At 62.9% G+C, this 115,343-nt stretch carries 95 protein-coding genes (1 of these 95 only partly in view); 64 read left to right on the top strand and 31 right to left on the bottom strand.

Going from position 1 to position 115,343, the window contains the following annotated elements:
- Positions 1 to 72: 72 nt before the first annotated feature.
- The 4 genes from nth to map are packed head-to-tail and all read right to left on the bottom strand — an operon-like array spanning position 73 to position 5,396.
- Positions 73 to 726: an endonuclease III gene (nth, locus tag FVW59_RS16990; RefSeq protein WP_148065660.1), complete on the bottom strand. Its 654-nt coding sequence runs from the start codon at positions 724 to 726 to the stop codon at positions 73 to 75.
- Positions 727 to 733: 7 nt separating this feature from the next.
- Positions 734 to 1,924, bottom strand: coding sequence for a succinyldiaminopimelate transaminase (gene dapC / locus FVW59_RS16985; RefSeq protein ID WP_148065561.1), 1,191 nt, complete (start codon positions 1,922 to 1,924; stop codon positions 734 to 736).
- Positions 1,925 to 1,939: 15 nt separating this feature from the next.
- Positions 1,940 to 4,606 carry a [protein-PII] uridylyltransferase gene (gene glnD, locus FVW59_RS16980; protein WP_246139780.1) on the bottom strand — a complete coding sequence of 889 codons (2,667 nt, stop codon included), beginning with the start codon at positions 4,604 to 4,606 and terminating at the stop codon, positions 1,940 to 1,942.
- Positions 4,607 to 4,622: 16 nt separating this feature from the next.
- The gene (gene map, locus FVW59_RS16975; RefSeq protein ID WP_148065560.1) at positions 4,623 to 5,396 is read right to left on the bottom strand and encodes a type I methionyl aminopeptidase; all 774 of its coding nucleotides are present in this window, start codon (positions 5,394 to 5,396) and stop codon (positions 4,623 to 4,625) included.
- A gap of 333 nt (positions 5,397 to 5,729) precedes the next feature.
- Here map and rpsB point away from each other — a divergent pair, with 333 nt between their 5' ends.
- The 16 genes from rpsB to dnaE all read left to right on the top strand — a co-directional run bounded on the left by rpsB (position 5,730) and on the right by dnaE (position 24,512).
- On the top strand, positions 5,730 to 6,476 hold the full coding sequence (gene rpsB, locus FVW59_RS16970; protein WP_148065559.1) for a 30S ribosomal protein S2: 747 nt from the start codon (positions 5,730 to 5,732) through the stop codon (positions 6,474 to 6,476).
- Positions 6,477 to 6,601: 125 nt separating this feature from the next.
- Complete coding sequence (gene tsf / locus FVW59_RS16965; RefSeq protein WP_148065558.1) at positions 6,602 to 7,459, top strand: translation elongation factor Ts; 858 nt, start codon at positions 6,602 to 6,604, stop codon at positions 7,457 to 7,459.
- A 134-nt stretch (positions 7,460 to 7,593) separates the two neighbouring features.
- The gene (gene pyrH / locus FVW59_RS16960; protein WP_148065557.1) at positions 7,594 to 8,319 is read left to right on the top strand and encodes a UMP kinase; all 726 of its coding nucleotides are present in this window, start codon (positions 7,594 to 7,596) and stop codon (positions 8,317 to 8,319) included.
- Between the two features lie 33 nt (positions 8,320 to 8,352).
- Positions 8,353 to 8,910 (top strand): ribosome recycling factor, encoded by a 558-nt coding sequence (frr, locus tag FVW59_RS16955; protein WP_148065556.1) that lies wholly within the window; start codon positions 8,353 to 8,355, stop codon positions 8,908 to 8,910.
- A 12-nt stretch (positions 8,911 to 8,922) separates the two neighbouring features.
- Positions 8,923 to 9,702: a polyprenyl diphosphate synthase gene (gene uppS / locus FVW59_RS16950; protein ID WP_148065555.1), complete on the top strand. Its 780-nt coding sequence runs from the start codon at positions 8,923 to 8,925 to the stop codon at positions 9,700 to 9,702.
- Complete coding sequence (locus FVW59_RS16945; protein WP_148065554.1) at positions 9,695 to 10,531, top strand: phosphatidate cytidylyltransferase; 837 nt, start codon at positions 9,695 to 9,697, stop codon at positions 10,529 to 10,531. The genes uppS and FVW59_RS16945 overlap by 8 nt, the downstream gene beginning before the upstream one ends.
- A 7-nt stretch (positions 10,532 to 10,538) precedes the next feature.
- A complete protein-coding gene (ispC, locus tag FVW59_RS16940; protein ID WP_148065553.1) occupies positions 10,539 to 11,732 on the top strand; it encodes a 1-deoxy-D-xylulose-5-phosphate reductoisomerase in 1,194 nt (397 codons plus the stop codon).
- A complete protein-coding gene (rseP, locus tag FVW59_RS16935) occupies positions 11,732 to 13,087 on the top strand; it encodes an RIP metalloprotease RseP (RefSeq protein WP_148065552.1) in 1,356 nt (451 codons plus the stop codon). Before ispC ends, rseP begins: the two co-directional genes overlap by 1 nt.
- 121 nt (positions 13,088 to 13,208) lie before the next feature.
- The gene (gene bamA, locus FVW59_RS16930; protein ID WP_425468411.1) at positions 13,209 to 15,791 is read left to right on the top strand and encodes an outer membrane protein assembly factor BamA; all 2,583 of its coding nucleotides are present in this window, start codon (positions 13,209 to 13,211) and stop codon (positions 15,789 to 15,791) included.
- Positions 15,792 to 15,822: 31 nt separating this feature from the next.
- Positions 15,823 to 16,341, top strand: coding sequence for an OmpH/Skp family outer membrane protein (locus tag FVW59_RS16925; RefSeq protein ID WP_246139778.1), 519 nt, complete (start codon positions 15,823 to 15,825; stop codon positions 16,339 to 16,341).
- Between the two features lie 34 nt (positions 16,342 to 16,375).
- Positions 16,376 to 17,404, top strand: a complete 1,029-nt coding sequence (lpxD, locus tag FVW59_RS16920; RefSeq protein WP_246139777.1) for a UDP-3-O-(3-hydroxymyristoyl)glucosamine N-acyltransferase — start codon at positions 16,376 to 16,378, stop codon at positions 17,402 to 17,404.
- Between the two features lie 23 nt (positions 17,405 to 17,427).
- Entirely contained in the window at positions 17,428 to 17,865 is a 438-nt protein-coding gene (gene fabZ / locus FVW59_RS16915) for a 3-hydroxyacyl-ACP dehydratase FabZ (RefSeq protein WP_222711561.1), read from the top strand.
- An 8-nt stretch (positions 17,866 to 17,873) separates the two neighbouring features.
- Positions 17,874 to 18,644: an acyl-ACP--UDP-N-acetylglucosamine O-acyltransferase gene (gene lpxA / locus FVW59_RS16910; RefSeq protein ID WP_148065549.1), complete on the top strand. Its 771-nt coding sequence runs from the start codon at positions 17,874 to 17,876 to the stop codon at positions 18,642 to 18,644.
- Between the two features lie 7 nt (positions 18,645 to 18,651).
- Positions 18,652 to 19,830 carry a lipid-A-disaccharide synthase gene (lpxB, locus tag FVW59_RS16905; protein WP_148065548.1) on the top strand — a complete coding sequence of 393 codons (1,179 nt, stop codon included), beginning with the start codon at positions 18,652 to 18,654 and terminating at the stop codon, positions 19,828 to 19,830.
- The gene (gene rnhB / locus FVW59_RS16900; RefSeq protein WP_148065547.1) at positions 19,823 to 20,422 is read left to right on the top strand and encodes a ribonuclease HII; all 600 of its coding nucleotides are present in this window, start codon (positions 19,823 to 19,825) and stop codon (positions 20,420 to 20,422) included. Before lpxB ends, rnhB begins: the two co-directional genes overlap by 8 nt.
- A gap of 595 nt (positions 20,423 to 21,017) precedes the next feature.
- Positions 21,018 to 24,512 carry a DNA polymerase III subunit alpha gene (gene dnaE / locus FVW59_RS16895; protein WP_148065546.1) on the top strand — a complete coding sequence of 1,165 codons (3,495 nt, stop codon included), beginning with the start codon at positions 21,018 to 21,020 and terminating at the stop codon, positions 24,510 to 24,512.
- A 16-nt stretch (positions 24,513 to 24,528) separates the two neighbouring features.
- Here the strand turns inward: dnaE and FVW59_RS16890 are convergent, their stop codons facing one another.
- Positions 24,529 to 25,011, bottom strand: a complete 483-nt coding sequence (locus tag FVW59_RS16890) for a pyridoxamine 5'-phosphate oxidase family protein (RefSeq protein WP_187275951.1) — start codon at positions 25,009 to 25,011, stop codon at positions 24,529 to 24,531.
- A gap of 192 nt (positions 25,012 to 25,203) precedes the next feature.
- Here FVW59_RS16890 and FVW59_RS16885 point away from each other — a divergent pair, with 192 nt between their 5' ends.
- From FVW59_RS16885 to FVW59_RS16875, 3 genes are all read left to right on the top strand, one after another.
- On the top strand, positions 25,204 to 25,995 hold the full coding sequence (locus FVW59_RS16885) for an SDR family oxidoreductase (RefSeq protein WP_148065544.1): 792 nt from the start codon (positions 25,204 to 25,206) through the stop codon (positions 25,993 to 25,995).
- Positions 25,996 to 26,079: 84 nt separating this feature from the next.
- On the top strand, positions 26,080 to 27,213 hold the full coding sequence (locus tag FVW59_RS16880; RefSeq protein WP_148065543.1) for a helix-turn-helix transcriptional regulator: 1,134 nt from the start codon (positions 26,080 to 26,082) through the stop codon (positions 27,211 to 27,213).
- 93 nt (positions 27,214 to 27,306) lie between these two features.
- Complete coding sequence (locus FVW59_RS16875) at positions 27,307 to 27,546, top strand: DUF1244 domain-containing protein (protein ID WP_148065542.1); 240 nt, start codon at positions 27,307 to 27,309, stop codon at positions 27,544 to 27,546.
- 73 nt (positions 27,547 to 27,619) lie between these two features.
- Here the strand turns inward: FVW59_RS16875 and FVW59_RS16870 are convergent, their stop codons facing one another.
- Positions 27,620 to 30,754, bottom strand: coding sequence for an efflux RND transporter permease subunit (locus tag FVW59_RS16870; RefSeq protein ID WP_148065541.1), 3,135 nt, complete (start codon positions 30,752 to 30,754; stop codon positions 27,620 to 27,622).
- A gap of 13 nt (positions 30,755 to 30,767) precedes the next feature.
- Positions 30,768 to 31,949: an efflux RND transporter periplasmic adaptor subunit gene (locus tag FVW59_RS16865; RefSeq protein ID WP_148065540.1), complete on the bottom strand. Its 1,182-nt coding sequence runs from the start codon at positions 31,947 to 31,949 to the stop codon at positions 30,768 to 30,770.
- A gap of 561 nt (positions 31,950 to 32,510) precedes the next feature.
- On the opposite strand from FVW59_RS16865, the gene FVW59_RS16860 reads away from it, so the two are divergent.
- Entirely contained in the window at positions 32,511 to 33,569 is a 1,059-nt protein-coding gene (locus FVW59_RS16860) for an EAL domain-containing protein (RefSeq protein ID WP_187275950.1), read from the top strand.
- A 15-nt stretch (positions 33,570 to 33,584) separates the two neighbouring features.
- On the opposite strand, the gene FVW59_RS16855 is transcribed toward FVW59_RS16860, so the two are convergent.
- On the bottom strand, positions 33,585 to 33,980 hold the full coding sequence (locus tag FVW59_RS16855) for a PilZ domain-containing protein (RefSeq protein ID WP_148065538.1): 396 nt from the start codon (positions 33,978 to 33,980) through the stop codon (positions 33,585 to 33,587).
- The gene (locus FVW59_RS16850; protein WP_187275949.1) at positions 33,961 to 35,787 is read right to left on the bottom strand and encodes a DUF1631 family protein; all 1,827 of its coding nucleotides are present in this window, start codon (positions 35,785 to 35,787) and stop codon (positions 33,961 to 33,963) included. Before FVW59_RS16850 ends, FVW59_RS16855 begins: the two co-directional genes overlap by 20 nt.
- 261 nt (positions 35,788 to 36,048) lie before the next feature.
- Between FVW59_RS16850 and FVW59_RS16845 the strand changes: the two genes are divergently transcribed.
- Positions 36,049 to 37,806, top strand: a complete 1,758-nt coding sequence (locus FVW59_RS16845; RefSeq protein WP_148065536.1) for an amidohydrolase — start codon at positions 36,049 to 36,051, stop codon at positions 37,804 to 37,806.
- 102 nt (positions 37,807 to 37,908) lie between these two features.
- Here the strand turns inward: FVW59_RS16845 and FVW59_RS16840 are convergent, their stop codons facing one another.
- Positions 37,909 to 38,367 (bottom strand): Hsp20 family protein, encoded by a 459-nt coding sequence (locus FVW59_RS16840; RefSeq protein WP_148065535.1) that lies wholly within the window; start codon positions 38,365 to 38,367, stop codon positions 37,909 to 37,911.
- A gap of 191 nt (positions 38,368 to 38,558) precedes the next feature.
- Here FVW59_RS16840 and FVW59_RS16835 point away from each other — a divergent pair, with 191 nt between their 5' ends.
- The gene (locus FVW59_RS16835) at positions 38,559 to 40,961 is read left to right on the top strand and encodes an acyl-CoA dehydrogenase (RefSeq protein ID WP_148065534.1); all 2,403 of its coding nucleotides are present in this window, start codon (positions 38,559 to 38,561) and stop codon (positions 40,959 to 40,961) included.
- 16 nt (positions 40,962 to 40,977) lie between these two features.
- Here FVW59_RS16835 and FVW59_RS16830 read toward each other — a convergent pair whose 3' ends face one another.
- The 8 genes from FVW59_RS16830 to FVW59_RS16795 form a co-directional block, all read right to left on the bottom strand.
- A complete protein-coding gene (locus tag FVW59_RS16830; protein ID WP_148065533.1) occupies positions 40,978 to 42,204 on the bottom strand; it encodes an MFS transporter in 1,227 nt (408 codons plus the stop codon).
- Positions 42,205 to 42,341: 137 nt separating this feature from the next.
- Positions 42,342 to 43,424, bottom strand: coding sequence for a hypothetical protein (locus FVW59_RS16825; protein ID WP_222711556.1), 1,083 nt, complete (start codon positions 43,422 to 43,424; stop codon positions 42,342 to 42,344).
- A gap of 114 nt (positions 43,425 to 43,538) precedes the next feature.
- Complete coding sequence (locus FVW59_RS16820) at positions 43,539 to 44,075, bottom strand: hypothetical protein (RefSeq protein ID WP_148065532.1); 537 nt, start codon at positions 44,073 to 44,075, stop codon at positions 43,539 to 43,541.
- Position 44,076: 1 nt separating this feature from the next.
- Positions 44,077 to 44,799 carry a C39 family peptidase gene (locus tag FVW59_RS16815; protein ID WP_222711555.1) on the bottom strand — a complete coding sequence of 241 codons (723 nt, stop codon included), beginning with the start codon at positions 44,797 to 44,799 and terminating at the stop codon, positions 44,077 to 44,079.
- Complete coding sequence (locus FVW59_RS16810; RefSeq protein WP_148065531.1) at positions 44,796 to 45,167, bottom strand: hypothetical protein; 372 nt, start codon at positions 45,165 to 45,167, stop codon at positions 44,796 to 44,798. Before FVW59_RS16810 ends, FVW59_RS16815 begins: the two co-directional genes overlap by 4 nt.
- A gap of 99 nt (positions 45,168 to 45,266) precedes the next feature.
- Entirely contained in the window at positions 45,267 to 46,169 is a 903-nt protein-coding gene (locus tag FVW59_RS16805) for a hypothetical protein (protein WP_148065530.1), read from the bottom strand.
- Positions 46,170 to 46,193: 24 nt separating this feature from the next.
- Positions 46,194 to 47,069, bottom strand: coding sequence for a serine-rich family protein (locus FVW59_RS16800; protein ID WP_148065529.1), 876 nt, complete (start codon positions 47,067 to 47,069; stop codon positions 46,194 to 46,196).
- Positions 47,070 to 47,807: 738 nt separating this feature from the next.
- Positions 47,808 to 48,431, bottom strand: coding sequence for a PEP-CTERM sorting domain-containing protein (locus tag FVW59_RS16795; protein ID WP_148065528.1), 624 nt, complete (start codon positions 48,429 to 48,431; stop codon positions 47,808 to 47,810).
- A 461-nt stretch (positions 48,432 to 48,892) separates the two neighbouring features.
- Here FVW59_RS16795 and FVW59_RS16790 point away from each other — a divergent pair, with 461 nt between their 5' ends.
- The 4 genes from FVW59_RS16790 to FVW59_RS16775 all read left to right on the top strand — a co-directional run bounded on the left by FVW59_RS16790 (position 48,893) and on the right by FVW59_RS16775 (position 54,183).
- Positions 48,893 to 49,810: a THxN family PEP-CTERM protein gene (locus FVW59_RS16790; protein WP_148065527.1), complete on the top strand. Its 918-nt coding sequence runs from the start codon at positions 48,893 to 48,895 to the stop codon at positions 49,808 to 49,810.
- A 278-nt stretch (positions 49,811 to 50,088) separates the two neighbouring features.
- Positions 50,089 to 52,869, top strand: coding sequence for an XrtA/PEP-CTERM system TPR-repeat protein PrsT (prsT, locus tag FVW59_RS16785; protein ID WP_148065526.1), 2,781 nt, complete (start codon positions 50,089 to 50,091; stop codon positions 52,867 to 52,869).
- Positions 52,853 to 53,677, top strand: a complete 825-nt coding sequence (locus FVW59_RS16780) for a S1 family peptidase (RefSeq protein WP_148065525.1) — start codon at positions 52,853 to 52,855, stop codon at positions 53,675 to 53,677. The genes prsT and FVW59_RS16780 overlap by 17 nt, the downstream gene beginning before the upstream one ends.
- Positions 53,674 to 54,183 (top strand): low molecular weight protein-tyrosine-phosphatase, encoded by a 510-nt coding sequence (locus tag FVW59_RS16775; RefSeq protein WP_148065524.1) that lies wholly within the window; start codon positions 53,674 to 53,676, stop codon positions 54,181 to 54,183. The genes FVW59_RS16780 and FVW59_RS16775 overlap by 4 nt, the downstream gene beginning before the upstream one ends.
- Before the next feature lie 6 nt (positions 54,184 to 54,189).
- On the opposite strand, the gene prsR is transcribed toward FVW59_RS16775, so the two are convergent.
- Both prsR and prsK read right to left on the bottom strand, forming a co-directional pair.
- Complete coding sequence (prsR, locus tag FVW59_RS16770; RefSeq protein ID WP_222711554.1) at positions 54,190 to 55,539, bottom strand: PEP-CTERM-box response regulator transcription factor; 1,350 nt, start codon at positions 55,537 to 55,539, stop codon at positions 54,190 to 54,192.
- 28 nt (positions 55,540 to 55,567) lie between these two features.
- Positions 55,568 to 57,640 (bottom strand): XrtA/PEP-CTERM system histidine kinase PrsK, encoded by a 2,073-nt coding sequence (gene prsK, locus FVW59_RS16765; protein ID WP_148065523.1) that lies wholly within the window; start codon positions 57,638 to 57,640, stop codon positions 55,568 to 55,570.
- A 189-nt stretch (positions 57,641 to 57,829) separates the two neighbouring features.
- Between prsK and FVW59_RS16760 the strand changes: the two genes are divergently transcribed.
- The 27 genes from FVW59_RS16760 (at position 57,830) to FVW59_RS16630 (ending at position 88,344) form a co-directional block, all read left to right on the top strand.
- Positions 57,830 to 58,879, top strand: a complete 1,050-nt coding sequence (locus FVW59_RS16760; RefSeq protein WP_148065522.1) for an SDR family oxidoreductase — start codon at positions 57,830 to 57,832, stop codon at positions 58,877 to 58,879.
- Positions 58,876 to 60,171, top strand: coding sequence for a nucleotide sugar dehydrogenase (locus tag FVW59_RS16755; protein WP_148065521.1), 1,296 nt, complete (start codon positions 58,876 to 58,878; stop codon positions 60,169 to 60,171). The genes FVW59_RS16760 and FVW59_RS16755 overlap by 4 nt, the downstream gene beginning before the upstream one ends.
- Before the next feature lie 218 nt (positions 60,172 to 60,389).
- Entirely contained in the window at positions 60,390 to 60,884 is a 495-nt protein-coding gene (locus tag FVW59_RS16750) for a hypothetical protein (protein WP_148065520.1), read from the top strand.
- Positions 60,885 to 60,979: 95 nt separating this feature from the next.
- Positions 60,980 to 61,225 (top strand): hypothetical protein, encoded by a 246-nt coding sequence (locus FVW59_RS16745; protein ID WP_148065519.1) that lies wholly within the window; start codon positions 60,980 to 60,982, stop codon positions 61,223 to 61,225.
- Complete coding sequence (locus FVW59_RS16740) at positions 61,222 to 62,142, top strand: HprK-related kinase A (RefSeq protein ID WP_187275948.1); 921 nt, start codon at positions 61,222 to 61,224, stop codon at positions 62,140 to 62,142. The genes FVW59_RS16745 and FVW59_RS16740 overlap by 4 nt, the downstream gene beginning before the upstream one ends.
- The gene (locus tag FVW59_RS16735) at positions 62,117 to 63,256 is read left to right on the top strand and encodes a nucleotidyltransferase domain-containing protein (protein ID WP_148065517.1); all 1,140 of its coding nucleotides are present in this window, start codon (positions 62,117 to 62,119) and stop codon (positions 63,254 to 63,256) included. Before FVW59_RS16740 ends, FVW59_RS16735 begins: the two co-directional genes overlap by 26 nt.
- Before the next feature lie 129 nt (positions 63,257 to 63,385).
- Positions 63,386 to 64,429: an ExeA family protein gene (locus FVW59_RS16730; protein WP_148065516.1), complete on the top strand. Its 1,044-nt coding sequence runs from the start codon at positions 63,386 to 63,388 to the stop codon at positions 64,427 to 64,429.
- Positions 64,430 to 64,674: 245 nt separating this feature from the next.
- Positions 64,675 to 65,382 carry an OmpA family protein gene (locus FVW59_RS16725; protein WP_187275947.1) on the top strand — a complete coding sequence of 236 codons (708 nt, stop codon included), beginning with the start codon at positions 64,675 to 64,677 and terminating at the stop codon, positions 65,380 to 65,382.
- Between the two features lie 102 nt (positions 65,383 to 65,484).
- Positions 65,485 to 66,135, top strand: a complete 651-nt coding sequence (locus tag FVW59_RS16720) for an XrtA/PEP-CTERM system exopolysaccharide export protein (protein ID WP_148065514.1) — start codon at positions 65,485 to 65,487, stop codon at positions 66,133 to 66,135.
- A 25-nt stretch (positions 66,136 to 66,160) separates the two neighbouring features.
- Positions 66,161 to 67,702 carry an XrtA system polysaccharide chain length determinant gene (locus FVW59_RS16715; protein WP_148065513.1) on the top strand — a complete coding sequence of 514 codons (1,542 nt, stop codon included), beginning with the start codon at positions 66,161 to 66,163 and terminating at the stop codon, positions 67,700 to 67,702.
- Positions 67,703 to 67,731: 29 nt separating this feature from the next.
- A complete protein-coding gene (locus FVW59_RS16710; RefSeq protein WP_148065512.1) occupies positions 67,732 to 68,724 on the top strand; it encodes an XrtA-associated tyrosine autokinase in 993 nt (330 codons plus the stop codon).
- Positions 68,725 to 68,750: 26 nt separating this feature from the next.
- Positions 68,751 to 70,226 carry a TIGR03016 family PEP-CTERM system-associated outer membrane protein gene (locus FVW59_RS16705; RefSeq protein ID WP_187275946.1) on the top strand — a complete coding sequence of 492 codons (1,476 nt, stop codon included), beginning with the start codon at positions 68,751 to 68,753 and terminating at the stop codon, positions 70,224 to 70,226.
- Positions 70,227 to 70,236: 10 nt separating this feature from the next.
- Entirely contained in the window at positions 70,237 to 71,370 is a 1,134-nt protein-coding gene (gene wecB / locus FVW59_RS16700) for a non-hydrolyzing UDP-N-acetylglucosamine 2-epimerase (RefSeq protein WP_148065510.1), read from the top strand.
- Complete coding sequence (locus FVW59_RS16695) at positions 71,370 to 72,245, top strand: XrtA system polysaccharide deacetylase (RefSeq protein ID WP_246139776.1); 876 nt, start codon at positions 71,370 to 71,372, stop codon at positions 72,243 to 72,245. The genes wecB and FVW59_RS16695 overlap by 1 nt, the downstream gene beginning before the upstream one ends.
- A complete protein-coding gene (locus tag FVW59_RS16690; RefSeq protein WP_148065509.1) occupies positions 72,242 to 73,273 on the top strand; it encodes a FemAB family XrtA/PEP-CTERM system-associated protein in 1,032 nt (343 codons plus the stop codon). Before FVW59_RS16695 ends, FVW59_RS16690 begins: the two co-directional genes overlap by 4 nt.
- Before the next feature lie 10 nt (positions 73,274 to 73,283).
- Positions 73,284 to 74,537: a TIGR03087 family PEP-CTERM/XrtA system glycosyltransferase gene (locus FVW59_RS16685; protein WP_148065508.1), complete on the top strand. Its 1,254-nt coding sequence runs from the start codon at positions 73,284 to 73,286 to the stop codon at positions 74,535 to 74,537.
- Positions 74,530 to 76,017, top strand: coding sequence for an exosortase A (gene xrtA, locus FVW59_RS16680; RefSeq protein WP_187275945.1), 1,488 nt, complete (start codon positions 74,530 to 74,532; stop codon positions 76,015 to 76,017). The genes FVW59_RS16685 and xrtA overlap by 8 nt, the downstream gene beginning before the upstream one ends.
- A 1-nt stretch (position 76,018) precedes the next feature.
- On the top strand, positions 76,019 to 77,224 hold the full coding sequence (locus tag FVW59_RS16675; protein WP_148065506.1) for a TIGR03088 family PEP-CTERM/XrtA system glycosyltransferase: 1,206 nt from the start codon (positions 76,019 to 76,021) through the stop codon (positions 77,222 to 77,224).
- A gap of 7 nt (positions 77,225 to 77,231) precedes the next feature.
- The gene (locus tag FVW59_RS16670; RefSeq protein ID WP_148065505.1) at positions 77,232 to 79,136 is read left to right on the top strand and encodes an XrtA/PEP-CTERM system amidotransferase; all 1,905 of its coding nucleotides are present in this window, start codon (positions 77,232 to 77,234) and stop codon (positions 79,134 to 79,136) included.
- Complete coding sequence (locus FVW59_RS16665; protein ID WP_222711552.1) at positions 79,136 to 80,344, top strand: TIGR04063 family PEP-CTERM/XrtA system glycosyltransferase; 1,209 nt, start codon at positions 79,136 to 79,138, stop codon at positions 80,342 to 80,344. Before FVW59_RS16670 ends, FVW59_RS16665 begins: the two co-directional genes overlap by 1 nt.
- Positions 80,341 to 81,414, top strand: coding sequence for a glycosyltransferase family 4 protein (locus tag FVW59_RS16660; RefSeq protein ID WP_222711551.1), 1,074 nt, complete (start codon positions 80,341 to 80,343; stop codon positions 81,412 to 81,414). The genes FVW59_RS16665 and FVW59_RS16660 overlap by 4 nt, the downstream gene beginning before the upstream one ends.
- On the top strand, positions 81,411 to 82,760 hold the full coding sequence (locus FVW59_RS16655; RefSeq protein WP_148065504.1) for a phenylacetate--CoA ligase family protein: 1,350 nt from the start codon (positions 81,411 to 81,413) through the stop codon (positions 82,758 to 82,760). The genes FVW59_RS16660 and FVW59_RS16655 overlap by 4 nt, the downstream gene beginning before the upstream one ends.
- Before the next feature lie 18 nt (positions 82,761 to 82,778).
- Positions 82,779 to 84,098, top strand: a complete 1,320-nt coding sequence (locus FVW59_RS16650) for a putative O-glycosylation ligase, exosortase A system-associated (RefSeq protein WP_148065503.1) — start codon at positions 82,779 to 82,781, stop codon at positions 84,096 to 84,098.
- Complete coding sequence (locus FVW59_RS16645; protein WP_148065502.1) at positions 84,095 to 85,114, top strand: polysaccharide deacetylase family protein; 1,020 nt, start codon at positions 84,095 to 84,097, stop codon at positions 85,112 to 85,114. Before FVW59_RS16650 ends, FVW59_RS16645 begins: the two co-directional genes overlap by 4 nt.
- The gene (locus FVW59_RS16640; RefSeq protein ID WP_148065501.1) at positions 85,111 to 86,325 is read left to right on the top strand and encodes a sugar-transfer associated ATP-grasp domain-containing protein; all 1,215 of its coding nucleotides are present in this window, start codon (positions 85,111 to 85,113) and stop codon (positions 86,323 to 86,325) included. The genes FVW59_RS16645 and FVW59_RS16640 overlap by 4 nt, the downstream gene beginning before the upstream one ends.
- Complete coding sequence (locus FVW59_RS16635; protein ID WP_148065500.1) at positions 86,322 to 87,098, top strand: GNAT family N-acetyltransferase; 777 nt, start codon at positions 86,322 to 86,324, stop codon at positions 87,096 to 87,098. Before FVW59_RS16640 ends, FVW59_RS16635 begins: the two co-directional genes overlap by 4 nt.
- Positions 87,076 to 88,344 (top strand): ATP-grasp domain-containing protein, encoded by a 1,269-nt coding sequence (locus FVW59_RS16630; protein WP_148065499.1) that lies wholly within the window; start codon positions 87,076 to 87,078, stop codon positions 88,342 to 88,344. The genes FVW59_RS16635 and FVW59_RS16630 overlap by 23 nt, the downstream gene beginning before the upstream one ends.
- On the opposite strand, the gene FVW59_RS16625 is transcribed toward FVW59_RS16630, so the two are convergent.
- Complete coding sequence (locus tag FVW59_RS16625) at positions 88,341 to 89,303, bottom strand: polysaccharide deacetylase family protein (protein WP_222711550.1); 963 nt, start codon at positions 89,301 to 89,303, stop codon at positions 88,341 to 88,343. The genes FVW59_RS16630 and FVW59_RS16625 overlap by 4 nt on opposite strands.
- The gene (locus tag FVW59_RS16620; protein ID WP_148065498.1) at positions 89,304 to 91,157 is read right to left on the bottom strand and encodes an asparagine synthetase B family protein; all 1,854 of its coding nucleotides are present in this window, start codon (positions 91,155 to 91,157) and stop codon (positions 89,304 to 89,306) included.
- 197 nt (positions 91,158 to 91,354) lie between these two features.
- Here FVW59_RS16620 and FVW59_RS16615 point away from each other — a divergent pair, with 197 nt between their 5' ends.
- Entirely contained in the window at positions 91,355 to 92,446 is a 1,092-nt protein-coding gene (locus FVW59_RS16615) for a right-handed parallel beta-helix repeat-containing protein (protein ID WP_148065497.1), read from the top strand.
- Here FVW59_RS16615 and FVW59_RS16610 read toward each other — a convergent pair.
- Positions 92,390 to 94,936 carry an HzsA-related protein gene (locus FVW59_RS16610; RefSeq protein WP_187275944.1) on the bottom strand — a complete coding sequence of 849 codons (2,547 nt, stop codon included), beginning with the start codon at positions 94,934 to 94,936 and terminating at the stop codon, positions 92,390 to 92,392. The two genes, FVW59_RS16615 and FVW59_RS16610, sit on opposite strands and share 57 nt — an antisense overlap.
- A 277-nt stretch (positions 94,937 to 95,213) precedes the next feature.
- On the opposite strand from FVW59_RS16610, the gene FVW59_RS16605 reads away from it, so the two are divergent.
- The 4 genes from FVW59_RS16605 to FVW59_RS16590 are packed head-to-tail and all read left to right on the top strand — an operon-like array spanning position 95,214 to position 98,293.
- Positions 95,214 to 96,224 (top strand): glycosyltransferase family 2 protein, encoded by a 1,011-nt coding sequence (locus FVW59_RS16605; RefSeq protein WP_148065495.1) that lies wholly within the window; start codon positions 95,214 to 95,216, stop codon positions 96,222 to 96,224.
- 32 nt (positions 96,225 to 96,256) lie between these two features.
- Positions 96,257 to 96,526 (top strand): acyl carrier protein, encoded by a 270-nt coding sequence (locus FVW59_RS16600; RefSeq protein WP_148065494.1) that lies wholly within the window; start codon positions 96,257 to 96,259, stop codon positions 96,524 to 96,526.
- A 58-nt stretch (positions 96,527 to 96,584) separates the two neighbouring features.
- Complete coding sequence (locus FVW59_RS16595; RefSeq protein ID WP_187275943.1) at positions 96,585 to 97,403, top strand: serine aminopeptidase domain-containing protein; 819 nt, start codon at positions 96,585 to 96,587, stop codon at positions 97,401 to 97,403.
- 23 nt (positions 97,404 to 97,426) lie between these two features.
- Positions 97,427 to 98,293, top strand: coding sequence for a hydrolase 1, exosortase A system-associated (locus tag FVW59_RS16590; RefSeq protein ID WP_187275942.1), 867 nt, complete (start codon positions 97,427 to 97,429; stop codon positions 98,291 to 98,293).
- Positions 98,294 to 98,307: 14 nt separating this feature from the next.
- Here the strand turns inward: FVW59_RS16590 and FVW59_RS16585 are convergent, their stop codons facing one another.
- The 7 genes from FVW59_RS16585 to FVW59_RS16555 all read right to left on the bottom strand — a co-directional run bounded on the left by FVW59_RS16585 (position 98,308) and on the right by FVW59_RS16555 (position 106,888).
- Positions 98,308 to 99,090: a sulfotransferase family protein gene (locus FVW59_RS16585; protein ID WP_148065491.1), complete on the bottom strand. Its 783-nt coding sequence runs from the start codon at positions 99,088 to 99,090 to the stop codon at positions 98,308 to 98,310.
- 19 nt (positions 99,091 to 99,109) lie between these two features.
- Positions 99,110 to 99,979: an alpha/beta hydrolase gene (locus FVW59_RS16580; RefSeq protein ID WP_148065490.1), complete on the bottom strand. Its 870-nt coding sequence runs from the start codon at positions 99,977 to 99,979 to the stop codon at positions 99,110 to 99,112.
- A complete protein-coding gene (locus FVW59_RS16575) occupies positions 99,972 to 101,741 on the bottom strand; it encodes an arsenate reductase/protein-tyrosine-phosphatase family protein (RefSeq protein ID WP_148065489.1) in 1,770 nt (589 codons plus the stop codon). The genes FVW59_RS16580 and FVW59_RS16575 overlap by 8 nt, the downstream gene beginning before the upstream one ends.
- Positions 101,725 to 102,603 carry a sulfotransferase domain-containing protein gene (locus tag FVW59_RS16570; protein WP_148065488.1) on the bottom strand — a complete coding sequence of 293 codons (879 nt, stop codon included), beginning with the start codon at positions 102,601 to 102,603 and terminating at the stop codon, positions 101,725 to 101,727. Before FVW59_RS16570 ends, FVW59_RS16575 begins: the two co-directional genes overlap by 17 nt.
- Positions 102,600 to 104,066: a lipopolysaccharide biosynthesis protein gene (locus FVW59_RS16565; protein WP_148065487.1), complete on the bottom strand. Its 1,467-nt coding sequence runs from the start codon at positions 104,064 to 104,066 to the stop codon at positions 102,600 to 102,602. The genes FVW59_RS16570 and FVW59_RS16565 overlap by 4 nt, the downstream gene beginning before the upstream one ends.
- A gap of 65 nt (positions 104,067 to 104,131) precedes the next feature.
- Positions 104,132 to 104,821 (bottom strand): tetratricopeptide repeat protein, encoded by a 690-nt coding sequence (locus tag FVW59_RS16560; RefSeq protein ID WP_148065486.1) that lies wholly within the window; start codon positions 104,819 to 104,821, stop codon positions 104,132 to 104,134.
- Positions 104,822 to 104,965: 144 nt separating this feature from the next.
- Positions 104,966 to 106,888, bottom strand: a complete 1,923-nt coding sequence (locus tag FVW59_RS16555) for a hypothetical protein (RefSeq protein WP_148065485.1) — start codon at positions 106,886 to 106,888, stop codon at positions 104,966 to 104,968.
- Positions 106,889 to 107,028: 140 nt separating this feature from the next.
- Between FVW59_RS16555 and FVW59_RS16550 the strand changes: the two genes are divergently transcribed.
- The 4 genes from FVW59_RS16550 (at position 107,029) to FVW59_RS16535 (ending at position 112,146) form a co-directional block, all read left to right on the top strand.
- The gene (locus FVW59_RS16550) at positions 107,029 to 108,588 is read left to right on the top strand and encodes an acyl-CoA ligase (AMP-forming), exosortase A system-associated (protein WP_222711549.1); all 1,560 of its coding nucleotides are present in this window, start codon (positions 107,029 to 107,031) and stop codon (positions 108,586 to 108,588) included.
- 2 nt (positions 108,589 to 108,590) lie between these two features.
- The gene (locus FVW59_RS16545; RefSeq protein WP_148065483.1) at positions 108,591 to 109,829 is read left to right on the top strand and encodes a pyridoxal-dependent decarboxylase, exosortase A system-associated; all 1,239 of its coding nucleotides are present in this window, start codon (positions 108,591 to 108,593) and stop codon (positions 109,827 to 109,829) included.
- A 40-nt stretch (positions 109,830 to 109,869) separates the two neighbouring features.
- A complete protein-coding gene (locus FVW59_RS16540; RefSeq protein ID WP_148065482.1) occupies positions 109,870 to 111,276 on the top strand; it encodes a TIGR03013 family XrtA/PEP-CTERM system glycosyltransferase in 1,407 nt (468 codons plus the stop codon).
- Positions 111,277 to 111,900: 624 nt separating this feature from the next.
- Complete coding sequence (locus tag FVW59_RS16535) at positions 111,901 to 112,146, top strand: hypothetical protein (RefSeq protein ID WP_148065481.1); 246 nt, start codon at positions 111,901 to 111,903, stop codon at positions 112,144 to 112,146.
- Between the two features lie 32 nt (positions 112,147 to 112,178).
- Here FVW59_RS16535 and FVW59_RS16530 read toward each other — a convergent pair whose 3' ends face one another.
- Entirely contained in the window at positions 112,179 to 114,323 is a 2,145-nt protein-coding gene (locus FVW59_RS16530) for a cation:dicarboxylate symporter family transporter (RefSeq protein WP_187275941.1), read from the bottom strand.
- Positions 114,324 to 114,468: 145 nt separating this feature from the next.
- Between FVW59_RS16530 and FVW59_RS16525 the strand changes: the two genes are divergently transcribed.
- Positions 114,469 to 114,702, top strand: coding sequence for a hypothetical protein (locus FVW59_RS16525; RefSeq protein ID WP_148065479.1), 234 nt, complete (start codon positions 114,469 to 114,471; stop codon positions 114,700 to 114,702).
- A 72-nt stretch (positions 114,703 to 114,774) separates the two neighbouring features.
- Positions 114,775 to 115,343, top strand: partial view of a lipase family protein gene (locus tag FVW59_RS16520; RefSeq protein ID WP_148065478.1) — the 5' portion only. It continues 202 nt past the right edge of the window; only the first 569 of its 771 coding nucleotides appear in the window; its start codon is at positions 114,775 to 114,777; the stop codon falls past the right edge of the window.

The raw sequence follows: 115,343 nt of genomic DNA, 5'->3' as shown, positions 1-115,343 counted from the left end.
TGCATATATCAGGTTCGTTCTTGCCGTAACTGCCCTGCAAAAATTCGAAACCAGCCGCTCACGTTAGAACGTTCAGGCCTTCAACGTCCTCTTCGGATGCTTCCGCTCCGGATAACAGGTGCGGCAGATCTCACACACCCGGCCATCACAGCCGCGGGCCGTACAAAACTCCCGCCCGTAGAAAATAATCTGCAGATGCAGCCGGTTCCAGTAGGCCTCCGGGAACAGCCGTTTCAGGTCGCGCTCCGTCTGCACCACATTCTTGCCGCTGGTCAGCCCCCAGCGCTGGGCCAGGCGGTGGATATGCGTGTCCACCGGGAAAGCCGGCACCCCAAAGGCCTGCGACATCACCACACTGGCCGTCTTGTGGCCGACTCCGGGCAGGCGCTCCAGCGCTTCCATATTCGCCGGCACCTCGCCGCCGTGCTCCTCCAGCAGGATCTCCGACAGGCGCTTGATCGCCTTTGACTTTTGCGGTGACAGGCCACAGGGGCGGATTATCGCGCGAATCTGCTCCACATCCAGCGCCGCCATGTCCACCGGGTTATCGGCCAGCGCGAAGAGGGCGGGGGTGACCTGGTTGACCCGTTCGTCGGTGCACTGGGCCGACAGCAATACCGCTACCAGCAGCGTAAAGGCGTCAGTGTGATCCAGCGGCACCGGGGTTTCGGGGTAGAGTTGCTGCAGGCGCTGCAGGATGTAGTCAACCCGCTCGGCTTTTTTCAGCACGGCCTTACAGCCCTTTTATGACATCGACAATGCGTTCGGCCGCGTCCACACAGGCCGCCGGTTCGGCTACCAGTGCCATGCGCACCCGTCCTTCACCCGGATTGCCCCTGCCGGCATCGCGGGCCAGGTAGCGGCCGGGCAGGACGGTGACGTTGGCGTCGCGCAGCAGGGCGCGGGCGAAGTCGGTGTCGGCGATCGGTGTGGCGGGCCACAGGTAGAAACCGGCATCGGGACGGCAGGCATCGAGATGGCCGCCCAGGATGCCCAGCACGGCGTCAAATTTTTGCCGGTACAGGCGGCGGTTTTCCACCACGTGCGCCTCGTCGCCCCAGGCCGCGATGCTGGCGTACTGGTGATGCAGTGGCATGGCGCAGCCGTGGTAGGTGCGGTAGCGCAGGAATTTCCCGATCAGGTCGGCATCGCCGGCAACAAAGCCGGAGCGCAGGCCGGGCAGGTTGGAGCGCTTGGACAGGCTGTGGAATACCAGGCAGTTGCGGTAGTCGGTATCGCCCATCGCCGCGCAGGCCTGCAGCAGACCCGGGGGTGGATTGCCCTCGTCCGGGTAGATCTCGGAGTAGCACTCGTCGCTGGCGATAACAAAGTCGTATTGCCGCGCCAGGGCGATCAGTTGCTGCAGGGTTTCCAGTGGCAGTACCGCGCCGCTGGGGTTGCCGGGGCTGCACAGGTACAGCAGCTGGCAGCGTTGCCACTGTGCTTCATCGATGCTGTCGAAGTCGGGTATGAACCCGTTGTCGGCCAAACAGTCGATAAACACCGGCTCTGCTCCCGCCAGCAGGGCCGCCCCTTCATAGATCTGGTAGAAGGGGTTGGGGCAGATCACGCTGGCGCCACTGCCCGGCGCAATCACCGCCTGGGCGATGGCGAACAGGGCTTCCCGGGTGCCGTTGACCGGCAGCACCTGGCGTTCGGGGTCGACACCCGGCAACTGGAAACGGCCGGTCAGCCAGCTGGCGATGGCTTCCCGCAGCGCCGCAATGCCGGCCGTGGCGGGGTAGTTGGCCAGCTTGTCCAGATGCCCGGCCAGGGTTTCCAGCACGAAGGGCGGTGAGGCGTGGCGCGGTTCGCCGATGGACAGGGCGACCGGGCTGTGCGCGGCGCTGGGGGTAATGTCGGCGAACAGTTCGCGCAATTTCTCAAAGGGGTAGGGGTGCAGCAGCTCGAGCTGTGGATTCATCGTGGCGGAGCCTGTTTAAAGCTGTTTGTCGAGACGGTCGCGGATGGCCTGCTGGATGGCCTCGCAGCGCGCCGGGTCGGTAATGGGCTGGTCGTCCTCGTCGGTGATGAAGAACACGTCTTCCACCCGCTCGCCGAGGGTCTGGATCTTGGCGGCCTGTAGCACCACGTCCTGCTCCACGAACACCTGGCCGATGCGCGCCAGCAGGCCGGGGCGATCGGGCGAGGCCACCTCCAGCACGCTGACGTGCTTGATGCTGTCCACGCTCATGCGGGTCTCGGTGGGAATGGCGAAGGACTTCATCTGCCGCGGAGTCAGCCGTTGCACCACGCTGGGCTTGCCACCGTCCTGGCCCAGGCTGCGGGACAGGTGCTCCTTGATATGGCGCAGGCGGGCGCCATCCTCGGCGATGGAGGCGCCGTCGGTATCCAGCACGAAAAAGGTATCCAGGGTCATGTTGTCATTGGCGTTGTAGATGCGCGCGTCGTGCACCGACAGGTCGAGCTGTTCCAGCTCGGCGCACACCCGGGAGAACAACTGGGGCGTGTAGACCGCGTGGATAAATATCTGGGTGGCGTTGGCCACGCTGGAATCATTGGAGCTGCGGATCAGCACCAGCGGCTGGCTCTTGTCGTGATGACCGGCGATGGCCTCGGTGTGCCAGGCGATATCCTCTGCGCGTTCCCGTAAAAAGTAGTCCTCGCCACGCTCCTGCCAGAGTTCGTCCAGCTCTTCGAGGGTGAAGCCCCGGTACTCGAGGATATCGATGGCGGCGTTGCGGGCCTCGTCGATCCACACCTGCTTGTCCACCGGGTTTTCCAGGCCCCGGCGCAGGGCGCGCTTGGTCTCGGTGTAGAGCTGGCGCAGCAGGCTGCCGCGCCAGGCATTCCACAGGTTCGGGTTGGTGCCGTTGATGTCCGCCACGGTCAGCGCAAACAGATAGTCCAGGCGGTGCTGGTCTCCCACATGCTGGGCAAACTGCTGGATCACTTCCGGATCGGAGATGTCTTTGCGCTGGGCCACGGCGGACATCAGCAGGTGATTCTTTACCAGCCACACCACCAGGTTGGTATCCCGCTGCAGCAGGCCGTGCTGCTGGCAGAAGCGCTCGGCATCCACCGCACCCAGCTCCGAGTGGTCGCCGCCGCGGCCCTTGCCGATGTCGTGGTAGAGGCCGGCGATGTACAGCAACTCGATTTTCGGCAGGCGCCGTGCCACCCGGCTTGAAACCGGAAAGCGCTCTTCAAAATCCGCCTTCTGGAAGCGGCGCATGTTCTGGATCACTTCCAGGGTGTGGGCGTCCACGGTGTAGGCGTGGAACAGGTCGTGCTGCATCTGGCCGACGATGCGCCCGAACTCTGGCAGGTAGGTGCCGAGGATGCCGTAGCGCGTCATGCGCCGCAGCTGGCGCGTTACTTTGTAGGGCGAACGCAGGATATCGAGGAACAGCTGGTGGTTGCGCGGGTCGGCGCGGAAATGGTCGTCAATCAGGTGGCGATTGTCGCGGATCAGGCGAATGGTGGGTGCGCCAATGCCGAGGATGCTCTTGTCTTGTGCCCCCAGCAGGAACACTTCCAGCAGGGCCGGCGGGTATTGCCGGAACAGGTTGGGGTCGATGACCTCCAGGTAGCCGTTGCGGGTACGGAAGCGCTCGTTGATCTCGCGCAGTTCGTCGTCGCCGCTGGCGGCGAGAATGGACTGGTCGAAATTCTGCACCAGCACTTCGTTGAGCTGGCCCAGGGCCAGGGCCCAGCGATAGTAGAGCTGCATGAACTGCTCCACCGCCAGCTTGTCGCCGTCCTCAAAGCCCCACAGTTCGGCCAGGGCACGCTGGTGATCGAACAGCAGGCGGTCCTCCTCGCGGCCGGTGACCATGTGCAGGGCGTAGCGCACCCGCCACATGAATTCGCGACCGCGCTGCAGGATGCGCCGTTCGTCAGGGGTGAGGAATTCGCCGGAGGGGATGTCGTCGATGCCCGCCACACCCAGGTGGCGCTCCGCGATCCAGCCGATCACCTGCAGGTCGCGCAGGCCTCCGGGGGAGCCCTTCACATTGGGCTCGAGATTGTATTCGGTGTCGGCGTACTTGTTGTGCCGCGCCTGCTGCTCGTCCATCTTGGCGCGGAAGAACTCGCCGATCGGCCACATATTGTCCGGGGCGATAGCTTGCGACACAGCGGCCATCAGGGCCTCGCTACCGCGAATTACCCGGGCTTCCATCAGGTTGGTGAGGATGGTGATGTCACTGGCGGCGGCATCGCGGCACTCGGCCACACTGCGCACACTGTGGCCGACGTCCAGGCCGATATCCCAGAGCAGGGTCAGGAAGGACTCGATGGGTTCGCGACAGCTCTCGCTGTCGTCGCCGACCAGCAGCAGGATGTCGACGTCCGAGCGCGGGTGCAGTTCACCGCGGCCGTAACCGCCCACAGCCACCAGGGCGAACTGCTCCGGCCACTGCTGGCAATCGCAGAGGGTGCCAAGCAGAGCGTCCATGAAGCGGGCGCGCAGGCGGATCAGGTCGCCCGCTTCGACGCCGGCGTGGAATTGCCCGTCGAGGTAGGCGCCGGCGTTTTTCAGCGCCGCCTTGCAGCGGGGGATGGGTTGGGTGCCCTCGAGGTCGGCGGTAAAGGCCGTCACATCGAACATTGCCTCGGGCAGTGCGGGGGTGGCGGCAGTCATGCGGGCTGGCTCTCCCTCAGAAGCTTTCGTTGCTGCGGCGGGTGAAGATCTCGCAGCCGTCCTCGGTCACCCCGAGGGTGTGCTCCCACTGGGCGGACAGGCGCCCGTCTTTGGTGGTCACGGTCCAGCCGTCCTTCTGGTTGAGTTTGGTGTGGCGGCGACCGGCATTGATCATCGGTTCGATGGTAAAGGTCATGCCCGGCTCCAGCACCAGGCCGGCTCCGGGTTTACCGTAGTGCAGCACCTGTGGGTCTTCGTGGAAGACTTCACCGATACCGTGGCCGCAGTACTCGCGCACCACCGAGTAATAGTTTTTCTCGGCGTGCTGCTGTATGACGTGGCCGATATCGCCGAGAGTGGTGCCGGGGCGCACGATGTCCAGTGCCTTGTACAGGCATTCCTGGGTGACCCGCACCAGGCGCTGGGCGTGTTCCGGCACCTCGCCCACCATGACCATGATGCTGGTATCGCCGTGGAAGCCCTCCTTGATCACGGTGACATCGATATTGACGATATCGCCGCTCTTCAGCTTTTTGCTGTCTGAGGGGATGCCGTGGCACACCACCTCGTTGATCGAAGTACAGATGGAGCGGGGGAAACCGTGGTAGCCGAGGCAGGCGGGAATGGCGTTCTGCACACGGGTGATGTGCTCGTGGCAGATGCGGTCCAGTTCGCCGGTGGTGATACCGGGTTCCACTATGGGTTCGATCATTTCCAGTACTTCCGCGGCGAGCCGGCCGGCGACCCGCATATGTTCGAAGTCCTGCGCTGATTTGATGGATGCCGCCATTTCTAACCTATTGAAAATACAGACTTTGGTGCCGAAATCCGGGCGTATCTTTGCCGCGCCAGGATGGCTGAGGGGCGCTATTCTACCGCAAGCTGTCGGCAAAAGTGCAGGACCGGTGCCAGAATCGGCAATTTGGCGCCAGTTTCGCCTTTAACCTGGCCTGTCACTGTGGTATAAAGCGCGCCTCGCCGCGGGGCCTCTCTATCCGGGAGCGTCGACGTTGGCGGGAAAACACTAACGCCGCACACATATCGCAACCTCTCCCAGGGTGCCGGTTCGCCGGTTTGGGGCGGGGGATATGTGGAGGACTAACCCAAATACAAGGTATTTATTATGTCGCAAGTAAGCATGCGCGACCTGCTGCAGGCGGGCGCACACTTTGGTCACCAGACCCGTTACTGGAACCCCAAGATGGGCAAGTTCATCTTTGGTGCCCGTAACAAGATCCACATCATCAACCTCGAGCACACCGTGCCGGCCTTCAACGAAGCGCTGACGCTGGTGAAGAAGATGGCTGGCAACAAGAACAAGATCATGTTCGTAGGCACCAAGCGTGCCGCCGGCAAGATCATCAAGGAGCAGGCGGAGCGCGCCGGCATGCCCTATGTCAGCCACCGCTGGCTCGGCGGCATGCTGACCAACTACAAGACCATCCGCGCCTCCATCAAGCGTCTGCGCGAGCTGGAAGCCCAGCAGGCCGACGGCACCTTCGCCAAGCTGACCAAGAAAGAAGCGCTGATGCGCTCCCGCGACATGGAGAAGCTCGAGCGCTCCATCGGCGGTATCAAGGACATGGGCGGCCTGCCTGACGCGCTGTTCGTGGTTGATGTTGACCACGAGCGCATCGCCATCTCCGAGGCCAACAAGCTGGGTATTCCCGTGATCGGCGTGGTGGACACCAACTCCAACCCCGATGGCGTGGACTACGTCATCCCCGGCAACGACGACGCGATTCGCGCCATCAAGCTGTACGTTACCGCCGTGGCCGACGCCTGTATCGCCGGTCGCTCTGAATCCGGTGAGGCCGTGGTGACCAAGGACGAGTTCGTCGAAGAAGCTGCCGAAGCGGCCGCCGAGTAAGCCCCGCCCGCCCCGGTCACGATACTGTCACCGGGGCCCCTCATTATCCCCGGTGGCGGCAACGTCAGGCGGGGATGTTTCGCATGAAAAGATTTTCCCCCCAGGGGGACTAGCAGGAGGACACTATGTCTGCAGCACTGGTTAAAGAACTCCGCGAGCGCACTGGACTGGGCTTGCTTGAATGTAAAAAAGCCCTGGCCGAAGCGGGTGGCGATGTTGAGAAAGCCATCGAAGAACTGCGCAAGTCCAGCGGCATGAAGGCCGCCAAGAAGGCTGGCCGCACCGCCGCTGACGGCGTGGTTGCCACCCGTGTGGCTGAAGACGGCTCCTACGGTATCGTGCTGGAAGTGAACAGCGAAACCGACTTCGTCGCCCGCGATGCCGGCTTCCTGGCCTTTGTCGACAAGGTTGCCGAAGCGGCTTTCGCCGGCAAGCAGACCGACGTTGCCGCCCTGATGGCCGGTGAACTGGAATCCGACCGCGAAGGTCTGGTGCAGAAAATTGGCGAAAACATCGGCGTTCGCCGTGTTGAGCTGATCACTGCCGACGCCGGCGTGGTTGGCCAGTATGTGCACGGCAACAACCGCATCGCGGTACTGGTTGAGCTGAAAGGCGGCGACCAGGACCTGGCGAAAGACGTTGCCATGCACGTTGCCGCGGTTAATCCGCGCGTGGTTTCCCCGGCCGACATGCCGGAAGAAACCATTGCCAAGGAGAAGGAAATCTACACCGCCCAGGCCGCCGAGTCCGGCAAGCCGGCTGAAATCATCGAGAAGATGATCGGCGGACGTGTGAAGAAGTTCCTGGCCGAAAACTCCCTGGTGGAGCAGGCCTTCGTCAAGGACCCCGACACCACGGTTGGCAAGCTGGTCGCCAGCGCCGGTGCCGAAGTGGTTTCCTTCGTCCGCTTTGAAGTGGGTGAAGGTATCGAAGTCGAGAAAGTCGACTTCGCCGACGAGGTGGCAGCGCAGCTGAAAGGCTGAGCCACAGCGCACGATTCGAACGGGGCCGGAAGGCCCCGTTTTTCGTTGCGTGAGCAGCGTGCCGCAGCCAAATAGCACTGGGGTGTAACACTAATGTCCTGTAATATACGCCCCCAGCTCAGGAGACCAGATTCATGCCCCAAGGCTCAGGCGACAAAAAGTACAAGCGTATCCTGCTGAAACTCAGCGGTGAGGCCCTCACCGGGTCCGAAAGGTTCGGGATCGACCCCAAAGTGCTCGACCACATGGCGCTGGAAATTGGCCAGTTGGTCGGTATCGGGGTGCAGGTGGGGCTGGTGGTCGGCGGTGGCAACCTGTTCCGCGGCGCGGCACTGCAGGCAGCGGGTCTCGACCGGGTGACCGGCGACCACATGGGCATGCTCGCCACTGTGATGAACGCCCTCGCCCTGCGCGATGCGCTGGAGCGCTCCAATATCGCCACCCAGGTCATGTCTTCCATTCCCATGAGCGGCGTGGTGGACCACTACGACCGGCGCAAGGCGATTCGCGCCCTGGGCAACGGCGATGTGGTGATCTTCAGCGCCGGTACCGGTAACCCCTTCTTCACTACGGATTCTTCCGCCTGCCTGCGCGGCATCGAAGTGGAAGCCGAACTGGTGCTGAAGGCGACCAAGGTGGACGGGGTTTACTCTGCCGATCCCTTCAAGGACCCGGATGCGGTGAAATACGACCGCCTCAGTTACGATGAGGTGCTGGACAAGAAACTGGAAGTGATGGACCTGACGGCAATCTGTCTGTGTCGGGACCACAATATGCCGGTGCGGGTATTCGAGATGGAGAAGCCCGGCGCGCTGCTGAACATCGTTCGCGGTGGCCAGGACGGCACTCTGATCGAGTAGCACCCGGCAGCAAGGCATAAAAAGGAGAGAAACATGATTGAAGATATCAAGTCCGAAGCCGCTGAGCGCATGGACAAAAGCCTGGAAGCGCTGACCCACAACTTCAACAAAATCCGCACCGGGCGCGCCCACCCCAGTCTGCTGGACGGCCTGAAAGTGACCTACTACGGCGCCGAGACACCTCTCAACCAGGTCGCCAATGTCAACGTGGAAGACGCCCGTACCCTGGTGCTGACTGCCTGGGACAGAAGCATGATTCCCGACATCGAGAAGGCCATCTACAAGTCGGATCTGGGCCTCAACCCGGCGACCGCCGGCGAGGTGATCCGCATTCCCATGCCCATGCTGACCGAGGAAACCCGCAAGGGTTACATCCGTCAGGCGCGGTCCGAAGCGGAAGCGGCGCGGGTATCGGTGCGCAACGCCCGCCGCGATGCCATGGCCATGCTGAAGGAAATGGTGAAGGAAAAGGAAATCAGCGAGGACGACGAGCGCCGCGGCCAGGATGTGGTGCAGAAGCTGACCGACCAATACATCGCCAAGGTGGAGTCCATGCTCTCCACCAAAGAAGAAGACCTGATGGAAATCTAAGCCATCGCGTCCATGTCTACAGTTGAGGGGTCTGGGAAGGGGAGTTCCGCAGCAGACCAGGTTGTTCCCCGCCACGTTGCCATCATCATGGACGGCAACAACCGCTGGGCTCGTCGCAACGGCGTCCCCGGGCCCGCCGGCCACCGCGCCGGGGTTGAAGCGGTGCGGGGCGTGCTGCGCGCCTGCCGCGACACCGGTGTGCAGGTGCTGACCCTGTTCGCGTTTTCCAGCGAGAACTGGGGGCGCCCCCAGCCCGAGGTGCGTGCGTTGCTGGCCCTGCTGTCGCGCTACCTGCGCAACGAGGTGCGCGAACTTGACCGGGACAATGTCTGTCTGCGCTTTATCGGCCGTCGCGACCGATTCAGCGAGCGCCTGCAGCGCCTGATGCGCCAGTCCGAACAACTTACCTGTAACAACAGCGCCGCGACCATGGTGATCGCCGTCGATTACGGCGGCCAGTGGGATATCGCTCAGGCGGCCGGCAAAGTGGCTGAGCAGGTACAGCGCGGCGAGCTTGCCGCAGACGCCGTGACGCCCGAGCACCTGGCAGCGCACATGGCGGTGGCTGACCTGCCGGCGCCGGATCTGTGTATCCGCACCGGGGGCGATGCCCGTATCAGCAATTTCATGCTGTGGCAGTTTGCCTACAGCGAACTCTATTTCACCAATACCCTGTGGCCGGACTTCGGCGAGCTGGAGTTTGCCCGCGCCCTGGCGGACTACAGCCGGCGCGAGCGTCGCTTTGGTCTGCGTTCTCCCGGGGACCTGGTCGCCGGAGGCGGTGATGCTTAGGCAGCGGGTTTTTACCGCGCTGGTCATGGCGGCCCTGTTCCTGGCGGCGATGGCCTTTCTGCCGCTGCCCGGGCTGGCGCTGTTCTTTGCCCTGGTGGTGTCACTGGGTGCCTGGGAGTGGGCGCCGCTGGCGGGCTGGCGTCCGGCACCGGCGCGCGGCCTCTACGTCCTGCTCAACCTGGGCGTGCTGGCCGGACTCTATGTCTATTGTGGTCTGGGACAGCAGCCGGAGCCAGGCGATGTCCAGCCGATACTGGGCCTGGGTTGCCTGTGGTGGTCATTTCTGCTGTTGTGGGTCAAGGGCTATCCAGCCAGCGCCGTACTCTGGGGCAGCGTCCCCGCCCGCAGCATTATGGGCCTGCTGGTGATGTCCTTCGCCTGGGTGGCAGCAGTCTACCTGCTGACCTTTCCCCGTGGCGGCATCCTGATGGTGTGCATGGTGTTGGTGGTGGCGGCGGCGGATATCGGCGCCTACTTTGCCGGCAAGACCTTCGGTCGCCACAAACTGGCAGCCGCGGTCAGTCCCGCCAAGACCTGGGAAGGCTTCTGGGGCGGCATGGCCTCGGCCTTGCTGCTGGCCGTCGTGTTCTGGTACCTGCTGCCGCCGCAGATGGCACATGTCACTCTGATGGCGGTCATTTTTGTGACCCTGTGCACCGCCCTCGCTTCGGTGGTGGGCGATCTTGCCGTCAGTATGGTCAAGCGCGAATGCGGCGTGAAAGACAGCGGTTCCATCCTGCCCGGACACGGCGGTGTACTGGATCGCCTGGACAGTATCTGCGGTGCCGCTCCGGTATTTGCCCTTGGCCTGCTGCTGGCAGGCTGGTAAGCATTCTATGAGTCAGTTTGCGCAACAGGCCGTGTCGGTGCTGGGTTCTACCGGTTCCATTGGGGTCAGCACCCTCGACGTCATCGCTCGCCACCCTGATCGCTATCGGGCCTGGGCGCTGGCCGCCAATACCTCGGTGGATGCCCTGCGCGAACAGTGCCTCGCCCATCGCCCGGAATACGCGGTGATGATGTGTCCCGATAGCGCCGAGCAGTTGCGCAGTAGCCTGCCCGCCGAGTTGGGCACCACGGTATTGCAGGGTGAGGAAGGATTGCTGCGCATCGCCACTGACGCGTCGGTGGATGCGGTCATGGCCGCGGTGGTTGGCGCAGCCGGTCTGCCCTCGGCGCTGGCGGCGGCCCGGGCGGGCAAGCGGGTGCTGCTGGCCAACAAGGAGTCGCTGGTGATGGCGGGGCACCTGTTCATGGATGCTGTGCACCAGTCCGGCGCTCTGCTGCTGCCGATCGACAGTGAACACAACGCTATTTTTCAGTGCCTGCCGGTGGATCGCGGCGGTCGCCCGGGTCGCGCCGGTGTCAGTAAAGTGCTGCTGACCGCCTCTGGCGGCCCCTTCCGCACCTGGAGTGCCGCGCAGATTGCGGCCGCCACACCGGAGCAGGCCTGCGCCCACCCCAACTGGGATATGGGGCGCAAGATATCGGTGGACTCAGCCACCCTGATGAACAAGGGGCTGGAGCTGATTGAGGCCTGCTGGCTGTTTGATTTGCCGGCGGAGCAGGTCGAGGTGGTGGTGCACCCCCAGAGTATTGTGCACTCCATGGTGCAGTACGATGATGGCTCGGTGCTCGCTCAGCTCGGCAACCCCGACATGCGTACACCCATTGCCTACGGTCTGGCCTGGCCCGAGCGTATCGACGCCGGCGTGGCGCCGCTGGACCTGATCGCCCAGGGTCGTCTCGACTTTGAGGCCCCCGATACCGGGCGCTTTCCCTGTCTGCGGTTGGCGCGCGAGGCGGTCAGTGCCGGCGGTACCGCCATGGCGGTCTGCAATGCCGCCAACGAAGTGGCCGTGGCCGCCTTTCTCGACGGGCGCATCGGCTTCGACACCATCCCGGCGATTATCGAGCAGACCCTGGCCGACATCCCGGTAGTTGAACCCGACTCGCTGGCTGTGGTCGAATCTGCTGACGCGCAGGCGCGAGCCTGTGCGCACACCCTTGTGGGGAAACGGAAACACTGATGGATCTGCTGTACACAATCGCCATTACCCTGGCCACCCTCGCCGTGCTGGTGGCCGTGCACGAGTACGGGCACTTCTGGGTGGCCCGCCGCTGCGGGGTCAAGGTACTGCGCTTTTCCATCGGCTTCGGCAAATCCCTGTGGACCTGGCGCGACCGCCAGGGCACCGAGTACAGCGTGGCGGCGATACCGCTCGGCGGCTATGTAAAAATGCTGGACGAGCGGGAGGGCGACGTCGATCCGGCGGAGCAGCACCAGGCCTTCAACCGCAAGCCGGTACTGCAGCGTATCGCCGTGGTGGCGGCCGGCCCACTGGCCAACTTTGCCCTGGCCATTGTCGCCTTCTGGTGCCTGTTCATGGCGGGGGAGAGTGGCTTTGCGCCGGTCATTGGCGAGGTCAAGCCCGGCTCCGTCGCCGACGTGGCCGGCCTTGAGGTGGGCCAGGAAATCGTCGCGGTGGACGGCCGCGAAACCCCCACCTGGCAGGCGGTGAACTTCCAGTTACTGGATCGCATCGGCGATAGCGGCGCCATCGCCTTCGCGGTGAAATACCCCGACTCCGACGTCATCTACGAGTCCGAGGCCATCGTCAGCGAGTGGCTGGCAGACCAGGAGCAGCCCGATCTCTTCGGCGGCCTCGGCCTCACCATGTACACCCCGGACATCCTCCCCGTAGTGGGCGAAATTACCCCCGACAGCCCCGCTGAGCGCGCCGGCCTGCAAAGCGGTGATCGGGTGCTCAGCGCCGACGGTATCGCCATGCCCCTGTGGCAGGACTGGGTCGAGTACGTGCGGGCGCGCCCGGGTCAGTCCATCGAGCTGCAGGTGCAGCGAGGCGACAGCCGCCAAACCACCAGCATTACCCCTGAGCGCATTCTCGACGAGGACGGCGAGGCCTTTGGTCGGGTGGGTGTGGCAGTGGTGGTCCCGGACATGCCCCCGGAACTGGTGCGCACTTTTTCCCGCGGTCCGCTGGAAGCACTGGGGGCCGGCGTGCAGCGCACCGCCGATCTGACGGTATTTACCCTTAATTCCATCAAGAAAATGCTGCAGGGGCTGATCTCGCCAAAAAACTTGAGTGGCCCCATCACCATTGCTAAAGTGGCCACCGCGTCCGCCAAGTCGGGCCTGGAGTCCTATATCAGCTTCCTGGCTTTGCTCAGCGTCAGTCTGGGTGTTCTCAATCTGTTGCCGATCCCGGTGCTGGATGGTGGGCATCTCCTGTACTACACCGTGGAGCTGCTGGCCGGGCGCCCCGTACCAGAGAAAATACAAGTTTTGGGGTATCAACTGGGTCTGTTCCTGGTCCTCTCGATCATGGCGCTGGCCCTGTATAACGATTTCGCACGCCTTTAATCAGACCGAGTGTGGCGGGATAAAAGCAACATCAATCAACTTGACTTCGGGCAGGCCCATACCGGTGTTTGACAAGACTACGAGCAAGCGACTTCCCCTCTGGCTGGCGCTCCAGCTGGCCATTGCAGGTCCTACGGCGACGGTGGCTCCCCTGGCGGCCGCCCAGACTTCGTCCTCCTTTATTGTCAGTGATATCCGTGTCGAGGGCCTGCAGCGGATTTCCGCCGGCAGTGTGTTTGCCGCCATGCCGCTGGCGGTGGGTGATCTCGTCAACGAGGAAGCCCTGCGCGCCGCATCCCGCAGCCTGTTTGCCACCGGTAATTTCGATGACATCCGTATCGGCCGCGACGGCAACGTGCTGGTGATTGTGGTGGCCGAACGCCCCAGCATCAGTGAGATCAATATCGAGGGCAACAAGGCCATCGAGACCGAGGCCCTGATGGACGGCCTGAAAAGCGCCGGCCTCGCCGTGGGCCAGGTGTTCCAGCGCTCCACCCTCGAGGGGATGCAGCTGGAGCTGCAGCGCCAGTACGTGCAGCAGGGGCGCTATGACGCCAATATTGAAACCGAGGTACTGCCGGAGCCGCGCAACCGGGTGTCTGTCAACATCGATGTGGACGAAGGCACCGTGGCCGCCATCAAGCATATCAATGTGGTGGGCAACGAGGTCTTTGACGACGAAGAGCTCACCGACCTGTTTGCACTGAAAACCACCGGCTGGTTTTCCTTCTTTACCAACGACGACAAATACTCGCGGGAGAAGCTTACCGGCGACCTGGAAACCCTGACTTCCTATTACATGGACCGGGGCTACCTGCAGTTCACCATTGACTCCACCCAGGTGTCGGTCTCACCCAACAAGGAAGCCGTCTACATCACCGCCAACGTGACCGAGGGCGAGAAGTTCACCGTGGGTGAAGTCGACCTGTCCGGTGACCTTGTGCTGCCGGAGTCGGATCTGCGGCGCTTTGTACTGGTGAGTGAAGGCCAGACCTTCTCCCAGCAGCTGGTGACGTCCACCGAGGAATACCTGACCCGCCGTCTCGGCAACGAGGGCTACAGTTTTGCCAAGGTGACCGGCATCCCCGAGGTGAACGAGGACGACAATACCGTGGCGATGAAATTTTTCATCGATCCGGGCAAGCGCACCTACGTGCGACGTGTGAATTTCAAGGGCAACATGAAAACCGCGGACGACGTCCTGCGCCGGGAAATGCGCCAGATGGAAGGCGCGCCGGCCTCCGCCGCCTCCATCGAGCAGTCCCGCGTGCGTCTGGAGCGTCTCGGTTACTTCAGCAAAGCCGAAGTGGAAACGCCGGAAGTGCCCGGCCACGACGACCTGATCGATGTCGACTTCGCGGTGGAAGAGCAGTCCTCCGGCAGCATCGGCGCCAGCTTCGGTTACGCCCAGGATGCGGGCCTGATCCTCGGCCTCAACCTGCAACAGGACAACTTCCTGGGTACCGGCCGTCGGGTGGGCATCTCCCTGAACAGCTCCCGCTACCAGGACCTCTACAATTTCAGTTACACCAACCCCTATTACACCGAGGACGGTGTCAGCCGCGGTTTCAACGTGTTCTACCGCTCCACCGACCTGTCAGAAGTGAACGTGGCCAGTTACACCACCGACACGCTCGGCGCGGCCCTGAACTTCGGTTACCCGATTGGTGAAACCCAGCGTCTGGGCTTCAGCTTCGGCGTTTCCAACACCGAGATCACCGCCGGCCGTTTCGCGGTGCAGGAAATCAAGGCCAGCCCGCGCCTGATCGACGGGGTCGACTTCTACTACGACAGCAACCTGCTGGAGGATGGCACTTATTCGGCGCCGGAAGTGCTGCTGCCAATAGATTCGCTGCCGCCCGATTCCCTGACCATTCCCACCGAGCCGGGCTTCCTCGACGTGCACGGCGACGAGTACCTGAACTGGACCGTAACCGGCAGCTGGACCCAGTCCACCCTGAACCGCGGCCGTCTGGCCACCCGCGGCGCCAGCCAGTCGGTGGCGCTGGAAGTAGCGGTGCCCGGCTCCGACCTGGAGTTCTACAAGCTGACCTATCGCGGCGAAATCTACTTCCCCATTGTCAACGAGTGGACCCTGCGCTTCCGCACCGAACTCGGCTACGGTGATGGCTACGGCGATTCCGAGAGCCTGCCTTTCTACGAACATTTCTTTGCCGGCGGTTTTGGCTCGGTGCGCGGTTACGAGAACAACACCCTGGGCCCGCGCAGTACGCCGCCTGAAATTTACGACGTGAACCAGCCGGCGACGGAAATTGACGAGGACGGTACCGCCACTGAGCGCGGTGGCCCCGACGGCCGGCAGTTTGGCTATGTCCGCGATCCGGCCACCGGCAAGCTGGTGTACAACACCTATCGCCCCGGTCGTGATTCCGATCCCTTTGGCGGCAACGTGCTGATTGAGGGTAGCGCCGAACTGCTGTTCCCGCTGCCCTTTATCAAGGATCGCAGCAAATTGCGCTCGGCCTTCTTCGTGGATGCGGGTAACGTATTCAATACCCAGTGCTCCTCGAACCAGATCAACTGTTTCGATATCGATGGCGACGAGTTCCGCTACTCGGTGGGTGTGGGCGTGAGCTGGATTACCGGCTTCGGCCCCATGACTTTCAGCCTTGCCAAGCCGCTGAATGCGGGCCCCGAGGATGAGGAAGAGGTCTTCCAGTTCACCCTTGGCCGCGGCTTCTAACCTTTTTTATTACTGATAATTGGAGTTTATTGTGTCCAGACTATTGAAAATTGCCCTCGCCACCCTGGCCCTGAGCCTGCCCACCCTGGGCTGGGCGCAAGGCAAGATCGCGGTGGTCAATCTCGAACAGGCCATCCTGCAGACCGACTACGCCCAGAAGCAGCTGGCGGCGGTGCGCAACCAGGACGACTACAAAGCCGACAAGGCGGAGTACGACAAACTCAAGGAAGAGTTCGACAAGCTGCTGAAAGACTTCCAGAAAGACGCCGCGGTGATGAGCGCCGATCAGCAGGTGGCTGCGCGCCAGAAACTGCAGAGCAAACAGTCCGACCTAGAGCACGTTACTGGCAAGCTGCAGAAGGCCGAACAGGCCGCCGGCCAGGTGCTGCTGCAGGAAATGTCCCCGCGGGTACAGGAAGTGCTGCGCGAATTGATCACTACCGAAGGCATCGGCCTGCTGCTGCAGCGTCAGTCGGTGATTCACGCCGACGCTGGCTACAGCATCACTGCCAAAGTGACCGACAAGCTGAACCAGTTGCCTGCCGAATAGGGGCTGGTCACACTGGCTGAATAGGCCCTGGCGCGTGATTACACTCGGGGAGCTTGCAGAGAAGCTGGGTCTGGCCTACTCGGGTGACGCCCAGCGTCAACTGACCGGTCTGGCGACGCTCACCGCCGCCGGGCCCGAACAGCTGGCCTTTCTGGCCCAGCGCAAATACCAGCATCTACTGGCCACGACCAGGGCGGGCGCGGTGATTGTGCCGCCGGATCTTGCCGATACCTGCCCGGTCGACTATCTGGTGGCGGACGATCCCTACCTCTGTTTTGCCCGGGTCAGCGGCCTGTTCGATCGCGCTCCTGTGCCCCCGCCGGGTATTCACCCTGCGGCGACGGTGGCAGCGGACGCCGCGGTGGATGCCTCCGCTGCAGTCGGCCCCAACGCCGTCATTGAATCCGGTGCCGTGATCGGTGCCGGCGCCGTGATTGGCGCCAGCGTCTATATCGGCCAGCGCAGTCGGGTGGGGGCGGGGAGCCGCATTCACCCTAACGCGGTGCTCTACCACGATGTGCGGGTGGGCGATCACTGCACCATTCACTCCCAGGCGGTGCTGGGGGGCGATGGCTTCGGCTTTGCGCCGGGCCCCGATGGCTGGGAAAAAATCCATCAACTGGGTGGTGTGTGGCTCGGCGATCGCGTGGAAGTGGGGGCCTGTACCACCATTGATCGCGGTGCGATTGAAGATACCGTGATCGAAGATGGGGCCATCATCGACAATCTGGTACAGATCGCGCACAACTGTCGCATCGGAAAAAATACCGCGATAGCCGGTTGCACCGGCCTCGCCGGTAGCACGATTATAGGTGCCAACTGCACCCTCGCAGGTGGCGTGGGTGTGGTGGGGCATGTGGAGATTTGCGACAACGTTCACGTGACGGGCATGACCATGGTCACCAAATCGATCACCGAAGCGGGCTCGTATTCCTCCGGCACCCCGATGTCCACGACCAGGGACTGGAAGCGCAGCGCGGTTCGCTTCGCCCAGTTGGACGCCATACAGCGGCGCCTGGCCAGCGTCGAGTCGCGGCTCGATGACGGGTCAGAACACAGTTAATACAGAGGACATCCCGCTTCATGTTGTTGGACATTGCAGACATTCGTAAATACCTGCCCCACCGCTATCCCTTCCTGCTGGTCGATCGCGTGGTGGAGCTGAACCTGGGCGAGTCTATCGTCGCCTACAAGAACCTCAGCATCAACGAACCCTTTTTCGACGGCCACTTCCCCGACAAGCCGGTATTCCCCGGCGTACTGCTGGTGGAGGCCATGGCCCAGGCCGCCGGCATCCTGGGTTTCAAATCCCAGGAAAAAACCCCGGCGGATGGCTCCATCTACTACTTCGTCGGCGCCGACAACCTGCGTTTCAAGCGGCCCTGTGTGCCCGGTGACCGGGTGATGCTGCGGGCGAAGATCCTCGGTGACCGCCGCGGGATCTGGAAGTTTGAAGTGAGTTCCGACGTGGATGGCGAACTGGCCGCTTCCGCCACCATTCTCTGCGCAGACCGCAAGGCCTGAGCGCGACCATGATTCACGAGCAGGCCATCGTTGATCCCGGTGCGAAACTGGCGGCAGACGTACGCGTCGGCCCCTGGACCTATATTGGCCCCGGCGTGGAAATTGGCCCCGGCACTATTGTCGAAAGCCATGTCGTGATCAAGGGGCCGACGGTGATCGGCGCCAACAACCACATCTACCAGTTTTCCACGGTGGGTGAGGCGACGCCGGATCTCAAGTACCGCGACGAACCCACCCGGCTGGTCATCGGCGATCACAACGTGATCCGCGAGAACGTGACCATTCACCGCGGCACCGTTCAGGACCGCGCCGAGACCACCATCGGCAACCACAACCTGATCATGGCCTATGTGCACATCGGCCACGACTGCGTGCTGGGCGACCACATCATCATGGTCAACAACGCCGCCCTGGCCGGGCATGTGCATGTGGGTGACTGGGCCATCCTCTCCGGTTATACCCTGGTGCACCAGTTCTGCAAGATCGGCGCCCACAGCTTCAGCGGCATGGCCACCGGTATCGGCAAGGACGTACCCGCCTTCGTCACCGTCAGCGGCCAGCCCGCCGAGGCCAAGACCATCAACGTCGAGGGCCTGCGCCGGCGCGGTTTTTCCAATGAAACCCTGAGCCAGCTGCGCCGGGCCTTCAAGATCATCTACCGCCAGGGACTCACCCTGGAACTGGCCCTGCAGCGCCTGGAAACCATGCTGCGGGACACGCCCGAAGTGCAGATGCTGATCGATTCCATACGCGCCTCGGAGCGCGGCATCGTTCGCTAGCGCAGTAATGCGCATCGGCATACTGGCTGGCGAAGCCTCTGGCGATATCCTCGGCTCCCGCGTCATCGCCGCCCTGCGCCAGCGCCACCCGGACCTGGTGGTGGAGGGTATCGGTGGCCCGCTGATGGCGGAGCAGGGGCTGGACAGCCTGTTCCCCATGGAGCGCCTGTCAGTGATGGGCTTTGTCGAGCCCCTCAAGCGCCTGCCCGAGCTGTTGCGCATTCGCGGCGCTGTTTTCCGGCACTTTCGCGACAATCCGCCGGACATCTTCCTCGGCATCGATTCCCCCGATTTCAACCTGCACCTGGAACGCAAACTGCGCAGGGCCGGTGTCACCACCGCTCACCTGGTCAGCCCCACTGTCTGGGCCTGGCGCGCCGGTCGCATGAAGGGCATTGCACGGGCAGTGGATCGCATGCTCTGCCTGTTCCCCTTCGAATTGCCGATCTATGCCGAACACCGTGTGGCGGCGAGCTTTGTGGGCCACCCGCTGGCGGATGAGATACCGCTGGTGGTGGACAGCGCCGCCGCCCGCGCGGCGTTGCAGCTGCCCCGGGAGGGACGGGTGCTGGCCCTCCTGCCCGGCTCCCGCGGTGGTGAGGTGGGGCTGCTGGCGCCCCTGTTTTTGCAGGCTGCGGCGCGCCTGTCCCTGCTGCACCCGGATCTGCACTTCGTGCTTCCCGCCGCCAATGCCGAGCGCGAGGCACAAGTGAGCGCCCTGCTGGCGGCCTATCCCGGGCTGCCCTTGACCCTGGTCAGCGGTCGCTCCCGGGAGGTCATGGCTGCGGCCGACGCGGTGCTGCTGGCCTCCGGTACCGCCACCCTCGAAGCGATGCTGCTCAAGCGCCCGATGGTGGTCGCCTATCGCATGGCGCCCCTGTCCTGGGCACTGGTGAAAAGACTGGTCAAAACGCCCTTCGCCGCGTTGCCCAACATCCTCGCCGGGGGCGCCCTGGTGCCGGAACTGATTCAGGACGATGCCACGCCGGAGGCCATGGTGGCCGCACTGGAGCCGCTACTGGCGGGTCAGGGTGCGGCAGTTGAACAGCGCGAAGCCTTCGACGCCATTCACCGGGAGCTGGCACTGGGCTTTGCCGGACGCGCCGCAGAGGCCCTGCTGGATACCATCCACGGCCGCCCCGGCACTGCCGCTGGGGTGAGTATCGGGAGCGAGCGCGATGGATGATTTGTTCCACGTCAGTTTCGACGGTCCCGACCTTGCCGGTGTCGACGAAGTGGGGCGTGGTCCCCTGGCTGGCGATGTGGTCGCCGCCGCGGTCATTCTCGATCCACAGCGACCGATTGCCGGACTGCGGGATTCCAAGAAGCTCAGCGAAGCCCGCCGGGAAGTCCTCGCCGGGACTATCCGCCAGCAGGCCCTGGCCTGGTGTGTGGCGCGGGCCAGCGTGGCGGAGATCGACGAGCTCAATATCCTCCACGCCTCGCTGCTGGCGATGAAACGCGCCGTCGATGGCCTGTCGATGCAACCGGGCTATGTGTTGGTGGACGGCAACCGCCTGCCGCGCTGGGACTACCCTTCGGAGCCGGTGGTGAAGGGCGACGACCGGGTCCCCGCCATCGCGGCGGCCTCGATCCTGGCGAAGGTGCAGCGGGATAGTGAACTGGTGGCGCTGGAGGCGCAGTACCCGGGCTACGGCTTTGCCAAACACAAGGGCTATCCGACGGCGGCGCACCTGGCGGCGCTGCGGGAACTGGGGGTGACACCGGTGCACCGCCGCAGCTTTGCGCCGGTGCGGGCCTTGCTGGCGGGGGCTTAGACCCGGGTCGATACACTGCCCCGTCGTTCCTGCCCTCCCCCTGTCATTCCTGCGTAGGCAGGAATCCATTGTCCTGGCCGTCACAGTTTGGGTAATCCAGTTTTGATTGGCTCCTTGGCTGGGTTACTAACCTCGCATCGGCACCGCCGCGGCAGCGGCGGTAGGCCCCTCCGGGACACGCCGTGAACCCATCCCTGGGGGCTCGGCAGCGGCCGTCCAGGCCGCTGACGGTCCCTTCGGGGCCTACCCCCGCTACCGCGGCTAATTCGTTTGACGAAGATATTGGGGATCGCACTCAAATTGCAGTCGTAGAATTCACCGTACTTGGGGGCAAAGTGAGTAGCGCCCGGTGCCGGGGCGGCCCTGAAGGGACTCTCTGAGACATGGATGTCGAAGAGAAGCGTACATGGACGTATTCACAGCGTGTCCCGGAAGGGCCGCGCCGGCGTCGGGTGCGGAGCCTATCGAAACCTCCTACGGCTGTCGATGTGGGCCTATCGAAGCCGCCGATACGAAACCTGCAATATGAAACAGCAATCACAATAATCCAGCCCGTCAGTAGTCACACCAAACCCCCGGCGTTAAACTCCCTCCCATGACCGAATTCGTCCATCTCCGCGTCCACACCGAATACTCCCTCGTCGACGGCCTCGTCCGCGTCAAGCCACTCATCAACCGCTGCGTCGAACTCGGCATGCCCGCCGTTGGCATCACCGACGTGGCCAACTTCTACGCGCTGATCAAAGTCCACAAGGCCGCTTTTGGCGCTGGCGTGAAGCCCGTATTCGGCGTCGACCTGCACATTCGCGACGGCGAAGGCGACGAGGACGAGCGCAGTTCTGCCATCAGCCTGTTCGCCATGAACGACACCGGCTACCGCAACCTGACCGAGCTCATTTCACTCGCCTACCTCGAGGGCCAGTACCTGGGCATGCCCTACGTCCGGCGCGACTGGCTGCGGGAGAAAGCCGAAGGCGTACTGGCCCTGTCCTGCGGCACCGCCGGGGATGTGGGGCAGGCGATTGTCGGTGAGAAGCTGGAACTGGCGGAGCAGCGGGCGCGTTTCTGGATGGAGATCTATCCGGGGCGCTTCTACCTGGAATTGCATCGCACCGGCCGCGCCGGCGATGAAATCGCGCTACACGGCGCGGTGGCGCTGGCGGACAGGTTGGACCTGCCGGTAGTGGCCACCAACGACGTGCGCTTTCTCGATAGCGATGAATTCGAGGCCCACGAAGCGCGGGTCTGTATCCGCGAGGGGCGCACCCTGGACGATCCACGCCGGCCTCGCAATTACACGGAACAGCAGTACCTGCGCTCGCCTGAGGAAATGGCGGAGCTGTTTGCCGACATTCCGGAAGCGCTGGCCAACTCGGTGGCCATCGCCCGCCGTTGCAGCGTAGCGCTGGAACTGGGCAAGCCCTACCTGCCGGACTACCCGGTGCCGGAGGGGCTCACCATGGACGAGTACTTCCGTCAGCTCTCCCACGAGGGTCTGGACGCGCGGCTGGCGGTGCTGTTCGATAACGCTGCCCCCGACTTTCCAGAGACGCAGAAAACCTATCGCGAGCGCCTGGACTTCGAGCTGGAAACCATTATCCAGATGGGCTTTCCCGGCTACTTCCTGATCGTGATGGACTTTATCCGCTGGGCCAAGCAGCACGACATCCCGGTGGGGCCGGGGCGGGGTTCCGGCGCCGGCTCGCTGGTGGCCTACGCGCTGGAGATTACCGACCTCGACCCGCTGGCGTACGATCTGCTGTTCGAGCGCTTCCTCAATCCGGAGCGGGTGTCGATGCCCGACTTCGACGTCGACTTCTGCATGGAGAAGCGCGACAAGGTGATCGAATACGTGGCCGATACGTATGGGCGGGACGCCGTATCGCAGATCATCACCTTCGGCACCATGGCCGCCAAGGCGGTGGTGCGCGATGTGGCCCGCGCCCAGGGCAAGTCCTACGGCCTCGGTGACAAGCTGTCGAAGATGATTCCCTTTGAAGTCGGCATGACCCTGTCCAAGGCCATCGAGCAGGAGGAAGTGCTGCGTGACTTCCTGCGGGAGGACAGCCAGGCCCAGGAAATCTGGGATATGGCAGTCCAGCTGGAAGGTATAACCCGGAACGTCGGCAAGCACGCCGGGGGTGTGGTTATCGCGCCGTCGAAGCTGACGGATTTCTCCCCCCTGTACTGTGACGAGACCGGCTCCGGCCTGGTGACGCAGTACGACAAGGGCGATGTGGAAGACGCCGGCCTGGTGAAGTTCGACTTCCTGGGTCTGCGTACCCTGACCATCATTCACTGGGCGGTGAAGATGATCGACGAGGTGCGCGCTATCGCCGGCGAAGACCCGCTGGACATCATGCAGATTCCGCTGGACGACAAGCCCAGCTTCGACCTGCTGCAGTCGGCGGAAACCACGGCGGTGTTCCAGCTGGAATCCCGCGGCATGAAAGACCTGATCAAGCGCCTGCAGCCGGACTGTTTCGAAGATATCGTGGCCCTGGTGGCGCTGTTCCGCCCGGGCCCGCTGCAGTCGGGCATGGTGGACAACTTCATCAACCGCAAGCACGGCCGCGAGGCCATTTCCTACCCCGATTCCCAGTACCAGCACGAGTGGCTGGAACCCATCCTGCAGCCCACCTATGGCATCATCCTCTACCAGGAGCAGGTGATGCAGATTGCCCAGGAGCTGGCGGGCTACACCCTCGGCGGCGCCGACATGCTGCGCCGGGCGATGGGTAAGAAGAAGCCCGAGGAGATGGCCAAGCAGCGCAGCATCTTCGAGGAAGGAGCCAGGGCCAAGGGCGTCGACGGCGACCTGGCGATGAAGATCTTCGACCTGGTGGAAAAGTTCGCCGGCTACGGTTTCAACAAGTCCCACTCGGCAGCCTATGCCCTGGTGTCCTACCAGACCGCCTGGCTCAAGGCCCACTATCCGGCGCCCTTTATGGCGGCGGTGATGAGTTCGGAACTCGACAACACCGACAAGATTGTTCTCTTCTACGAAGAGTGCAATCGCATGGGCCTGACGGTGAAACTGCCCGATGTGAACGTCGGCCAGTACATGTTCACCGTGAATACCGAACAGGAAGTGATCTATGGCCTCGGCGCCATCAAGGGCCTGGGGGAGGGGCCGGTGCGCAACCTGCTGGCGGCGCGGGAAGAGGGCGGCCCCTTCACCGACCTGTTCGATTTCTGCGCCCGCACCGACCCGCGCAAGGTCAACCGCAAGGCCATCGAGGCGCTGATCAACGCCGGCGCCTTCGACGCCCTGGGGGTGGAGCGCTGGGTACTCATCGACAGTGTAGAAGACGCCCTCAAAGCTGCAGAGCAGAGCGCCAGCAACCGTGACAGCGGCATGACCGACCTGTTCGGCGAAGTGGTGCCCGCCGCGGGATCGGGCGATGAAGACGTGTACGCCGGCTTTCGCAGCGCCCGGCCCTGGAACGGCAAGGAGCGCCTGGGTCGTGAGAAAGAGGCCCTGGGCCTGTTCTTCAGCGGCCATCCCATTGACGACTACGAAACGGAAGTGCGCAAGTTAGCCCCCACCCGCATCGCCGATGTGCGCGGCGACAAACAGGGCAGCCAGGTACTGGCGGGGCTGATCGTCGCCACCCGCACCATGAAAACCAAACGCGGCGACACCATGGCGGTGCTGCAACTGGACGACCGCTCCGCGCGCATCGAAGTCACCGTCTACGCCGATACCTACAACGAGTACCGCGAACTGCTGGTCAAGGACAGTATCGTCATCGCCGAGGGCAGCGTCGCCCACGACGATTACTCCGGCGGCCTCGCCATGCGCGCCAAGACCGTGCGCAGCCTGGAACAGGCGCGGGAAAACTACGCGTCATCCCTGATCATCGAGCTCAACCGTGAGCTGGTGGATGAGACCTTCACCGACTGGCTGGCGCAGACACTGAATCAGGCGGGGCCCGGCAACTGCCCGGTGGCGCTGCAATACCGCCAGCCCGACAACAGTGCCAGGGTGCGCCTGGGCGAGGCCTGGCAGGTGATGCCATCGGACGAACTTCTGCAGGCCCTGCGTGACCGCGTGGGTGCAGAGAAAGTCGCCCTCGAATATGGCTGAAGCCCGCTCAGTCCGATTACTTTAGCGTGGGATAGAAAAACCCGGAGGCATCACTTCCCGGTGGGAAAAGCGCATCCCCGAGCGCGGCCATGTCCCAGGAAATCCATCGTTCGGGAACCAGTTTCACCACCAGGTTGGACATCCCGCTGAACGCTGTCCCCACCACCGGGTGGTTCAATGCGGCGGGCGTCAGGTACTTGCCGTTGATCTGCCCGGCCAGGGCTGAGGCCTTCTCGCCGGTCAGTAGCTCGGCCCGGCCCGATGCGCTCAGTCCCGCCTCGCGACCGGCTTCCCGGCACTCCATGCACAAGGCCATGCGAGGGTCCCGGGACAGGTTGCGCCCCTTGCCGCTCTGGTCATTGGTGGTCAGGTAAAGCGCCCCGTTTTGCCACAGGAACCAGACGGCGGTGACATGGGGCATGCCCTGCACATCGAAGGTCGTCAAAGTGGCGATGCGGCGCTCTTCCAGCAGGTAAGACAGGGATTCATCAAAAGCCATCAGCTGCTCCGGGATTCCCAAGGCGTAATCCATGCAGTTTGGCACGGATTGGCGGATTTGCCCGCTGATTCAATCCTCTAAACCACCCCCTCTTTCTCACCCCGTCTCGCCCGTTAGGGTGGTGCCGCCGCTGCCGGCTGCTGGCAGTCTTGAACTCCACTGGTTACAACATAACAACCGAGGAGCAAACCAATGCTGTTGAAAGACAAAGTCGTGATCGTGTCCGGGATCGGGCCGGGGCTGGGGCAGGAACTGTCCACCCTGGCGGCGAAGGAGGGTGCAACCGCCGTGGTACTGGCGGCGCGCACCGGGGCCAAGCTGGATATCGCCGAGCAGGAGATCAATGAACTGGGCCTCGGTACCAAGGTGCTGAAGGTGCCCACCGATATCAGCAACGTCGATCACTGCCGCAATCTCGCGGCGAAAACGGAAGAGGCTTTCGGGCGCATCGATGTGCTGTTCAACAGTGCCTACGACCCCGGCAGCTTTGAGCCCATCGATGTCGCCGACCTCAACGGCTGGCGCCGCAGTATGGAGGTCAACTTCTTCGGCACCATGCAGCTTACCCAGGCCTGCATACCCGCCATGCGCAAGGCCGGTGGCGGCGCCATTGTGATGATCGCCACCATGGTCGAGCACAAGCCCCTGGCCACCCAGGGCGGCTACGGCAGCACCAAGTCCGCCCTGCGCAACGCCACCAAGCACCTGGCGCTGGAACTGGGCAAGGACAATATCCGCGTCAACAGCGCCCACATGGGCTGGATGTGGGGCCCGTCAGTGGAGGGCTACTTCGACTGGCAGGTGGCGGAAACCGGCCGCGACAAGAACGAGATGATCGCCGAGGTCTGCCGCAACATCCCGCTGGGCAGCATTCCCGACGACGCCGACTGCGCCAAGGCTGCCATCTTCCTGGCCTCGGACTACGCCGCGGCGGTGACCGGCGCCGGGCTGGATGTCAACGGCGGGGAATACATGCCGGTCTGACCTGCAATCGGGGCGGCCGTGCCGCCCCGCGTTGACCCCGTAGCATCCTCACCGGACAATGCCTGATTTACACGAGTTGTTCCGGTGCCCCGCGACTACCAGATTTCCGCTGCCATGAATGAACTGCTACTGGCCCTGTCCCGGGGGCCGGTGGCGGACCCGCCGTGGCAGGAATTTCTGCGCCTGCTGGGGCAGGCCCTGGGCGCTGACTTTGTCACCCTGATCCTGCGCGCGCCAAAGGCGGGCGACGCCGGCGTGGTGATCAACTCGGTAGTGCTGTCCTCGGCCATCTTTGACTCTTATAACGAGAGCTATTTCGCCATGGACCCCTTCGTCAATCTGCCGGCGGGAGAGGTCTACACCATGGACGAGTTCATGGCGCCGGAGGAGTACTACGCGTCGGATTACTACCAGCAGTACGTCAAGGGCACCGGGGTGCGCCACCTGATGGGAGCGGACCTGGGGGACGACCTCGGCAACAGCGCGCGCCTGCGCTTCGCCAGGGTGGAGGAGAAGGACAACTTCTCCGCCGCGGAGCGCGCTCTGTGCAAGCAGCTGCTGCCGCATATCCAGCAGACCATTCGCCTGCAGGCGCGTATCGCCCGGGTGGAGAGCGAACGCTCCCTGTTTGCCAACGCGGTGGACCGCATGGCGGTGGCGGCCATTATTCTCGACCAGAGCGCCCGCATCCGGCACAGCAACCGCGCCGCCGAGCGGCTCATGGGGGAGGGGCGCTGGATGCAGTCGGAAAACGGCAAGCTGCGCCTGGCGGACCGCGCCGACAACCAGGCCTTTCGCGCCTGCCTGGATGAGGTAATGCAGGCCCACCTGCGGGGCGAGCCGGCCTTTATCCGCGCCCTGCGCCTGTCCGGGCCGGAAGCGCCAGGGGCGGGCGTTCTGATACGCCCGCTGCCACTGGTGGCGGCGCCCGACGGCAGCCGCAATCCCTCCGTGGCCATATTTATCTCCGATCCCAGCCAGCCGCGGGATGCGCCACAGGCGGTGCTGATGACCCTGTTCGGTTTTACCCGGGCCGAGGCCAACCTGGCCCTCTTGCTGGCCAATGGCGCCACCCTGGATGAGGCCTGTGAGCAGCTCAACATTTCCCGCAATACCGGCAAGTCCCACCTCAGCGCGGTGTTCTCCAAAACCGGGGTGACACGCCAGACCCGTCTGGTACAGTTGATCCTCAGGAGCGTGGCCCACATGGGCGAATAGCCCCGGGCCCGTCGTGCCGGGCAAGGCGACTGGATAACGATGTCCCGATAACAAACGCGCTCCACCCGCAAGTCATCAATAAGGAGAAATGCCGTGTCGAATCTCAACAACATTGAGGCCGGCGCCTTTCGCCGCCTGCTGGAACACCTCGACAGCCGCAAGGACGTGCAGAACATCGAGCTGATGGAGCTGGCCGGCTTCTGTCGCAACTGCCTTGCCAAGTGGTACATGGCCGCCGCCGAGGAGGAGGGACTGGAGATGGACTACGACAGTGCCCGCGAGCGCATTTACGGCATGCCTTACGACGCGTGGAAGGCGAAGCACCAGAAGTAGTCGCTTCGCGCCAGCCAGCTCCGTCGCCGCAGACCATCATCGCCGCTGTCTGGCGATGTCCTGCACCGCCGGCCTACTGACTGTCGCGGGCGCTGTGTTCCCCGACGACTCCGCGCTCACCGCGAAACCAGGCTTTTCCCCTTGCAAAGAGGCGCGAGCAGTCCTCGCCGATCAGGTACAGGGCCGGCACCATCAGCAGGGTGACGAACAGGGCGAACAGTACACCGAAGGCCAGTGAAAGTACGGCTGGCTTTAGAAACTGCGCCTCGGTGGAACGCTCTGCCATGATCGGGATCAGGCCGATGAAAGTGGTCAGGGTGGTGAGCAGGATGGGACGGAAGCGGTGTACGCCGGCCTCGATGACCGCCGTCAGCGCGTCTTTGCCCTGGGCCCGCAGCCGGCCGATATAGTCCACCAGCACCAGATTGTCGTTCACCACCACGCCGGCGGCGGCGCCGATGCCGAAGTAGGAAAACAGGGCCAGTGGAATCCCGAACAGGAGATGGCCGAACACCGCGCCCATAAAACCAAAGGGAATCGCCGTCATGATCAGCAGGGGCAAGGCGTAGGAGCGGAAGGCAATGGCGATCAGCGTATACATGGCGAAGGCCGCCACCAGGTACAGCGAGGTGATCTGCTGCATGAAGTCCTGCTCGGTTTCCTGCTGGCCGCCCTTGAGAATTGTCAGGCCGGGGTAGCGCTCGCCCAGCTGCGGCAGGAAGTTGTCCTGTACATCGCGATTGATGTCGCTGACCAGTTCCGGCACGGCGTCGGCCGATACCTGCAGGGTGCGTTCGCCGTCGCGGCGCTCTATGCGCTGTACGCCGCTGGAGACTTCGACATCCACCACCGACAGCAGTGGCAGTTCACGCCCGTCAGCGGTCCGCACCCGGAAGTGGTCGAGGGAGGAAAGACTCTCGCGCAGCTCCCGGGGATACTTCAGCATTACCCGCACATCACCGTTTTCCCGCGGCAGGCGCTGCACTTCCTCGCCGTAGTAGGCCTGGCGCACCTGGCTGGAAACCTGGGCCAGGGTGATGCCGAGCTTCTCCGCTCCCGGGCGCAACTGCAGGTGAATCTCGTCGGATTCGCCACGCAGGCTGTCGCGGATGTAATAGGCGCCACTGTAGGTGTGAAGCTGCGCCTGCAGTTCCGTACTGGCGGCGCGCAGGACCGCCAGGTCGCGGTGTTGCAGCAGGTAGGTGAGGGCGGGGCCCTGGTCGTTCAGGGTGTAGTTGATGGTGATGGCGTCGGCGTCGGGAATGTCGCCCACCAGTTCCTGGAAGCGCAGCGCCGCTTCGCGGGCCGAGAGGTCGCGCTCGGTGGGCGGCGCCAGTTGCACGATGGCGATGACGCTGTCGCGGCGTGAGCGGGTGTACCAGCCCCGTACCAGCTCGCCGCTGCCGCCGCTGTCGCTGGCTGTCTGCTCCACTTCCGCGATAAGCTTCTTCTCCGCTTCCTGCAGGACGCGCAGCACCTCCAGCGAGCGGGAGTAGGGGGAACCTGCGGGCATCTCCACGTTGATGTAGATCTGGTCGCTCTCTACTTCGGGGAAAAAGGTGAACTTGACCCAGCCGGCGGTGAACAGGCCAAGGCTGATGATAAAGGTGGCGATGAACAGGGCGGCGGTCAGGTAGCGGCGCCGGACGGCCCAGCCGATCAGGGCGCGATAGCGGGTGTTGGCAAAGTGCACAATGCCCTCTTCCAGCGCCTTCTGTTTTGCGCGCCAGCCGCCGAGCTTTTCCCGGTGCTCGAGGTGCCGCAGGTGGGCCGGCAGGATGAGGAAGGCCTCGATCAGGGAGATGGTCAGTGCGGCGGTGATGACGATGGAGAACTGTTTGGTCATGTGACCGCCCTCCACGTCCAGGAAGAACCAGGGGGCAAAGGCGATCATGGTGGTGAGCACGGCGAAGATGACCGGTTTGGCCACCGCCAAGGTCCCGGTCACCGCGGATTCCGGCCCGCCGCCGGTGACGTGGGCCTCCTGGTGGATGCTCTCGCCCACCACGATGGCGTCGTCCACCACGATCCCAAGCACCAGCAGGAAGGCGAAGGTGGACATCACGTTCAGGGAAACATCATTGCCCGGCAACATGGCGAAGGTGCCGAGAAAGGCCACGGCGATACCCACGGTGACCCACAGGGCCACCTTGGGGCGCAGGGACAGGATCAGCACCGCAAACACCAGCGCCAGCCCCATATAGGCGGACTTGCCGATGGTGGACATGCGGCTGTTGTAGATGTCGGCGGTGTCGAACCACAGGGTGAGGTCCATGCCGCGGGGCAGGGTGGGGCGGACCTCGTCCATCCAGGCTTTGACGGCTTCGGAAGCCTGTACCACCTGCATGTTGTCGGTGGACAGGGCCTGCAGCAGTACCGCCGGCTGGCCGTTCATGGTGGCGAGGATTTCATTCTCTTCGAAGCCGTCGATGACGCGCGCCACATCGCCCACGGCCACGATGGCCCCGGCGTCGGTCTGGCGCACCACAATGCGCTCGAAGTCGTCGGCGCTATCGGCCAGATTGCGGGCGCGCAGGCGGATGTCGCCGGTGGCGGTGCGCACCATGCCCGAGGACAGGTTGACCGAACTGCCGCGGATGGCGGCGGCCACGTCGTCAAAGCCCAGTCCGTAGCGGCGCATGGCGCTTTCCGACAGCTCCACCGTGACCTCTTCGCGGCGGGTACCGAACAGCTCCACCACCGAAATCCAGGGCAGTTTGGCCATGTCGTCCCGCAGGTCTTCCGCCAGCCGGGTGAGTTCGCGTTCGCTGACATCGCCGTGCACCGCCACCCGGATCATTTCCTCGCGGAACTGGGTGCGCTTGACCCTGGGGGGCTCGATGTCCCGGGGCAGCCCAATGACCGCGTCGACCCGGTTTTTGACTTCATTGAGGAAGTCGTTGATATCGACGTAGGTGTAGGTGGCCACGTCCAGGCGCCCATGGCCTTCCGTGGCGGTGGCGTTGACCCGCTTGACGTTGTCCAGGTCCTTCAGCGATTCCTCGATGCGCTGGATAACCTGTTCCTCCACCTCCTGCGGCGCTGCCCCTGGCCAGGTGACCTCTACCTGGACCTGGTTGACCACAAACTGCGGGAAGGCCTCCCGCTCCATGGCGAGAAAGCCGAGGTAGCCGGACAGCAGGATACCCACCATCAGCAGATTGGCCGCGACCGGGTTAAAGGCCCACCAGCGGATCAGGCGTTCCATATCAGCCTCCGGCTCAGGGGTGGTTGGCCACGGCGTTGGCGTCGCCGTCGATGCCCTGGATCGCCATGCCCTGGATGGGATTGCGCACGGCCGAGATCACCACCTGTTCACCGCCCTCCAGGCCGGCGCTGATCACCGCCTGCTCCGCGTTGCGCTGCAGGACCTCGACTTCGCGGATGTCCAGGGTGCCCTCGGCGGACACGATGTACACGGTATTGCCGGCGCGCAGGGCGGCGGCGGGGATGACCTGCGCCCCGGGCAATTGCCGGCCACTGATGACGGCTTCCACGAACAGGCCCACCGCCAGTGGCATACCGCCGTCGGACACATTGTCGCGGTAGGGCGAGGCGACCTCCGCCAGTCCGTAGAGGGTTCTGCTGCCGGGGTCGATGGCGGCGTCCAGCCGGGTCAGCCGACCCCGCCACTGCTGTTGCTGCCCGGCGACCCGGGCGCTCAGCGTCACCGGCAGCCCTTCGCCAGCGGCAGCAGAGAAGCCGATGGGCAGGCCGAGCGAAGCCAGTTGGGCATCCGCCAGCGGCAGGCGGACTTCCACCACATCGGTGGCAAAGGCGTGACCGACCACCGTGCCAGCGCTGATGAACTGGCCGCGGTCGGCCTGGGTGGTGGTAAAGCGGCCGTCAAAGGGCAGGCTGATACGCGTGCGTTCAAGGTCCAGCCGGGCCTGTTCCAGCGCCGCTTCCGCGGCTGCGAGGCGGGCCTGGGCCTCGGCCACCTGTGGCTTCTTCAGGGCCAGGGGGGAGACATCCGGTTGGTTGCGCAACTGCTTGCGGGCCACATCGGCATCCGCCAGGGACTGCTCCAGGCCAACCTGTGCCTCGGCCACCCGGGCCTGGGCTTCGTGCAGGGCCAGGCGGTAGTCCAGGTCTTCGATGCGCAGCAGGGTTTCGCCGGCGCGAATGGCGCCCCCCTCGGTGAATTCCGGGGACACTTCGACAATTCGGCCGCTGACCTGGCTGACAATGTCCAGCTCGGTGCGCGGTCGCACCTCGCCCTGGGTGTGTACCTGCAGGGTGATATCCCGCTGGGTCACCGCTGCGGTATAGACACTGACCGGCCTGGCGCTCTCCCCGGATTGCTCCGGTACCGGCCGGGTGGCGTGCAGCAGCATGAACACCCCGACGCCGCCGGCAACCACGGCAAAGGGAGCGAGTACCCGCACGAGTTTTCTACCCATTATCTGTCCCGTCTGCTGACGCCCCCTCCATGTCGGTCCACCCGCGTAGTGGGCGCGCGGGACCGGGGCCTGATTATTCTCCTAATGAGACGAACGGCGCCATCTTTTCCTCATCCGAACACCGGGTATGGCCGCTTGGCCCGGTGCCGATCGGTACCAGAGCACCAACTATGTGTCTAATGAAAACATTAACTTTGCGATCAATGTCAAATAATTCACAGAAAGATGAACTGATCCGCGTATTATGCGGGCCCTGCGGCCTCGGCCGTGAATGGCAGCACAGACTGCCGCACCGGGGTAACTTTACGAGACGTTGCCCCACGTTAGGGACTTCCAAAACGCGGTTTGCCAGACACTGTCCTGTGACAGCGTCCGGCCACCGTCATTGCAGCAGCGGTACCCACTGCACTTGAAGAAAGGCCCCCAGCGGGGCCACTCCCGTTCGATTTTCAAGGATTCACAGCGTTCCCGCTGCTTACCAGGCAGTAGGGGGCGGCTGTTTGCATTCGTATTTGCGCGCCTCTACCAGTCGGTGCGCACTGGATCAGCATGGGTAAAGGCATGAGTCTGGAGGCAGGATACGGCCGCGAATTGCTTGGCAATTTGCTGGGTCGCGCAGTGGTTGAGTGTGAAGAGAAATTCGGGGTAAAGGCGTATTTTGCGCCGGCCCCCGGGGTGTCTATCGACCCGCTGGGCAAGGTGCCGGCGGGCGGCCCCTGGGAGTGCGTGGCCATCGACGGAGTGGCCGCTGTCCCGCTCGGGGAGTTCGGCTGCAGCGCACCGGGGGCGGAGGTCAGCCGCGACGCCCTGCTGGCCTATCTGGCGGAGAAGGCCTTTGCTACGGTCATCACGCTGCGTTCGCTGCTGTCTGCGCAATCGACGCCGCTGGTAGAGGGCCAGACCATTGATGCCCTGCTGGGGGATAGTCGCTATCAAGCTACATTCCAGCCCCTGATGGACGCCAGCACCGGCAGGCCAATCGGCCACGAGGCGCTGTCTTCTTTCGCGGGCTACGGGATCAAGCCCCTCGACATGCTCGCCCTGGCGGACACCCGGGGGCTGCGCGGTGAACTGGAGATTGCGCTGGCCCATTCGGCTATCAAGGCATTTGCCTGTAGCGCCCCCTGCCAGGGGTTCCTCTCCCTGAACCTGTCAGAGGAGGGGATCTGCAGCGGCTACCTGGAGGGTCTGCTCAATGGCGCTGTTGCACCACAGCAACTGGTCATCGAGATTACTGAAACGCGCCCGATCGGGAACTATGAACAGGTGCTGATGCACCTGGAGCGGGCTCGCGCCAGGGGCGTGCGCGTTGCGGTAGACGACGTCGGGGCGGGGTATGCGTCGCTGCACCACGTACTGGAGCTGTCACCTGACATCATCAAGGTGGATCGCTCCCTGGTTGCCAAGGTGGGCGAGAAGCCCCAGTACGCACAGATGCTGCGCATGCTGGGCCTCTATGCCGCGCGAATCGGGGCGCTGTGTATTGCTGAAGGGGTAGAAACCGCCCAGCAGGCGACCATACTGCAACTGGAGGGCATCCGCTATCAGCAGGGCTATTACTACCAGGGGCCCTCCGCAGTGCTGGCCTGTGCCGGCGCCGGCACCTGCCAGGCCGCCTGACAACACCCCGCGCGCCTAATCGGCGCCGCGGTTTTCCTCTTCTATCAGCAGGTCGTTCCAGCGTTGGTACTCGGTGCCAGCGACATCGAGGAAGCGCATACCCGCGGCAAAGGTAGCTGGCACGGCCTCGTCTGGCTGACACCACACCACCTGCCCGACCAGGAACAGCGGGGCCTCCGTATCCTGGTGATCCAGGCGGACGGCCACCTGTACCAGCTGGTCTACCTGCAGGGCGCGGCTCAGGGTCACTTGCAGTCCGCCCCGGGACACGTCCCGGGCTGTGCACACCTCGACCGCGGGCTCGGCATCCGTTGACGTTGCAGCGTCAATTTCGATAAATACCGTTGCCGCCACCGGCAGCCTCAGGTGGCGTCGCTCCGTCGCCGGGGTGCTAATGTCCAGATCCGACATCAAAGAACACCATGGTCACAGCGGCAAACTGCCCGCTCGCTATCAGTTCGGTCAGCTCTGATATTACCAGCTTGCGGATCAGATGCCCCTGCCGGTTGGTGAACAGGAATTGCCCGGATACCTTTTCAAAGCCGGCGAGTTTCGCCAGCAGGGGGATTCTGCCATCGTGGAAGGCATACCAGGTGCCGATGGTGCCCTTGATCGATTCGGCGGCCTGTTCCGCCGCGCCGGAGGCGGTGGCGGCAACGTCTGCCTCCAGGCTGGCCGCGGCCTGCACGGCGGTGAGCTCCTGCTCGAAGAAGCGCTTGCGATGCTCCCGGTATTGGGCAACTTCCGCGTCCTCCGGAATCGCTGGCTCTGAGGCCTGCGCGGCGGGGGCGTCGGTCTCGGCCGGATGCTGCCCAGACTCCTCTGCCTCGCGACGCCGGCGCTGCTCGGCGATAGCGGCCCTCGCCCTGGCCTCGAAGCGCTTTCTGTATTCGAGGACAGCCTCTTCCTGCCGCGCCGCTTCTGCCTGCATCTCGGTCTCCGCCTGCAATCGCCGGGCGGCTTCCCTGGAGGCCAGTTCTGCCTTTTTCTGTCGACTCGAGAGCAGGACATCCCGGCGCTGACGCTCGTTCTCCTGTGCCTGTTGCTTTTGCACCCGCGGTGGCGGGACGCCAAACTCACGGCGGAAATCGTCCGTGGTGGCGATGCCCGCGGCGGCCGCCAGCGCCAGGCTGAAGGCGGCATGCCTGGTGGCAAGCGGCACCAGTTCACCGCGGTGAGCCAGGGCCTCCGCCTCCAGGGAGGACAGTTCAAGCTGCAATTCGCCGTCGAAGCGGTAGAACTGCAGGCGGTCGTTGCCGATATCCACTGCCCCCAGCCGGATACGGATGTGGCCACTGCCCGGTGCATGGCGGTACCAGTCATTGAGGGCTGAAAAGTATTCGCTGGCACCTGCCGCCAGCACTTCGCGGCCCTGCAGGAGGGGGATGTCGCCGGTCTTTGGTTCGGTACCCCTGGCAATCTGCAGCAGTACCTGTTCCACCCCGAACAGGGACTGGATAAAGGCGCCGTACTCGACTGTGTTGTCGCCACAGAGCCGCTCAAGAATTCTGGGCAGGGCGCTGGTGAACTCGAGGGCCTGCCGCCGCCGGGCCTGGGTCATCTCGCCGGGACTGACAACCTGGATGAGCCGTTCAGTGGCGGAAGAGAATACCTTCCAGCCCTCGCTCGAGCGCCCCCGGGTCTCCAGCGTCAGGCTGCCGCAGGTGCGCCAGGGCCCCGACAGGAATTCGCCAACGGCTTCGGGCAGCGGCGTATCGAGATACTGGTTCAGGGTCTCCGCCACCTGCAGCGAGGCGATCAGCTGTCGCGAAGCCCTGTTGACGGGCTGGCAGGATTCATCTGCCTGCCGCTGGTGCTCGGTGACAAGTCGCTGCAGGCGGTCCTGGGACACCCGCAGGGCGCTGGAGAGTTTCTGCCGGGCCGCGTCATCCGCTTGCAGCATGCGGCACAGGGCCTGCAGTATCGCCAGTGCATTTTGGCCTGCACTGCTGGTATCGTCGACCCCGGCAAAAGCGACTCCCGCCCAGTCGAGCAGTCGGTGCAGGGGGTGTTGGCCGGGTGACAGAAAATCCTGATCCGTCCGGGCGATGGAGAGCACGGTGCTCTCCAGCAGTGCAAGATGAGCTTTGACGCTGTCCGCCACATCGACGTCGCTCAGCCAGTTGCTAAATGCTTTGCGCGCCAGGTTGGCGACTTCCGCGTACGCAACCGACAGGTCGGCGGGGAGTGGCAGGTCGTTGGCGCTGAGGGAGTTCATCGGGCGACAGCGTGGGGCACAGGCACAGGCAAGTAGGCGCAGGCGAATGGAGGGCGCAATGATACAGGATGCGGAGGGATAGCGGCCACCCGTGGCTTGATGCAGTATCTGTTTCAACAGCGCCTGTTCAGGAATTAGGCAGGCGCCCTGAATCATGACTGTAGCTGCCCTGAGCAAACTTGCCCATGATTAACCCACAGGATTGTCCACAGATTATGGGGATAAGCCTTCTTCAACGAATTGTGAACAGCGAGAAAGCCTATGAATGACACCCAATCCAGGCGGGGCAATGACGCGCCGCGCCGGCCACTTCGGTCCGCTTCTTGGCCGGCCCTGCTCGCCGCTGCCCTTCTTGCCCTGCCGCTGTACAGCAGCGCGGCGGATAAATTGCTGTACAACGGCCGCATCTATACCCAGGACGAGGCCCAGCCCTGGGCCGAGGCCATGGTGCTCGACGGCGATACCCTGACCTTCGTCGGCAGTGACAGCGATGCCCTGGCGCAGGTGGATGCCGGTACCGAGACCGTCGACCTGGAGGGCAAGCTGGTGCTGCCGGGTTTTATCGATACGCATATCCACGTCGGCGATACCTTTCCCTGGGTATTCTCGGTGACCCTGAGTCCGGACATGGGCCCCGACGAGGTACTGGCAGCGGTGGCGGAATACGCCAAAGCCAACCCGCAGCAGAATCCCCTGGTGGGCTACGGCTTCCTCGGCGCTGTGTTCGGCGAGCAGGGTCCCACGGCGAAAATGCTCGACGCAGTGGTGCCCGACCGGCCGGTCATGCTGTTTGACGAGGGCTTTCACACCGCCTGGATCAATACCAAGGCCATGGAAGCGGTGGGCCTGAACGCCGATAGCGAAGACCCTGTACCCGGTCGCCACTATTACAAGCGCTACGAGGATGGCCAGCCCACGGGCTGGTTGATCGAGGGCGGTGCCTTCAACTGGATCAGCGAAAAACTGGGCGTGGTCAACGCCGCCAACCTCGCCCGGGGCGCGAATGCCTTCCTCGGCACGATGTCGTCGATGGGCATCACCGCCGCCTTTGACGCGGGGATGGTGGACGGCGGCGAGGCCACCTTCGCCCTGATGGAAGAACTGGTGGCGGAGGATCGCCTGCCGGTGCGCATTGTCGGCTCCCTCTACACCAACACCGACGCCAAGCTCGACAGCGCCCTTGCCACCCTGGACGGATTGAACGAGCGATTCCACTCGGAATTTTTTGACCTGCGGATGCTGAAGGTCTCGCTGGACGGCACGGTGGAAGCCAAAAGCGCCTACCTGCTGGAACCCTACCTCAATCCCCCCGGGCATCGCGGGGATTCCCTGGTGTCCGCCGACAAGGCGGAGTCAGTCATCATGGCGGCGGCGGAGGCGGGGGTCGACCTGCACCTGCATACCCTGGGCGACGCCGCGGTGCGCATGGGCCTGGATATCGCCGAACAGGTGCGCACGGAACTGCCGGATGCCGATGTGCGCATCACCCTCTGTCACCTGCAGATTGTCGACCCGGCCGACGTGCAGCGCTTCGGGAAACTGGATGTGATCGCCCAGTCCACGCCGAGCTGGTACGTTTACGACGATATTGCCGAAGAGTTCCTCGGCAAGGAACGTCTGCAGAAGTTCTATCCCCTGCGCTCCATTGTTGCCGGCGGTGGCCGCATTACCCTCGGCACAGACTACCCGGCCAGCTGGATCGGCCTGGACGGCCTCAACCCGCTGGTCAATATCGAGATGGCGATGACCCGGCAGCCCGCGGGAGACCCGGATTTCAAGGTGCAGCCGCCGGTGTCGGAGCGCATCACCCTGGAGCAGGCGATTCGCGCCTATACCCTGGACGCCGCCTACCAGCTGCGGCTGGAGGAGCAGATCGGGTCGCTGGAGGCCGGTAAGCAGGCGGATTTCGTGGTGTTGAGCGACAACCTGTTCGACATGGATACCTACGCCATTCACCAGGCGAAGGTGTTGATGACGGTGGTGGACGGCAAGGTGGTCTACGAGCAGTCCGCCGAATAAGGAAGGCAACGTACAGGAGCACCGGGCAGGGCGTGCCCCGCCCGGTGCTCCGGGATGGTGTTGCAGGGGCCCGGTTGACAGGCCCCTGGTCAGGTGCGGCGGTCAGGCAGCGTAGCTGGTGTCGCGCTGGTGCTCCAGGGCGCCCTTGCCGATGCTGATCCGGCGCGGCTTCATCGCCTCGGGAATTTCCTTCACCAGGTCGATGGTCAGCAGGCCGTTCTCAAGGCGGGCGCCGGTCACTTCCACATGCTCCGCCAGATTGAACTTGCGCTCGAAGGCGCGGTTGGCGATGCCGCGGTGCAGGTACCTGCGCTCGCCTTCTTCCTGCTTGCGCCCGCTCACGGTCAGCACACCACCCTCGACATTGATTTCCAGATCGCCTTCGGCGAAGCCGGCCACCGCCAGGGTAATGGCGTAGCGCGCGTCTTCCAGCGACTCGATGTTGTAGGGGGGGTAACCGTTGCCGGCCGCATCGCTGCGGAAGGCGGCGTCCAGCAGGCTGGCCATGCGGTCGAAGCCGATGCTGTTGCGGTACAGGGGGGTCAAATCGATAGTATTCATCACATATTCTCCATTAGAAGCAACACGTCGTCATTGATGTCTGCCCGAGACGCTCTGGGTAAGACACGCCGGGGGCAGGAACAGAAATAGGGCCCGCGCAGCCGTTTTCAAGTGTGATTCCCGGCAAGGCGGGCAAAAATGTGCCAAAGTGAAGGGGAATTCCCCGAACTGGTCTCTGCCTGGAGGTTTCGATGTTGTTGGCCCTGATCCTGTTCATCGCCGTGCTGACGGCCCTGCTGTACTACCGGGTGAGTCTGCTGGCGGGTTCGGTTCTGCTCCTGTTAACCCTGTTTGTGCTGGCCCTGTTCGCCGGCGGCATGTGGTGGCTGTTCTGGCCGGTACTGGCCGGGGCGGTGGTACTGAACTACACCCCCCTGCGCCAGCAGTGGCTCACCCGCCCGGTCTACGGCCTGTTGCAGAAGGCCATGCCGCCGATGAGCGATACCGAAAGGGAGGCGCTGGAGGCCGGCACCACCTGGTGGGAGAAGGATCTTTTTTCCGGCCGTCCGGACTGGAATCGCTTCCAGGCGATTGACCCCCCGCAGTTGAGCGAGGCGGAGCAGTCGTTTCTCGACAATGAAGTCGAGACCCTGTGCGGGATGATCGATGAGTGGGAGGTCTACCAGCAGCAGGACCTCAACGAGGGCACCTGGCAGTACCTCAAGGAACAGGGCTTCTTCGGCCTCATCATCCCCGAAGAGTACGGCGGTCGCGCCTTCAGTCCCTACGCCCAGAGCCGGGTGATGAGCAAAATCGCCAGCCGCTCCATTACCGGCGCCGTCACCGCCATGGTGCCCAACTCCCTCGGCCCCGGCGAACTGTTGATGAAATACGGCACGGACGAGCAGAAACAGCGCTGGCTGCCGGGGCTGGCAAAGGGCGAGGAGATCCCCTGTTTCGGCCTGACCGGCCCGGAGGTGGGCTCCGACGCCGGTGCCATCCCGGATACCGGGGTGGTGTGCCGGGACACCTTCGAGGGTGAGGAAATCCTCGGCCTGCGGCTGAATTTCCGCAAGCGCTGGATCACCCTGGCGCCGATTGCCACGGTGGTGGGGCTGGCCTTCAAGCTGCGCGACCCGGAGGGCCTGCTGGGCGACCCGGACAAGCAGGACTACGGCATCACCTGCGCACTGCTGCCGGCGACGACAGAGGGCGTGCAGATCGGCACCCGTCACAACCCCGGAACGCCCTTCATGAACGGGCCCATCATCGGCCGCGATGTGTTCATTCCCCTGGACTGGATCATCGGCGGGCCGGAGATGGCCGGCCGCGGCTGGCGCATGCTGATCGAGTGCCTGGGGGTGGGGCGCGGTATCTCATTGCCCGCGCTGGCCACGGCCAGTGGTGAAATGAACTACCTGACGGTGGGGGCCTACGCCCGTATCCGCCGCCAGTTCAATATGGAAGTGGGCAAGTTCGAGGGGGTGCAGGAGGCCACCGCGGATATCGCCGTCACCGCGGTCACCCTGGAGGCCATGCGCCAGCTGGTGACCCGCAGCCTGCAGGACGGGGCGCCGTCGGTGGTGACTGCCATGGCCAAATACCACGCTACCGAACTCATGCGCAGCAGCGTCAATCACGGCATGGATGTGGTCTCCGGCCGGGCTATCCAGTTGGGGCCGCGCAATTTCATGGCCTTTGCCTATCGCGGAATACCGGTGGCGATCACTGTGGAGGGGGCCAATATCCTGACCCGCTCGCTGATGATCTTCGGCCAGGGTGCCCTGCGCTGCCACCCCTATCTGTTCGACGAAATGCAGACCCTGGAGGAGGGCGATCGCGATCGCGGGCTGCAGGCCTTCGACGGCCTGCTACTGCAGCACCTGGGTCACGTCTTCAGCAACATCACCCGCCTCAAGCTGTTCGGCTTCAGCGGTTCGTATTTCAGCCCGGTGCCCGCTGGCTGCGACGACTTCAGCCGGCGCTGGTACCAGCACCTCAACCATATGAGCGCCGCGCTGGCGGTGTGCGCGGATGTCGCTCTCGGCGTGCTTGGGGGGGAACTGAAACGGCGCGAGATGCTCTCGGCGCGGCTCGGCGATGTGCACAGCCAGTTGTTTATTGCCTGCAGCCTGCTCAAATTCCGCGAGCACGAAGCACCGAGTGAGGCGTTGGACCTGCATGTTGAGGTGGCGCTGGCCCAGGCGCTGTACAAGGCCCAGAACGCCCTGCTGGGGTTCCTCGAGAATTTCCCGGTGCGAGTGCTGGGTTGCGCGTTCCGCCTGGCCTGCTTCCCGCTGGGCCGGATTCACAAAGGGCCCAGCGATGAGCAACTGCGCCGCCTGGGTGACATGATCATGGAACCCAACCCGGTGCGCAGCCTGCTGGCGAAGCACATCTACCTGCCGCAGGATGGGGAGGATGCCGTGGGTCGGGTGGAGCGCACCTACCAGACCCTGCTGCAGGTGGACGGCACCTTCCAGCGTTTCCAGCGCGCCTGGCGCAAGGGCAAGGTGTCAGGTCAGGACCTGGACAGCGCCCTGGCGGACGCTGTAGCCAAAGAGGTGATCAGCGAGGAGGCCGCTGCGGGTATCCGCCACTACGACGCCCTGCGCTTCGACTGCCTGCTGACGGACGACTTCGAGTCGCTGTAGGCAGCGCACCCGCTGATCAGGTGGCGGTGGCGGGGATGCCTTCCGGTGAGGGCATCTTCAGCCGCCCCAGAATCACGGCGGCGACCACCAGCACGCCGCAGTACAGCCAGAATGCCCCGTGGTAGTGACCGCTCTGGTCGTAGAGGTGGCCGGTAATCACAAAACCCGGCATCACCAGCAGGGTGATCAGCGGGTTCATCAGTCCCATCACCCGGCCGTAGCTGGCCACACCAAAGATCACTGCCAGCAGGGCGCCCCACACCGGCAACATGCCGCCGGCGGCGAGTCCGATGCTGATACAGGCGAGCACGCTGAGGGGATAGCCAGGCTCGGTCTGCAGGATCAGCAACCCCGTCAGCACCAGGCCGATGGCGATCCACAGGCCCAGGCGCAGACTGATGCGATCGGCGGCCATGCCGAACAGGATTTTGCCCACCAGGCCGGAGCCGGCGATGACCGTCATCAGGGCGCCGGCAGCCTCCAGGCTAATACCGGTGCCCTGGGCGTAGGGCACCAGGTTGGCCATCAAGGCGGAATAGACACTGAACAGCAGCCCGATGGTAAGGCCGATGCTCCAGTAGGCCGGGTGGCGGATGATGTCTTTCAGACCGATGGCGGGCGGCGCCTGGGGGGCGCTGCCATCGGGCGTTTGGCCGTCCGGATAGAGGCCGAGGTCCGAGGGGTGGCTGCGCATGACCAGCAACAGCAGCGGCAACAGCATCGCCAGGGCGATCAGGGCCAGGTTTTCCAGGGCGCTGCGCCAGCCGTCTTCGGCGATCCACTGGCCCAGTACCACCGGCAGCACCAGGCCGCCCACCGAGGTGCCGACCGCGGCGATACCCAGCGCCTTGCCCCGGGCGCGGTTGAACCAGCGCGAGATCACCGTGGAGCCCACCAGCGGCCCCAGCAGCAGGGCGGAAAAACTCATCGACACCCCGAACAGGGTCACAAACTGCCAGATGCTCTGGCTCAGGGACATGCCGTACAGGCCGCCACAGAAAATGAGGGTGCCGGCGGCCATCAGCAAGCGGACCGGAAAGCGGTCGGTCATGGCGCCCAGGATGGGGGAGATGATGAGGCCGGTGAGGGTGGCAATGGTCATGCCGAGGTTGACCTGGGCACGGGTGGCGCCAAAGGTTTCCTGCAGGGGCACCATGAAGGAGCCGAAGGAATAGGTCATAAACCCGGTGACAAAAAGCTGGGCGAGGAATACGCCCCCGACAATGCGCCAGCCGTAGAACATGGCAGTCTCCGCTTGGGGTTGGAGGCCGCACTATAGCCCAGCGGGGCGGAGGACTAACCTACAGGAAGCGGTAACCTGTGACTCGCGGGTTCAACATGTTGGTCGGTATTGGGCTAAGACAGCACCTGTCCAGTGGCCTAGAGGTTGGTGGGGACGCGCAGGGTGAGCTGCACATCGGCGGCCGCGTCGGTGGCCCCGACCGCCAGTGACAGGTTCCAGCTGCGCTTGCTGGAAGTCGCCATCGACACACCGAGCAAGAAGGAACCCACCTGGATGCGCTCAAACAAGGCATCCAGGCCGTTGTCGTTCTCGACCCGGGTCTTGAACACCGTGTTGTGCTCATAGCCCAGGCTGAATGAGGTGCGCTGGTTGATCGCGAAGCCGATGCCCATGCTCAGCCCCACGGCGTCGCCGGGGTCCACTTTCCCGGTTTCCCCACCCACGTCCCGCTCGATATTCCAGAAGTAGCTCAGGCTGCCGTAGAGCACCGCCGGTGCGGTGGTGTAGATGGCGGTGACACTGGGCTGTACACCCCAGAAGCCGGAGCCGGTGGGTTGCTCCTGGAAGACATCGGTCAGCCGCACACCGTCGTCGCTGAAAATGGTGCCGCGTTCGACATCGAAGGGGCCTTCGCCGGTATCGCTCTTGGCGCGCAGGTTGGCGATGAACACCGGGCCGCCGCCGGCGCCACTATTGATCTGGTAGCGCAGGGACGCCTCGACATCGCCAATACCGTGGCCCTCGGTGTCGGAAATGAAGTCGGCGGAGGAGCCGTCAAGAATATCCCGCTGCCGGGTGGCCTCGTCCCGGTACACGTAGGGCAGGTAGATTTCGGCTTCCCAGCGCCCGCCAATGCCGTGGCGTGCCGATACCGCGGCGATGTAGGAATCCCGCTGCACCTGGGCGACGTTGATCAGCCCCACTACCAGCGCCGGAAGAATGGTAAAGCCCTCGATGGCCACGGCGGTGGAGGAGGAGTGGGTATAGGCGAACGAGGGCTCGATGACGGTGGTGCCGGCGGGGGTCAGCAGGCCGCGCACACCGCGGTCACTGAACACCACCTGGGGCGCCTGGGGGCTTTCTTCGGGCGCTTCGCCGACCGGCTGCTCCGGCGGGGCGTCCTGCGCGCCCGCCGGCGCCGTGGCGGTAATCAGGGTGGTGGCCAGGGCGAGGCCAATAGCAGCGTGAAACGTGCGGTATTGCAGTCGCTTGTCTGTCATAAGCCGGTTTCCGCTTGTTATTGTCAGGGCTTACAGTTCAGGCAGCCGTCCGGGCGACAGATGGTGTGCCGGGATCAAACCGCCGGTACAGGTACGCATGGAAGAGGGGGGGCGCTAGGGCCTGAGTGACTGGATGGACGTGGTTTCAACCAGCTGGTGAATCATGCCGCCCCGCAGCGTATCCGTGCCGAAAATATCCAGATTGATTAGAGTCAAGTTCTCGATGTGCTGGTTGTCAAGGGCGTTCTGGATGAGCATGGGCAGGCCGAGTCCCGCCGCAGGCGAGGCGCCCGGCAGTCCGCTCAAGCTGAAGCTGCCGGCGGCACTGGCCTGGGAGAGTGCATCGGCACCGCGCACCATGGTGGCGGTATTTCCCGCCAGGCCGAAAACGGGCATGACGACACTGACCTGTGACAGCGCCTCGCCGTTGAGGTGGGTGACCTGCTCCATGCTGAAGGCGAACTGCAGGCCATCGCTGGTGGTGAACCCGCCCCGCAGTTCGCCCAGTTGCCCGCTATCGAGGGCGCTGCCAAAGCGGGCCTCCTGGGCCGCGTAGTGCACGTAGTCCGGCAGGGCGGGGCCGTCTTCGCCCGACGCCGCCACGCCCCCTGTGGCGACCAGGCAGCAACAGAACAGAATCAGCCTGCGCACATCAGTAATCATGACTGCGGGTCGGAAGACTGAGCGTGAATTCGGCCAGCGTGCGCCGCGACAGCGCCTTGTGCGTTGGCGGCAACAGCAGGTAGGCCCAGTCCTCCTCCTGGTTGAAGTTGCGCCTGGCCACATCCGCGCGGTTGTGAATGAGAAAGGCGATGCCGTTCCACATACCTTCAAACTCCGTCCTGGGCATGGCGCGCATGCCGAGTGCCGAGTCGCCAATCACGACGTATTCGCTGTCGATGGCTTTCAGCACCACGAAATGGGAATAGCCACTGGTGTCGATCAGCGCGATGGCCGGCACGCCGACCTCCTGTAATTTGTCCAGCGACACGCGGAAGCCGTCCGCACGGTAGCCCTGGCGCTCCAGATAGCGTTTCATGTCCAGCAGCGAAAAGCCCTTGGCCCGGATCAGTTCCTTATCACCGCTTTCGTACATGTCGACGAAAATGGCGTGTTCGGTGACCGGCTGCTCGAAGTGGAAGGTCAGCAGTGTGGCCACGGCGGCAGAGCCGCAACTGAAATCAAAGGCCTGGGGTACGACCCGGGCAAACTTTTGCTCCTGAAAGCTGGTAACGGGCACATTCAGCACCATGCCGCCAGCGCCCGGCAGGTTGACGCTGCCGGCCGCGGCCAGCGCAGGCCAGGTCACAGAGAACAGTGTCGCCAGCAGGCGCCAGGGCCAGGTTGCAGCCCGCTGGCCGGCGTTTGTTCTCACGGTTGCATGTTGACGTTGATCAGCGTGGTGTTCTGGATCACCACATGGTTGCCGGAATTCTGCACCGAGAAAACCAGTCCGGAGGCATTTCCGAAGGCACCGGCTTCCACCAGATTGGCGCCGGTCTGCTGCGACGTGAGTACATTGTCGCTGATATGGGCGTCGGCCCGTACCTCACCCAGCAGCACTACCATGTCATCGACATTCAGGCCCTCTCGGCCCCGCTGCAGGTCGAGCTCGGCGCTGTCCACGGGTTGCAGCCCTGGCGCCAGGCTGGCGGAAAGCGGCGGTTCGGCACTCACTGCGGTTGCGGCGTACAGTGTCGCTGCGGCGCACGCCATGCGCGCCGCCAAAGTCCTTGCTGGCATCGCGATCTCCTTGCCTCGTGGGCACCCCTCTGGCGGCCGGCGAAGCCGGACGCCGAGAGTGGATCAGCAAGTAATAACAGTGTTTACACAACAGTGGCGCTAGAGCGAGCCGCCACCACCGCCGAGATTGAGCTCGGACTGCACACTGACGTTCTGCTGGATCTGGCTGTTGGCCACGCCGTTCTGGGCGATGCCGGTGATACCGGACAGGCCAATGCCGGAGGCTGCGATACCATTGGCGGAGTCAATCATTGACCCGCCTTCCGGTGCACCCATCATGACACTGTTGTCGCTGACCGTGGCTTCAAGATCCGCCAGGTTCAGGGCGACCGCTGCATCGATGTTCAGGTTGCCGGAGTTGGTGGTGTCGACGTTGCCGGAATTGGTCACCTCGGTATCCGAGTTGAAGGCATTGGTCACGGTGACGTCGGTATTGCCACTGTTGTTAATGCTTTCATCGACCATTTCCGAGGCATTCAGACTGACGTTCACATTGCCGCTGTTGTTCACCGACTCGTCCGTATTGAGCATATTGGAGGCGGTGATATCGGCATTGCCGGAGTCGTTGTAGCTGTTGTCCTCGTTTTCCAGGGTGGTGGCTGTAACATCGGCGTTGAAGGAATTGTTGTTGCTGTTATTCCAGTTGCCGACACCGGACAGATCCGCGTCGACATTGCCGGAATTCATCTGCGCATTGTTGGTGTTCAACACGTTGCTGAAAGTGGCGTCGACGTTTTCGGAATTATTGCTGCTCTCGTTGAGGTTGAAGGAACCGGACTGGGAATTGTCCGAGTTGTCACTGAGATTGTTGTCGTTGAGCGTATCGGTAATGGTGGCCGCGAAGGAATCCTCGTTCGCGGAGGCGCCACTGTTCATGGCGTCCGAGGTGGCGGCGGCATCCTGCGAAACAGCCGACGTCGTGGCTGTATTGGTGGGGTTGCCCCAGGCCACGCCAGCCGTTGTTGCCAGAACCAGTGCGCAAAATAGCGGTGTGCGTTTCATGACAGTTCTCCTTGGGTGCTCACCCTAGTTCAGGTTCAACGTGGACTGCACCGATACGTTCTGCTGTATCAGGCTGTTCGCGCCGCCGTTCTGGCCAACCAGGGTAATGCCGGCCACATCGCTCAGGGAACCCTCCGAAATGGTGTTGCTGGAGGTGTAGCTTGATCCCGGGCTCATTGGCAGGCTGTTGTTGCTCACCGTGCCGGACAGGGTCGCCACACTGACGATGGCATCGATATTGATCATCGTGTTGCCGGAGTCGGTGGTGGTGGTGTTGCCGGAATCAGTGACGCCCACCGTGGTATTGCCGACATTGTCCAGCCCGTAGGTGCTGTTCAGGCTGTCGTTGGTGCTGGCGTTGTACTCGCTGCTGAGATCGGTGGTGGAGGTGGCGTTGAAGCTGTCGTTGGTGCTGGCATTGGTGTTGCCAATGTTATCCAGGCCCACCGTCAGGTTTTCGCTGCCGTTAGTGCTGTTGTTGGTATTCCATTCGCCGTCGAAGTTGGACACCAGGTTGCCGGAGTCGTTGTTGCTGGAATCGACGTTGAAGGAATCGGTAACACCGAGGCCAAAGTTATTGGAATCGGTGGCGCTGTTGTCGGTATTGCCCGCGTTGTCAACGGCCAGCCCCAGGTTGCCCGAGTCGTTGTAGCTGGCATCGGTATTCTGGGAGTCGGTGACGGCGTTGTTGGCGTTGTTGCTCAGGTCGTTGCCATTGCCGGCGCCAGTGACGGTGAGGGCCGTGGATAGCTCGTTCGCCGAAGCGCCCGCGCTGTCCGCGGTGGAAGAAGCCGTGGCCGTCTGGGTGTCGGCGGTATCGGCCGTGTTGGTGGGGTTGGCGCTGGCGATCAGCGGCAGGCTAAGCCCCGCTGCCAGCGTTGTTAACAGTAGGTATCTCATGGGTTTGTTCTCCATTTGGGATTGTTCTATCCGGAGAAAGCAATGTCCGGCGATTCACACCTGTGTTTTTTTGTCGCCTCTATCTATGTAACGCGAGAGGCGTGGATACCACTCGTATTCTGTCAACGTTATATGCCCTCCCTCCTCAGACAGCCCAGATTGAAACCATGCCCGACGCGGTCGGGTTGTACGCCCGGCCGGGCTTGCCGTCCTGGTGAGCCCGGTCAGGATTGGCGCGAAACACTGCAATAGTAGAGTCAGAAGAGTTCGGGTACGCAGTGGGGCGCGCTACCGTGGGGAAGCATAGGCAAGCCCCTGCTATTGTGCCGATGTATTTAGAGACTGATTGGGCGCAAAGGCACGGGCCTTCATGTTGGCCGGGAATAACAGCTTGGTAGTGGTTATTAGCCGCCCCGTGGATGGAATAGGGGAGTGTATATAAAGGCGTTTATTAGCGTGCGTTTGTTAGTTTTTGAGGAAGGTGGCGATGGAGTGCAGTCTGATGGCCTGGCTTTGGGTAGTGTGTCTGTGTTGATAGAAAAATGTGGTGTGACGTGCAGATAGCCCGGGCTGACCGACCTGGCAGAGCAAAATGCCCCGAGGTTGTTTTTGACGGCGCTATAAAGTGAAAACCCCGGGGCGCGATGCTCCGGGGTTTGGTGGGCAAATACAGCGGGCGCTCTATTTGCCGTTCGCTTCGCCGGGCGGGCGAGGTGCCCGCTGGCGAATTATCGAGTTTCAGGCGGTCGCTTGCTTGCGCTTGCGAACGGCGCCCAGGCCGAGGAGGCCGAGGCCGAAGAGGGCCAGTGTGGTGGGTACTGGAACCGGGTTGGATTCAACTTGGAGGGTAAGCGTTGAAAGCCCCACATAAAAATCAGTTGCCCCCAAACCAACCAATGGCGAGATATTCACAGCTACGGATCCGGCTTCGGCATCAGTCAACGCTTGTGTGCCGAGTCCCGCATTAAATCCTCCACCAGTTCCAAAATTGATATTTCCTGTCTCAAAATCAAAACCCGCAACGACAATCAGGGCTACTTCCAAAGCCAGGTCGTCACCGTTGTAGCAACCAACGAAGGGTAGGCAATAGCTCACCTGATCGTCATAGAGCGCAATGGAGATCATACCGCTGATAACATCTTCGAAGGGAAATTCGGGGTTATCTGTCAGATCGTGAGTGAAGTTTACGGTGTTGTAACCCCTGCCAGATGCTAGCCCAGAAACAAGATTGTTTTGGAGGCCATTGCTATCAAACATGTTCGCAGGTCCTACGACATCTACGACTTCAATAATTGCAGCATTGGCCGACGCACCAAAGATTACGCCAGCGGCAAGGGTCAGTTGTTGGAGCAGCTTTTTCATTGTGAGTCCCCCATGGGAAATTCTGTTTCTGGATAAGAGCCCCGAATTTACGAAGCCGGCTTGTTCACCCCTGATTTAGCAGGCTTCGTGCCAGAACTAGCAAGCCATTGAAATTATTGAAGAATAAAAATTAGCTAGTGATGATTCGTTGCTCTTCGACCAGTGTTGTAAAGCCAGTCGACAGTGATCTGCGTCACACTTTTTCGTCATGGTGGTCACCCCGGCTCCCGCCGGTACCAGGCGGCTGGCGAATGCCCGCCCGGGCTGTCAGCTGCCTTTACAGCCGGCCTGAAACAATCAATTGATCAATTTTTAAGCTGTTGAGAATCCGCCATTTTTGGCTTTTGGCATCGTGTTTGCACCCATGCAGGGGCAAGCAGCGATCACCCAATGATGGTTGTTGACTGATCACGGAATGAACGGTTTGGACAGCACCTGATTACCAGGTGGAGGATAAAGAGATGAAATTGTTATCGCGCAAAAACGACCGGCAGGATGGCAGCTCTAAGGGGCTTGGCACTGCTGTTAAGGGCCTCGGGCTCGGGCTGGCAATGCTGTTCAGTGGAACGGCCGCCGCCATGCCCATCACCAGCTGGGACTGGGCGCTGTTTGCCGCCTGGACCGGCGGCACTGTTCAGGGAGGCGGGCCGGCCGAGACGGCCAACCCAATTACTGCCGGCCCGTTGGCTGGCGACGCGACCCTGCTGTGGCCGCCCGGGGATGACGACCAGAGCTTTATCAACATCGTTAACCCTTATATAGGCACCAGCGCCTTTGCCGGCATCGGGGCTGATGGCACCGCCTCATTGCTGAACCTGACCGAGACCGCCCCGGGTTCGGGGGTCTGGGAAGGCTCTGCCATGGCGACCCTGTACCAGCACCAGAACAATGTGGTGAATGGCAACACCCTGGTGATGGCGAGCCTGGATACCTGGTACACCATGCAGCCGGCCATTGGTGCGGGGCCTGCAGGGGTCTTCCCCACCAGCGGTACCCAGACCATCAATTTCCTGGAAACCGATAATGCCGCGAATCCCTGTGCTGCCGGTGGCAGCAATCCCTGCCCGGATGCCTTTATCGTGCAGGGTGCAGGCCCGCTGAACACCAGCTTCTTCTTCAACGGCTTCTTCTATGACTTCTTTGTGTCACAAGCCGATGGATCGCCGCTGGATGTGCTGGCTCCAGAGGCCTGCGAAGCGGTGCTGGGCGCCGGCAATACCGAATGTGTCGGCCTGCTGACTCCGGAAGGTGGTCTCAACGAGTTCCAGTTCCTGGTCAACCTGACCGCACGTGTGCCGGAACCCTCAGTGCTGGCCCTGTTTGGCCTCGGTCTGAGTGGCCTTGCCCTGGTGGGCTGGCGTCGGCGCAACGCCCGCTGAGTGTACATGTGCCGGCCTTCGAGCCGGCACCTCGCCCTCACTCCCTTCCACTTAAAACTCCCCTGTGCAGTTACTGCCGGGGGAGTTTGTTTTATTGAGCCTCGCTCGCGTGGCGTAGCCGCGGTCTATACTGCAGCGGGGTAGCGCCGACATTCCTTTCCATCTGTGAACCAGCGCACGCTGTGCTGCGGCGCGGCGGTTTGCCCCCCGGGCCCGATACTTTAGAGTGGGCTGAGCCGAATAATCACTGTCGTAGGGATACAAGGAGTGCAAGGGCAATGAAGGATTTCTCACACGGGTTCTGGCTGGCCTGCCTGTTCCTGGTGGCAGTGTTGCAGGGTTGCTCGGAGTCGGCCTCGGACGCCGACTACCTGGCCCGGGCAGAGAGCGCGGTGGCCGAAGGTGACAACCCGGAGGCGATCATTCACCTGAAAAATGCCCTGCAGCAGAACGGCAGCAACTGGGATGCGCGCTACCTGCTCGGCAAGTTGTACTTTGAAACCGGTGACCTCTTGTCCGCCGAGAAGGAGCTGGAGCGTGTCCAGTCCTCCAGCCCCGAGGGGCGCGACGAACTGCTTTCCATGCTGGCGAGATCCTGGGAGCAACTGGGCCGTAGCGACGAGTTGCTCGACCTGGAGGTGCAGGGCCTGTCCGATAGCGAACGGGCGACAGTCATCACCGCCAAGGCGCTGGTTTATACCAATCAGGGAGAAGTGGAGCGCGCCGCGGTACTGCTTGGGCAGGCTGCGCAACTTACTCCGGATTCCCCCTATCTGCTCTACGCAAAGGCGCGCAACCAGGCCGCCAGTGGCGATCTGGACGCGGCCAGCGAGACCCTGGGCCCCCTGCTTGACAGTGAGGCCGCCGATGCCCGCGCCTGGAGCCTTGGCGCCGCACTCGCCAATAGTGCCGGCCAGCAGGAGCGCGCCCTGGAGAGCTACAGCAAGGCGGTTGAGCTGGCGCCGCGCAATCTCGAATACCGGCTACAACGCGCCCTGACCTATATCCAGATAAGAGATTTCGACGCCGCCGAAGATGATATCGACTGGCTGCTGAAGCATGTGCCCCAGAGTACGGCGGTTAATTATGCCCTGGGCCTGCTGCGCGTGAACCAGGGGCAGTACGAGGCGGCGAACTCGGCCCTGCTGATTGCGGAGGCGGACAAGTTCCGCCTGCCCAACACACTGCTGCTGCTGGCGATGGCCAACCTGCAGCTGGGTGACCAGGACAAGGCCTACCGCTATGCCCAGGAGTTCTACGCACTGGTGCCGGAGAACCCCTCCGGCCAGCGCCTGATCGCCTCCCTGTGGGTGCGCCACGGCAAGGCGGCGGAGGCAGAAGCGCTGGCCCGCGAGCTCCTCGAGAGCAATCCCAACGATGTCGAAGTGATGAATACGCTGGCCAATTCGCTGGTTGCCCAGCAGCGGGCGGACGAGGCTATTGGCATCCTGTCCCGGGTGGCCGAAATGCGCCCCGACTCGGCTTCGGCGCGCGTGCGGCTGGGGGCGGGCTTTGCCAGCACCGGCCGCGATGCGGAGGCCGAGCAGCTGGTGAATGAGGCCATCGCTCTGGATCCCGAATCCTCCAGCGGCGACACCCTGCTGGTGGCTACGCGCCTGAAGGAAGGGGATGTGGATGGCGCCCTTGTCGCAGCGCGGGAATACCAGGCCCGGAATCCCAAGGAGGCCTATGGCAACGTACTGATTGGGCAGGTGCTGCTGGCGGACGACAAGCGTGATCAGGCGCGCGACGAGTTCCAGCGCGCCATCGAACTGGACCCCGGATACCCCGCTGCCCGGCACCAGCTGGCAGCGCTGGCCTTTGCCGACGGTGACATCGACACCGCACGGAATCACTACCTCGAAGTGCTCAAAGTGCACGAAAACGCCCTTGGCACCCTGCTGGCGCTGGCTGCACTCGAAGGGGTTTCCAATAACCAGGAGCAGATGCTTGTCTATCTGGAGCGCGCCATTGCCGCCCATCCCGACAGGCCGCAACCGCGCATTATCCTGGCCCGTACCTACCTGGCCACTGGCCAGCCGGAAAAGGTCGCCGTTGCGTTCACCGGCCTGTCGGCGGAAGCGGCGGGTTCGCCGGTGGTGCGACGCCTGAATGCGCGGGCGCTGCTGGAACTGAAGCAGTACAGCGAAGCGGTGGCCCAGATGCAGCCCTGGCTGCAGTCCGGCAATGGCAGCGCGGCAGACCACCGCCTCATGGCACGCGCCTATGAGGGCATGGGCGACCTGCCGCAGATGCAGGTGCAGCTGGAGCGAGTTGTCGAACTGGAGCCCGACGAGCCAGGAGCCAGGATCAGCCTGGGGCGCTACGCGCTGGAAACCGAACAGCTGGCGCTGCTCGAACAGCAGATTGAAGCGCTGCAGCGGATTGCTCCCGACGACGCCAGAACCCAGCTGATGCTCGCCGGCAAGGCGAAACTGGAAGGTGACCAGCAGGCGGCGCTGGATATTCTGCAGGCACTGTTTGAAAAGCAGCCGGGCACCTACAGCGTGCTGAATCTGCAGCGCCAGTATGAAGCGCTGGGGCAGACCGCAAGTGCCATCGATCTGCTGGAAAGCTGGGTGCAGGAGCGTGAGGACGACATCCCCGCGCGCCTGACCCTGGCGGCGAAGTACCTTGCGAACGGCCGCGAAAGCGAGGCGGTGAAGGAGTACACCAGGATCATCGAGCAGGACCCCGATAACGTCATTGCCCTCAACAACCTGGCGTGGATGCTCAAGGACAGCGAAACCGCCCGGGCACTGGCCTATATCGAGCACGCCAGCAAAGCCAGCAATGCCGCGCCGGCAGTGCAGGACACCCTGGCCATGGTCCTGTCGGCCAGCGGCGATCACGATCAGGCGCGGCGCATTATTCGCGAGCTGGTGCGCAGCCATCCGGACAACCCGGAGTTTCTCTATCACGGCGCAGTAATAGCAAACGCCGCCCAGGCGCAGGGAGAGGCCGCGGAGAACCTGCGCCAGCTCCTTGAAAGTTATCCTGATTTTGCCGAGCGCGACGCCGCCGAGGCACTGCTCAGGGACATTGACGCAGCACCGTGAGTTGATGGCCCGGGCTCTGCTGAGTGGCGCCGGGCCCCTACCCGGTATTCTGGCCTTTTTCCTGGCTCTGTTGCTGTGCCAGGCCGGGCCGGTGTCTGGCGCCGACCGCAGTGAGGTGGTTGGGGCGACCGCTCCCGCGTCGGTCGGTGTAGGTACGCTTGCCAGCAAACCGGCGGAGCACGGAGGCCAGCCGGCCGGGCGCTTTCTCGGCTCTGGCTTTGCGATCGCGCCGGGTTCCCGCGTTGTCACCAGTGCCCATGTTGTCGACCAGATTGACAGCGCCCGCGAGCGACTGGTGATCTTCACCGGCAGCGGGGAGCAGGTGCAGGCGCGCCCCGCCGTGGTGGAGCGACGCGATGTTGAACATGACCTGGCGGTGCTGGTGGTGGGGGGTGCGGCGCTGCCCACCCTGCCCCTGGCGGGGCGCAGTCATCGCGCCGCGGGGACGCCGGTGGTGTTCTCCGGTTACCCGGCCGGCATCACTACCGGCGCGTATCCGGTCACGCACTTCGGCTATATCTCGGCGGTAGCACCCGCGGCGGAGCCGGTCCGGGGCGGCGAGAAACTTTCCGCAGCCCAGATTCGGGCCCTGCGCGACGGCTTCCTGATTTACCAGATGGATGCCACGGTGCTGCCCGGACACAGCGGTAGCGCGGTCGTTGATGCGGGAACGGGAGAGGTGATCGGCGTAGTGATCGGCGCCCTGACCCGTCGCGCGGCCTTCAGCAAAAAGATGGAACTGGTGGGCATGTCCTTTGCCATTCCGGTTACCTACCTGCACGATTTACTGTCCGATCCGGCGACATGAAACTGACTGAACTGTTTGGCTTCCGGCGGCCTCCCGATTACAGCGTGCTGCTGGTGTGCCGCGCCAATCTGTGTCGTTCACCGATGGCGCAACTCATGCTGGCAGAGGTGCTGCGCCGCAAGGGCATGCAGAACGCCTGTCGGGTCGCTTCTGCCGGCACCGAGGTGACGGTCGCTGGCCGGCTCATGGATCCACGAGCGAGCAGGGTGCTGGCGGCAAAGGGTATTCCGCTGTCGCGAGTGAAGTCTCGCGGTATCTGTGCGGAGGATTTTCGCCGCCACCGCATGATACTGGGGCTGGACCGGCGGGTGACGGCCAGGCTGCGGGACCGTGCCCCGGATGATCTCGAGGGCCGGGTGGCAGACCTGTCGCAGTTTGGCTGCACGGCGCCGGAAATCCCCGACCCCTACTACGGCACGGAAGCGGGGTTTGTCCGTGTCTATGACCTGCTGCTGCCGGTGATGGAGTCGCTGGCGGATCAGCTGCGACGGGAAATTCAGGTCTGAAACGCCTCAGGGCTTCAGCTGGTATTTCTCCATCAGGTTGTACAGGGTCGGCCGGGTAATGCCGAGCAGCGTTGCCGTATCGGAGATGTTGTCCTTGCAGTGACTGAGCGCGCGGCGGATGGCCTTGCGCTCGACCTCTTCCCTGACCTGTTTGAGGTTGAAGGGGGCGTCCTCGAAGTCCACTTCTTCGAGTTCCAGGTCCTCGGCACTGACGTTGATGCTGTCGGAGAGAATGACAGCGCGCTTGACCCGGCTCTCCAGTTCCCGCACGTTCCCGGGCCAGTGATGGGTTTCGATGGCGCGCCGCGCCTGCTCGTCAAATCCCTTGATATTGCGTCCCATCTCCTTCGCAAAGCGATCCAGGAACACCGTCGCCAGCACCAGCGCGTCGCCATCGCGGTCACGCAGGGGGGGGATATTGATCACCAGCTCGCTGATGCGGTAGTAGAGGTCTTCGCGAAAGCGGCCGTCGCTGATGTGCGTACTGAGATCCTGGTGGGTTGCGCAGACAATGCGGACGTCGACCGGTATTTCCTTGCGCCCACCCACTCGTTCGACCACCCGTTCCTGCAGGAAGCGCAGCAGCTTGGCCTGCAACTCCAGGGGAAGATCGCCGATTTCGTCGAGGAACAGGGTGCCCCCGTCGGCATACTCAATCTTGCCGGGGGTGGTCTGGGTGGCGCCGGTAAAAGCCCCTTTCTCGTAGCCGAACAGCTCGGATTCCAGCAGATTGGCCGGAATGGCGGCGCAGTTGATGGCAATCATCTTCCCCTTGGCGCGTTGGCTGAGGTCGTGCAGGGCGCGGGCAAAGCGCTCTTTGCCGGTGCCACTGGCCCCGAGCAGCAGGGTGGTTGCGTTGGTGGGAGCGACTTTCTCCACGGTGCGGCACACCTTCAGCATCTGCGGGCTGGTTGCGATGATGCCGTTCAACGGCATCTTGTCTTCAATCCGGGAAAAGCGGCGGTTGTCCCTTTCGAGCTCGTGTACCCGATAGGCGCGATCGATTATCAGGCCGAGTAGCTGCGGATCGACCGGCTTCTGGTAAAAATCATAGGCGCCAAGGCCAATAGCCCTGACTGCGTTGGCGCGATCATTGTCGCCGGTCACCACTACGATCTTGGTATCCGGGGAGAGGGACAGGATTTCCGTCAGCGTTGCCATACCCTCGGTGACGCCGCCGGGGTCCGGCGGCAGGCCCAGGTCAAGCAGGACCACGCCGGGTTCGAAGCGGCGCAGGTGTGCGATGGCCTCTTCCCGGTCGCCGGCAATGGCGACCTCGAAGTCCTCAAAGGCCCAGCGCAACTGACTCTGCAGTCCCTTGTCGTCTTCCACGACTAACAGGTGTTTCTTGTCCACCGCTACATCAACTCCTTCTGCTGCGGCTTCAGGCCGCTACGTAGTCACTGTCCTGTTGAACCGGGATGCGGACATAAAATGCCGAGCCTGTACCGGGCTCGCTTTCCACCGTAATGTCGCCACCCAGGCTGCGGATATAGTCCCGGCTTTCGAAGGCACCGATGCCCATCCCGGTTAGCCCCTTGGTGCTGTCGAAGGGCGTAAACAGGCGGTTGGCAACGAAGTCACTGTCCATGCCCTTGCCGGTATCCCGGATGCACACCATGTACGACGCTTGCGCATGGCCCAGGGAGATGGAAACCGCACCGTGCTTGTCGCAGGCTTCCTGGGCGTTTTGTATCAGGTGGTTGAACACGGTGGCAAGCCGTTCCCGATCCGATTGTAATGTAAAACTGCCCGGACCGATTTCCAGGGCCGGGCGGGGCGGCTGCCCGGCGCGGCTCTCCACCACATGGCGCAGCAGTTCGGCGAGATCCAGCGACTCGGGCTGGCTGTCGCGGAGGCCACTGCGCATCTGCTCCATCAGGCGCGTCATGCGGGCGACTGAATTATTGATGGTGGCGATCATGTCGTCGACAAAAGCCGGGTTGTGTTTGTGCTTCTCTGCGTTGGCGACCATCAGCGACTGCTGCGCGAGGATGTTCTTGAGGTCGTGGATAACATAGGCAGAGAGCCGGTTAAAGGCGTCGAACTGTCGCGCCTGGACCAGAGCCTTGCGCGCCATGAACTGGGCCAGATGGCTGGCGGCCTGGCGGCCTGCGGTCTTGAGCAGATCGCGCTCCTCCCAGTTGATCGCGCTCTGCAGGTCTGAGCGGCGGATCACCAGAATGCCGGCCAGGCGGGCGCCGAACAGCAGGGGTACGATCAGCCAGGGCTTGTCCACCCGCTGCACCCAGGCCGGCAGTTGCAGATGCCCGTACAGGTCGGGGGAAGTTGACCATTCGTCGATGTCGATAACCCACTGCGTCTCTTCCAGCCAGCGCGGGAGGTCGCCCATCTCCTGTTCGCCCTCGGGGGCGGGCATCTGGTAGTTGGACAGCAGTGCATAGTGGCCACCATCGGCGGCGTAAAGGAGACCGGCCTGGGCACCGACCAGCGGTACCATGGCGCTGACGATGCCTTCCGGTACATTCTCTTCGGCATCGGCCAGGGCGTGGGTAAAGCGCAGCCACTGCTCCCGGTAATCGTAGCGGTAGCTGAAAAAGTGCTTGCTGAGAAACACCCGGGTGCGGGCGCGCAGTTTACCGGACAGCAGCAGCACCACCAGCATGGCGATAGCCGCCACCAGGAAGGATGTTTGCAGCACGCCCCCCCAGGTGCCGCCGAAGAGGCGGATGGAGTAGCCCACCACCGACATGGCAACCAGGTACAGACCCGCCGCAACCAGGGTTACCGAGTGAAACACTACCTGGCGGGATACATGCAGGCTGGACTGCCAATCGGCATTGCGGGCGATGGCCACCGCCAGCAGCGGTGTGGCGATGGTGATTGCCAGCCCTCTTGCCTGCCAGATGTTGGGGTCCAGTTGCTGGAATAGTAGTCCCTCTGCGTACATGAAAAAGTCGTAGCCGAAGAGGATGGCCAGGCCCATGCACAGGTACTTCATGGACCAGCGCTCGCTTTCCGAGGCATTGCGGAACAGGTGCTCCACAAACACCAGGCCGATAATGGCGATGCTGAGCCAGGTCACCAGATTGATACTGCGCGCTGTGCCGGCAAATTCCGGAACGTCCCCGGCCAGGCGGTCGGGCAGTAGGAGCAGGCAGAGGGCGAGGCCGGTGGCAAGGGCAAAGAGCAGGTTCCAGCGCCGCGTGCGCTGCGCCTCGCCGGCACTGTCAAGCTGGTTGGCGCTGAGGCGCACCAGAAGGAACAGCCAGACCGCATTGCGGGAAAGCTCTGCGAGCTGTATCCAGGTGACCGGTGGATACTCTGCCAGTGTTCCCAGGGCGACGATACCGGCCCACAGGCTGGTGAGGAAGCTGGCGGCAATCAATAGCCCGGCGTAAGGACGCTGGCGTCCGGAGGCCAGCAGCAACACCGTCAGCGTGGCAAAGGCGGCGCAGGCCGAGAGATAGCTGTAGAGGCCGATATTCGCTGGCATGGAGGGCCCTGGCTGTGGCTCGGGGCCGCAAATTGCATCGCGGAACTGCGGGCCGAATCACGCTTTGCATTGGTTCGAATTTGTCGTAGACACTATACTCTGGCCTCAATCCTGTAAATGACGACCTCACTGTATTGGGACACAGAACACAGTAGGGTCTGCAGTTGACCTCCCGGAGAACCTCCTGGCATGAGCATGGAAGACGCCCTGGTGGCGCGGCTTCAACACCAGCGTACCTGGCTGGTTACCGGTGCGGCCGGTTTTATCGGATCTCACCTGGTTGAGGCCTTGCTGCGACACGGCCAGGCGGTGGTGGGTCTCGATAATTTCAGCACCGGTTATCGCGCCAACCTGGAGGAAGTGCACCGCGCCGTCGGCGAGACTGCCTGGCGCTCCTTTCGCTTTGTCGAGGGTGATATCCGGCACATGGATGATTGTCGTCGCGCGGTGGAGGGTTGTGATTTCGTCCTGCACCAGGCGGCACTCGGCAGTGTTCCCCGCTCGCTGCAGGATCCACTCTGCACCCACCAGTCGAATGTCGACGGCTTTCTGCAGATGCTCATCGCGTCGCGCGATGCCGGTGTCCGGCGCTTTGTGTATGCCGCTTCCTCCTCGACCTACGGTGACCATCCGGCCCTGCCCAAGGTGGAAGACAATATCGGCAAACCGCTATCCCCCTATGCCGTCACCAAATACGTCAACGAGCTATACGCCGAGGTCTTCGCGCGCAGCTACGGCCAGGACAGTATCGGGCTGCGTTACTTCAATGTATTCGGGCCCCGTCAGGATCCCCGGGGGGCCTATGCCGCGGTGATACCGCGCTGGATCGAACAATTGCTGCAGGGCGAGGCCTGTCACATCAATGGCGACGGCGAGACCTCGCGCGATTTCTGCTATGTGGATAACGCGGTGCAGGCCAACCTGCTGGCGGCGCTGGCGCAGGACAGTGCGGCGTCCAACCAGGTCTACAATGTGGCGGTCGGCGACCGCACCACACTCAACGAGCTGTTTGCCCTCATTTGCGGCAACCTGGAAGCGCTCGGTATCGACGTCGCAGAGTCGGCCCCACGCTACGGCGAGTTTCGCGACGGCGACGTGCGTCATTCACAGGCCGATATCGACAAGGCGCGCCGCTTGCTGGGTTATGCCCCGGCCTATAGCGCCGCCCAGGGGCTGGAGGCGACCGTGCGCTGGTTCTGGCAACAACGCAGACAGGACAACAAGGTGGTCAATCAGTGAGTGAGACAATTGCCATAGTCGGGCTTGGCTACGTCGGCCTGCCGCTGGCGGTGGCCTTCGGCGGCCAGCGCAGGACCATCGGTTTCGATGTCAACGAGGCCAAGCTGGCCCACTACCGCGGCCACTTCGATCCCAGTGGCGAAGTGAAATCCGGGGAGTTTGCCGCGGCGGGATTGCTGGAGCTGACCTCTGACCCGGCGCAGCTGGCGGAAGCCTCGGTAGTCATCGTGGTGGTGCCAACGCCGATTGACGAGGCTCGCAGGCCCGACCTGAGGCCCCTGCAATCCGCCTGCCTGACGGTGGGGCGGCACCTGCGCAAGGGTACAACCGTGGTGTTCGAGTCCACCGTGTACCCCGGCTGTACCGAGGAAGTCTGCGTCCCGATCCTTGAGCGGGAGTCGGGACTGAAATGGCTGCCCGGGTCGGATGCGGGTTTCAGTATTGGCTATTCGCCCGAGCGGATTAATCCCGGCGATAACGAGCACAAGCTGCAGACCATCACCAAGGTGGTGTCCGGGGACTGTCCGCAAACCCTGGAGCAGTTGGCCGGCCTGTATGGCAGTGTGGTGCATGCCGGTGTACACCGCGCCGCCAGTATCAAGGTGGCGGAGGCCGCCAAGGTCATCGAGAACACCCAGCGGGATCTCAATATCGCCCTGATGAACGAACTGGCGATGATCTTCAACCGGCTCGGTATCGATACCCTCGATGTGCTCGAGGCCGCCGGCACCAAATGGAACTTCCTGCCTTTCCGGCCGGGCCTGGTTGGAGGCCACTGTATCGGCGTCGATCCCTACTACCTGACTTACAAAGCCCAGAGCGTTGGCTTTCACCCCCAGGTGGTACTGGGCGGGCGGCAGACCAACGACGGCATGGGCAAGTACATCGCGGAGCAAACCGTCAAGCAGCTGGTGCGCTCCGGTCACCCGGTCAGCGGCGCCAGGGTCGCGGTGCTGGGGCTGACCTTCAAGGAGAACTGCCCGGATCTGCGTAATTCGCGCGTTGTGGACATTGTGCGGGAGCTGCAGGACTTCTGCTGTGACGTGCGTGTGCACGACCCGCTGGCCAGCGCCGCCGAAGCGGTGGAGGAGTACGGGTTGACGCTGTCCGACTGGGCCGACCTCGCCAATGCCGAGGCAGTGGTTCTGGCCGTGCCCCACCGCGCCTACCTGGCGCGGGGGCTCGACGGCATCGCCGAGTTGCTGGCGGCTGACGGCGTGGTCATCGATGTCAAGTCGGCGCTGGAGCGGCGCGCAGCCGAAGCGGGCGGGATTGCGGTATGGCGACTATGATGTGCGGGTCGTCGTCCAATTCGGTGATGGGTGTCAGTATTTTTTACAACGATGGATGTCGGGCATCCAGGCGTTGGAAGTACGGTGATAAAAGCCCTGTGGAATCATGGGCTTGTGTGAATGGCATGGTATGTGCTTCATGATTGTGCCCGCATGGCGGCGGCAGGCGTTTCGCCTCTTCGCCAGCTGTTGCGGGCCTCAAGGACAGGTAAATGGGCATGGATAAGGAACTCGACAAACGACAGGACGCGGACGCAGACCCTCCCGCCGGCGAAATTCACGGGCAGTCGCGCCGGCGGTTTACGCGTTCTGCGGCCATCGGTGGAGCCGTTGTGCTCACCCTGGGCAGTCGCGTGGCCTGGGGCGGTGGCGATCACCATGGCGACGGCGGCAAAAAGGTCTGCGTGTCGCAGCATGTCTGGGATTCCTACGTCAATGGCGGGGGTAGTGGTTCCTCCGCGCCGACAGACGACCAGCTCGAAGAGGTAAGAAAATTCAAGAAATACCTCAAGAAGTCCGGTGGCTCCTACGAGTTGAATGATCACAAAGGCAAGTACTGTGTAAGCAATTACGAGCGCGATGATCACGACTGGGGCGACAAGGACGGGCACGAAAGCGACAAATATGGCTGGAAATCCGACCGGGACTACAAGAAAGAGTTCATGGACTGGGGCTATGAAAAGGGCAAAGACGGCCATGGCAAGCCCTGGTAGCCGCGCCTTGTCGACCGGACTGTGAACAACTTCCATCCCCTTTGACCTGCACTCTGCAATAATGCCATTGTCTGGCCTGGGCAAGGAGCAATGGCATGTCTGTGTGGGAGCTGACCGGCCCCCTTCATTTCTATAATCGCAACGAAGGCGTTGTGGTGTGCTATCACGCGCCGAGCGGCGATACCCACCTGATCAGTGCGGCTGCCCACAGTTTGCTGAATCGCCTCGCCGAAGACGAGCCGGCTGACGAGCATGAGCTGGATTCGCCGGCATGGGCCGATCCCGGGTCGACAACCCTGTTGGCGGAGCTGGCAGCGGCAGGCCTGGTGCGCCGCCTGTGAGTCCCCCGACGCTGTCTACCCTCGGTACGGATGGCCTCCAGAGTGCGCTGGCAGGGGAGGGCGTGCGATTGCGTGTTGGCCCCTACCGTTATGCCATTCGCAGCCCCGAGCCCATTGTTGCCCGGGGACTGGCACTTCTCTACGCAGATTTCCCCCTGGCGCCGCGGGACGGCTTCGCCGATTTTCACGTCAGTTTTGCGCCGGCCGGGCTGCGCCAGCGTTTGCGCGGCCAACTCGACTTCATGCTGGATGAACACCGTCCTTTTGGCAGTGTGCCCCGTGCCCAGGCCTATGCCTTTCTCGAGTGGGGCCTGAACTGGTGCCTGTCGGTCACCATGAACGAATACCTCAAGCTGCATGCGGCGGTTGTGGCAAAGGACGGTGTGGCATTGATCCTGCCCGGGCTGCCCGGCGCCGGGAAAAGTACGCTGTGTGCCGCGCTGGCGCTGCGGGGCTGGCGTGTGCTGTCTGACGAGCACGCGCTGATTCCGCCCGGCCGGCGCGAGGTGGTGCCGGTGTACCGGCCTGTCAGTCTCAAGAACGATTCCATCGACATTATTCGCGAGCGGGGCGCCAGCGCGCTATTGGGGCCCCTGTCCCGGGACACGCACAAGGGGAGCGTGGCCCACCTCAAGGCGGACGGCCATCCAGACAGCCATCGCCCGGAGCCGATAGCCGCCCGCTTCATGGTGTTTCCCGAGTACCGTGCGGGAGCGCCGCTAGCGCTGCGACCCAAGGGGCGGGCGGAGAGCTTTCTGTTCGCCGCGCATCACTCGTTCAACTACAGCCTGATGGGTGAGGTGGGTTTCGAGGCCATGTGTCATTTCGTGGACGGACTGGACTGTTTCGATCTCAGCTACAGTGCCCTCGACGCAGCGCTGGAACGCCTCGATGAGCTGGTGCGGGAGGTTGCCTGAGGTGGTACTGCTGGTCGACCTGCTGAGAGCACCTGAGCGCGCCGCCCGCTTGTCCCCGGCCGAGTGGGATGTGGTCATACCCCAGGCGCGCCAGTCCCATCTGCTGGCGTCGCTGGCAGCGCGACTTTGGGCGGCAGGGGTGAGTGGCCAAGTCCCCGCCGAGGTGGCCCGTCATCTGGGGTCTGCTGTGGTATTGCAGCGCAAACAGTGTCAGGGGCTTGCGCACGAGCTGGACCACCTCAGGCCGGCCCTGGCCGAAGCGGGTGAGCCCGTGCTGCTGCTCAAGGGGGCGGCTTACATTACTGCCGGCCTGCCACCCGCGGCGGGCCGCTTGATGTCCGATATCGACATACTGGTACACACCAGCGCCCTGCCCGCCGTGGAAAGAGTATTGGCCGGTCACGGCTGGTCGGCGGGCAAGATCGACCCCTACAACGAGCGCTACTATCGCCAGTGGATGCATGAAATTCCCCCCCTCGGGCACCGCCAGCGGCGCAGCACACTGGATGTGCACCACACTATCCTGCCGCCCACGTCCACCGGGCAGATCGATGCAGCCGCGCTGTGGCGGCAGGCGGTGGAGGCGAGCCCGGGTGTGATGGTGCTGGGCCCGGAAGACATGGTGCTGCACAGCGCGGCGCACCTGTTCCACGAGGGGGAATTCGGGCACGGCCTGCGCGACCTGCTGGACCTCGATGGCTTGTTGCGACATTTTGCCGGACTCGAAGGCCCTCAGTTCTACGCCCGTTTGCTGGCCCGGGCGCACAGCATGGGGCTCGAGCGGCCCCTTTACTACGCCTGCCTGCACGCGGCGCGGGTGCTGGAAACACCGCTTCCGGCGGAGCTGATCGCCGCTTTGCGCCCCACTGGCCTGGCGGCCCTCAAGGGGCCTTTCATGGATTTTCTGTTCAGGCGCGCCTTTACGCCCGGTCACAGCAGCTGCCGGCTGCCGCTCACGGGCTTTGCGCTCTTCTGCCTCTATGTGCGATCGCACTACCTGCGCATGCCGTTGCGCCTTCTGCTGCCGCATCTGCTGCGCAAGGCCTGTATGGACCTGCGAGCGGGGGCCGGGACCGGCGCCACCGACCGCAAAGTGGCGAAGGAGGCGGGATGAGCGGGCCGCTGTCAGTTGCGGCTCTTTTGCGACCGGCTTTGCAAGCCCTGTGGCCCGGGCTTGCAAAGCCGGCCCCGCTCTGCAAAGCTCGTGCGACCTGCGCCCAGCTCCGGTAGATACTGCGTCAATATGTACGAACGCCATTTCAATTTCACCGCCGAGCCTTTCCGGCTGAGCCCGGATCATCACTTCCGCTATGAGCATGCGGCCTATGCCAAGGCCCGGGCCTACATGACCTATGCCTATATGCGCGCCGAGGGCTTTGCCATGATTACCGGGCGCCCCGGTACCGGCAAAACTACCCTGATTGGCGATCTGATCGATGGCCTCGCAGACGAATCCGTTACCACGGCCAACCTTGTCTGCACCCAGCTGGAAGCCAATGACCTGCTGAAGATGGTGGCCTACAGTTTTGGTATCAGCACCAGCGTGGTGGAGAAGGGCGAGCTTTTACAGGGCCTCACCGAGCTGCTGCACCGATGGAACCGGGAGCAGCGGCGCGCCCTGCTGATCGTCGATGAGGCCCAGGACCTGTCGCTGACCGCGATGGAGGAACTGCGCCTGCTGACCAACATCCAGAGCAAGGGTCAGCCCCTGCTGCAGGTGTTTCTGCTGGGGCAGCCGGAACTGCGGGAGCTGGTGCTGCGACCGGAAATGGAGCAGGTGCACCAGCGTATCGTGGCCGCCAGTCACCTGACCGCCCTGCAGGCGGACGAGACAGAAGCCTATATCCGCCATCGCCTGGAACAGGTGGGCTGGCAGAATGACCCCGCCATCAGTCGCTCGGTTTATCCGCTGATTCACAAGTTCAGCGAGGGGGTACCGCGCCGTATCAACCTGATCTGCAGCCGGCTGCTGCTGCACTGTCTGGTTGAACAGAAGCACGCCCTGGGCAGTGCCGAAGTGAAGGAAGTCATCCGCGAATTGCAGTCTGAACATCTCGCCGCTGGCCGGCAGTTCAATGACAGTGACTTTGCAGTGGAAGATGAATTTGATGAGCCGGTACCGATCCCCGATTCCTCGCCAGTGACTGCACCGGCCTCCGCCCAACATGAGTCCGGCATGGCCAGCGAGCTGGAGGGCGCGCAGCCAGCGCTGACGTCGCCTCCCTCTGAAGAGGCGGCTGTAGCCCCGGAGCTACTGGTGGTGCCGTTAAAAAAAAAGCCGGTGTAGAGCGGGGGGCGCCTTCGCCGCGCCCGGCCCCGGAGGCTGTCCCGGATAAATCCACTGCGCCAGCGATGGCAGCAGCAGAGCTTCCTGAAGCGGCAGCTCCGGAGGTAGAAAGACAGCGCGAAACGCCAACTGCGCCGGCGATGTCCGATGCGGCCGCCGCCGCGGTCAAGCGCAAACCGGGACAAACTACCCCGGCTCGAAGCGGGAATCGACAGCGGCGTACTTCCAGGGCGCCAGGGCGGCTGTTGAAGGCCGCGCTGTTTTTCCTGCTGCTGGCGGTGACGTGGCTGCTGGCTGCGCGATTCTGGCCGGGATATGAAGGTTTTATCGACCGCCTGGCTCAATCGGTATCAGCCAAAGCGCCTGCCGTAGCTGACAGGGAGAGGCCGCCGGCTACAGCCGGGGTGGAGGCCGCTCAGGTGCTTCCCCCCCCAGAGCGCGCCCTGTTGCAGCCGGTCGTCGTAAGTGCGGCTAAAATCCCTGTAAAAGACCTTGTGGACCAGCGTGAAGCAACGGCTACGCCAGACTCCCTGGCCGAAGACGCAACTGCAGCGGTGGACCGGCCCCTCGCCCTCATCCGCTTTGCCTTTGACAGTGCTGAACTCAATGCCGCTGGCCGCGAGCAGGTGGCGGCAGCGGCACTTTTCCTGCGCGAGGTCGACAGCCTGTCGCCTGTCATTATTACCGGGTTCGCAGATACCGTAGGATCGGCCGACTATAATCTTGAACTCTCGCAGCGGCGTGCGGGCGCAGTGGCAATGGCGCTGTCGGCCCTGGGGGTGGATGGCGAGCGCCTCAGGGTTGAAGGGCGCGGCAGTGACGCCGCGTTGCCCGGCCTCCCCGAAGGGGAGGCCGCTGTCGAGAGGGGTGAGCGCATGGTGTGGGTCGAACTCGGCGCAGAGCTGGCAGCACCAACTTCCGCCCGCGCGGAGACGCTGCCTGACCTGTTGTGATGTCTTTCACATAAAGGCCGGGTAGTTGCAGCGAACTTTCGGCTGCGTGCTATGCTCATGGGGATAACATTCAGGGTGCAGGTTGCCCACAAGGAGGTAGAAATGTCCGAGCAGAAAGGAAAGGTGCGGGCCGGCTTGATGGGGGGAATGATTCGCGTCGGTTTTGCAGGTTTGCTGTCGATGTTGCTTGCAGCCTGCGCCGGAAACAGCAGCCTCCCGTTGTCGGAGGCGCAGCGTGCCGCGGCGGATTTTGATTACGTCATTGGTCCGGGCGATACGCTGGAAGTGTTCGTCTGGGGTAATGAAGAGCTGTCTTCAGTCGGTGTGGTCCGGCCAGACGGCAAGTTCACCACCCGGCTGGTTGAAGATCTGGAAGCGAGCGGGAAAACCTCAACCCAGCTGGCACGGGATATCGAGCAGTCCTATGGCGAGTATGTGCGCCAGCCGGTAGTCAGTGTCATCGTCAATGGTTTTGTCGGAGTGCCCTCCCAGCAGGTGCGGGTGGTTGGCGAGGCGGCTCAGCCCGCCAGTGTGCCCTTCCGCAAGCATATGACGCTGCTTGACCTGATGATCGCTGTCGGCGGCATGACTGAATTTGCCGACGGCAATGGTTCGGTACTGGTGCGCACCGGGGACGAGGGGCAGAAGTCCTACAAACTGCGACTGGATGATTTGCTGAAGGACGGCGATATCTCGGCCAATCTGGCATTGATGCCGGGTGATATCGTCATCATCTCGGAGTCCTGGTTCTAGTCGACGTTTTCGCGGGAACAGGTAAATGCAGGACGCATTGGCACAAATTTGGTCCTACGCCCTGGGCGTATGGCGGCATCGCTGGCTGGTACTGGTGGTGGCCTGGCTTATCGCCATTGCCGCCTGGGTCTGGATCTGGCGGCTGCCGGAGGCCTATGTCGCCAGCGCCAGGATTTATGTCGATACCAACAGTGTCCTGCGCCCCTTGCTGCGGGGGCTGGCAATCCAGCCCGACATCGATCAGCGTATAGCGATGATGAGCCGCACCCTGCTGAGCCGGCCGAATCTCGAGAAGCTCATGCGCATGACAGACCTGGATCTCAATGTCAGCACCGAGCTTGAACGCGAAGACATGGTCGCCGATCTGCGCAAGGCCATCTCCCTGAGCGGCGACCGCGGCAACTCATCGCTTTACTCCATTTCTGTGCGCGACTCGGATCGCGAGATGGCCAAGCGCATCGCCCAGTCGCTGATCACGGTGTTTATCGAGAGCTCGCGCACCGACAAGCGAGACGACAGCTCGGGCGCCCAGAGTTTCATCGACGAGCAGATTGCCGAATACGAGAAGCGCCTGGTTGAGGCGGAAAACCGCCTGGCACGGTTCAAACAGGAAAACGTGGATGTGCTGCCTGGTGGAGGCGGCGGTTATTACAGCCGGCTGGAAACCACCAAGGGTGAGTTGGCGGCGGCGCGGCTGTCCCTGAACGAGGCGGAAAACCGGCGCAGGGAGTTGCAGAGCCAACTCGCGGGCGAAGTGCCGGTTTTTCTTGCCAGTGGCGCCAGCGGCTCCCCTCTCGATGCCCGGATCCAGGCCCTCCAGGTGCAACTGGACACCCTGAAATCGCGCTATACCGACAAACATCCCGAGGTGAGGCAGGTGCAGGGCCTGCTGGATGAATTGCAGCGGGAAAAGGCGGCAGAAATGGAGCTGGCGATGGCGACGGGCGGTGCGGGCTATACCGAGCTCTCCGGCAGCCCGGTGTATCAGGGTATGCGCAGTATGCTGGCCGAAACCGAGGCGCGGGTTGCCGAGTTGCAAGTGCGCGTTGCCGAATACCAGCGCCGGGTCGGGGTGCTGGAAGACAAGGTCAACAGTATTCCCGAGGTAGAGACGCAGCTGAAACAGCTCGATCGCGACTACAACGTGCTCGCCTCACAGCACCAGGAGCTGCTGCAGCGTCGCGAATCGGCGCGCCTGTCGGAGGACGTCGAGCAGCAGGCATCCAGTGTCACCTTCAGGGTCATCGACCCGCCCTTCGTGCCCACCAAGCCGAGCGACCCCAACAAGCCACTGCTCAATGCGGGCGCATTGCTGCTGGGCGTGGGTGGAGGCATTGGCACCGGCTTGCTGCTGTCCATCCTTTCGCCGGTGGTGTCCGACCCGCGCACACTGGTGAACGTCACCGGCCTGCCTCTGCTGGGAACGGTTACCCTGGTGCAGACCGCGCAGGAGCAGCGCAAGGATCTTTTTGCCTCCCTCACCTATGCATCCCTGGTCATTGCCCTGGTTGCTACCTATCTCGGCCTCAGTCTCGGCCAGAGTTCCTTGTTCGGACTGAGCGTCTAGGTGGAATCGATGATTAGGGGCCCGGATTTATGAGCATAATTGAGAAAGCGGTCAGCGAACTCGGCAAGGTGCGTGCGTCCGCGCGGGAAGCGGCGCGATCCGGCGATACCGTGCACAAGGCGGGTTCCCAGCTGGTCGATAGCACGGCGGCAGAAGCGGTCGTCCCTTCACCTCCAGAGAAAGCCCCCGCACACCGCCCCGCGACGTCCAGGATGATCAACATCCCCTTCGATGACCTGCACAAACGCGGCATGCTGACACCGGCCACACCGCGCAGCATGATTGCCGAGGAATACCGGACCATCAAGCGCCCCATCCTGCGCAATATCGAAGGCGATATGGCGGCGGATATCCGCTTCGCCAATCTGGTAATGGTGACCAGCGCACTCGAGGGCGACGGCAAGACCTTCTCGTCCATCAACCTCGCCCTGAGCATCGCCATGGAAATGGACAAAACGGTACTGTTTGTCGATGCCGATGTCGCCAAGGCTACCGCCGGCCGCCTGCTGGGCGTGCCGCGCAACAGCCTTGGTCTTATCGACCTGCTGGAGGACAGGGACCTCGAAGTGGCCGATGTGCTGTTCCGCACCAACATGGAGAAGCTCAGCATACTGCCGGCCGGGCGAGTTCATGCCAAGTCCAATGAATTGCTGGCCAGTGAGGGCATGAAGCGCCTCATGATGGAGATGTCCCAGCGCTACAGTGATCGCGTCATCGTCTTTGATTCGCCGCCCCTGTTGCTGACTACGGAGGCGGGCGTTCTCGCCAGTTTTGTCGGTCAGGTGGTGTTTGTTGTCGGCGCCGGGCGCACCCCGCAGCAGGCGGTGGTGGAAGCGATTGAGCATATAGGCCAGGACAAGGCGGTGGGCGTAGTGCTCAACGGCAACCGTCGCCGCCGCATGGGCTTCGGCTATGGCTATGGTTACGGCTATGGCTACGGCTACGGCTACGGCCACGAGGAATTCGAACGACGGAGCGCTGCCCAGGCGGCGGATTCCGAAGGGCCGGCGGTGACCCCGTGAGCCGCTGCTTCCCACAGGTTCGCCGCGTGGCCCAGCCGAATCTTGTCGCTGCCCTTGGCCTGTGCCTGCTGGTCGAGCCGGCGGTTTCCGCCGAGTGGACGCGCGGCGCGGGATTCACGGCCGGGGCGATTTATACCGACAATGTCTGCCTGCGCAATACCGACAAACTGGACGATACTATCGGAGTTTTCACGCCCAATGTGCGGCTGAAAGGGGAGGGCGCCAGGGCCAGGATGGATCTCTACGCCGCCGCCCAGTTCAACACGATGGAAGACAGCGACGTGGAGTGCGGCGTGTCCGGGGCCGACAACATATCGCCGGCGCCGCGTATTCGCTTCAACGGTTCCTCGGAGTTACTGAGCAACTGGTTTTTCCTCGATGCCACTGCTTTTGCCGACCAGAACCGGATCAACCCCTTCGCCGCCGGCGGCGAAGATGCGCTGGATGGCCGCGGCAACCTGAATACCAGCTACCAGTACGCGATATCACCCTATATCGCCCGGCGCCTGACTGATACCGCCAGCCTGTCGCTGCGCTATCGCTACAGTGAAGAGCACAACACCGAGGACGTGCTGGATGACAACCAGCGGCAGCAGGTCCAGTTTGACCTGGGCACATCCCCGGAACTGTCGCGATTCAGCGTCGGTGTCGGAGGCAATTACAGTGATATCGAATACGAAGAGCGCTTTGGCGGCGATGAGCTTTTCAATAGCCAGCTGTCATCGGCACAGGTAAGGGCGGCGTTTCAGTGGAGCCGCAGTATCCAGTTCAACGCCTACGTCGGTGAGGAATGGAATGACTATGTCAGTGTGTTCCAGGATTCCGACGGCGGCTACTGGGACGTCGGGGTGACCTGGACACCGAACTCGCGGGTGACGGTGGAACTGGGAACCGGCGAGCGCTTTTTTGGCGAATCGCCCAGGGCATCCATCTCCTACCGCCACAAACGCAGTACGCTGCGGGCGAGTTACCTGCGAGACCTGACCTACGACAGATCCCTGCGCGGCACCGACCCCTTCGCCGACAACGTCGACGACCTGGTCGACGGTGGCTTGCCGAACGACCAGGGCATCATCGGGGACGGTGGCGAGGAGACGACCATTACCAACAGTCCGATACTGGACGAGCGCTTTTTACTGGTTTACCGCTTTACCGGGCGCAGGACCACGTTCTCGGCCAATGCGTCTCACTCCGAGCAAACCCGCGCCGAGGACGGGTTTGAAGACACCTTTGTTTATGCGGGAGTGGGTGTCGAGCGCGCGCTCAGCGCGAGGCTGAGCACCTACCTGCGCCTGTCCTGGACGCGCCGGGAGGCGGACCAGCGCCGGGGCCTGCTGGCGCCTGACTCGGACAACGCCCGCGCCACCATCGGCCTGGAACGCAAGTTCGGGCGGCGGACCAGCGTCGGCCTGTCCTACCAGTACAACGAGCGCAGCTCAGACAACATCCTGGACGAGTACGAGGAGAACCGCGTTCTTCTGCAGTTCCGTTACCAGATTTAGGTAATCAGCAATGACTCAGAAAAGTACGAGGGGGCACGTACTTTGCGTAGTGGGCGCCCGGCCGAATTTCATGAAAATCGCCCCCATTATGCGCGCGTTCAGCGCCGCGGCGGTGCCGATTCCCTGTCGCCTGGTGCACACTGGCCAGCACTACGATGCGGCGATGAAAGCCTCTTTTTTCACCCAGTTGCGGATACCCGAACCGGACCTGGATCTGGGAGTCGGTTCAGGCAGTCACGCGGTACAGACCGCGGAAATCATGAAGCGCTTCGAGCCGGAACTGGACGCCAACCCGCCGCGGGCGGTGCTGGTGGTGGGCGATGTCAACTCGACCATCGCCTGCTCCCTGGTGGCGGTCAAGAAAGCCATTCCGGTGATTCATGTGGAAGCCGGCCTGCGCAGCGGGGATCGCGCCATGCCGGAAGAAATCAACCGCATCCTGACTGACCAGTTGTCCGATCTGCTGTTCACCACGGAGCTGGACGCGGCGGCCAATCTGCAGCGCGAGGGAATCGACCCCGCCCGGGTTCTCTTTGTCGGCAATGTCATGATCGATTCCCTGATGCAGAGCCTGGAACTGGCGATCCCCGCGGAGCGCACCTTTGAGCGCTTCGCAGAGCCGCTTGTGGCTGGCGAGCCCTTCGGCCTGGTCACCCTGCACCGGCCCTCGAACGTCGATGACCCGGAGGTGCTGGAGACCCTGCTGGATGTGCTCTGCGAAATCAGTGCGGACATGCCGCTATTGTTCCCGATGCATCCGCGAACCCGGGCCAAGGTCGAGGCCTTCGGCCTTGAGGGGCGGCTCGCCTCGTCAGGCATACGGGTCACCGGGCCGTTAAGCTACCTGGAAATGCTGGGCGTAATGCAGCGCAGTGCCCTGGTGCTGACGGATTCCGGAGGACTGCAGGAGGAGACCACCGCCCTCGGAATTCCCTGCCTGACCCTGCGCCATAGCACCGAACGACCGATTACCGTGACAGAGGGCACCAACACTATTGTCGGCACCGCGGCGGATCGCATATTTGCCGCCTATCGTGAATTTCGTCAAACCGGCGGCAAGGCCGGCCGTGTCCCTCCCCTGTGGGATGGCCGCGCGGCTGAGCGCATCGCCGGCAAGATTGGCGACTGGCTAGTGGCGGGTTGATGAATACCTCCCGCGGGAACGGTGCCCAGCCCAGGTGCAATGCCATGACGGTGGATGTGGAGGACTACTTCCAGGTGTCGGCATTCGAATCGGCTGTATCCCGTTCCGACTGGGACGACATGCCCGGCAGGGTCGAGGCCAATGTCGATCGCATTCTCTCCCTGTTTGACGGAGCGGGCGTGAAGGCAACCTTTTTCACCCTGGGCTGCGTTGCCTCCAGGCACCCGGACATGGTGCGGCGCATTGTGGCTCAGGGCCACGAACTGGCCAGTCACGGATGGTCCCATGTACGCGTTACTCAGCAGGACAGAAGCGAGTTTGGCGAGGACATCCGGCGCACCAGGGCGACCCTCGAGGATATTGGCGGCTGCGCTGTCCAGGGGTACCGGGCCGCGAGCTATTCGATTGGTGCCGCCAACCTCTGGGCGCTGGATGAACTGGCAGATGCCGGCTATCGTTACAGTTCCAGTATCGTACCCATTCACCACGACCTCTACGGCATGCCAGAAGCGCCGCGCTTTCCCTTTGCCGCCGCCGGGGGGCGCCTGCTGGAGATTCCGGTCAGTACGGTGACGATCGCAAGGCGCAACTTCAATTGCGGCGGTGGCGGCTGGTTCCGTCTTTACCCCTATCTCCTGTCGCGCTGGTGCCTGCGCCGTATCAACGATGTGGAGGGTGAGTCCGGCAACTTCTATTTTCATCCCTGGGAGATCGACCCGGGGCAGCCGCGCATTGAAGGCGCCAGCGCCAGGGCGCGCTTTCGCCACTATCTGAACCTGCAGCGCATGGAGTCGCGCCTGCAGCGCCTGTTGCGCGATTTTTCCTGGGATCGGGTTGACCGTGTCTACCCGATTGAGAATGGTCCCGGTGTATGACGCTCAGTGTGCGCGAGGCCGGGGCCGCCGACGGCCCCCAGTGGAACGACTTTGTTCTGGCACAGGATACCGCGACCTTCTGTCATCGCTTCGAGTGGGCGGCGGTACTGAAACAGGCCTTTGGCCACCGCCCGCACAGCCTGCTCGCCGAGCGGGACGGCAGGATAGTGGGCGTATTGCCCCTGGCTGAAGTAAAAAGCCGGCTTTTTGGTCACTCCCTCTCCAGCCTGCCGTTCTGTGTGTACGGGGGTGTCGTCGCAGAAACGGAGGCGGCCGACCAGGCGTTGCGCGAAGCGGCCTGTGCCCTGGCAGAGCGGCTACAGGTCGGGGCCCTGGAATTGCGCTCGACGCGACCGGGCAACAGCGGCTGGCCGAGCAAGGATCTGTACTATACCTTTCGCCGGCAGCTGTCGGCCGATCACGACAGCAACCTTAACTCGATACCCAATCGTCAGCGCGCGATGATACGCAAGGGCATGGCTGCGGGGCTCTCAAGCGAAGAGACTGTATCCACCGAGCGACTGTACCGGGTCTATTCGGAAAGTGTGCGCAACCTGGGCACTCCGGTCTTTTCACGCCGCTACCTCGACATTCTAAGGCAGGCCTTTGGCGAGGACTGCCGCATCCTGATGATTCGCGAAGGGGACGAGGACGTGGCCGGCGTGCTTAGCTTCTATCACCGGGGGGAAGTGCTGCCCTACTATGGCGGCAGCGTGGCCCGGGCCCGCGACATCAAGGGCTGTAACCACTTTATGTACTGGGAGCTGATGCGCCGCTCGGTGGAAGAGGGCGTGCTGGGTTTTGATTTCGGTCGCAGCAAGGCGGGTACCGGCCCCTTCAGCTTCAAGAAGAACTGGGGCTTCGAACCCCAGCCACTGCCCTATGAATACTATCTGGTGCGGGCGACGGACCTGCCAAACCTGAGCCCCGCCAACCCGCGCTACAAACTGCTGATCAACACCTGGCAGCGTCTGCCGCTCGCTGTTGCCAACCGGGTGGGCCCCCTGATCGCGGGTAGCCTGGGTTGAGTAGCGACCGATGACGCAGCCAATCCCCAGTACACGCCGGCCACTGCTGCTGCTCTGTCATCGCATTCCCTATCCCCCCAACAAGGGCGACAAAATTCGCTCCTTTCATTTGCTGCGCTACCTGAGCGAGCGCTACGAGGTACACCTGGGTGCCTTTGTGGATGACCGGGACGACTGGCGGCATGCCGAGACGCTGGCGCGTTATTGCCGCAGCTACAAACTGCTGCCGCGGCCGCGGATTCCCGGCCCCCTGGCTCTGACGCGCTGTGTGTTGCGTGCCGAACCGCTGACACTGCCCCTGTATCATCGCCCTGCCATGCAGCGCTGGGTGAGCGAGACAGTGCGGGCGCAGGGCATCGCCCACGCCGTTATTTTCTCTGGCGCGATGGGGCAGTACCTGACCGACGAGCGCTTTGATGATCTTTGCCGGGTCGTCGATTTTGTGGATGTCGACTCGGACAAGTGGCGCCAGTACGCGCAGGGCAAGACCTGGCCCCTGTCCTGGCTGTACCGGCGCGAGGCGTCGACCCTCGAGGCGTTCGAGCGACGCCTGCACTGCCAGTCGCAGGCCAGTTTGTTTGTGTCGTCGGCAGAGGCAGCCCTGTTTCGCGAGCGGGTCGCGATCTATCCTGAGCGGGTGGACCATGTGAATAACGGCGTCGACCACACCTACTTCGATCCTTCGGAGGCGTTCCCCAATCCCTTCGAGCCCGGAGCGAGCGCGCTGGTATTCACCGGCGCCATGGATTACTGGCCCAACATTGACGCGGTGAACTGGTTTGCCCGCGAGGTGCTGCCGCAACTGCGCGCGCGGCGAGCGGGTCTGCAATTCCATATTGTCGGCAGCAATCCAGCCGCGGCGGTACAGAAGCTGGCGGATCTTCCCGGCGTGGTGGTGACCGGCAGGGTCGAGGATGTCAGACCCTACCTCCAGCACTGCCTCGCTGCGGTTGCGCCGCTGCGGGTTGCCCGGGGCGTACAGAACAAGGTACTGGAGGCCATGGCCATGGCGCGGCCGGTGCTGGTGAGCGGCGCCGGCCTTGAAGGTATTGCCGCGGTGGACGGGCGCGAGGTACTGCTGGCGGATGATGCGCAGGGCTACTGCGACCAACTGGCGGCGCTGGTCGATGGCGACTGCGCCGGGCTCGGTGCGGCGGCACGGCAGCGGGTGCTGGCGGATTTCACTTGGGGTGCGTCCCTGCCGCGGATCGATCGCTGGATTGAAGCAAGTCGTCATAGCGACCGGTTGGCTGACTGTGGCTGACGCGGCGTTGCACAGCACCCCAGTGGATGGGCGGCATACCTGGTACTGGGCGGGGGCGGCTGTCGCGGGCTATTGGGCGGTGGTGCTCTGGTTGTTTCGCGATACCGCCCGCGGGATCGAAGACATCTGGGCGAGGTCGGATACCTTTGCCCACGGCTACCTGATTCTGCCGATAGCAGCCTGGCTGGTTTACCGCCAGCGGGCGGCATTGCGCGTGCTGGTGCCGGCGCCCAGCGCCGTTGGGCTCCTGCTTATGGTTCCCGTGGCACTGCTCTGGCTGGCGGCCTTCCTGGTCGATGTCAACGTGGTGAGCCAGCTGGCACTGGTTGCTCTGCTGGTCACCGGCACCTGGGCCATCCTCGGCACCCAGGTGGTGCGCTGGATCGCCTTCCCCCTCGGCTTTCTTTTTCTGGCGGTGCCGGTGGGGGAGGGCCTGATTCCACCACTGCAGGAATTTACCGCCTTTGCCACCGTGCGTATGGTAGAGCTGTCCGGCGTGCCGGTTTATCGCGAGGGGATGTTTTTCAGCCTGCCCTCCGGTAACTGGCGGGTCGTCGAGGCCTGCAGCGGCGTGCGCTACCTGATTGCCTCTTTTACCCTCGGTGTTTTGTACGCCTACCTGAACTACACGCACTGGGGCAAGCGCGCGCTGTTCGCCGTGGTCTCCCTGCTGCTCCCGATTGTGGCCAATGCACTGCGCGCCTACCTGATTGTCATGCTGGGGCATGTCAGCAACGGTGAACTGGCCGCGGGTGTGGATCACCTGATCTACGGATGGGTATTTTTCGGGGTGGTGATGCTGCTGCTGTTCTGGGTTGGATCGTTCTGGATGGACCCGCCGGCGCCCGCGCCGATACCCCGTGTCGGGGTGGCAAGTGGCGGCGCGACGCCGGCAGGTCTGTTGCTGACAGGCCTGCTGGCCGTGGCAATTGCCTGGAGTCCCTGGTGGTTGGTGGCGGGGCGATTCCCCGTGGGGGGCGCCGCCCAGGGTGTAGCCGCTGTTGAGGGGGCAGCCGGCGCCGCGATTGACTGGCCCTGGGAGCCGCGCAGCGACGGGGCGGATCGCATCGTTCGCAGTGTACATGCCGGTGCCGACCGTCAACTCTACTTTGAAATCCAGCAGTTTCCCCCGGTACCGGGCGTCGAGGCCGCCGTGCACTTCCGCGAATTGAATCCGGCCTCCAGCCAGCGGGAAGTCCGCGACCTCCGCAGCCGGCAGGTGCAAGCGGGCAATCGCACACTCACGGTTCAGGAAGCGCAGATCACCGATCAGGGACAGCGAATGCGCATCTGGTACTGGTATCGCATTGGTGATTTCAGCACCGGTAGCGCCACCCTGGTCAAGGTTCTCGAGTTGTGGCAGCGCCTGCTCCCCAACGGTCAGGGGACTGAGCGCCTGGTGCTGGTCGCGCCGGATGACGAGGCGGGCAGTGCCGTCGCGGTCATGCAGCGGTTTATCGCGGCACAGGAGGGTGGCTGATATGGCGCCCGAACAGCCGCCACTGGTGGTGCATATCATCTATGCCCTGGGCACTGGCGGCCTGGAAAACGGCCTGGTGCACATCGTCAACGGCACCCCGCGCGGACGCTACCGCCACGCTATTATCTGCCTGACCCGGGCAGCGGGCTTCGAACGCAGACTGAAGGCTGATGGTGTCACTGTCCATGAGCTGCACATGCGCCCGGGCACCGATCTGGCTGCTTATCGCAGGCTGCGCCGCCTGTTGCGTGAATTGCGCCCGGCGATTGTCCATAGCCGCAATCTCGCCCCTCTGGAGGCGCAACTGGCGACCTTGGGGCTGAGCGGAATAAGACGGGTACACGGCGAGCACGGACGTGACATGGCCGATCTCGACGGCAGCAATCGCCGCTACCGCCTGTTTCGCCGCGTCATGCGCCGCTGTGTGCATCATTACATCGCCGTCAGCCAGGATCTTGCCAGCTGGCTGGTGAGCAGCATCGGTGTCCCGCGGCAGCGGCTGACCCAGATTTACAACGGCGTCGATATCGAACGTTTTTGTACCGGCGCCAGTGCCGTCCTGCGCCGGCAGTTATTGCCGGCGGCCTTCCTGCCTTCCGGAAAGGACGATGTTCTGGTGATCGGTACCGTGGGGCGGCTGGCGGAAGTGAAAAGCCAGCATACGCTGCTGGAAGCGGTGGCCGACCTGCGCGAGACCCAGCCGGACCTGGCAGCCGCCCTGCGTATCGTGCTGGTGGGGGAGGGCGCCATGCGCGACCGGCTCGAACAGAACGCCCGCGACCTCGGGGTGACGGATATCCTGTGGATGCCCGGCGACCGCGACGATATACCGGAGTTGCTGCGCTGTATGGACCTGTTTGTGCTGCCCTCTCTCGGCGAAGGCATTTCCAATACCCTGCTGGAAGCCATGGCCAGCGGGTTGCCCGTAGTGGCCAGTGACGTCGGCGGCAATCCGGAGCTGGTGCATCCCGGCGAGCATGGGGAGCTGTTTCCCGTGGGGGATGCGACGGCGCTGGCAACGGTACTGGCGCGTTTGTGCACGGACGCCGGCTTGCGCGAGCGCTACGGCGCAAATGCCAGGCGCTTCGTGTGCGAGCGTTTTTCCTGGCCCGCAACCATTGAAAACTATCTCGGCCTCTACGACCGCCTGCTGGGGCTGGCACCCGCCAGCGGGTATTCCGTGGCCTCTGCAGACTTCAGGGAGTAGCAGCGTTATGTGCGGTATTGCGGGCATTTTCGATACGCGGGGAACCGCGCCGGTTGACGCCGCCGAACTGGCCGCGATGAATCGGGTGCAGTTTCACCGCGGGCCCGATGAGGACGGCGTTCACCTGGAGCCCGGCATCGGCCTGGCCCACCGCCGCCTGTCCATTATCGACCTTTCCAGCGGCCAGCAGCCGATGTCCAGTGCCGATGGCAATGTCTGCGTTGTTTACAACGGGGAGATCTACAACTTCCCCGAGCTGACCAGGGAGTTGCAGGCGCTCGGCTACCAGTTCCGCACTCGCTGCGATACCGAGGTGATCCTTTACGCCTGGCAGGCCTGGGGCGAGGCCTGCGTTACGCGCTTTCGCGGGATGTTCGCCTTTGCCCTGTATGACCGCAATGCCGGCTCCCTGTTTCTGGCCAGGGATCGCTTTGGTATCAAACCCTTGTTCTACAGCCTGCTGCCGGACGGCAGGCTGCTGTTTGGTTCAGAGCTGAAAGTACTGAAGGCGCACCCGGCGTTGCACCGGCGCATCGATCCACAGGCAGTGGAAGATTATTTCGCCCTGGGTTACATCCCCGAACCCAAGACCATCTATCGCGATACCCACAAATTGTCACCGGGGCACACCCTGCTGTTTCGCCGCGGTGCGACGTTACCGGAGCAGCGTCAGTACTGGGATATTCCCTTTGCCCCCCTGGCCGGAGCCCACTCCGAGAGTGACCTTGCCGCGGAACTGGTGGAGAGAATGCGCGAAGCGGTGCGCATCCGGATGATTGCCGAAGTGCCACTGGGCGCCTTTCTCTCCGGCGGTGTGGATTCCAGCGCCGTGGTCGCGTTGATGGCGCAGCAGCAGGCGGAGCCGGTGAATACCTGCGCCATTGGCTTTGACGTCGCCCAGTACGATGAAACCAGCTACGCAAGGACCGTGGCCGGGCGCTATCACACCAACCATGCCGAGCACAGTGTCGACAGCGACGACTTTTCCCTGCTGGACACGCTGGCGCAACTCTATGACGAACCCTATGCCGACAGTTCGGCCCTGCCGACCTACCGGGTTTGCCAGCTGGCGCGGCAGCGCGTGACGGTGGCGCTTTCCGGCGATGGCGGCGACGAGAATTTTGCCGGCTACCGGCGCTATCGCTGGCATATGAACGAAGAGCGGCTGCGTTCAAGCCTGCCCCTGGGCATGCGCCGGGCGGTGTTCGGGCCGCTCGGCCGCCTGTATCCCAAGGCGGATTGGGCACCGCGCGTGCTGCGCGCCAAAACGACGTTCCAGGCACTGGCGCGGGATTCGGTGGCAGCCTACCTGCACTCCGTTTCCCTGACGTCGACCGGGCAGCGCGCAGCCCTGTTCAGTGACTCCCTGCGCTCCGCCCTGCAGGGCTACCGGGTCGATGCGGTGTTCGATGCGCACGCCCGGCGCTGCCCGACGGAAGATCCGCTGTCGCTGATCCAGTACCTGGACATGAAAACCTACCTGGTGGGCGACATTCTCACCAAGGTCGACCGGGCCAGTATGGCCCATTCGCTGGAGGTGCGGGTGCCGCTGCTGGATCACCCGCTGTCCGAGTGGGTGTCGGGGCTTCCCCCGGCACTCAAGCTGAAGGGCCAGGAGGGCAAGTACCTGCTGAAAAAATCCATGGAAGCGCACCTGCCACAGGACGTGCTCTACCGGCCCAAGATGGGCTTCGGCGTGCCCATTGGCGGCTGGTTCCGCGGTCCCTTGAAACAGCGCCTGCGCGAATCGCTGCTCGAGGGCGGACTGGCCGACAGCGGTCTGTTCAATCCCGATACATTGCGCAAGCTGGTGGACGACCACCAGTCGGGCCGCCGCGAATACAGCGCGCCGCTCTGGTCGCTGCTGATGTTCCAGGCGGCGACCCGCGATGACGACCTGGGGGTGGCCTGATGAAAGGGCTGCGCATCCTGCATGTGCTGGATCACTCCATCCCCATGCACAGCGGCTATACTTTTCGCACCCGCAGTATCCTCAGGGCGCAGCGCGAATGCGGCTGGATCACCAGTCATGTAACGGGCCTGAAGCACACCCTGGCCGGCCCCGCCGAGGAAGAGGTCGACGGATTGCGCTTTTACCGGACGCAGGCCACCGGGAGTCTGCTGGAGCGCCTGCCGGTGGCCAGCCAGTGGCAGGTGGTGCGCACGCTGGCCCGGCGTATTGAGGAGGTGGTGGAGCGCGAGCGACCGGATATGCTGCACGCCCATTCCCCGGCCCTGAACGGACTGGCCGCACTGCAGGTCGCCCGTCGCCACGGTTTGCCCCTGGTGTACGAGTGCCGGGCGTTCTGGGAGGACGCCGCGGTGGATCACGGTACCAGTGCCGAGGGCGGTGCGCGCTACCGCCTGACCCGGGCGCTGGAGAGTCGCGTGTTCCGCCAGGCCGACGCCGTGACGACCATCTGCGAAGGTCTGAAGTCGGACATTGTTGCGCGCGGTATCGATGCGGCCAAGGTGACCGTCATCCCCAACGCGGTGGACCCGCAGGCCTTCGCCATGGATCGCCCGCGGGATGCGGCGCTTGCGGCCAGCCTGGGGCTGGAAGGACGCAGGGTCACCGGCTTCATCGGTTCCTTCTATGCCTACGAGGGGATTCCGCTATTGCTCGATGCCATGGCGGCCCTGCGTTCACGCCACCCCGACCTCGCCCTGTTGCTGGTCGGCGGCGGGCCGCAGGAAGCGCTGATAAAGCAGCGGATCCGCCAACTGGATCTCGATGACCGGGTGGTGTTCACCGGCCGGGTGCCCCACCAGGAAGTGCAGCGCTACTACAGCCTGGTGGATATTTTTGCCTACCCGCGCCTTTCGATGCGCCTGACCGACCTGGTGACACCGCTGAAACCGCTGGAGGCGATGGCGGAAGGCAAACTGGTGGTGGCCTCCGATGTGGGGGGGCACCGCGAGCTGATACGCAGCGGCGACAACGGCGTCCTGTTTCAGTCGGGTTCAGCCGATGCACTGGCCGGCGCACTGGACCGCCTGTACAGCGAGCCGGAAACCTGGCCCGCACTGCGCGCCGCGGGGCGCAGCTATGTGGAGACCGAGCGCAACTGGACGGCGAGTGTCGCCCGTTACCGTGGTGTTTACGGGGGGCTGCAGTGAAGCTGGGGCTGGTCGGCCCCCTGCCGCCACCCAACGGCGGCATGGCCATGCAGACGGAACAACTGGCCCGCCTGCTGCGCGAGGAGGGCGTGCAGGTTGACGTCCTGCCAGTCAATGCCCCCTACCGTCCGCGATGGATAGGCCGGGTTCGGGGCCTGCGCGCGCTGTTTCGCCTGATCCCCTACCTGTGGCATTGCTGGCGCCTGCTGGGGCGCGTCGACCTGGTACACCTGATGGCAAATTCCGGCTGGTCATGGCAGCTGTATGCGGCACCGCTGATCTGGCTCGCCAGTTGGCGGGGGGTACCGCTTATCGTCAACTATCGCGGCGGTGGCGCGGCGGATTACCTGGCGGCCTCGGCCTCCCGGGTACTGCCCACGTTGCGGCGGGCGACGGCGCTCGCGGTGCCCTCCGGCTTCCTGCAGGAGGTGTTTGGGCGCTACCAGGTGACCTGTTCGGTGGTTCCCAATATTGTTGATACGGAGTGCTTTACGCCGGTCGAACGCATGCCGGGGGCGGCGGTCCCGCTCAGGCTGGCGGTGACCCGCAACCTGGAGGCGCTTTACGGCCTCGATACGGCGATTCGCAGTCTGGCGCTGATACAGGAACACAGGCCCGGCAGTACACTGACTATCGCTGGCACCGGTCCCGAGCGCAGCGCCCTGCAGGCCCTGGCGGAGCAACTGGGCCTTGCGTCCAGTGTGTATTTTGCCGGACGGCTGTCGCGGGAAGACGTTGCGCGCCTGTACGCCGAAGCCGACGTGCTGTTGAACCCGTCCCGCGTGGACAACATGCCGAACTCGGTCCTGGAGGCGATGGCCAGTGGCCTGCCGGTCGTATCCACCGCGGTAGGGGGGGTACCCTATATCATTGAGGACGGCGTCACCGGACTGCTGGTGGCACCCGATGCCCCTCAGGAGATGACAGATGCGGTGCTTGCGCTGGCCCAGGATGCGGGACTCTATCGCCGTATCGCCGCCGCCGCCCTGGCGCAAACCCGCGCCTATACCTGGCCGGCCGTGCGCGAGCAGTGGCTGGCCCTGTACCGCGCCGCCGTGGTAACGCCATGAGCCTGTATACGCGATTGGTCAGCGGCGCCCTGTTCCCCCTGCACGAACGCCTGAAAGGCCATTCAACGGTAGCCGTCTGGCGCCAGATGGAGGGCGCGCAGTGGCAATCGCAGGCAGATATTCGCGCCGCCCAACTTGTGCGGCTGCGGGATTTCCTGAGCCATATCGGCCAGCACGTCCCCTACTATCGCGACCTCTTCCGGCAATCTGGTTTCAAGCCATCTGGCTTGCAAAGCCTGGAGGACCTGGCGCAGTTGCCGCTGCTGGACAAGAAGCAAATCCGCGCCCACGAAAGCTCGCTGCGCTCGGAGCGGGCCGGTGAACTGCAGCGTTTCAATACCGGCGGTTCCAGCGGTGAACCGCTGGTGTTCTATCTCGACAGCGAGCGGGTGAGCCACGATGTCGCCGCCAAGTGGCGGGCCACCCGCTGGTGGGGCGTGGACATCGGTGACCCGGAGATTGTCATCTGGGGATCCCCGATCGAATTGGGGGCCCAGGACCGCGTGCGACTGTGGCGCGATCGGCTGTTCCGCACGCGCCTGCTGTCTGCCTTTGAAATGTCGGCCGGGAAGATGGAGGACTATCTTGCGGAGATCCGGCGGCGGCGGCCGAAAATGCTGTTTGGCTACCCCTCGGCCATCAGTCTGCTGGCGGGGCGCGCGCAGGAGCTTGGCTGGTCGATGCACGACCTGGGCATCCGGGTGGTATTTGTCACATCCGAACGACTCTACGACCATCAGCGCGCGGCCATCGAGTCCTGCTTCGGCTGCCCGGTCGCCAACGGTTATGGCGGCAGGGACGCCGGTTTCGTGGCTCACCAGTGCCCCGCCGGCAGTCTGCACCTGACGGCCGATGACCAGGTGGTGGAGATTGTCGATAGCGATGGCACGCCGCTGCCGGTGGGGGCGAGCGGGGAAATCGTCGTCACGCACATGGCGACGCGTGCCTTCCCCTTTGTCCGCTACCGCACCGGGGACATCGGCCGCCTGGCAACAGAGCCCTGTAGCTGCGGTCGCGGGTTACCGGTGCTGGCGGAAGTGGAGGGCCGCAGTACCGATTTCCTGGTAGCGCAGGACGGCACCCGGGTTCACGGACTGGCCCTGATCTATATACTTCGCGACATGCCGGAAGTGAGTGCCTTCAAAATTGTGCAGCAATCAGTGGACCAGGTGGATGTCGAGCTGGTGCCCGGGCCGGGTTTCGGCGAAGCACATGTCATGCGTATCGGCGACGGCTTTCGCCGGCGCCTGGGGCAGGGGGTGGCAGTCAATGTAAACCCGGTGGGGGAGCTGCGCGTGGAGAAATCCGGCAAGTTCCGCTATGTGACAAGCCGGGTCAGTTCGTGAAGCGGGGCGCCTGAGTAAATGGGACTGCGCGACCTGCTGGTGACCGCCCTGGTGTTTGGCAGCCTGCCGCTGATCCTCTGGCGCCCTTATATCGGCATCCTGGTGTGGTCGTGGCTGAGTTACATGAACCCGCACCGGCTGACCTACGGCTTTGCCTACAACATGCCCTTTGCCCAGATCGTCGCTTTGACGTTGCTGGTGGCGATCCTGTTTTCCCGGGAAAGGAAAACGTTCCCGCTGACCGGAGTCACCGCCGTCTGGCTGCTGTTCGTGGCCTGGATGTGCCTGACCACCGCGCTGGCGGTGTATCCGGACATGGCGATGATCCAGCTCACCAAGGTGCTCAAGATACAGCTGGTTGCGCTGTTGACCCTGGTATTGATCAACGACCGGCAAAAACTGGACTACCTGATTATCGCCATCGTGGTTTCCATCGGTTTTTTCAGCGTGAAAGGCGGCATCTTTACCATCCTCACCGGCGGGGCCTTCCGTGTCTGGGGGCCAACAGGCAGCTTTATTCAGGAAAACAATTCACTGGCAGTGGCGGTGCTGATGATCATTCCGCTGATGATCTATCTGTACCGGATGTACAGCGAAAACCGCAAGCTGAAATGGCTGATCATCGCTGCTATCGGCCTCAGCGTCGTGTCGGTGTTCGGCTCCCAGTCGCGCGGTGCCCTGGTGTCCATTGCCGCAGTGGCAGGCTTCTTCTGGTGGAAAAGCAGTTCCAAGCTGTTGACCGCGCCGCTAATGGTGCTGGCTGCCGTTGTCTTTTTGACCTTTATGCCTGCCAGCTGGCACGAGCGCATGCAGACCATCGAGAACTACGAGGAAGATGCATCCGCCATGCAGCGTCTTAACTCCTGGGAATACTCGCTCAATGTCGCCAACGATTCGATCGTGGGCGCCGGCTTTTCCTCCTGGACCAAGGAGATGTTCCATCGCTATGCACCCCGGCCCGAGTGGGTGTTCGTTGCGCACAGCATCTACTTCGCGCCGCTGGCGGATCACGGCTGGCCGGGCTTGCTGATGTTCCTCCTGATACTCGGGCTCACCTGGCGATCACTGGCGATCATCATCGGCAACCGCGCGGGAGGGTGGTCCGAAAACGATGTATTTCTCGCGCGCATGCTGCAGGTCAGCCTGGTGGCCTACATGTCGGGGGGGGCCTTCCTGAGCCTGACTTACTTTGACCTGCCCTGGCACATCGTCGCGATGGCGGTGATTCTGCGCAGCCTGACGCAGCGTGTAGGCGATCCTGCTGCCGGCGGTCCAGTCGGCGGGCGGGCGGTCGTTCAGGAGGGGCACATGGCAGGCCCCCGGGGGCGCCTCCTGTGAAGCACGGCCTCTTGTGGATTGCCCGCGCACTGGGGCTGTTCGCCCTGTGCAGCTGGCTGACGCGACGCGAGCTGCGCATCCTCTGCTATCACGGGATCTGGGACGGGCCAGGTCACTATGGCAACTACCTCTTCATGAGTCCCGGGAAATTCCGCTCGCGTCTGGCTTTCCTGCAGGATTGGGGGGCGCGGGTGCTGCCGCTGCCGGTTGCCCTGGAGCGCCTGGCACAGGGGCGGCTGCCAGCCAGGGCCGTTGTCATCACCATCGATGACGGCTGGGCGTCGACGGTTGCACATATGGTGCCGGCGCTGGAGCAGGCGGGTTTCCCGGCGACGCTTTATGTCACCAGTTACTACGCCCATAACCAGCGGCCGGTGCTGAATGTCGCACTGGCCTATGCCCTCAGTCGCTGGGCGGCAGGAGAACGCGATTCCACGCTGTTGCCATTGCCCGGGCTTGGGCAGCTGAATTGCCCCGCGGGCGACGCCATCGCTTTGCACCGGGCGACCGACCAGGTGATTGAGCACGCGTCGACACTGGCAGATGACGATGCGCGCCAGGCTTTCCTGTGCAGTGTCATCAGCGCCACAGGCCTGGCGCAGGATCCGGTCTGGGGAGGGCCAGCCTTTCGCCTGGCCAGTCGCGATCAATTGCGCGAAGCCAGCGCAAAAGGGATCGACCTGCAACTGCACACTCACCGCCATCGCACTACCTGTAACGGCACAAGTTGCCTGGCGCAGGAACTGGCCGACAACCGGTCCTGGTTGACGGGAGTGGGAGAGGGGCCCTTCGAACACTTCTGCTATCCGAGCGGCCAGTACCAGGCGTCCGACTGGGAGGTGCTGCGACGCCAGGGCATCGAAAGTGCCACCACCACCGAGATCGGCCTGTGTCGCAGGGGCGAAAATCCCTATGCACTGCCGCGCATTCTCGATGGGGAGTCGCTGTCGGAGCTGGAACTGGAGGCGGAGTTGAGCGGTTTTCTGACTATGCTGCGAAGGATTTCCAGACGATGACCACACGCCGCATTGACGGCAGCCCTGGCACCGGCCTTCGCTGGTGGTACCGCTTTGCCTACGCCGTGCTGCAGCGCACTAGGCTCCTGTCGCAGTGGTTACAGGGGCTTCCGGAACATTGCCGGCAGTGTGACCCCCTGCGGTCTCCCCTGACCTTTCTGGCGCGCATCTACGGCCAGGGTCGCCTGCTGCGCGAAGGTGCGATCAGCGCCCGGGATTACTACCACCTCGGTTTGCATAAAGCCGGCGATGGCGCCGCCTATACCGGGTCCTGGGCACGCTGGCAGTGGCTGGAGCCCATCAATCCGGAAAGTGAGCGCGCCCGGATAGAAGACAAACTGTGGCTGAATCGCCACCTGGCTGCACGGGGAATTCCCTGCACCGATATACTGGCGGCCTTCGGCGATTTCGACCCGCTGGGAATGCGGCAGTTTCCGGTTTTTGACGAAGAGGCAAGGCACTGGCTGCAAAGTCTTGTGGCCCCGGTCTTCCTCAAGCCCCGGTTCGGCGGCAAGGCCGACGGTATTTTCCGTTGTGACCCACAGCGCGGCGAACTGCACTGGCGCAGCGGAGACGGCGGAGACAGCGGTGCTGCAGGCGCCGCGGAGCAGGCTCTTGCAGCACTGGTGGCGCGGGGGTATATCGCGGAAACCGGCGTTACCGGTCATCAGAGCCTGGCTGCGCTGAATCCGGCTTCGCTCAACACCATACGCATTTTTACTGTATATCTGGATGGCGCAAAGATCCTGATGGCAAGCCTGCGCATAGGCAGGGGAGACAGCATCGTCGACAATGTCTCGCGCGGCGGGCTATCCGCGCCCATCGATCTCGCCTCGGGACGGCTGGGTCGGGCCGCCACAGTGGACACGCGGGGTGCGGTACAGCGATTCCCACAGCACCCTCTCAGCGGTGCTGCCATTGAGGGGAGCGTGATCCCCTGTTGGACGCAGGTCATGGACCTCGTCTCCAGCGCGGCGGAATTACTGACCGGTGCCGATATACTGGCCTGGGACGTGGCAGTGACCGATAGCGGGCCACTGGTCATCGAGTGCAACTCCTACTGGGAATCGATGGGCATTCAACTCGCCCACGGAGCGGGGTTGAAAACCGGACTCTTCTGCGACTATCTCCGCAGCCGCAAGATGAGTACTCAGCTGGGATTGCTGCACCGCTATTCCGGTGCCGCCAGGAAAGTGCGCAGCCTGCCATGAATAAATCCACGCAAGGTACTGAGCCGACAGCAAAGCCGGGCAATAGCGGACGGCCAATCAACCCGATGTTCGAGGCAGTCAGATGGTTCGCCCGCAGGGTGCTGCACAAGCTGCGGCACAACAGCGTCAGTGAATGGATTTATCTGGATCGCGAACTGATCATCTGCGCTGCAGATGAACGCGCTGCCCGAGGTTGTACCGTACAGAGTGATATTCAGAAGAACAATATCGAACGCCTGGATGAAGTGGCCGCACTGGTGGCAGGCAGGGCGGCCGATCTGGCCCGACGGGAAATGCAGGCGAGCCTGGCCGGCGGCAATGAGATGTTTACCTGTGAGATTGGCGGGTGTGTTGCCGGCGTCGGCTGGAGCAATCCCGGAGATTCCTCTGCTTACTTTCCCTATGTCCGTCAGCGGCTGGATTTTGGCGGTTTGCGGGTGGTGGCCCTGTATTCAGCTTTCGTCTCGCCGCAGTTCCGGCGTCAGGGCGTTTATCGCCGGTTGTTTCAGGCGCGGGCCTGCGATGCCTTTGCATGCCATTCGGCCCGGATTATTATTTGCGCGGAAGAGGGTGGCAATTCATCGGCTCGTCGTGCGCACGAAGTGTTGGGTATGGAGGTGGTGGGACGCTTCCGGGTGAGCCGCAGGTTGGGACGTGAACACAACGGCTTTCATCCCGAGCAGAATACCCTGGGCCTGACAGTTCTGCACACCGGGCCGGGGCACTGGCAATTGAATCTCGAGGCTGCGGATGGCGAACGTTCTCGTCCCTGAATCTCATACCCGGGCCGGGCTAGGTGTCATTCGTTCCCTCGGCGCTGCTGGCCACAATGTCCATGCCTGTTCCAGCCGCAGCGATGCACTGGGATTTGTTTCCGCCTACGCCTCAAGCCGTGTCGTGCACCCCCCCTATGGCGACGAAACCTATATCGATTGGCTGCGTGGATACCTTCGCGATCACGCTATCGGCGTCATTATTCCGTCGAGCAATTTCCTGTTGGCGGTGGAAGCGCATTTCGACGAGTTTCTTGCCTACCTGCCATTGTCTGCCGATCGCCAACGGGTATTTGATTGCCTGGACAAGGCCTTTATCGCCAGTTTCTTCAGCACCTGTGACGGCGCCGGGCAGTTTCGGCAAACCCAGCCCCCCCACGTGATCCTGACCGATGCAATGGATACCGGGGGCGCTCTGCCACCCCAGGGAGAACATGGCTATTACCTGAAAGGTTGTCACCTGCGCAGTGCCAACGGGGAGCGCTCGGACAAGGGGGCCCTGCTACACATCGAACAGTCGGGGGCTGTGGCCGGGGCGGCGGCGGAAATTTTGCAGGACTACGAGTGTGTACTGGTACAGCAGGGCTGCACCGGGAGACAGGTCTGTGTTGGTGTACTGCGCTGGCAGGGCGAAGCGCGCCTGCTCTCAACGGTCGAGGACTGCCATGAGGAGCCGCACAGTAATGGCACCATGTCGCGGCGACGCACCGCGCGACACGAGGCGATAGAAGCCGATGCATTACTCCGGCTTGAAGCCCTTAACTGGGAGGGGGTCGCCATGCTGGAATACCGCCTTGACGCCGCCACCGGACGCTTTTTTCTTATCGAGATCAACTTCCGCTACTGGCAGTACCTCAACCTCGATTTACGTGCGGGCGCGGACTTTCCGGCCCTGCAGGTGGCCTGCTATCTCGGGCAGGTGCCGTCGCTGGACGGGGGCGCTGTAATGCGGTCGACACCGGGGCTTATCGGGCGTGATACCTGGCCCGGGGAGGTAGCCTGCCTGGTCAACCAGCTTCGCCGCCCCGGGGTTCGCTGGTATAACAAGGTAGTGCTGCTGCTGGAGATGCTCAGCTACTCGCTGCGCCCCGGGGTCCACAACGACCTGCTGACGAGGTCAGATCCGCGGCCCTATTTTGCCAATCTGTTTCGTTTTATACGCGCTGAGATTGGCAATCTGGGGCGCAAGTCAGGTCGCCTGCTGGGGCGAGTTGACCGGAATCCGGATACGGGCAGTACTGGCTAGACAATGTGCCTGTAGCTCAGGAGCAGGCGTGCCAGAAAGCGGCTGGGGTCTTTGTCCCAGGGCGTGAAACGCGGCAGTTGGAAAGGGTCGCTGCTGTGGCCGGCGACTCCGGGCCGGGTTGATACAGCCGCTTTGAAACCGGCCTGTGCAATCATGCGACAGTGCCGATCGCTGTAATCCTGGCCGGGCTTGCCGTTCGGGTAGGCAAACAGGGTGACAGGAGCGGATATCATCTCCTCCAGTTGGTGTTTGCCCTCGCTGATTTCCCGCCATGCCTCGTCGTCGCCGATGCTGGCAAGAATTGGATGGGAGATCGTATGTGCACCTACAGCAATGCCTTCGGCACCCAGTTGCCGGACATCGTCCGCGCCCATCATCAGGTCGCCGGGCAGTGCTACATCGCTGTCCAGCAGCGGCGCGATGGCAAGGGCACGCTGGTGGGCGGGAAGATGCTTGATTTCCCCAATCATGCGGTAGGCCAGGCTGCGACGCCCCGCCAGGTCTGTTGTGGCGGGAATCGCACGCCGCTGTTCGCGGAACAGGAAATTTCCCTCCGGGGCGAGCCGCACATACTCCATCACGGCGTCGTTCCACATCAAACCACCGTCGAGGAAGCCGCATGCGACAAAGACCGTGGCGGGTACTCCGGTGCTGGCGAGTACTGGCGCTGCGAGCCTGGCGTTGTCCGCATAACCGTCATCAAAGGTGACGCAAACGGCCCTCTGCGGCAGCGTTCCCTCCTGCAGCCGGGTGACCGCCTCATCCAGGGGCAGGGGTGAGAAGTGTTGTGACAGGAGGGTCATTTGCCAGTGGAAATCCTCGACCACCGGTGTATTGGGTCGCATTGGATCCGGCGCTGCCAGCACCCGGTGGTAGTTGAGAATCGCCAGGCGCTGTTGCCGATGGGTACCGGTAAGGACAGGCAGCAGGCGGGACATCAGGGTGTGGAGCATGGACATTCAGTTCACTTCGTCGCCGTCTGGTCGGGCGCCGAGCCACAGCTCCAGGCAAGTCAGTACCCACAGAAGCTCGCCGTAATACGCTGCGTGCCCCTCGCGGTGCAGGGCGACTGAGCGGGAGAGGAACTCCGGGCGGAAAATGTCCCGCTCGGCGAGCCGGGAAATACTCCCGTAGACCAGTTCCTGCAGCGGCTTGTGATCCCTCATCCACACCCCGAAGGGCAGGCCGAAGCCGTGTTTGGATTTGTTCAGGGTGGCGTCTGGCAACCAGCCGCGCAGGGCCTTTTTGTAGAAGCCGCGCAGTGAACCGTTCTGCAGCAGTACGGCGTCCGGGATGCCGATGGAAAAATCTGCGAGGTCGGTGTCGAGCAGTGGATAGGCCACTTGCACGCCGGCCAGTTGGCAGGCGTGCCCGACCTTGCGCAGGTCGTTATCTGCCAGCGTGACCTGCCAGTCGTGATACAGCAACCGGTCCAGCTCGGTTCCCGCGGCCGGGCGGTGGTAGAGTTCTCGCAGCAGATTGAGGGGCCGGGACAGGTCGACGGCGTCGAGAAAACCCGGCTGGAACATCTGTGTGGGCTGGAAGCGGTGCAGGAAGTTGTAGCTCTGCAGCCGATCGGGCAGGGGAGTGGCTGCCTGTTCCACGTAACTGGCGATCTTGCGTGTGGCAGAGAACCGGCCTGGCAGGCGTTTTGCCATGGGTTCCAGCAGGCCCCGGCGCAGCCCGCCGGGCAGCCGCTGGTAGGGAGTAAACACGCGCTGGCGCAGGTAGCGCTCGTTACCGGCAAAGAGTTCGTCGCCGCCATCGCCCGCCAGCATCAGATCCACGCCCTCTTCGGCAGCCAGTCGCGCACAGAAATACGCGGGCAGTATGGACGAGTTGCCAAAGGGCTCCTGGGTTGAAGCCGCCAACTCCGGCAGGGCCGCCACGATGTCCTCGGGGCTGAGGTAGTACTCTCTCAGTTGCAGGCCAAAATGGGATGCGGTGATGCGGGCAAAAGGGGTTTCATCATAGCCTTCTGCGTCGAAGCCGATGCAGTAGGCGCTTGCCCCGTTCTGCTGTTCGGCGAGAAATCCCGCGACAGTCGAGGAATCCAGCCCTCCGCTGAGGAAGGCGGCGGGACGGCGGGCATCTTTACAGCTGCGCTGTACCGCTGTGCCCAACAGGCGCCGCAAGGTCGCCTCGCGCTCCGCCGGCGCAGTGGCGTGAGCCTTGGCGCTGAAATCCGGCAGCCAGTAGGGCGCTATCCGAACATCGCCCCGGGCTGACACCAGGGCATGGGCAGCGGGCAGTTTGCCGACGCCGGTGGCGATCGAAGTAGGGGACGGGACAAAATGGAAATAGCAGTAGTCGAACAGGGCCTGCCGGTTGAGGGGGTCATCTCCCAGCGGTGGCTGCAAATCCGCCAGCCGGGTTGCGACCGCTATATCCCCGTCGCGACAGGTGTGGTAGATCGGCACTGTAGCGAAGCGATCGGTGGCGGCGATCAGGGTGTCCCTGGCGCTGTCGACAAGGGCAAAGGCGAAGTGGCCCTTGATATGGCGGGCCATGTCCGCCCCGTATTCCCTGTAGGTACTGTAGAGCGCCGCTCCATTCCCGAGGCTGGAGGCCGTGTCCGCGAACTCCCCGGCCGGCCAGAGGAATCGCCCCTGGGCAACGACAAGTACCTGACCGTCGGGCGACAGAAATACCGGCTGTGGCGCAAATGCGCTTGCCTTGGTGCCGGCAGTGGCTGTCTGCCAGTTCCCGTTGTTCAGCTGATGTTCGCCAAAGGCCTGCCCAGCGGAGTGCAGAGCAGCGAGAAAACCAGGCACCTCTGCACCGGCCGGGGACTGGTCTCCTGATATACCCATGTAATCCTTTGCCCCGTCGCTGTCCTTTGCCGTGATTGTGTAGGGTGGTACATCGTGGCGTTAGTGGCCGATAGTTTGGTCACATGCCGGGTGAAACTCAAGCGCTGTGCTGCCAAACTGCGATACAGTGCCGAGCGTCTGGCGAGGGTCCCGGCCATTGTCACAGGGGACAGGCCGGGCAGGGGAGGTGGACGGCAATGTGGTGTTTCCAACAGAGCCTGGTGGCGAGCCTGTTCGCCCTGTATTCCCTGGCACCGGAGGTTGCGGCGCAGGCGGTGAGTCCTGCGCTTGCGCCAGTGTCCCCTATCCAGCAGTTGGTAAACGCCGCGCGGCCGGGCGCCACGCTAAGCCTGCCGCCCGGCACCTATGCTGGTGGCCTGGTGGTGCGCAGAGCCCTGCAGCTGAATATGCAGGGTGTCAGGCTGCAGGGCGTTGCCCTCGGCAAGGCGGTCCTGGTGATCGAAGGTGCCAGTGGCCCGGTGATCGTGAATGACTTCCACGCAGACGGCGCGGCGGCGGGCGCACAGGACGGCAACCTGGCCGGGATTCGCATTGCAGGCCGCAACTTTGATGTCACGTTGAACCGGGTGCATATCCGTAACACCGCAATGGGCATCATGACGGATAACCGGGGCGGCGTGCTCAGGCTTCGCAACAGCAATATCGGCGATATAGGTCGCGGTGGCGGCGCGCAGAGTCTGTCTCATGTGGTCTATGCCGGCGCCATCGACCGCCTGGAAATCATCGGGTCCCTGCTGGGGGAATCGCATCACCTCGGACACCTGCTGAAATCGCGGGCGATGTCGACGACGATAGAGGACAGCGAGCTTCGTGGTGGCGACAGCCGCCACAGTCGGGTGATTGACCTGCCCTGTGGTGGCGTGTTGTCACTCGACAATGTGGCCCTGCAACGCAGTGTGCGAGCTGACAACCGGGACCTGATCGGTATCGGGCTGGAAAGCGCCGCCGGCTGTGGTGCCCGCGACGGAGCGGCCTCGGTCAGCATTGAAAACTCGCTGCTGGAGCTCGGTGAGTCGCCAGAGGATTTCGCCGGGTTGCAGACGCTCTATCTTTTCAACTGGCCAGCAGGCCCCGCCGAACTCCGGTTGCGGGACAACGTGCTGCGCTCATCCGGTTTTGTGCTGCGGGGGCAAATGGCGGCAAACGGCCCGGCCATTCGTCTCGGGCGCAACGGGATCAGAACCGCGGCTGGTGATACAGGCGGGCGGCGGTCAGTTCGGGATAATCCGGGTGGCGCCGGAGTCGATCCACTCGGCCAGGATCCTTAGCTCGTCATCGGTGATATCGGTAGGGTGAGGCGGCCCGAAATCGATATCGTCGCTGTAGGTCGCGTCGCTGCGGCCATCGGTACGTTCGTTGGCTGCCTTCCAGTAGAGCAGACTCTCTCTGGCAAACATGCTGTTGACGTATTTGCTGGTGTAGGGTCGTTGCAGGCCAAAGCGCCGTTTTTCATTGCTAGACTGACTGACCTGTAGTCGCCGCTCGGGGGTGACGGAGGTCTGGAACTGGTCCCAGACCAGATCGTCGTAGTCCATCAGAGGTACGTCACTGACATGGCAGGTGAGGCAGCGGCGGGCGAAGATGGGCTTGATGTCGCGCTCGTACACCGGCACCGGGGTGGCGCTGGTCAGCGCTACCGGCTCCGCCAGGAATGCCTCGCTGTTCTCGTAGGGGCGCCCTTTGCGGGAGTGCAGGTGGCACCCGCTGCAGACCCGCTTTTCCCCGGGGCGCAGTGACTGCGGGATCTGGTCCCGTTTGATAACCCGGCCCCGGGCGTCGATGCCAGCCATGATATAGGGGGTATCGCAGGGCAGTGACACTTTGAACGATTTGTCGGCCAGAAGCGGGGTGTCACCCAGCAGGCGCAGGCGATTGCCGGTGAAGTTGGAAAAGCTGCGCCTGGACCCGTTGGGTATGACCTCCCAGAAGCGGATGCCGGCCAGCTGGGAGTGAGGGAGCCCGTCTATCTCGCCGCCGTTGTTGGCCGATACCCGGTAGTTGTGGTTGAAGTGGTAGGGCTTGTAGGGCGCTGTTTCCGCCGTTCCTGCGTCGCTGCTGGCCAGCTGGCAACTGCCGTCGCTGGTATTGGACAGCGCTGGCGTGTCGACCTGTCTGGCGACCACCATGCGGGCGCCAAACTCGTGCCACTCAGGGGCGTCGACAACGAGGGTGAGGTCATCCATGTCCCTGGAGGGAATGCGGGTTGTCAGGTACAGGCCGGTATCACAGGCGAGCTTCCCCGGCTGCCCGGCGACAGCGTTCTGGAAACCCGTGACCGAGCCCGACACCTGGGTGCAATAGCCGCGGCCCACCGTGAGCAGCAGCTGGTTGTTCGGCGCGCCCTCGGGATAGCCGATCTTTCCCTGGTAGATGCCGTTTTCCCTGAAGGACGGGTTGTCGTCGGAGCGCGACCAGTCTGCCACGTTGTACAGTTTGCGGGGCTGGAAACGTGGCAGGGCGCCTTCTATTCCGACTGGCTCCGGTGCCCAGCAGATGACGTCACCCAGACCCAGGTTGTTGCCGCGATAGTAGTTGGCGACACAGACGTCTCCGTTGCGACGCTCGCCGAGGAAGTGGAGTGCCTTGGTGTGTTTGGTGCGGCCGGTCGATGTTTTCAGTGAGGCACGGTGGGCACCGTAGAGCGCGGTCATATCGCCACCGCGATAGTCCATGTCCATCACCACCCACATATTGTCCAGCGTCCCCGGCCAGTTAACACCGCCGTTGGTGCTCATATAGGGCAGGTTGTGACTGAGCCACTGTGAGCCGTAGGCCACCCGGCCGCTGCGCAGCAGGTAGGGGTGCATGGCCGTGCTGACCTCGTGCTGGGTGACCAGATGCACGTCGCTGCCATCGGCATTGGCGATGTAAAAGCGCGGATCGGCCCGGTTGTTTGGCGTAATGCGGTCGAGGAAGGGTTCGCGTTGCGGATCGCGGTTGGAGGCGAACATGATGCGCCCATCGGGTAGCCAGGTAGGGCTGACATCCAGTGCTCCCGCTGGTTGTGGCAGGGGATGGACTTCCCCTGATGCCACATCGACGATATGGAGTTGGGCGTTGGTGATCGAACCCAGTTGCTGGTTGGGCAGGGTGGTGCCGGACAAGTAGGCGTTGCGCAGCCTGTCTGCCCGGTATACAGAAAACAGTATTTTGCTGCCGTCGAGAGAAACCGCCGGATCGAGGGGCACGCAGGGCTTTTCGCGTTGCATGCAATCGTAGAGCACCCGTTCGCTGCCATCAACGTCCCGGTAAACCAGCTGGCCGGGGGCATTGAAACCATCAAAGACATGCTTGGTATCCGGTAGCCTGTCCCAGATATCGGGGCTGTGCAGGGTATAGCTTTCACCACCCCGCAGGGTGACCGTGTGCTGGCCATGGGTGCGGGGTACCCGGGTATAGACCATCGGCTCCAGGGCCGCTTCGGGGGATGGACGCTGCGGAGTTTCCTCAGGCGGTACCGCCGGGGGGGCGTTGTCGGTGGGTGGTGGCGTGTCTTTCTCGCTGTCTGCAATGGATGTTGTCGGAGTTTGCGGTTCCATAGGCGTGGTGGGGGAACTACTGACCGGCTCTGGCAGTATGCCGCCGTTTTCCATGGCGCGCCGAATGCTGATATAGCGGTCCCAGGCGCTTTTATCGTCAATGGCCAGCGTCTGCTCCGGTGCCGCTGTGGCAGCCACAGCCGGGGAACCGGGCGAGAGTGCCGTCACGGCGGCCAGACACAGGGCGAAAACGGGGGCTGAAAAGTTTGTATTGGACATAGTGGTAGCCTTGTCTGCAGCACTGCCATCGGCGGAGGCTACTGTGGCGAGGCCTTGCTCCTGGCGGCCGGGACATTCTGGAACAGAGTGTAGCCTATTGTGTGAGCGGGGTACCAATGTGAGGCTCTCATTGGCAATGACCATATACAACAGCGTGAGTGGTTACATACACTCCGGCTACGGTGGTGTGGATGGAGTATCCGAACTATCCTCCTCAGCGCCGGAATGAGAGACCACACGGGGCGGTTATTGGGTGCAGATATCTGGTGATAGGGCGATGCCGACGGATGCGATGGTCGAGTCAGGGCCCTTTTTCAGCCTTGTGGTCCCGACCCGCGACCGGATCGACGTGCTCTTTCGTGCGCTGGCTTCGGTGGATGCGCAGACCTTTCGCGATTTCGAAGTGGTGGTGGTGGACGACGGCTCCGAGGCGGAATGCGCCACGTCCTGCAGGGAAGGTATCGCCGCCCTGGATTGTAGCGTTGACTATCTTCATCTCGGCCGCCACAAACGTGGCCGCGGCCCCGCCTATGTCCGCAATGTGGGAGCCTGGCATGCACGCGGCCGCTACCTTGCCTTTCTCGACGACGATGATGAGTGGCTTGACGCGGCCTATCTCGAGAAGGCGCATGCCGCGCTGACGGCAGCAGGCAGCGTGGATGTCCTGTTTGCCAACCAGGTTGCCGTTGACGCAGTCAGTGGCCGGGAAGCGCCACTGTGGCTGCACCGTCTGGCGCCGCGCTTACAGCGCTCCGGAAGACAGATGCAGCAGGGTTGTTATCCGCTGACGCTGGAAGACCTTGCCGGATACCAGGGCTTTTGCCACCTGAATACCACTATCTGCCAGCGTCAGTTTTTCAACGACATTGGCGGCTTCGACGAGTACCAGCGTTACGAAGAGGATTTCGAGTTCTATCTGCGGGCCGTGGATGCCGCCAGCCATATGCTGCTGCTGCCGGATACGGTATCGCGCCACTACACTGCCGCGGGAGAGAACCGCGACAGTGTATCCAGTCTACTGCATCGTACGGAACGACTGGCCAGCCGGCGCCAGCTGTTGAGTAAATCGATGCTTGGTCTGCACTCCGCCGCGCTGCGCAGGCAGTGCCGGCGCCAGCTCTCGCAGGTGAACCGTGAACTGGCCCGGGTGATGACGGAGCAGGGAGATTTGGGCAGGGCCTTTGGTTTTGCCGCAGAAGCGACAGCAAACGGGGCCTCCCTGCGCTGGCAGATTTATACCGCATGGCTTGGTTGTCGGGCGATGCTCAATCGATTTACAACGCGCTGACACCGGTTAAACGGCGTGCTCAGCAATTACCAATGTCCAACAGAGGAGCCATGCGTATGGACACCCTGGCACTGACAAGAAGTATCCTGAAAACCAACCTGCAGCTGGATGAGGCCGCGCATTTCGATCGCGATGTGGCCCTGCTGGGCGCCCTGCCGGAGTTCAATTCCCTGACGATTACCTCAATCCTGGCCACCATCGAAGACGAGACAGGGTGCGAAATTCACGACGATGAGATTTCCGCCGATATTTTCGAAAGCGTGGGGACACTGGTGGACTTTATCGACGAAAAGCTGGCCTGAACATGCCGACTGAACTTCACAGCGCGTTTGTCAGATCCAGTCAGGTATGACGGATACCGTGACACGTGAACAACTGGATGCCCGCTACCTGGGGCGCCCCGGCGCGCGGGTTTTCTCCCTTTCTTTCCAGCCCCGGGACGCCGCCCGGGGTCAGGTGCTTTACCTTCCCCCGTTCGCCGAGGAAATGAATCGTTGCCGGGCGCTCGCGTCTGCCCAGGCGAGGCAGTTTGCGATGGCCGGCTATGGCTGCACGCTGATGGACTATTGCGGCACCGGTGACAGCGAAGGGCAGTTTGAAGACGTTACGCTGGAAGACTGGCTGGGCAATATTGATGAGGTGGTAGAAGACATTCACCAACGCCATGGGCAGGCGCCGGTACTGTGGGGCATTCGCAGCGGCTGTTTGCTGGCGGGCCTCTATGCCTCCTCTGCAAGTCACCCGATTCCAGGCCTGCTACTGCTACAACCCGTAGCATCCGGTAAGCGTTTTGTGCGGCAGCTGGTGCGCCAGCGTATTGCCGCCGGCGTTGAGCGCGGCTCCGGTCAGATCAGTTCTGACGAGATCCATCGCCTGTGGGAGGATGGGCAATCGCTGGAAATCGGTGGCTACAGCCCGTCGGGCGCGCTGATGCTGGCGCTGGAGCAACTGGAGCTGACCGCATTCAAACTCCCGGACCTGCCACTGCTGTGGCTGGAACATGTCAATGAGGGACAGGTGGAGCCGGGTCTGGCGACGGCACAGGCACTGGCGGCCCTCAGGGCAGCCGGAGTCCGGCCTGAGCTGCATTGTTTCAGCGGCCCCGCGATCTGGCAATTGAATGAACGGGCCGCAACGCCGGAGTTGCTGCAGTTGCTGAAGGAACTGTATCCGCTTTGACCAGTGTCACCAGAGAACCACTGTTGTTCGAATGCGAAGGAGACACGCTGGTCGGGGTTGTTCATCGCCCCGGGCGGATGCAAGCGGTCGGCCTGGTCACTGTGGTGGCAGGCGGACCGCAGTACCGCGCCGGTGTCGGGCGCGGACTGGTTGAGATGGGAGACCAGTTGGCGGCCCAGGGGTTTCCGGTACTGCGCTTCGATTACCGGGGCATGGGAGATAGCGGCGGGGAGTTCCGTGGTTTTGAGCAGATTGGTGCCGACCTGGCCTGCGCGGTAGCAGCATTCCGCAAGGCCCTGCCCGAGATCGAGCGCATCGTGCTGTGGGGTGGCTGTGACGCTGCTTCCGGCATTCTGATTCACGCTCATGCACTGCAGGGGATTGCCGCCATCGCTGTGGGTAATCCCTGGGTTTCCAGCAGCGAAACCCAGGCCGTCGTCATTCGCCGCCACTACTTGCAGCGGCTGGTGCAAAAATCTTTCTGGTTAAAACTGCTGCGCCTGGAATACGACCTGGCAGGTTATGCGGCCGATGCCGGTCGGGCGCTTCGTCGCCGATTGGTGTCGCGTGTGAAACATGATGCAGACACCGGCCCAGGGGGTACTGTAGCCCCGGCGCGCGGTGTGCCCTTTATCGAGCGGATGCGCCGGGGGCTGGAGGCTTTCGACGGACCTGTCCTGCTGCTGATGAGCGGGCGCAGCCTGGTCAGTCGTGAGTTTGATGCACTGATCCAGCAAAACCCGGGCTGGCGCAGCGTGGCGGAGAGAAAAGTTACCCAGCGCGAGGAACTCCCGGACGCTGACCAGGCATTTTCAAGCCAATCGGCTCGTAAAAAAGTTACGCTGCTGTTGGCCGCCTGGCTCAACGGAATCGTAGCCGCCGGCGAGTAGAGGGCGCGCGGTCACTAGCCGGGTTCGACGCGCTCCAGCGATTCCAGGCTGTAGCCCAGCGCCCGTGCACGCGGTTCCAGTGCCTTTGGCAGGCGCCGGGGGACAGGCTTCCAGAACTTGCGACGATCGCTCTGCCATTGTTCGAAGTAGCGCGCATTGACGTCCTGTTGCACCGGACGATCCAGCGGGATGGACGGCAAACCGAGAAAGTCGAGCATTTCATCCAGCAGCTTCTGAGGTGCCAGCACGAAATCTTCATAGTGTATCAACAGTGACTGCCGCAGGGCCGGGCGGTCACGCAGAAACTGCTCGTAGGCGGTCAGGGTGTGGTCAATGATCGACAAAATCGATGTGTGGCTCCATTTCTGGGTGGCGTAGGCAACGGCAACCGGGTGGCGCAGGATGACGATGAAGCGGGTGTTCGGGAAGAGGGCCTGCAGGAAGCGTGTGCGCACGATATTCGGTGGTGATTTTTCAATCAGTACCGGACACCTCAGGTCCCAGTACTGGCTCCACTGCGAGAACAGCGTCTGGGCATTCTCGCGGGTGGTCAGCGGGTGTTCTTCGGTCATATGCGAGTCCGGCGAGAAGGCAAACCGGCCGGGGCCGCCAAAGACCTCGCCCCTGGGATAGACCGATTGCAGGAACTGGCCCTCGTCTTCCATATAGGCCGGCGTATCCTTGAAACCACTGATTTCTGGATGCGCCCGCAGCAGTTCGTGTACCAGTGAGGTACCACTGCGGTGGACGCCGGCGATGAAAGCGAACTCATGGTGTGCGAAGAGGGTTGTCGACATAGGAGAACGATTCGCTGGGTTACCGGTTGCTCTGCCGGCCGGATTCCGGATCGGCGCTACCTGCTCTTTGCAGAAAATCGGCGATCCGTTCACTGGTCTGTTGCAGGTAGGGTGAATGATTGAAAAATCCGTGGCCAACGGCGCTCCAGGTGACCACCTCCAGTGGTGCAATCGAACTACTGGTGTCAGCGCACTGAAGCTCAAGGTAGCGCTGATAAAGCGGGTCCTGGTCCCCGAACAACAGCAGACGGGGCATCTCCAGTTGACAGAGCGCCCGCCCGGGCGAAAGTTGTACTCTGACAGCGGGTGATAGCTGCTCGATCAGGGCCATTTCTTCGGGAGAAAAGCCATCATCCGGGTGTGCTGCAACGAGATCCAGAACCGGATTGTAAAGTATCAGCGCACTCGGCGGTGACGCCAGCCTGGTACCGCAGCCGCTTGCCAGGCACGCGGCGAGATGACCGCCAGAGGATCCGCCGGCCAGGACGACCTGCCGGGGATCGATATTCAGCATCTCGCTGCGGGATTGCAACCAGTCCCAGGCATCGCGAGCGTCCTCCAGTGAATCCAGGGGTGTACTGCCGTGGCGGTTGGCAACGCGGTAGTCGACCAGCACGCTCAGCCAGCCCTGCTGCGCGAAATATTGCGCCTGCGGAAGGAACTGCTCCCGCTGACCGGTGATCCAGCCGCCGCCGAACAGGAACAGGATCGCACCGCGCTCCGGCGAAGGGCGATCCGGGCGCAGGATGTCGAGACGCAGCGCGCCGGCCGGGGTGGTTTTATAGACGTACTGGTCGAGGTCTGGATGTGCCTTGAGGTAGTCGATGAGCAGGGCGATGCCGATGCCGCACAGCGTCAATAGTCCGAGTAGAAGCCCGTATCTAGCCATCACTGGCACTCTCTTTGGCGGCGCCAGCAGCCAGGGCGCGCAGATTGCTGACGGCACTGGTGATCATCCGGAATGCCTCGCGGTAGGCGTCTTCCGAGCGGTTGTAAGGGTCGGGGATCTCACTGGCGAGCCAGCACGGCCCCTGCAAGCCACCGAGCAACAGGACGCTCGCCCGGGGGAAACGCTGCCTGACGGTGGAGATCTGCTCAGCTTCCATGACCAGAATAAGATCCGCCCATGCAGCCAGTTCATCGTCCAGCACACGGGAGCGCAGAGTGGTCATATCAAGCCCTTTCTCAGCGGCCAGTGCCACGGTACGCGGATCCGCTTCCCTGCCTGGTTCAGTATGAAAGCCGGCCGACAGGAACTCGACAGTGCTGTGGTCCTGCCGTACTCCATGACGTGCAGCGACTTCCGCGAGGGCGCTGCGATTGATATTGCCATAGCACACAAACAGGATGCGGCGCGCCTGGCCTGCACGTCGGGATGCGATCGACCAGCGACTACCGAAGCGGTACAGAGTCCGCTTTACGCCAGCGGCAACGGCGCCGCCCGCACGCTGGCCATAACGCACCGCGATACGGGTCAGATCCACCAGGCCCGGCAGGGGATCGGACCAGGACTGGGCGTCAAAATGGTGTCCGGGAAGAAGCATGGAGAGGGTTTCGCGAATTGCGCGCCAGCGCGAGGGAATAGCCACCAGGCGAGTGTCGGCCTGGCGGCGGAACACCGCCTCACACCAGTGTAGTTCGGCGGACAGTTTGTGGCAGCGGATACCCCGACGATAGGCGGGCAGATCTGGCAATGGAAGGTCGCGCTGCATATGCCACAACAGGCGGGGAAAGTCGGCACCCGCCGCCAGGGCCAGGGGCAGCGAACCCCAGAAGCGACCATTGATCTCAACCAGGATATAGCGCCCGGTGCTCGCCTGGACCTTGAATTCGACCATCGCCACGCCGCTCCAGTCCAGAGCAGACAGCAGTCGCCTGCTTGCCGCCAGCAGTTCCGGGTTGACGTCCTCGCTCTGCCTCAGGCTGCTTCCGCCGCCGCTCAGTGGAACCTCGTGGAGTCGCCGGTGCTGGAAGGCGTAGAGAATTTCCCCGCACATGGCCAGCACTTCGACGCCGATACCATCCCCGCTGAAGTATTCCTGCAGAATCAGGTCGGTGGTGGGCAGCATCGCCGCGGCGCTGCGCTGTAGCGCTTCAGGGGTGTGTGCATAGCGCACACTGAATTGCCGGCGAGTGCTGCCGTCGGAAATGGAGCGCGCGGGTTTGATGACCAGCGGGTAGGGCAATTCACCGGACAGAGCATGCAACTGTCCCGCATTGCTGAGTGACCAGCTCTTAGGTTGCGGCACCTTGCAGCGAGTGGCCAGCTCGGCGGTCCGGGCTTTGTCCAGGACCTGCTCCAGTGCGCTGTCGTTGGCCATGGCAAACAGCGACCTGTCCGCGTGGCCGGCAAAATGTCGGGATAGCGGGACCAGGCTGCGTTCAGTGACCGGAATCACAAGCGCGAGTTGCTTGATGTCCCTGAGTTGCCGCTGGACCCAGTCGAGAAAGGCGGCTGTTTCCGACATGGGATCGGGGTAGCGCAGATGTTTTGCGGCAAAGCGTGAGTAACCGCCGATGGCATTGGCGTGACTGGAAGCGGCAATGACCCTGACGCCGGAGCGGCCCAGTGAGCGGATAATGCCCAGTGCCGGCAGCGTGTCCGCGTCCAGCACCAGTGCGGTATCCACAGCTTCAGTTCGGGTGTGCATAACGCTGGTAGGACCCTGGGAGATGGAAGCCACGCTCTTCCAGCAGGCAGCGGAAGGCTTGCTGCATTGCCTGCCGCTCGCTCAGGGCCAGCGGCGCACGCCGTTTCTGGTGAGCGCGCTCGTGGCGGCGCACATTGATCATGGATTCGAGCCGGGTATCTTCGAGGTTTATGTCGAGCGACGAGAACAGATCCCCGACCGCCTGCAGGGAACTGAAATCTTCGGTGTGGAAAGTGACCATGGGGATGCCCGGCCACTGCTCGCGCCAGTGCTGGATGCGCGCCTCGACCTCGAACCAGTACCACAGTCCCTTGAAATAGGGGTGGGAATACTCGGGGTGACGCTCCAGCGCATCGGCCAGAGAGATCAGATTGGAAGGCGCGCGATAGTCCAGCCACCAGCGGTTGCCTGCCACCGTCCCGGGCTCATCTTCCAGCTGGTAAATGGAGTGGGCAACGCCGTCCGGATTTCTCACCAGATGAATGACCCGGGTGCGCTGCCTGAAATCACCCGCGGCCTGCTCGGCAAAGGACTTGATAAAAAGATGGTTGGCCTCCAGGTAGCTGCGGGCGCCGACGGCGCTGCGGCGGATATTTACGGCTTTGCGTGTGTTGTAGAAGCGCGTGACTCTTGCCTTATCACCGTAACTGGCGCTGTGCAGTATTTCGCCGTGCATGGCGGGATAGGGTTCATGCAGGGCAACGCAATCGGGCACCTGGGCGAACAGGTCAACCAGGGTCAGTGTGCCGCTGCGGCCGGTGGTTGCGACGAATATCCATTGTTCAACATGGCGTGTGCGCCAGTCGTACCAGTAGCGCGCAAGCTTTGCGACCGGTGGGGAATACTTTAACGCAGAAATCATCGCCCCCCACTCCGGAAAGAGCGCAAGCCGGGAAGCTTGGACATCATGGCGTAGATTTCCTCACTGAAGGGATGTTTGCTGATCAATAAGCCGGCGAGCCAGCCGACGGCGGTGGCTGCACAGATTAGCAACATCGAAAGCACCAGGCCGAGCTGACTGTCCAGCAGGTACTGGCCGACAATCACCGCCGGTAGCATTGCGCCGACCAGGCAGGGCAGTGCGTGAAGCGCGGATTTTGCAATGGATGTCATGCCGACACCGAGGGTCAGGCGCAGATAATACAGGGATACCACAAGCTTGACCGCGTGAAAGCCTACCAGTGCAAAACAGACGGCGAGCAGGCTGTACTGGCAGGCGACAGCGACCAGCGCCAACTTGATCAGGTTGGCGCTGGCGCGAATCTTGAGGGTTATTTCCGGCTTGCCAAAGGCAACAAAAAGATTATCGCTGAACAGAATGGGAGGCAGCAGGAGGCCGCCCAGGCAGAGCACTTTCACCAGCGCAACCGCTTCGCCCCACTGGTCACCGTAGAGCAACAGGATGATTTCGGCGGTATAGACATAGAGGAAGGCAAAGAAGGGCCAGGCAAACACAATGGCATAGTGAAGGGATTTCAGATAGCCGCGTGCGAGCGCTTCAGTATCATGGTTGTCGCGCGAGAACAGGGGCAGAATCACGCTGCTGACACTGCCGGTAAACAGCCTTCCAAACAGGGAGAATGTGCCATAGGCTCGCGAGAAGAAGCCGAGTGCGGAAAGCCCCATAAAGCGCGCCACCATAGCATCGGTCCCGCTGATGGACAGGCGATGGATGATATTGCCAACACCAATGATGGATCCGAACTTCAGAATCGGGCCGGCGCCACGCAAGCCCAGGCGGAAGGTAAGCCGCGGATCGCGAAACCAGAGAGAGCCGAGAACCATGCACAGGCTCTCTGCAATGGCGCCATAGGCAAGACAGAAGTAGCGCGCTCCCTGTAGGGCTGTCACCACGGACACGACCACACCGACCAGCGATGCGATGACTGCAATGCTGGAGGTGATGTGAAAGCGCAGTGCTTTGCGTAGCAGGGCCAGGGTGATTGAGCCGAACGGGATGATAAGGAAATTGATCGACAGCAGCTTCAATAGCGGCGATATGCCGGGCTCACCGAAAAAGCGCGCAACAGCGCCACTGATGAGGGCCAGCACCGCGCCAAGTAGCCACGAAAGGATGATGGTCAGGGTAAATGCGCTGGCGATTTTGTCGCGGTCGAGATCGCGTTCCTGGATGAGGTACTGGTTCAGTCCGAAGTCGCGGAACAGCTGGGCCAGTGCTACCACAGAGAAGCCGGCGGTGTAGATGCCGATGTCTTCCGGCGTCAGTAGCCGGGCCAGAATCATAGTAGAGCCGAAGTAAACCAGCAGGCTGACATAGCGCGCCGCGATACTGAATGCGATGGACTTTCGCGTTGTGAACTGCATGTTTTCAGCCGGTGAGGTTATCGGGACGGGTTTGCGGGTGGCAGTAGTGTCGTCAGGGATGAGGGCTATTCACTCACTGCGCTACCCGTTGTAGCGTCCCGCCACTGGCCGGCTTTCTGCAACTGTTCCCGGAGTCCGGTCAGTGGGAAACCGGCATTATAGACCTGATTGGCGTATTCCCTGGCAGCAGCGTAGTTTCCCTGCCGGGCCAGTAGCAGCCCCAGGTTGTACTTGATCTGCATATTGACCGGATCGAGTTGTTCCGCCTTCTGGTACATCTGCATCGCTTCGTCGGTCTTTCCCAAACGCTGCAGGTAGATACCGAACAGCATATGTGCAACCGGGTCTTCGGGGCTGAAGTTGAGGGCTCTCTGCAGATAGCATTCCGGTGTGCTGCCCTTGCGCTGGCCGAGCTGCACATTGCCCATCAGGTAAACGCGGATGATGGAATACAGTGCGCGGTGGTGGTTGGGCCATGCGCGCAGGGTGTAGTCGATATTGGGCACTACCTGCTCTCCGGCAAGCAATTGCTCCATCTCCGGAGTGAAGTGGTGTCTTTCGACAATACTCAGCTTCTTGGGAATAGCATTGCGTTGCAGGTAGTCGTAGGGGCCGAAGTTCATCCACTCGCCGCGGCAGGGTGTCCCCCTGAACGATGTGCCTACCCAGGGCGCCGCGTTCCCCGCAGCCACAGCCTGCAGTGCAGCCGCCGAGACCAGGAGGCCGCCGAGGCAAAGTGTGGCGAGCAGTCTCATGGTCGCGTGCAGATCCTCTCAGGTAAGTGGTGGGCTTTCGCCCGGTATTGCAGACGTTTGGACGCCTAGGAGCATTCAACACCATCTGGCTGCGATTGCAAGTGACGCACCTCTCAATACCGCTAACTGCCGGGCGGCGGGGGGTTAGGTCTGCTCGCGCGGAGGGCCCAGAGATATCAGGTTCGCGAACAGGAAGCAGTAGAACACCAGGGCTACCCGGGGTGACTGCAGGGGGGAATCAGCCAGGCCGAGAAGGGCAATGCCGGCTACCGCGGCGGCAAATGCAGGTGCCAGTGACGTCGCGGAATGCGTCCGGCTGGCACGGTACAGGGAAAGACCCATCAGCCACAGCAGGGTGACTATCGACAGTGCGCCCACTTCGTAGAAAAGATCGCGATAGAGCGAACTACCGACGCTTTCCCTGCCTGGGAAATGATGGATCCAGAGATCGAAGGCCTCGGTAAACGAACTGTTTCTCAGCAGGTTAAGGTCGTCCCTGATAAGGGCGACCGAGTCGATTTCAACGCTGCTACCGTCGCTGTCGTTGCGCAGCAAAAACAGGTTGGGCCGCTTGCCATCAGGCAAGGCCCGCAGGATGTCCGCGGCCTCCAGTTCCACCGAGTGGCGGGCCAGCTGTCCCTCGCGTTGCTCCAGCGGCAGTGCTGTTACATGACAGTTCTCCGGCTCGCTCTCAGGAACCCGGGGAAGGCCTTTGCACAGCAGGAAGGTCAGTGTCGCGGCAGCGTCAATACGGGAACTGACCGCCAATGTGTACAGCCCGTCGTCTTTTAGCCTGACAGGTTGGCCAAGCAGGCTGCGGAAACGCAGATCCGGGTTGGGGTGCAGCTGCAGCAGGCTTTTGCCGCCCCGGTCGGAAATCTCAATGGCGGAATATTGCGCATTGTCACGCCGCTGGCTGGAGCCGGCACCGTGACCAAGCAGCAGGGTTGGCACCGTCAGTTCCCGCGACTCGGGATTGGTGCGCTGCACAGGTGGGACGCCGGGCTTGCCGAGATTGAGAATATCCACCACCAGCAGCAACAAGATGACGGGCACAAGCAACGCGCACTGCGCGCAGCGCCTTCGCAGGGGCGCGCCGAGGGCCTCCAGTCCGAGGTAGCACAGCACCGTTGCCGCAGAGACGGCCAGAGCAATGGTGTGGCTGCTCACAAACAGTGCAAGGCAGCAGGTCAGCACCAGACCGCAGGCCGGGATCAGCAGGTGCCGGTTGTGGATGCCGCTGTACAGCAGCATGGGTATCAACAGCAGTATCAGGGCGCCGCTGTTGCCAGCGTAGTGACCGAGGTATGCGCTGGCAGCATACAGCGGTGGCAACGCTGCGGCAGGCGCTGAAAGGCCGGCGAAAAAGTCGATGCCAGTGAGCATTAGCAGGACCATCACCGCGCAGGCACAACCGGTGGTAAGGTCCCTCGTCGTTGCCGCTTTGTGTCGCGACATGGCATAGCCATAGGCGGGCATGAGTAGTAGCGCCCAGAGCATGCCCTTGACGGCCATATAGGCGTTGGCGGGGTCGTTCCAGGGAAGGCTTTTCAGGGCGCCGGGCGGTGAGATAAAACTGTGCCAGGCGGTATAGCCGGCCAGACTGAGTACCAGTAGTACCTCGATACCGACAACAGCTCGGGACGGGCGCAGAACCTGAATATGATAGCGATTGAAGCAGAGTGAGCCGGCTATCGTAGTCAGCACCGCGAGGTCGAGCAGGGTGTAGAACTCACGGCCGGTATAGCTGGCGAAATCGGGCAGCACCACCGCGAGTGGAATGACGTAGAGCCACAGCCGCGGGATCAGGAACAGCAGGCCGAGGTAAACGAGCCCCAGCACCGCGCCCCATGCACCGATCAGCGGGAAGTCCAGAAAGGGAGCCAAAGCCAGCGACAGCAGTGCCCAGGCGGCGATAAGCCGGGTGACAACAGCCGGCGTCAGATGCAGTGCCGAGCGCCTTTTCCAGCGCTTCAACGCCTGCGGTGAGATGGTGGCCTGCCCCGCTACGGGGGGAACCGGCCCTTTTCCTCCTGGCTCTGCATCCATATTCAGCGACTGCGTCACAAATTGGTAAGCCTGCGGCTACAATCTCTTAGCAGGGTCCCAGCTAGCATATACAATTTTTCACAATGCCCCAACAGGATGACCCCGAATCGGGAACTGAACCGTCGATGCCCTCTCAGTTACATCAGGTACATCATCTTGTGCAGCGCGGAGCTGAGCAGTTCGGCTCCAGCACTGCGCTGTACTACCGCGATGATTCGCTGGACTACCAGGCGTTGTGGGATAACTGCGAGTCCTTCGCGCGGGGTCTGCTGGCGGCGGGGTTGCCGGCGGGAGGGCGGGTAGCCTGCTTCCTGCCGAAGCAGCCGGAGGCGGTGGTGTCGATATTCGGGGCCTCGGTCGCTGGCGGTGTGTTCGTTCCCGTCAATCCCCTGCTGAAACCGCGCCAGGTTGCGCATATTCTCTCTGACTGCGATGTGCGGGTGCTGGTGACCACCTCCCGGCGTTTGCAAAGTTTGCAGGACGTGCTTCTCCAATGCCCTGATTTGCAGACGGTGGTAACCGTTGATGCACCACTTGCACAGGCCGGGAAGCCGGATGTCGTGGGGTGGACAGATTTCCTTGCACCGGTAAACCCCGGGGCAACAGCGCCGGGCCGCATTGACGCAGATATGGCAGCCATCCTCTACACCTCCGGCAGCACCGGCAATCCGAAGGGTGTGGTGCTCTCGCATCGCAATTTGCTGGCCGGGGCGGAAAGCGTCGCCAGCTATCTGGAAAACACCGCGGAAGACCGGGTACTGGCGCTGTTGCCTCTCAGCTTCGATGCGGGCCTCAGCCAGCTCACCACCATGTTTCTCTGCGGCGGCAGTGCGGTGTTGATGGATTACCTGCTGCCCGGGGATGTGCTGCGAGCACTGGAGCGTTTCGAGATCACCGGGCTGGGTGCGGTGCCGCCCATCTGGAACCAGCTGGCCGGGCTCGACTGGCCGCCCGCGGTCGTGAAGCGGCTGCGTTACATCACCAATACCGGCGGCGCCATGCCGACAACCACTACGCGCAACCTGGTGACCAGATTGCCGCAAACGCGCATCTTCCTGATGTATGGGCTGACCGAGGCATTTCGCTCAACCTATCTGCCTCCGGAGCAGGTTGCGCTGCGTCCCGATTCAATCGGCAGGGCCATTCCCAATGCCGAGATACTGGTCGTCGACAGCGAGGGCAGGGAATGTGGCCCCGATGAACCCGGGGAACTGGTACACCGGGGCGCCCTGGTGGCAATGGGCTACTGGAATGCACCGGAGCTGACCGCCCAGCGCTTTCGCCCGGCGCCCGGGCGCCCGGGTGAACTGTCAACGCCGGAACTGGCGGTATGGTCGGGCGACCGTGTGCGGCGGGACAGCGAGGGATACCTTTACTTCCTCAGTCGTGAAGACGAAATGATCAAAACCTCGGGCTACCGCGTCAGTCCTACCGAAGTGGAGGAAGTGGTCTACGGCGCCGCCCCCATCGCCCAGGCGGCGGCTGTCGGTTTGCAGCACCCGGTACTCGGACAGGCCATCCTGGTGCTGGTCAGCGCCGGGCCAGAGCAGGGGGCCGAGGAACTCCAGCAGGCGGTGCTGCTACACTGTCGCCGGGAGCTCCCCAGCTTTATGGTGCCCCAGGCGGTGATCGTGCTCGCTCAACTGCCGCTCGGCCCCAATGGCAAGCTGGACAGAAAGTCGTTGGCGACTGAGTACAGCCGGTATTTCCAGGAGTGAACATGGTTGCAAGGACGGCACCGGTACACGCGCCGATAACGCAGTTTTCCACCCGTGACAATCAGCTTGTCATCGGCCCTTACACGGCGACCGAACTGGCCGCCCGGGTCGGCATGACCCCCTTCTACGCCTACGACAGCGGTTTGATTCGCCAACGGGTGGCGGCTCTGCGCGACATCATGCCGCCGGCACTGCACATACATTATGCGGTGAAGGCCAATCCCATGCCGGCTGTAATCCAGTTGCTGGAGGAACTGGTGGACGGCCTCGATGTGGCCTCCGCCGGTGAAATCAGGCTCGCGCTGGACAGTGGCGTCGAGCCGGCGCTGGTCAGTTTCGCGGGGCCCGGCAAGTCGGATAGCGAACTGGCAGCGGCGGTGAGCGCAGGCGTTGTCGTGAACCTGGAGTCCGAGGGCGAAATGCGCCGGCTGGCGGCGCAGGGAGAGCGACTGGGCATTACACCCCGGGTGGCAGTGCGGGTGAATCCCGCCTTCGAACTGAAGACTTCCGGTATGAAAATGGGCGGTGGCCCAAAACCCTTCGGCGTCGACGAAGAACGTGTGCCACAAATGCTCAGTGAACTGTCTGCACTCGGACTTTCTTTCCAGGGGTTCCATATCTTCGCCGGGTCCCAGAATCTTAAGGCCGAGGCGATTATCGAAGCCCAGAACCTCAGTCTGGAGCTGGCGACCCGGCTTGCCGAGGGCCTGCCTGTCGCGCCTTCCTGGGTGAATATCGGCGGCGGGCTGGGCATCCCCTATTTTCCGGGGGAACGGCCCCTAGACCTCGATCCTATAGCCGCCAATCTCGAGCGGCTTTGCGAGGCAGCCCGGCGCCAGCTGCAGGGTGCGCACCTGGTCATGGAGCTGGGGCGTTACCTGGTCGCCGAGGCCGGGGTCTATATCGCCGAGGTCGTAGACCGCAAACATTCGCGCGGCGATACCTACCTGATCACCAATGGCGGCCTCCACCACCACCTGGCGGCCTCCGGTAATTTCGGCCAGGTGATTCGCAAGAATTACCCGGTGTGTATCGGGAACCGGATAGATTTCCCCGAGCAGGAACAGGTGAATATAGTCGGTCCGCTGTGTACGCCACTGGATATTCTTGCTGACAAGGTCACCCTGCCACGGGCCGATGTCGGTGATCTTGTGGTGGTGTTTCAGTCCGGCGCCTACGGCTACAGTGCGAGCCCTCATGGTTTCCTGAGCCACCCCCCTCCGGGACAGGTACTGGTATGAACATCGTCCAGGCGATCAGGCCCACCGGCCGGGAATCAGCATGCGCACCATAAGATTGTTCAATCACCATGTGCACACCGTCTATTACCTGCTGGCAATGATCGAGGGCCTGTTATTTTTCGGCGCCTTCTACTTCGGTGCGCAGTTGTATTTCCTGCAGGAGCAGGAACCGATGGGGGAGCACATTACCTCGATCCTGCCGCGTGCGCTGGTGTTCGCCGTTGTCAGCATGGCATCGATGGTGGCGGTCGGGTTGTACAAGCCGCAACTGCGGGAGCGCTCGAGCGGTGTGCTGCTGCGCCTGATGAGTGCCTTCGTGCTCACTATCCTGGGCATGTCACTGGTGTTCTACCTGTTGCCCAACCTTCACCTGTGGCGGGGTGTCTTCGCCCAGTCACTGCTGGTCGCCTTTGTCTTCTGCCTGTTCAGCCGGGCCATCTTCTCCCGCCTGGTCGACATTGAACAGCTGAAATCCCGTGTTCTGGTGCTCGGCACAGGCTGGCGTGCCAATACCGCGCTGGGGTGGCTGCGCCGTGACAGCGATCGCCGCAGTTTTCGCTTCGTCGGCTTTGTTCGCAGCAACGGCGAACCAGTCCAGGTGGAAGGGCAAAACGTCGTTGAGTCTCCCCCCTCGCTGCAGGAGCTGGTGACGACGATGGATGTGGATCAGATTGTTGTCGCCCTGGATGATCGCCGCAAGGCGCTTCCCATTGATGAGCTGGCGCAATGCCGCCTCTCTGGTATTGAAGTACTGGATGTGGCCACCTTCTTCGAGCGCGAGGCGGGGAAAATCATGCTCGATTTCGTCAGCCCCAGCTGGCTGGTGTTTTCCGACGGCTTCAAGCACAGCACCTGGCGTCAGATCAGCAAACGGCTATTTGATATCGGCGCCAGCCTGATGTTGTTGATGATTGTGTGGCCGATCATGATGCTGACGCTGCTTGCCATCTGGATTGAGGATGGCTTCGGTACGCCGGCTATCTACCGCCAGCAGAGGGTGGGCCTGCACGGCAAGGTATTCGACCTGCTGAAGCTGCGCAGTATGCGGGTTGACGCAGAAGGAGACGGCAAGGCCCGGTGGGCTGACAAGAACGATTGCCGAATCACGCGCGTTGGCGCGATCATTCGCAGGCTGCGTATCGACGAGCTGCCACAGATACTCAACATCCTCCGGGGCGACATGTCGCTGGTTGGGCCGCGGCCAGAGCGCCCGACATTCGTGGAAGAATTGCAGCGCAATATCCCTTTCTATTCGGCCCGTCACCAGGTCAAGCCGGGCATCGCCGGCTGGGCGCAATTGCACTATCCCTACGGCGCCAGCGAGGAAGATGCGCGCCAGAAGTTGCAGTACGAGCTGTATTACGTCAAGAACCATAACGTCTTCCTGGACTTTATGATCATCCTCAGTACTACCGAAGTTGTCCTCTTTGGCGAGGGTGTGCGCTGAATCATTAGTGCTTGTCAGTTTTTCTGACACTCGAAGTTCCTCTGCGCCACGACTCCCTGTCCACCGGTGGCCAAACCCCGGAAAAACGTGCGTAATTTCAAGTTGGTTTGAATATTGCTTATGATGGTGGACGCCAGCTGGTCCGGGTCGCTTGCCCTGATTGGACAGCCTGGCGTAATTTCAGGTCGGCGAATAAGAAGAATCACAGGGGGGGAGTGACGCATGGAGATTACGTTCGACATATTTGCGGTATTGCTGCTAATGGCCCTGGGGGTGGCCGTGTTTGTATTTACCACGTCGGCGCGAACCTATGTGTCGGAGCCGCACTGCAACGCGGCAGCGCGGCGGCCGCGTCGCAATCCACGATTTTTTGTGACGCGGGCTGAATCAGAGCGAAGATGTGAGCAACATCACAGTTTTCCCTGTGAAATCAACGGTCTGTGGGTCGCAAAAGACCGTCGCTCGGGGCGGGAGCGGCGCCGCATCGACAGTTAAAGTGCCGGCCGGCCTCTTTCTTTGCGAGCTGGCCCACAATTTTGCCATCCGGACACTGCAATCTCCGGGGATTTGACTATGCTTCAAGCCCCCAACTGGCAATCATTGGAAGATGCAGGGACGGATGTAATGAGATCACTGGGCGAACTGTTGCCGACTATCGGCAGTGGCACAAAGGAATCATCACGCAAAGGCTACGGCCGATTGCTACTGGTAGCGATCCTGCTACTCACCATATACCTGCTGGTGCTCTGGGCACCCCTGGAAGGCTCCGGCGGCATAGGCTTGATGGAGCTGGGCGTGTTGGCGCTGTGGTGCCTCGGCGGCCTGCTGACACTGGGTTTCCTGGCGCTGGCCGGGCGCAAGTCCTCCTGAATTCTGTCTATTCCGGTGGGGCCGGGTGCCCATTACGGCTCCCAGCCCAATACATCGTCCAGAACGGACCAGCGTCGCGGTCGCTGTTCGGCGCCGCCACCGAGGATCCAGTACTTGTAGTGCTGCTGGATCAGGCCGGAATGCTCGGCGAATACAATCCATTCATTGACCATGTGGCGCAGGCCGCTGTCGCCAATGGCCAGGCCAAAGGCAGAGGGCAGTCGCACCGGGTCGGGCTGCGGCACGACAACGGTGAACTCCGGGTGTAGCAGGCTCCAGGCGGAGGCATGTTCGACCGGCATCAGGAAAGCATCGACTTCCGGCGCCTGGCCCTCGAAGTAGGTACCCCAGAACTCCAGCACCTGAAACTCGACATCGGCGCCGCCGAAATAGTATTCCATGCTGCTGCGTATCTGGCTGGAGTCCAGGGGGATGCCAATCACTAGGCCGCTGCTGTTGCGCAGGTCCCGCACGCTGTGGAAATCGTGGCGGCGGTGGTCGCGGGTGGCCAGGCCCATGGTGCCGGTAAAGTAGGGAGCACTGAGCTGGAGGCGACTGAACCAGTAGGGGCGATACCAGATGCCCGGCATGATATCGATCACTCCCTGCTCCAGCATGTGCGGTACTTCGGGCCAGGTAATCGGTACAAACTCCGCCGTCAGGTCCATCGCCTCGGCAAAGTCCTCTGCCAGTTCCACGTCGAAGCCAACCAGTTCATCGCGGCGGTTGAAGAAACTCATGGGCAGGTTGTCGGGGGTATAACCGATGCGGATGCTACCGCGCTCGCGCAGGTAGTCCAGGCGCGTACTGGCGGCGGGGGCGGGGTCCGCTGGTGGACGCACCCGGTGCACCACGGTCTCAGGGTGCAGCCTGGAGAGGTGCATGTTCTGCAGCGCTTCATCCATGTGGTAGCTGGTGTCCACCATGGCGCGCAGGGTCAGAGCCGTCATTGCCACAGCCAGTGCGGTGCCACCGACAATGCAGGCCGCTGCGCGCAGTATGCGCCGCCTGTCCAGTACCAGAAAGCCGCCCATGGCGGCCGCCGCCAGCAGGGCGAACACAATCAGGTTGACTGCCGTCACCAGGGAATCAAATTTTCCAGTGAGGATAGTGGTGGGGATGTAGAGCTGGAACAGGTCCTGGGGCAGGCTGAACAGGTCGATCAGGAAGGGCAGGGCCATCTGGGCCTTGGCAAAATAGCTGGGGATGCCTGCTGCCAGCAGGGTGGGGAAGTCGCTGAACGGCAGGGGTGAACCACTAAGCCAGGCGGCGAAAGGTATGAATAGCAGGGTCAGCAGCTTGCCAGCGTTGGGGAAATTGAACATCACCGGAATCATTACTTCCGCTGCCGAGTCGGTGTTCTCATCCAGCAGGCCGTGGCGCTCGAACAGGTGCTTGCAACGATCGATCAGAATCGGCAGCACGATGAAGGCGCTGTTGGCGATAAAGGCGGTGAGCAGCGCTTCGCGCGCCACGCCGATCACCTCGCGGTAACTGAAGGGCGTTACCGCCGTCACCAGCAGGGGCAGGACGAGGAAGGCCAACACCAGGGCCGCCACCGCGAAGACCACGAAGTAGAATTCCAGTTGCAGCCATGACTCCAGGGTAATGGTGCCCGCCAGTACAGCGCTGAGGGCGGCCACGCCGATCGGGGTGAGGCCGATAACGAAATGGGTGACCCGGACAATGGCTGCGTTCCAGATGCGCATTGGCGCCAGCAGTTTGTCTTTATCCGGCAGTGTCATCAGGCCGATACCGACCAGGCAACTGAACACCACGATGGCCGGAACCACGTTGCTGGACAGTGAGGCGAAAGGGTTGTCGGTAAAGTAGATGTCGGTAAAAGAGAAAGGCTCCCGCTGTTCGATCAGGGCCTCGCTGTAGAACGACGCGGTAACGAACTCGGGAAAGGCCAGCGGGAACAGTACCAGTACCAGGGCGGTAAGCAGCCAGGTCACCAGCAGGATACTGCCTCCACGCAGGGCCAGGCGTTTGGCCTCGCCAACCTCCAGTTGGCCGAAAGCGATCACCAGTGAGGTGATGAGGTAGGGCAGCACGGTCATCTGCATCAGGCGGATATAGATATCGCCAACGGGTTGCAGGGCGGTAGCCCGCTCGCCGAGCAATATACCGAGCAGTATGCCGAGGGCGAGCCCCAGCAGAATACGCGCGGACAACCCGAGTTGTCGCCATCGCCTGATTAACGTCCTCATGAGCCCCCGGCTGCCTTTGCGGCTTTTTTCTGATCGGCGCATCCCGTCCACCAACCGCAGCTTTCTATGGTACCTTCGACCCCAATAAATCGCAGCAAGAGACACGCAATTGATTGCCACGGTGAATGGACGGTCGATGCAGGGGCTGCGCGCAATTCTGTTGTGCGTTGGCCTGTCCGCCTGCTCGGCGCTGCCCGCCCGCCACGAGCTGCAGGAGACGCTACCTTTGCCCGCCGCCCGGATTGCGCAGGATGATCGCAGCGCTTTTGCTGCTGTTTTCTGTTCGCTGGCTGCGGCGGGCGGGGTGGGCGCGGGGCTGCCGGACTGCGCCCAGTGGCTGTAGCTGGATGCGGACACGGTCCTTCATTCCGCAGCACTGCTGCCGCCCCTGCGACCAGACCTGCGGGTGTTCGTGGTGGGCGGTGCGTTTTCCGGCTGTTTTGGCGAGGCCTCCCTGGCCTATTACCGGGGCATCGACGCACTGCAGCAACAGGGCCTGCCGGTTGTCAGTATCGCCATTGAGAGTCGTTCGGGGGATCGGCGCAATGCCCGGCTGATCGCCACTGCGCTCGACGCACAACCGCCCCGCCCGGGTCAGCAGACTGTGTTGTTGGGCTACTCCAAAGGCGCTGTGGATATCCTGCGTTTTCTGGCCGATTACCCTCAACTGGCCGCAGAGGTGGATGCGGTGGTCAGCGTGGCGGGGCCGGTCAATGGCAGTGCAGTGGCCGCCAAGGGCGCCTGGGCCTACGACACTTTTCTCAGCAGTGCCCTGGCCGGGCGCTGCGACCCGGGGGACGGCAAGGTGGTGGACAGCCTGCTGCCCGTGACTCGCCGCCAGTGGCTGGCCGAGAACCCTCTGCCACCACATATCCGCTATTTCACCCTGCTGGGCTTCACGACCAGTGAGCACCTGGCGCGGGGGCTGCGCCCAAGCTGGCGCCTGCTGGCACGCGACAACCGGCACAACGACGGCCAGGTGTT

The sequence above is a fragment of the Parahaliea aestuarii genome, assembly GCF_008064635.1.
Lineage (GTDB): Bacteria > Pseudomonadota > Gammaproteobacteria > Pseudomonadales > Halieaceae > Parahaliea > Parahaliea aestuarii.
This window is presented reverse-complemented; position numbering and strand designations above follow the sequence as displayed.

Excerpts from the sequence above, each read along its gene's own strand:
- dapC (WP_148065561.1), bottom strand. The coding sequence starts at position 1,924 with ATGAATCCACAGCTCGAGCTGCTGCACCCCTACCCCTTTGAGAAATTG.
- glnD (WP_246139780.1), bottom strand. The coding sequence starts at position 4,606 with ATGACTGCCGCCACCCCCGCACTGCCCGAGGCAATGTTCGATGTGACG.
- map (WP_148065560.1), bottom strand. The coding sequence starts at position 5,396 with ATGGCGGCATCCATCAAATCAGCGCAGGACTTCGAACATATGCGGGTC.
- rpsB (WP_148065559.1), top strand. The coding sequence starts at position 5,730 with ATGTCGCAAGTAAGCATGCGCGACCTGCTGCAGGCGGGCGCACACTTT.
- tsf (WP_148065558.1), top strand. The coding sequence starts at position 6,602 with ATGTCTGCAGCACTGGTTAAAGAACTCCGCGAGCGCACTGGACTGGGC.
- pyrH (WP_148065557.1), top strand. The coding sequence starts at position 7,594 with ATGCCCCAAGGCTCAGGCGACAAAAAGTACAAGCGTATCCTGCTGAAA.
- frr (WP_148065556.1), top strand. The coding sequence starts at position 8,353 with ATGATTGAAGATATCAAGTCCGAAGCCGCTGAGCGCATGGACAAAAGC.
- uppS (WP_148065555.1), top strand. The coding sequence starts at position 8,923 with ATGTCTACAGTTGAGGGGTCTGGGAAGGGGAGTTCCGCAGCAGACCAG.
- FVW59_RS16945 (WP_148065554.1), top strand. The coding sequence starts at position 9,695 with ATGCTTAGGCAGCGGGTTTTTACCGCGCTGGTCATGGCGGCCCTGTTC.
- ispC (WP_148065553.1), top strand. The coding sequence starts at position 10,539 with ATGAGTCAGTTTGCGCAACAGGCCGTGTCGGTGCTGGGTTCTACCGGT.
- rseP (WP_148065552.1), top strand. The coding sequence starts at position 11,732 with ATGGATCTGCTGTACACAATCGCCATTACCCTGGCCACCCTCGCCGTG.
- lpxA (WP_148065549.1), top strand. The coding sequence starts at position 17,874 with ATGATTCACGAGCAGGCCATCGTTGATCCCGGTGCGAAACTGGCGGCA.
- lpxB (WP_148065548.1), top strand. The coding sequence starts at position 18,652 with ATGCGCATCGGCATACTGGCTGGCGAAGCCTCTGGCGATATCCTCGGC.
- rnhB (WP_148065547.1), top strand. The coding sequence starts at position 19,823 with ATGGATGATTTGTTCCACGTCAGTTTCGACGGTCCCGACCTTGCCGGT.
- dnaE (WP_148065546.1), top strand. The coding sequence starts at position 21,018 with ATGACCGAATTCGTCCATCTCCGCGTCCACACCGAATACTCCCTCGTC.
- FVW59_RS16890 (WP_187275951.1), bottom strand. The coding sequence starts at position 25,011 with ATGGCTTTTGATGAATCCCTGTCTTACCTGCTGGAAGAGCGCCGCATC.
- FVW59_RS16885 (WP_148065544.1), top strand. The coding sequence starts at position 25,204 with ATGCTGTTGAAAGACAAAGTCGTGATCGTGTCCGGGATCGGGCCGGGG.
- FVW59_RS16870 (WP_148065541.1), bottom strand. The coding sequence starts at position 30,754 with ATGGAACGCCTGATCCGCTGGTGGGCCTTTAACCCGGTCGCGGCCAAT.
- FVW59_RS16865 (WP_148065540.1), bottom strand. The coding sequence starts at position 31,949 with ATGGGTAGAAAACTCGTGCGGGTACTCGCTCCCTTTGCCGTGGTTGCC.
- FVW59_RS16860 (WP_187275950.1), top strand. The coding sequence starts at position 32,511 with ATGAGTCTGGAGGCAGGATACGGCCGCGAATTGCTTGGCAATTTGCTG.
- FVW59_RS16855 (WP_148065538.1), bottom strand. The coding sequence starts at position 33,980 with ATGTCGGATCTGGACATTAGCACCCCGGCGACGGAGCGACGCCACCTG.
- FVW59_RS16850 (WP_187275949.1), bottom strand. The coding sequence starts at position 35,787 with ATGAACTCCCTCAGCGCCAACGACCTGCCACTCCCCGCCGACCTGTCG.
- FVW59_RS16845 (WP_148065536.1), top strand. The coding sequence starts at position 36,049 with ATGAATGACACCCAATCCAGGCGGGGCAATGACGCGCCGCGCCGGCCA.
- FVW59_RS16840 (WP_148065535.1), bottom strand. The coding sequence starts at position 38,367 with ATGAATACTATCGATTTGACCCCCCTGTACCGCAACAGCATCGGCTTC.
- FVW59_RS16835 (WP_148065534.1), top strand. The coding sequence starts at position 38,559 with ATGTTGTTGGCCCTGATCCTGTTCATCGCCGTGCTGACGGCCCTGCTG.
- FVW59_RS16830 (WP_148065533.1), bottom strand. The coding sequence starts at position 42,204 with ATGTTCTACGGCTGGCGCATTGTCGGGGGCGTATTCCTCGCCCAGCTT.
- FVW59_RS16825 (WP_222711556.1), bottom strand. The coding sequence starts at position 43,424 with ATGACAGACAAGCGACTGCAATACCGCACGTTTCACGCTGCTATTGGC.
- FVW59_RS16810 (WP_148065531.1), bottom strand. The coding sequence starts at position 45,167 with ATGCCAGCAAGGACTTTGGCGGCGCGCATGGCGTGCGCCGCAGCGACA.
- FVW59_RS16805 (WP_148065530.1), bottom strand. The coding sequence starts at position 46,169 with ATGAAACGCACACCGCTATTTTGCGCACTGGTTCTGGCAACAACGGCT.
- FVW59_RS16800 (WP_148065529.1), bottom strand. The coding sequence starts at position 47,069 with ATGAGATACCTACTGTTAACAACGCTGGCAGCGGGGCTTAGCCTGCCG.
- FVW59_RS16795 (WP_148065528.1), bottom strand. The coding sequence starts at position 48,431 with ATGAAAAAGCTGCTCCAACAACTGACCCTTGCCGCTGGCGTAATCTTT.
- FVW59_RS16790 (WP_148065527.1), top strand. The coding sequence starts at position 48,893 with ATGAAATTGTTATCGCGCAAAAACGACCGGCAGGATGGCAGCTCTAAG.
- prsT (WP_148065526.1), top strand. The coding sequence starts at position 50,089 with ATGAAGGATTTCTCACACGGGTTCTGGCTGGCCTGCCTGTTCCTGGTG.
- FVW59_RS16775 (WP_148065524.1), top strand. The coding sequence starts at position 53,674 with ATGAAACTGACTGAACTGTTTGGCTTCCGGCGGCCTCCCGATTACAGC.
- prsK (WP_148065523.1), bottom strand. The coding sequence starts at position 57,640 with ATGCCAGCGAATATCGGCCTCTACAGCTATCTCTCGGCCTGCGCCGCC.
- FVW59_RS16760 (WP_148065522.1), top strand. The coding sequence starts at position 57,830 with ATGAGCATGGAAGACGCCCTGGTGGCGCGGCTTCAACACCAGCGTACC.
- FVW59_RS16750 (WP_148065520.1), top strand. The coding sequence starts at position 60,390 with ATGGATAAGGAACTCGACAAACGACAGGACGCGGACGCAGACCCTCCC.
- FVW59_RS16745 (WP_148065519.1), top strand. The coding sequence starts at position 60,980 with ATGTCTGTGTGGGAGCTGACCGGCCCCCTTCATTTCTATAATCGCAAC.
- FVW59_RS16735 (WP_148065517.1), top strand. The coding sequence starts at position 62,117 with ATGAGCTGGTGCGGGAGGTTGCCTGAGGTGGTACTGCTGGTCGACCTG.
- FVW59_RS16730 (WP_148065516.1), top strand. The coding sequence starts at position 63,386 with ATGTACGAACGCCATTTCAATTTCACCGCCGAGCCTTTCCGGCTGAGC.
- FVW59_RS16720 (WP_148065514.1), top strand. The coding sequence starts at position 65,485 with ATGTCCGAGCAGAAAGGAAAGGTGCGGGCCGGCTTGATGGGGGGAATG.
- FVW59_RS16715 (WP_148065513.1), top strand. The coding sequence starts at position 66,161 with ATGCAGGACGCATTGGCACAAATTTGGTCCTACGCCCTGGGCGTATGG.
- FVW59_RS16710 (WP_148065512.1), top strand. The coding sequence starts at position 67,732 with ATGAGCATAATTGAGAAAGCGGTCAGCGAACTCGGCAAGGTGCGTGCG.
- wecB (WP_148065510.1), top strand. The coding sequence starts at position 70,237 with ATGACTCAGAAAAGTACGAGGGGGCACGTACTTTGCGTAGTGGGCGCC.
- FVW59_RS16695 (WP_246139776.1), top strand. The coding sequence starts at position 71,370 with ATGAATACCTCCCGCGGGAACGGTGCCCAGCCCAGGTGCAATGCCATG.
- FVW59_RS16690 (WP_148065509.1), top strand. The coding sequence starts at position 72,242 with ATGACGCTCAGTGTGCGCGAGGCCGGGGCCGCCGACGGCCCCCAGTGG.
- FVW59_RS16685 (WP_148065508.1), top strand. The coding sequence starts at position 73,284 with ATGACGCAGCCAATCCCCAGTACACGCCGGCCACTGCTGCTGCTCTGT.
- FVW59_RS16675 (WP_148065506.1), top strand. The coding sequence starts at position 76,019 with ATGGCGCCCGAACAGCCGCCACTGGTGGTGCATATCATCTATGCCCTG.
- FVW59_RS16670 (WP_148065505.1), top strand. The coding sequence starts at position 77,232 with ATGTGCGGTATTGCGGGCATTTTCGATACGCGGGGAACCGCGCCGGTT.
- FVW59_RS16665 (WP_222711552.1), top strand. The coding sequence starts at position 79,136 with ATGAAAGGGCTGCGCATCCTGCATGTGCTGGATCACTCCATCCCCATG.
- FVW59_RS16655 (WP_148065504.1), top strand. The coding sequence starts at position 81,411 with ATGAGCCTGTATACGCGATTGGTCAGCGGCGCCCTGTTCCCCCTGCAC.
- FVW59_RS16650 (WP_148065503.1), top strand. The coding sequence starts at position 82,779 with ATGGGACTGCGCGACCTGCTGGTGACCGCCCTGGTGTTTGGCAGCCTG.
- FVW59_RS16640 (WP_148065501.1), top strand. The coding sequence starts at position 85,111 with ATGACCACACGCCGCATTGACGGCAGCCCTGGCACCGGCCTTCGCTGG.
- FVW59_RS16635 (WP_148065500.1), top strand. The coding sequence starts at position 86,322 with ATGAATAAATCCACGCAAGGTACTGAGCCGACAGCAAAGCCGGGCAAT.
- FVW59_RS16630 (WP_148065499.1), top strand. The coding sequence starts at position 87,076 with ATGGCGAACGTTCTCGTCCCTGAATCTCATACCCGGGCCGGGCTAGGT.
- FVW59_RS16625 (WP_222711550.1), bottom strand. The coding sequence starts at position 89,303 with ATGTCCATGCTCCACACCCTGATGTCCCGCCTGCTGCCTGTCCTTACC.
- FVW59_RS16620 (WP_148065498.1), bottom strand. The coding sequence starts at position 91,157 with ATGGGTATATCAGGAGACCAGTCCCCGGCCGGTGCAGAGGTGCCTGGT.
- FVW59_RS16615 (WP_148065497.1), top strand. The coding sequence starts at position 91,355 with ATGTGGTGTTTCCAACAGAGCCTGGTGGCGAGCCTGTTCGCCCTGTAT.
- FVW59_RS16610 (WP_187275944.1), bottom strand. The coding sequence starts at position 94,936 with ATGTCCAATACAAACTTTTCAGCCCCCGTTTTCGCCCTGTGTCTGGCC.
- FVW59_RS16605 (WP_148065495.1), top strand. The coding sequence starts at position 95,214 with ATGCCGACGGATGCGATGGTCGAGTCAGGGCCCTTTTTCAGCCTTGTG.
- FVW59_RS16600 (WP_148065494.1), top strand. The coding sequence starts at position 96,257 with ATGTCCAACAGAGGAGCCATGCGTATGGACACCCTGGCACTGACAAGA.
- FVW59_RS16585 (WP_148065491.1), bottom strand. The coding sequence starts at position 99,090 with ATGTCGACAACCCTCTTCGCACACCATGAGTTCGCTTTCATCGCCGGC.
- FVW59_RS16580 (WP_148065490.1), bottom strand. The coding sequence starts at position 99,979 with ATGGCTAGATACGGGCTTCTACTCGGACTATTGACGCTGTGCGGCATC.
- FVW59_RS16575 (WP_148065489.1), bottom strand. The coding sequence starts at position 101,741 with ATGCACACCCGAACTGAAGCTGTGGATACCGCACTGGTGCTGGACGCG.
- FVW59_RS16570 (WP_148065488.1), bottom strand. The coding sequence starts at position 102,603 with ATGATTTCTGCGTTAAAGTATTCCCCACCGGTCGCAAAGCTTGCGCGC.
- FVW59_RS16565 (WP_148065487.1), bottom strand. The coding sequence starts at position 104,066 with ATGCAGTTCACAACGCGAAAGTCCATCGCATTCAGTATCGCGGCGCGC.
- FVW59_RS16560 (WP_148065486.1), bottom strand. The coding sequence starts at position 104,821 with ATGAGACTGCTCGCCACACTTTGCCTCGGCGGCCTCCTGGTCTCGGCG.
- FVW59_RS16545 (WP_148065483.1), top strand. The coding sequence starts at position 108,591 with ATGGTTGCAAGGACGGCACCGGTACACGCGCCGATAACGCAGTTTTCC.
- FVW59_RS16540 (WP_148065482.1), top strand. The coding sequence starts at position 109,870 with ATGCGCACCATAAGATTGTTCAATCACCATGTGCACACCGTCTATTAC.
- FVW59_RS16535 (WP_148065481.1), top strand. The coding sequence starts at position 111,901 with ATGAGATCACTGGGCGAACTGTTGCCGACTATCGGCAGTGGCACAAAG.